The organism is Caproicibacter fermentans (assembly GCF_014303955.1).
Lineage (GTDB): Bacteria > Bacillota > Clostridia > Oscillospirales > Acutalibacteraceae > Caproicibacter > Caproicibacter fermentans.
Genome location: NZ_CP060286.1, coordinates 400,012 through 515,354 on the forward strand (window position 1 = coordinate 400,012; position 115,343 = coordinate 515,354).

The following is a 115,343-nucleotide window of genomic DNA, read 5'->3' on the forward strand; positions in this document are numbered from 1 at the left end:
CTCTGATTCCGCCGATCCTTATGCTTTCAAGGACTTGAAAGGAACAGGCGCTGCTAAAAGAGTCCCGGATCAAATCCTCGTATTTTTCATCACCGGATTTTAAGAAAATCACCGTTCCCTCATTCTGCAGCACTTTGGAGAATTGTTCGGCTGACTTTTTCAAAAAGTCTGTGTAGCGTTCTGTTTTTGTAAATTCCACCAGTTTGTCTGCGGAACGCTGAAAAACTTCATCTGTAATCTTTTGCCTTTTTTCCAGCAGCTGACGTTTCAAGGCCATATCCCGAACAGCCATTTCCTTCACGATGCTGATCCGCATCTGACTCATTTCTTTTTGAATCATGCGGTAGCATTCCGTCAGGACTTCTATTTCCGCCTCGCCGAGTTCCTTCTGTTTAAACGAAGCGATTTCATCCTCTATCTTTTTACGTTGCTCTTCTGCGTAGTGATTAATGGCAATATAAAATTTGTCTTTTTTCTCGTCGATATTAGCCATTTATGAACCCCCGTTCGACCTAAAAAATTCGACTAAATCTTAACGCCAATCGCTTCACGGACATAACGGGTGATGGAATCCTTGGTCCGCCCGTTTCCATGGCGGTCGGGGATTTCGACAATCAGCGGCCGTTTGCGGTTCAGCTTCAGATTATAAATCATTTCAGAACAGAGGGAAAGCAGGGTCTCGGTAATCAGAACAACCGCAATGTCTTCCTGATCCATCGCTGTCTGAAGAGCCTGCCTGACCTCGTTAGCTTCATGAACAACAACGCCTTCAATGCCAGCAAGGCGCATTCCAACCTGTGTGTCCACGTTGTCGCTGATTACATAAAAGCGCATAAGCCGGCCTCCGTTTCCTAAGCTGGTCAGACCTTATTCAGAATCAGAATAGACATTAACAGTCCGTAGATCGCAATTCCTTCACCAAGAGCAACAAAAATCAGCGCTTTACCAAAGGCCTTCGGATCCTCGCTGGTTGCGCCGATTGCAGCTGGAGCAGAAGCCGCGACGGCGATTCCGCCGCCGATCGCTGCAAGGCCGGTAGAAAGGGCCGCGGCAAGCATCGTGAATCCTGTGGAAGAAGCGGCCGCTTCGGTAGTCTGAGTGGTTTGCGCGGGAGTTGCGTCATTAGACGCCGCATGAGCGACGGCGGGCGCCGCGAAGGTAATCAGGCAGACGGCGGCAAACGCAAGAAGCTGTGCGGCAAGCGCGCTGCGCTTTTTACGGCCGCGCTTAACTGCACGTACGGCAAGAAACGTGGATACCATTAAAAAAATCACCGGCAAAGAAACGATAAGATAATTCATAAATAATTCCTCCTAATGAAAATATGTAGCTAAAAAGGTCAGGTTTCCTGGCGAACGACAACCGGCAGGAAAGGCCGGCCTTCGCCGTCAAAGAACCTGCTGAACATCTCATAAAATTCAAGCCTTAACGCTTGTATGCCTACCAACAGCCCTTCCAGGGCAATAACGAAAATATTGCCGACCAGAACAACCACAGCAAAACCCATGCCTGAAAACATCTCCGCAAGCATGAACACAACCATCATCATCCCGGCGTGAACCAGAACAAATGCACCCACACGAATAAAGCTCATGGTATTTGTCAGAAAGCTCAGCAGAAATTCAAACACTTCAAAGAAATTCTGCATGAGAAAGTCGCTCCATTTTTCGGGTTTCCAGTTCGGCCTGGCTTCAGCAAGGCCGCCGAGAATCTCACGGAAAAACATCGAAATAAGCGGCAGCACGATCAGGCATAAAACATAGGGAAGAGTAACAATTTTAATTCCGAGTAGAATTTGTCCTCCAAAGCCGAACACAATTGACGCATAAAAAATCAAGCCGGCAACTCCGTTCGGCCCGAAGAGCGCGTTTGTGTAATTCTTTCTTCGCAGAGAGGAATAGATGTTGATCAAGATAGCTATCAATACAAGCGAAATACCAAGTGCGACGGAAAACAAAATGATCATATTGGTTGTTTCCGGTTCCATAACGGAAATCGGTTTCTCGCTCAGACCAAACAAAGAATGATATAAAGGATCCAAAAAGTGTTCGAAACCGAAGAAAGAACCGAACAGAACACCAAAGAAAGAAGAGCTGATGCCGCAGGGGATCAGGATTCTTCCCAGCTTCATTTTCATTTTTTTCCACATAATATAGCCTGCTGCCGCCACGCATATTCCCTGGCCGAGATCGGCAAACATAATTCCGAACAGAAAAAAATAGGTAATGGCAACCAGGATTGTCGGGTCAATTTCGTCGTAAGATGGCAGGCCGTAGATTTCCACAAAATATTCAAACGGTCTGAAAAGCTTTTTGTTGTTCAATTCAACAGGAGGGGAATGCATCAGCACTTCCGGCTCCTCCGCTCGGTCAAAGGTACATTTAACCGTCTCCAATTCGTTCATCTGCGCCTGAATTTGGTTTTCTCTATCGGCGGGGATCCAACCGGTTAAAATAAAGTTGTCTCCGTACCTTGCCGCATAGCGGCGGATATTGTAATAAACATATTCTTCCGAGAGCCAGGAATAAACATTTTGAACCATCTGTTTTTCTTTGTTCCACAGCGCGTCAATCTGGCGATTAATCTCAGCTTTTTGGTTTGCCTCGTCGTCGCGCTTGGCTGTCAGCTGACTCAGCGCGGTTTTCATGGTTCCGGTCAGCTCATGCAGACGGGTGCGTTCAAAATACAGACCGGAAAAAATGCGGTCCACTTCGGCAATCCGATCAATCGGCGCGCAGTACATTCCCCAATAACGCTCTTCGTCACGGCTTCCCGGGAAAAAGACAACGTAAGGATTATTTTCGTAGCTTGACAGCTTTTCATAGCTTTCAACCGGAAGGGAACCGAAACGGATTCTGATGAATTTGCAATCACGAAGGTCATCCAGATTAAGATCCAGACCTGAAAAATGCCTGACCTTTTCAATTTCTCTGATGTCTTCCGAAATCTGCCGGTCAATTTCATTCCTCTTTTTTATCAGATCATCAACGGAGGAAGAAAAAGATTTAACATAGGAACGCCAGTTTTTGACGCTTGGCGCAATTTTATCCACCATACGCACGCTCAGTAAATCAACATGCCTGTCGATGGTCTTCAGGGTATCTTCAAGCGTATGCAAAGCGTCCGTATAGGGGTTTTCGTCGTTCAGAGGTATGAATTCCGATGTGTCGGAGTAAAAGGCCAGAGCATTATCCGGATGGAATATGCCGGATTTGCCAAGCATTGTGGTCACTTCGTCCAGTTCGGACATCCTCCCGATCACATTGAGGATTTTTATTTTCACAACGGCCATGCTTATGTCCCCTCTTTCCTTGGTTAGTTATTCACGACAATAAGAAGTTTCCTGATTTCATCCGTTGCCAGCCGATAGCGGATACCCTCGACAATCGTGATAATATCACTGATTTCCGCTTCGCTCGTAAAGATGTAGGAAATCAGTACTACGGAAGGATGTGTTGAAAAGTCAATATAATGGTGGCAGTTGCGGAAGTTCATGCGACGTGGAATTTCTCCGACGTAATCGTGCTCGAATCTCAGCGCCCTTTTGCCTATTTCGGAAGTTTCCAAAATGGATACAATTTTCTCTTCGTCATCGGCTTCAATCATTTTATCCAGAAAATGTTCGCCGAATGTGCCATAGGGGAGAAGAGCATTTTTTATGAATTCCGGATCCGAATGATAAGATATTTTTAGTCTGACAATCCGAGTAAAATTTGTTAGGTCGATATATGATTTTAGAATATCGTTCAGCTGTTTGGTTGTCTCGCCCCGTGTGTATCTTTCTATAATACGAAACATGTTGGAATACAGATATGTGTAAAGCGAGCTTTCAATTCCCGTATAATTGATCCAGCCGTTTTCCTCCGGGTGATACGGCTCCAGAATACGGCGGTACTCTGTATGGCTCAATGTGCGGAGAAGGTCGTCAAAACTCCTGATTTTGCTGAGAGACTTCAGGTCAACCTTTGTGTGGCGCGTAAGATAGGAGGGCATGTTGAATAAATACTCCTCAGGCATACCCGCATCCAGCAGAAGAATGACGTGAAGGATCTGTTCAATTTCATTTTTTTCTATAAAATACTGTGAGAAATGTTCTCCGACCGTAATTTCGTAATGGCAAAGGGACGCGTAATCTTCCAGCAGTTTTTGCCTTAGTTTCGCTTCCAACTGTCCGCGGTGAATTTCCGATTCTTCTATGCCGGAAAGGATCTTACCATATACAGTGTTGCTTTTTAAGTAACTCGCAACTTCACTGACCGACTGGCAGGCAAGAAGATCGTTGTAGTTCTGTATGGTCAGCCTTTTTCCGTACATGGCCCGCGCTTTAGAAAGGACGACGTTTGATGACAATTCGGAAAGCATCTCTCCTCACTCTCCTATTACTTTCGCCACGATTTGTTCAACCCACTGATCTCCCTTATCGCGATATAACTCGTCCATCCGATCGGAAAGCCGCTTGCTTTGCTTTTTCTTTTCCACCCATGCCGCCTCGGCGGCTGCGCGTTCCTTCGGCTCGTTTTTCGAGATTCTTCTTCTTGCTTCCTCCAGATATTTTTGGCGGATTTCCTCCCGCTTCTGCTGAATTTCTTTTTCGGAATCCACCTTCTCCTGCTGGGCAGTTTCAGTAATCTGCCGGGCTTTCCGGTCCATGTCAATGATCTGTTTCATCAGATCCTGCATATGGCAATCCCTCCCGTATATTATTATGAACAGGTGATTATCTGTGAGTATGCAAAATCACTTGTACTATTTGAGTGATTTACATTATTATACCATAAACAAGAAATTATTATTGAAGAAATGAAAAAACCGATTCCGAAAAAAGCCGTTTTTATAGAGTTTATCAATAAGAAAATTAGTGAAATTTTGTGAATATTTTGTGAACTGATCAATTTTTCAGACTTTGAATCGGTGCCGGAATCCTACCGCCGCGCAGAATCATTTTCAGCGGGGAATAGCGGTTGACCTCCATGACGGGACCCCCGCCCAACAAGCCGCCGAAATTCAGCTCCTCGCCGGCCTTTTTCCCGATTGCCGGAATCAAACGAACGGCGGTTGTTTTCGAATTTACCATTCCGATGGCCGCCTCATCCGCTATGATGGCGGAAATAATTTCAGAGGGGGTATCGCCCGGTACTGCAATCATATCGAGTCCGACCGAACAGACCGCGGTCATGGCTTCCAGCTTTGTAATACTGAGCGAGCCGCAGCGGGCCGCGTCAATCATGCCGGAGTCTTCCGTGACGGGAATAAAAGCACCGGAAAGGCCGCCAACGTGGGAAGAAGCCATGACACCGCCTTTTTTCACGGCGTCGTTCAGCAGGGCGAGCGCTGCTGTGGTGCCGTGCGCGCCGCAGCTTTCCAGCCCCATTTCTTCCAGAATATGAGCAACGGAATCTCCGATTGCAGGGGTCGGAGCAAGGGATAGATCAATGATTCCAAACGGAACGCATAGTCTCCGCGAGGCTTCCTGTGCGACTAGCTGGCCCATACGGGTCACTTTAAACGCCGTTTTTTTAATTATATTGGCAACTTCATCCATTTTGCAGTCTCCCGCTTTAGCCAAAGCAGCTCGAACGACGCCGGGGCCGGAGACCCCGACGTTAATCACGCAGTCGGGCTCTCCGGGGCCGTGAAACGCTCCTGCCATAAACGGGTTGTCTTCCGGCGCATTGCAGAAAACCACAAGCTTTGCCGCGCCGACGCAGTCCCTTTCAGCGGTTGCCTTGGCGGTTTCCAGAACGACGCGCCCCATTTTTTCAACGGCGTCCATATTGATCCCGGCCTTGGTGGAACCGATATTTACGGAAGAGCATACATACTCCGTTTCACTCAGCGCCTGCGGAATGCTTTCGATCAAAGCGTAGTCGCCGGGTCCGAAGCCCTTGTGAACCAGGGCGGAGTAACCCCCGATAAAATTGACGCCGGTTGTTTTGGCGGCGCGGTCCAGCGCTTTTGCGAAACGAACGGGATTTTTATCGGGGCAGGCCGCCGCAATCATAGCGATCGGCGTCACCGAAATTCTCTTATGGATAATCGGAATTCCATACTCTCTGCTGATGTCTTCGCCGGTCCTGACGAGGTTTCCGGCATACCGGCAGATCTTATCATAAATTTTCTCGCATGCCCGGTTCGCGTCGGGATCAATGCAGTCCAACAGGGAAATCCCCATGGTTATGGTTCTTACGTCAAGATTTTCGTTGTCGATCATTTGAATGGTTTCAAGAATATCTCGGGAATTTATCATGATTGTTTCTCCAGCCTTCCTCCAGAGTCCGCTTAGATGCGGTGCATGGAATTAAAAATGTCTTCGTGCATGACATGGACGGAAAGATTCAGCTCCTTACCGGTCTTTGTCAGCTCTTCGGATAATTCCGGTAAAGGAATTTTGCATTTTGAAATCTCAACCAGCATGATCATGGCAAAAAGGTCCTGAAGAATCGACTGGGTTACTTCGACAACATTCACGTTGTTTTCCGCGCATACGGATGAAACCCGTGCCAGAATTCCAACCATGTCTTTGCCGATTACTGTAATTACGGCCCGCATTTTGTTACCCCCAAACGTGTAATAATATTCAGGATTTTATTATGTGCGGAAACCCCCTTTTTGTCAAGCGACGGTTGACCCGAGGAATGTCAAACTGCTTAAAAAAAGAAAAGGACCATACTTCCAACATGGAGATGATTGATCTAGGATTTCCGAAAGAATTGTGATACTATAAATAATATGAAAAAAAGCGGATTGGAGGAAGTCATGAATATTCAATACATATCAGACTGTCATATCCATACCGATTGTTCTCCGGACGGGACCGATTCCGCCATGATGATGTGTGAAAGCGCGGCTCGCCTCGGGTTCTATGCCGTTACCATCACCGATCATTGTGAGTGCAATCATTATAGGACGGATGGGTATGATAAATCCATTCGTCAGTCCTGCTTTGAATCGAGAAAGGCCGCCGCTGCTTTTCAGGGGCGGCTTCATGTTTTTTCCGGCGTTGAACTGGGCCAGCCCATGCAGAACACGGACGCCGCGGAAGATGCTCTTGGGTGCTTTAATTATGATTTTGTTCTCGCTTCTTTGCATAACATAACGGGGAAAAAAGATTTTTTTGATTTGGATTACTCCGCGGAGAACATTGACGATCTATTAAACAGATACTTTGATGAGATTCTGGAAATGATCGAATGGGGAAAGTTTGATTCCCTTGCGCATTTGACTTACCCTTGGCGTTATCTCGCAGGAGAATTCGGACTGCATATTCACACTGACAGATTTATGGGCAGAATTGACGAGGTTATAAAAACGCTGATTGCAAAAAATATCGCTCTGGAAGTAAACACCTCCGGATTCAGGCAGAGACTTGGGACGTCCATGCCCGATGCTCCGGTGATTCGCCGTTACCGCGAATTGGGCGGCAGGATGATAACCCTTGGCTCCGATGCTCATCGCTGGGCGGATGTCGGCGGCGGAATCGAGCTGGGACTGAAACTTATCCGAAGCGCCGGTTTTCATCACTATGTGGTTTTTACCGGAAGAAAACCCCATTATCTTCCGGTTGAGTAAGTAAGACAGTACGTTTAAGGAGTGTATTAAAAATGGATCGTTTGCTGACTCTTCTGGATGAAAACGCCCGGCTGTCGGTAAAACAGCTCGCCGCAATGCTGGGAAAAACAGAAAATGAAATAGAAGACGAAATCGCGGCTTATGAAAAGGCGGGAATCATCCGCGGCTACAAGGCTCTGATCAACTGGGAGAAAGTCGATAAAAACAAGGCCAGCGCATTGATTGAGCTGCGGGTATCGCCCAAGCGGGAACGGGGATTCGATGAAATTGCAAACAAAATCATGCAGTTCGAAGAGGTGGAAAGCGTCTACCTGATGTCGGGCGGATATGACCTTGCGGTCAAGGTGCACGGCAAAAGCATGCAGGACATCGCCATGTTCGTCATGCGCCGCCTTTCCACGCTGGATTCCGTGCTTTCCACCGCAACCCATTTCATCCTGACCCGGTATAAGGACGGGAACGTCATTCTTAATACGGAGGACGAGAAGGACGAAAGAAGGAGTGTGCTCTGTGATTGATTACGAGCGCATGCTCAACAGCGATGTAAAAAACATGAAGCCTTCGGGCATACGCCGTTTTTTCGATATTGCAAGCGAGATGGACCATGTGATCTCCCTTTCGATCGGCGAGCCGGATTTTACGACGCCCTGGCACGTTCGCGAGGAAGGGATCCGATCGCTGGAGGACGGTAAAACATGGTACTCCCCCAACCGCGGTTTTCTGGAGCTCAGAGAGGAAATCTGCCGGTTCCTGAAGCGACACTGCCATTTGGATTACGAACCGAAAACGGACATCGTGGTAACGGTCGGCGGCAGTGAAGCGATCGACCTGACGATCCGGAGTCTGATCGAACCCGGGGAAGAGGTTTTGATCCCGGAGCCGAGTTTTGTCTGCTATAAGCCGCTGACCATCGCGTCGCGCGGCGTGCCGGTCGTGCTTGAAACGAAACAGGAGGATCAATTTCGGCTGACGGCGGAGGAACTGAAAAGCAAAATAACGCCGAAGACGAAACTGCTGATTCTGCCGTACCCCAATAATCCTACGGGGGCCGTTATGCGCCGGGAAAATCTTGAGGCGGTCGCAGAGGTTGTGGAGGAACATAATCTTTTTGTCCTTTCGGATGAAATTTACGGGGAGCTTACTTACGGCGATTACCGGCATGTATCTTTTGCGGAGATCGGCGGGATGAAAGAACGGACGGTTCTGGTCAACGGTTTTTCGAAAGCGTTTGCCATGACGGGCTGGCGGCTGGGGTATGCCGCGGGACCGAAAGAAATTATTCGGCAAATGACGAAGCTCCATCAGTTCGGCATTATGAGCGCGCCTACCACCGCGCAGTACGCGGCCATTGAGGCACTGAAAAACGGCGACGGGGATATCATATCGATGCGCGATCAGTACGACCTGCGCAGAAGACTGATTGTCGACGGATTTAACGAAATGGGTCTGAGCTGTTTTGAGCCGGAGGGAGCGTTTTATGTTTTTCCCTGCATCAAAAGCACGGGCCTGTCTTCGGAAGAATTCTGTGAAAAACTGCTTTATTCGGAAAAAGTAGCGGTTGTACCGGGCAATGCGTTCGGCGATTGTGGGGAAGGATATATCCGGGTTTCCTATTCCTATTCCATACGCCATATCACAGAGGCCCTGTCGAGAATTGAACATTTTCTCCGTACAATGCCCGGTGACCGCAATGCCTGATTTTACGGAAAATGCTTACGCGAAGATCAATCTGACACTGGACATTACGGGGAAGCTGCCCGATGGGTATCATACGATCCGGTCGGTTTTCCAGAGTATCACCCTTTCCGACCGTGTTTCGTTAACGGAGACTTCGGACGGGGAAATTCATCTGTCCGGCAGCGTGAAAGAATTGCCCTGCGGAAAAGAGAATACGGTTTATCGCGCTGCTGAAGCATTTTTTCAGGCGACCGGCTTCAAAAATCCCGGCGTTTCTTTTTCCCTTGAAAAACGGATTCCCCGGCAGGCGGGGCTGGGCGGCGGAAGCGCGGACGCCGCGGCGGCGCTCCGGCTTCTGAACCGATCCTGTCATACCGCGCTGAGCGAAGCGGAACTCTCTGAAATCGGGTTGACCGTCGGCGCGGACGTGCCGTTTTGTCTGCTGAACGGAACGGCGCTTGCGGAAGGAATCGGCGAGAAATTGACAAGGCTCCCGCCGCTTCCGCCCTGCCGTATCGTCGTATGCAAGCCGGAAGCCGGTATCGGGACAAAGCAGGCCTATGAAGCATTAGATCGGAGCGGAACCTTTTTCGGCTGCGATACGGACCGGATGCTGGAAGCGCTTCGGCGCGGAGATTTGTCAGAAATTGCGGCGCAAACGGGAAACGCTTTTGAAAAGACCGTCCCTTTGCCGGAAATTAAAAAAATCAAACGGCGAATGCTAGAGGCGGGCGCGGCCGCTGCGTGCATGTCGGGCACCGGTTCGGCGGTATTCGGACTGTTTGATCGGGAAGACCGGGAGAAGAGCTGTGCAGACGATTTGCGGCAAATCTATCCGAATGTGTTTGTCTGCAAGCCGTTTTTTCCCGATTGATGAAGAAGAGGAACTCCGGATTGACCGGGGTTCCTCTTCTCAGTTTTCATTTAAAAAGCTTTTCCGGGGTGCGCGTAATGACGCGCTTTGTGTTTCGGAACCGGAATTTTTTTCAGGCCTGCAAAAATCAGATATCCGGTCAGACAGCCGGCGGCGCTTAAAATTGCTTCTGCTATGCTTACGTTTCTGACGGCAGAGCGTGACAGAATGTTTGCAATCAGCTGAAAGGATTCCAAACAGATGCCGCCGAGGAGTGAGACAATCAGCATTTTTCCCAGACGCATTCCGAAGTCTGCGGCGGGAATCAGAATCCCAATCGGGATGAAAAGCAGCAGGTCGCGGAGCAGAGTTGCCAATAGGTCGCTGACGCCGAAGGAGGAAATCAGAAAAGGATTCCATTCCGCAGCTTTAAGAGCTTTTGCCGCCGCAGCTGCGTCCGGAACCAGAAAGCTCCGAAACGTCAGGCACTGACCGGTTTGCAGCAGCGCGGCGACGTAAAGGAACAGAAGGGCAATGCTCAGCTTTTGTGCAAGTTCTTTCTTTCGGAAGAATAGGGGCATACAGACACAAGAAAGGACGATTCCCCAAAACAGGGCGGTCGCGATGCCGATCTGTGCCGGAAACAAAAGCTCTTTTGCTCCGATCGCCAGATTAATTAAGGATTCCTGCATTTTTACACTTCCTTTTTTATTATGATCATAGCAAAAATATTTTAAAGAAAAAAGAATAAAATGGGAAATTTTGGACAATGCTCCTTTTGCAAATCAAAAAGGAGCTGTTTTATGAAAATATTTGGAAAAGCGCTGTGCCTGGCATTCGTGATTGCCGTATTACTTAATTTCACAGGATTTACAGCCGGATGCGAACAAATTCCTTCTCAGGTTCTTCGGCTGCATGTTCTTGCAAATTCCGATACACAGGAAGACCAAAGCCTGAAATTGAAGGTTCGCGACCGGATTCTTCAGGAGAGCGCCGGAATGCTGGATGATGTTCACAACCGCAATGAGGCGGAAAAGGCCGTAAGGCAAAGACTTCCGCTTTTAAAAAAAGCCGCGCAGAACGAAATCAAAAAGCTGGGATATGATTACCCTGTGGAGGCGAAACTTGCGAAAACATATTTTACAACCCGAACCTATGGGGACGTAACCCTGCCGGCGGGTGAATATGACGCGCTGGAAATCACCATCGGCTCCGGAAAGGGCCACAACTGGTGGTGCGTTATTTTCCCGCAGCTCTGTCTGCCCGCGGCGCAGGACAAAAAGCAGCTGGAGGATGTTCTGAATCCGACGGAGCTGAAAATCGTCAGGGACGGCGGCGGATATCAGATCAAATTTAAAACCGTCGAATATTACGAACAGCTCAAGCAGTGGCTGGAGCAGCGATAACCGAATTCCGAAAATTCAGCCGGCCTTTTTTCACGCGGCGTTTTATGCTATACTTTCTCAAAAGGGAGTGGGGCGTAAAATGCTGCGTTTTGTTTTGGGCCGCGCCGGCAGCGGGAAAACACAGGCCGTCCGGAATAAACTGAAAAATCTGGCGCAAACGGGGGAAGAACGGCTGATGCTGCTTGTGCCGGAACAGGCTTCGTTTGAAAACGAGCGCGCAATGCTCCGGCTTTTGGGGCCGGTTCTCGCCCGCCGCGTGACCGTAACCAGCTTTTCACGGCTCACGGACGAGGTCCTTCGGGGCTGCGGAGGCTTCGCCGGGCGGCGGCTCGACGACGGCGGACGGAGTATTTTTATGAGTCTCGCGCTGGAGCAGGTCAAAGATCAGCTGGATGTCTATCGGAAGAATTCGGAAAGCACCGAACTGATCGGACTTCTTCTCAGCGCATGCGCCGAATTCAAGATGTGCGCGGTTACGCCGCGCGACTTGTCCGCCGCCGCGGAGCGGATGCGGGACGGTACGCTGAAACGGAAAATATCGGAACTGTCCCTGATCTTTTCCGCTTACGACGCGCTGGTGTCGCAAAGCTTCGTCGATCCGCTCGATGATCTGACAAGGCTGAAAAACGCCCTGAGCGAACACAGCTATTTTTCGGACTATACCGTCATGGTGGATTCGTTTCAGAGCTTTACCGTGCAGGAGTACGACGTATTATCCCTGATTTTGCGCCAGGCAAAAGAGGTTTGCGTTGCCCTTTGCACGGATCGTCTCGACGATCCGGAATGCGGGGCGGGCCTGTTTTCCCTGATTCGCAGAACCGCGAAAATTTTAGTCAGAATCGCAAGGCAAAACGGAGTTCCGGTTGCGGCCCCAAATGTTTTGGAGGGCGGCGCGCGGTTTCAGAGCGAAGACCTGAAAGCGCTGGAAGGCGGAATCTATCGTCCGGCCCATCAGGAACCGTTTTTAGGGGAAAGTAAAGCGGTCGCCGTTTACGAGGCGAAGAACAGCTATGATGAATCGGCGTTTGTCGCCGCTACCGTCCGGCGCCTTGTGATTGACGAAGGATACCGTTACCGGGATTTTGCGGTGATTGCAAGAAATCCCGAATCTTACCGGGGAATTCTGGACGAAGCGCTTGAAAAATGGGAAATTCCATATTTTATGGACAGGCCGGAGGAAATCGACGCGGAACCGCTGATGCGGTTGGTTCTATCCGCGTTTCAGATTACGCAGAACGGATTTCGCTCCGACGATATTCTGCTCTACCTAAAAACCGGGCTGTGCGGCCTTTCACCGGATCAGATTTCTCTGCTGGAAAACTATACGTTTTTATGGAACATCTCCGGCCGTAAATGGCTGGAGGAATGGACGGACAGCCCGGAGGGTTTCGCTGAGCGAAAGCCGGGTGATCCAGCAATGCTTTCCGAGATCAACCGACTTCGGAGCATGGTCGTCGGACCCCTGAAGCATTTTTTTGAAAGGACGGAGGACGCGGACGGAACATCGATTGCCGCGGCTGTGTTCCGCTTGCTTGAGGAGCTGGGCGCGGCTGAAAATCTGAAACAGTTTGCCGGTCAGCTCTCGGATGGCGGGGATCCGGCGCTGGCGGACCGGGAACTGCGCATTTGGGACCTGCTGATGGAAATTTTGGATCAGACGGCTCTGGTAATCGGAAAAAATGAAATTTCCGCGGCGCGTTACGCCGAACTGCTGCGGCTGGTTATCCTGTCCAGCCGCATTGCAAGCATTCCGCAGGGGCTGGACGAGGTAACCGTCGGCGCCGCGGACCGTTCGCGCCCAGAAGAACCGAAAATCGTTTTTCTGGTCGGATGCGCGCAGGGCGAATTTCCCCTGTCGCCCGGCGAGGGGGGGCTCATCAGCGACAGGGAACGCCATGAGCTCATCAACCTGGGATTGGAGCTGAACGACACGGCGGAGGGCGCCGCGATCCAGGAACGATTTCTTGCCTATTCTTCCATGTGCGCCGCTTCCCGGAAGCTTTATCTCAGCTATCCGGTTTCCGATGCGGAAGGAAAGGCGAATTCTCCCTCCACAGTTATAACGGAGGCGCTGGCTGTTCTGCCGAAAGCGGAACGGTGGAACGAGCTTTTGCTCGAACAGACGTATTTTGCCTCGGCACGGGGGCCTTTGCTGGAACTAGCGGCACAGAGATGGAGTACGAACGACAGGCTGTCCGCCACCTTGAAAGAGCTTATGAATCGTTACGGGAAGGACCGGCGGCTGGCCTCGGTCGCCAACGCGGCGGAAAAACGGCCTTTCCTGTTCGGGGATGCGGACAAGGCCCGCGACCTTTTCGGCTCGGATCTCCGCGTTTCGGCGACACAGATTGAAAAATACCATTTGTGCCGCTTTCAGTACTTTTGCCGCTACGGAATCGACGCCCGCGAACGGAAAACCGCCGAACTCAACGCGCTGGAATACGGCAGTTTCATGCATTACCTGCTTCAAAGACTGTTTCAGGAAATCGGAAGCGAAGCTATTTTCAATCTTGACGACGACGGGCTTCGAGCCGCCATTCTGAATTTTATGGACGATTATGTAAAAACCAGGTTCGGCGGCCTTTCCAACAAAACCCCGCGATTTACATATCTGATCACCCGGATTGCCGATTCCGCGGGGATCATTGCCCGCCGTATCGCGCAGGAGCTGTCGCAGAGCGGGTTTGAACCCGTTGACTTTGAACTCCCGATCGGCGAAACGGTGCCGGCTTTGGAAATTCCTCTTCCCGATGGAGGAAAAGTAAGCATCGACGGAAAAATTGACCGCGTCGACGTGATGACCCGCGGCGGGACTTCCTACCTGAGAGTTGTGGATTACAAAACCGGACAGAAGGAATTCCGCCTTTCAGACGTTATTTACGGAATGAATCTGCAGATGCTGATTTACCTTGCCGCACTGTGTGAGAACGGAAAGGGGCGGTACGGTGAAATTCTTCCCGCCGGCGTTCTGTATATGCCCGCAAACCGTCCGTCGCCGTCTGCGGAGCGGGGGACCGCAAGCGATAAATTGAAAAAGGAATCGGACAGGCAGCTTCGGATGGACGGTCTGATTTTGAACGACGCGGACATCGTTGCCGCAATGGAGCCGGACGGAAAGGGCGCTTTTATTCCGGTGACCTTAAAGGACGGAGTTCCGTCGGGCAGCGGTCATTTGGTCACGGATCGGGAACTGAAACAGATTCTTCGATATATCCGCGGCCTGATTGAAACAATGGCGGCCGAGCTAAAGCGGGGGAATGTGTCCGCTGTTCCGCTGTCCGGCGGATATGATGCCTGCGCCTGGTGCCCTTACGGGGCGGTCTGCGGCCATGAGAGAGACGACCCGGAGCGTGAAATGCAGAAATGGGACCGCGACGCCGTGCTGGCGGAACTTTCGAAAAGGGGGAAGACGACATGAGCAGAAACTGGACGCAAGGCCAGAAGAACGCGATTTACGCGCGCGGCGGAACCCTTCTGGTTTCCGCCGCCGCCGGCTCCGGCAAAACAGCCGTCCTGGTCCAGCGCGTTATTGAGCGAATAGTCGACCCGGTCAGCCCGATCGACGCGGACAGGCTGCTGATCGTCACGTTTACAAAAGCCGCCGCCGCGGAAATGAGCGGCCGCATCGCCGCGGAAATCGCCCGGATGTTGGAAAAGGATCCCGGAAACGTCCGGCTTCAGCGCCAGCAGATTCTGCTTTCCCGCGCGAAAATCGGAACAATCGACTCCTTTTGCAGCGATCTGGTGCGCGAGAATTTCTTTAAACTGGGAATTTCGCCGGATTTTCGGATTTTGGACGACGGGGAAATGACCGTTCTGCGCGCTCAAATCATTTCGGACACGCTGGACGAATTCTACGAAGCGGCGAAACCCGAATTTTTTGATTTTGTCGAGGAGTTTTCATCCGGGCGGGATGACGGCCGCATCGCCGAAACGGTGAACCGTTTGTACGATTTTGTACGTTCCCATCCGTTTCCGGACCGCTGGCTTTCGGAAAAGTCGGCCTTGTACGACGATTCGGTCCCCCCGGGAGAATCCGTCTGGGGACGTGCGATTCTTTCCTATGCGGAAGAAGCGGTGGAGTACGGAATTTCGGTTACCGGAAATTCCCTTGCCCGCATGAGCGGCGACGAGGAGCTCGACGCCGCATATTCCGACGCCTGCCGGTCGGATCTTGCAAACCTGCTGAGTTTAAAAGAATGCGTTTTGTCCGGCGACTGGGACCTTTGCTCTCTCCGCTGCGCCGGGTTTTCCTTTCCTAAATTCAAGCCGGTCCGGGGCCGCTCGGAGGATCCTCTCAAAAATTCAATTTCTAATGCGCGAAAAGAAATCAAGTCCTTGGTCGGCCGCCTTACGGTTCTGTTTTCCGGCTCCGGGGAGGAGTGGACGAAGGAAATGTCACGGCTTGCCCCGGCCGTGCGCATGCTGTTTCGTGTTACGGAGCGGTTCGGCTCTCTGCTGGCGCAGAGAAAAGCGGAGCGCCGCGCGGCGGATTTCAGCGATTTGGAGCATTGGGCGCTGAAGCTCCTGGTTCGCGCCGCAGAAGACGGATTCGAGCGGACTCCGGACGCGCTGGAGATTTCCGAGCAGTATGAAGAGATTATGGTGGACGAATATCAGGACACCAACGAAGCACAGGACATGATTTTCCGCGCGATTTCCCGCAACGAAACCAATTTGTTCCTGGTCGGGGACGTCAAGCAAAGCATTTACCGGTTCCGGCAGGCGATGCCTCAGATCTTTTTAAAGCGGCGCGCGGCTTTGCCGGATTACGACCCGGAGAATGAAACGTTTCCCGCCTGCGTGATTCTCGACCGCAATTTCAGAAGCAGAAGCGGGGTAACGGGGGCGGTTAATTTCGTTTTCCGGCAGCTGATGAGCAAAAAGGCGGGCGAGCTGGATTACACAAAGTCGGAGGAGCTGGTTCCCGGCGCCGATTATCCTCCCCAGAAGGAGCCGGCGGCCGATCTGGAAATCATCGATCTTTCCGGAACGGAATTCCGGAAAGACTCCGACATGATCCGTGCGGAATGCCTGCGCATCGCGGAACTGATCTATTCCATGACGGACGGTTCGCATACCGTAACGGACCGCGGCAGGCAAAGGCCGGCGGTTTACCGGGATTTCTGCATTCTGCTCCGCAGCGCCAACCGATATGCGCACGAATACGCAAGGGAGCTTTCGGCACTTGGAATTCCGGCGTGGGCCGATACGGTGGGCGGATTCTTCACCGCCAGCGAAATCCGCACCGCCCTGTCGCTGCTTCAGGTGATCGACAATCCGATGCAGGATATTCCGCTGCTCGCGGTTATGATGAGCCCGATTTACGGCTTTTCGCCGGACGATGTCTCTGAAATCAGGCTGCATGACCGCGCGGGCCGGCTTTATCCCGCGGTTGCTTCGTCTGCGCGGGCCGGAAACCGGAAAGCCGCCGAATTTCTTGAAGAGATCAAGCGTTTTCGGACTTTGTCCGCAACCATGCCCTCAGACCGGCTGATCCGATCCGTTTACAACTCAACGGGCCTTTCGGATCTGGTTCAGGCCATGCCGAACGGAGAACTGCGGCTGGCGAATCTTCGCCTGCTGCTGACCTACGCCCGAAAATACGAATCATCCGGTTACAACGGGTTATCCGGCTTCCTCCGTTTTATTGAGCGTATGCAGAAAAGCCGCGCGGACCTTTCCGCGGCTTCTACCATCAGCGAATCGGCCAATGTGGTGCGAATTATGAGCGTGCACCACTCGAAAGGGCTGGAATTTCCGATTTGCATTCTGGCCGGCTGTTCGCGCAGCTTTCATCGGGAGCGCTCGGACGTTCTGCTGCATCCGGAACTCGGCCCCGGCATTCGGCTAAAGGATCCGGCCACCGGCGCCCGTTGTTCCACAATGGTTAGGGAAGCCGTTGGGCTGGAGCAGGAGCGGGATGAAATGAGTGAGGAGCTGCGCGTGCTTTATGTCGCGATGACGCGCGCGAAAGAGAAACTGATTCTGGTCACAACGCTCGCGGACGCCGGCGGAACTCTTGCTTCCCTTGCTTCCCGGGTAACGGGCGGGGCTCGGATTCAGCCCTACGTTGTGCGCGGCGCGTCCTGCATTTCAGACTGGCTGCTGCTTTGCGCTCTTCGCCATCCGGACGGCGGCTCTCTTCGTGAGATTGCCGGTGCGTCCGACGAAATCACAGTGGGGGACGGGGAGCATTGGGCGATTCATGTAACCCATCCGCGGGCGGAGGAATCCGCGGAGCCGAAAATTACAGAGAAGTCCGAAGCTGCGGCAGATTCCGCTTTGCTTGACAGACTGGAGGCAGATCTGAATTATTCCTATCCGTATTCCGGACTGAACGGCATGCGTGCGAAGGTTGCCGCGTCCGAGCTGGCCGCCGGGAAATTCTCCGCCCGGTACTCGGCGTCCGCCCGTCCCGCGTTTCTGGGCGAAACCGGCCTGACTCCCGCGGAGCGCGGCACGGCGCTGCACGCCTATCTTCAGTTTGCGGATTACAAGAAGGCGGCGGCCGCTCCCGACGGGGAGCTTTCCAGACTGGTGCGGGAAGGTTACCTGACCTCCTCGCAGGCTCAGGCGGTTGACCTGAAGGCTGTTCAAACATTTTTGCAAAGCAGGGTCGCAAAGAGGATGCTTGCCTCTGCCCGCATGGAACGCGAGTTTCGCTTCACTGTGGAGATACCGGCGGGAGAGGTGCGCCAGGAACTGGACGCGAAATTGTCAAAAGAATCTGTGATTCTGCAGGGCGCGGCGGACTGCGTGTTCGAGGAACCGGACGGCCTTGTGATCGTTGATTATAAGACGGACTGCACGGGAGACCCGGAGGAGCTTTGGCGGCGATACGAGGAACAGCTGGATTGGTACCGGCGCGCATTGGAGCTTTGTACGGGGAAAAGGGTAAAGCAATGCATGCTTTACTCGTTTGCCATCGGAGCGGAAATTACGGGTACGGGAAATAATTCTTGACAAAAGCGGCGGGTGTCTTTATAATAAATAACTGTAAAACAAAGCGGGATACACTCTGAACAGTTGTATTTCCACCTGTGGGGTATTGTCCGTCACGGGTCAATACGTTTGATTGTTCCTTTCGGAGCAAAACTTGGTATTGATGCGCGGGCGGATGGTTGTGCCCGCGCTTTTATTATTATTTATTGATTGACGTGTTATGGAGGTGCTTAACTATTAGCAACAAGGAACTTCAGGTTAACGAACAAATCCGCGACAGGCAGGTGCGGTTAATCGGTTCGGACGGCAGCCAGCTCGGCCTGATGTCATCCGCGCAGGCCCTGCAGAAAGCCATGGAAATGAATCTGGACCTGGTGAAGATTGCTCCTCAGGCCAGTCCGCCGGTCTGTAAGATCATTGATTACGGCAAATTCAGATTTGAGCAGGCCAAACGTGAAAAGGAAGCCAGAAAAAATCAGCATATCGTTGATATTAAGGAAATTCGTCTTTCGCTGAATATTGATGTTCACGACTTCCATACGAAGCTCGGCCATGCGGAGAAATTTCTGAAAAGCGGAGACAAGGTAAAGGCTTCTATTCGTTTTCGCGGACGCGAGATGGGCCATCCGGAACAGGGCTATGAAATTATGAAACGCTTTGCCGAGGCTCTGAGTGAAATTGCAAACGTTGAAAAACCGCCTAAGCTGGAAGGACGCAACATGTTGATGTTCCTTGCTTCCAAACCCGTTAAGTAAAGTTTTAAGGAGGGGCAGTCATGCCTAAAATCAAAACACATACCGGCGCAAAAAAGCGCTTTAAGCTGTCCAAAAACGGTAAAGTTATCCGCGCTCATGCCAATAAATCGCACATTCTCAATAAAAAGTCCACAAAGCGCAAACGCGGTCTGCGCAAGACGGTTTCCGCCGACAAGACGAATGTGGCAAGCATTAAAAAGCTGATTCCCTATAAGTAAAGACTGCTTGGAAAATGGAAATTGACCATTTATTGGAGGTAATAGAATGGCACGTGTTAAGGGCGCATTGATGACGCGCAAAAGAAGAAAAAAGACGTTAAAACTCGCAAAGGGTTATTTCGGTTCCAAGAGCCGTCATTTTAAAATGGCGAAACAGGCCGTCATGAAGTCCGGCAACTATGCGTTTATCGGACGCAAGGCCAGAAAAAGGGACTTTCGCCGTCTGTGGATTACCAGAATCTCGGCTGCCTGCCGGGCAAACGGCGTCAGCTACTCCATGTTCATGAACGGACTGAAAAAAGCCGGCGTTGCGCTGAACCGCAAAATGCTTGCTGAAATCGCCGTTGCGGATGAGGCTGCGTTTAAGAGTCTGGTTGAAAAAGCAAAATCCGCTGTTTAAATAATCACTTACTGCGCCCGGTTGGTTCCGGGCGCTCATTTTATCCGTTGGGAGTTCTTGCGAATGCCCGAAATAATTTTGAGCCGCAGAAATGAAATCATTCAATCGGCAATACGGCTTTCCGGTTCCGCGGATTACCGCAGAGAACGCGGACTGTATTTTCTGGAAGGCGCGCGGCTTTGTTCGGACGCGGCATGCAGCGGCGTTGCGGTGCAAAAACTGCTTTATACGGAACGCGCCGGGGAGAAATACGCGAAGTATCTGTCCTCCGTTCTGAAAACCGCGCGGGAGGTTTATCTTGTCGGCCCGCAGGCAGCGCAGGCGCTGTCCTGTACAAAGTCGCCTCAGGGTATTTTCTGCGTTTGTGAAATGCCGCGGAAAATTCAGCATATTGCCGATCTAAACAGGAGCGGTCCGTATCTCGCACTCGAAAATTTGCAGGATCCCGCTAATATGGGAACGATTCTCCGTACGGCGGAAGCTCTTGGGGTTTACGGGGTCATATTGGGTGGAAGCTGTTGCGATATATATTCTCCAAAGGTGCTTCGCGCATCGATGGGGGCTGTATTTCGTATGCCTGTTTTTGTGGAAGAAAATTTGCCCTCGGCGTTTTTGGGGCTGAACCGCCGGGGCTTTCTCACCGCCGCGGCGGTTCCGGATTCGGACGCTCTGCCCGTGACAAAAATGAATTTTTCCGTTCCGTGCGTGCTTACGGTCGGAAACGAGGGCAACGGGCTGACGGAGGAAACCCGAAAGGCGTGTTCCGTTCAGGTTACCATTCCTATGCTGGGAAGAGCGGAATCCCTGAACGCGTCCGCTGCTGCGGCCGTTTTGATTTGGGAAATGATGAGGAACCGGGCGGGAGGCGCTGGTTTATGAGTGATTTTGACCCGAGAGCATATTGGCTGTGGTTGCAGCATGCCCTTGGAGCGGGCAGCTCCAAGCCAAACCGCGTTCTGGAGGGCTGGAATAATCTGGAGGAATTTTATTGCGGAGGCCGGGAAGCATGGCTGTTGGAAGGCTACTTCACGGCGAAAGAACTCCGCGGCATGGAGTCATACTCCGTTTCCGACGCGCAGGCGCTTTTACGGTACTGCGATCAAATAGGGCAGAAGGTCGTCACCCCGGACTGCGATGAATATCCGGCTCCGCTGCGGCAGATTCACAATCCGCCGTGCGCGCTTTATTATAAGGGAGCTCTTCCCGATTTCAGCAGAGAACCTGCAATCTCGATTGTCGGAACCAGAAAGGCTACGCAAACCGGAAAAACGATTGCCCGAAGCTTCGCCTATGAGCTTGCGAAAAATGATGTGATCATCGTCAGCGGCGGCGCGCTTGGCATTGATACGGCGGCGCATCAGGGGGCGCTTCAGGCGGGCGGAAAAACCGCTTGCATTCTTGGCTGCGGCATCGATACGGCATATCTGGCGGCAAATGCCGCCCTGCGGGATACCATTGCGGTCAAAGGCGTGCTGATTTCCGAATTTCCACCGCAGACACAGGCGTCCGGATCGAATTTTCCCATCCGCAACCGAATTATCTCGGGGCTTTCTCTCGGCACTCTTGTCGTGGAGGCCGCGGCAAGGAGCGGATCTTTGATTACGGCGGATTACGCTCTGGAACAGGGGCGCGATGTTTTTGCCGTCCCGGCAGGTATTTTCAGCCCTGTTTCGGCGGGAGTCAACAGCCTGATTAAGTCCGGAGCAAAGCCTGTCAGCGGGGCAAAAGAGATCCTTGAAGAATATCCTGAATGGATAAAAAGTAAATTTTTCCTTGACGATACAAAAACAAATGTTATTATAGAAGAGAATGGCGCGAAATGCGGTTCTTTCAAAGAAGATAAAAAGCAGAAGGAAATCTGTGCGGATAAATTTTCACCGGACGCGCAAATACTATTGTCCAGCTTAACCAACAGGCCGCGCCAGATTGCCGAATTGTCCGAAAGTACACAAATACCGGTTGCGCGGCTTCTTTCCGCCGTGACCGAATTGGAATTGGAAGGCGCAATTGAATCCCATTCAGGCCGCAGATACAGTCTGCGGCGCTCATAGTTTTCCTCTGCATTCTTTGGAATGAGAAAGAAAATGCTTAATAATAAGAGGTGGTTTTATGTCCAAGCTGGTGATCGTTGAATCCCCGGCAAAAGCAAAAACAATTAAAAAATATCTGGGAACCGGTTTTGATGTCGTTGCTTCCATGGGGCATGTGCGCGATTTGCCCCAAAATCGGTTGAGCGTTGATATAAAAAATAAATTTAAGCCAAAATACGAGATTATTAAGGGTAAGGAAAAACTGGTTCAGGACCTGAAGGACCTTGCCGAAAAAAGCGATTCAATCCTGCTCGCGACCGACCCTGATCGGGAGGGGGAGGCAATTTCGTGGCATTTGGCATATATTCTCGGCCTTGATATGGACCAGAAAAACCGGGTTACTTTTAATGAAATTACAAAAACCGGCGTTACAAACGGAATGCAGAATCCGAGAAACATTGACATTGACTTGGTGAACGCGCAGCAGGCTCGCCGAATTTTGGACCGGTTGGTCGGTTACAAGCTCAGCCCGTTCCTGTCACAGAAAATCAGGCGCGGTCTCTCTGCCGGACGTGTGCAGTCGGTTGCGGTTCGAATCATTGTGGACAGGGAAAATGAAATCCGTAGTTTTGTTCCGGAAGAATACTGGACGATCGACGCGAAGTTTGTCCCCAAGGGCTCCCGCAAAACCTTTGCCGCCAGTTTCTACGGCGATACAAACGGTAAAATGAAAATTTCCAGCGAAGAGGAATCCAACCGGATTCTGGAAGATCTGAAGGATGCCGATTTCAACATTGTTAAAGTGAAAAAGGGAACAAGACGCAAATCTCCGGCTCCTCCGTTTATCACTTCAACTCTCCAGCAGGAAGCCTCGCGCAGGCTTGGCTTTCAGGCTAGAAGAACGATGAAGGCGGCGCAGGAGCTGTACGAAGGCGTGGAAGTCCCTGGGCTCGGAGCGGTCGGTCTGATCACTTACATGAGGACGGACTCCCTTCGCATCTCGGAAGACGCGGTTCACGAGGCAAGTGATTATATCCGCGAACGATGGGGCGACAAATATCTTCCGGATGCCCCCCGCCACTTTAAATCCAGAGCCAACGCGCAGGACGGTCACGAGGCGATTCGCCCTTCCATGCCGTCCCTTCCACCGGAAAAAGTCAAGGAAAGCCTGTCCTCCGACCAGTATAAGCTTTACAAACTGATTTGGGAACGCTTTCTGGCAAGCCAGATGTCAAACTGCCTGCAGAGTACCACGCAGGCCGAGATTCAGGCGAAGAATTACATCTTTAAAGCGTCCGGGTTTACCGTAACGTTCGACGGCTTTACCGTGCTTTACGAAGAGGCGAAGGACGAAAAGGACGAAGCCGGAGTTTCGCTGCCGCCCTTGGAGAACGGAATGCCGTTGAAATTAAAGGAAATTGCGGGCAGTCAGCACTTTACACAGCCGCCCCCGCGTTTTACGGAAGCATCGCTGATTAAGGCGCTGGAAGAAAACGGGATCGGACGCCCGTCCACTTATGCTGCGACGATTTCAACCATAACGGGAAGGGAATATGTGGTAAGGGACGGAAAAGCCCTGAAGCCGACCGAGCTGGGCGAAACCGTAACCAATTTGATGAAAGAGCGATTCCCCAAAATCGTAAACATTAAATTCACCGCGCAGGTGGAAAGCAATCTTGACGAGGTTCAGAGCGGCAAAACAAATTGGGTGGAAACCCTTGAAGATTTCTACGGGGACTTCGACCAAACGCTGAAGACCGCGAAAGAAGAGATGCAGGGGGTCAAAATCCAGCTCAAGGAGGATGTGACCGACGTCATCTGTGAAAAATGCGGGCGGCATATGGTCATTAAAAACGGCCGTTACGGTAAATTCCTTGCTTGCCCCGGATATCCGGAATGCAAAAATGTAAAAAAATACGTGCAGGAAACCGGCGCGGAATGCCCGAAGTGCGGCGGTAAAGTCATTGTGAAAAAGACAAAAAAAGGCCGCGTTTTTTACGGCTGCTCCAATTACCCGAACTGCGATTTCGTTTCGTGGGACGAACCCTCCAAGGAAAAGTGCCCAAGGTGCGGCAAGACCCTCCTGAAGAAAAAAGGGAAGAATCCAAAGCTGTACTGTGTCACGCCTGACTGCGGTTTTGAAAAGACGGAGGAAGAATGAGGATCCGGGTAGTCGGCGCCGGCCTTGCCGGCTGCGAGGCGGCGTGGAAAATTGCCGAGGCCGGAATTCCCGTTGAGCTTTATGAAATGAAGCCGCTTCGCTTTTCGCCCGCGCACCACAGCGAAAACTTCGCGGAATTGGTCTGTTCCAATTCCCTGAAAGCCGAGAGGACGGAAAGCGCCGCGGGCCTATTAAAGGCTGAAATGAAAAGGCTCGGCTCTTTGCTTTTGTCCTGCGTGGATTCCTGCCGTGTTCCCGCCGGCGGCGCGCTTGCGGTTGACCGCGACCTTTTTGCACGGACGGTGACGGAGAAAATCGCATCCCATCCGATGATTCAGATTCTCCGGGAAGAAGTGAACGAAATCCCGGCGGAGGGAATCGCGGTCATCGCAACAGGACCTTTAACCTCCGATGCGCTGGCCGGAAAAATATCCGCTTTATGCGGTGGGAGTCTGAGCTTTTTTGACGCGGCCGCGCCGATTGTAACGGCGGAAAGCCTGAATATGGAGCGGATTTTCGCTGCCTCCCGCTATGAAAGGGGAGACGATGCCGCATACCTGAACTGCCCGATGAACCGTGAGGAGTACGAACGGTTTTATGAGGAACTGATCCATGCTCAACGCGCCCCGCTCCACGAATTCGACGCAGCCGACCCGAAGGTCTATGAGGGCTGTATGCCGGTGGAAATTATGGCACGCCGCGGGCCGGATACCATTCGGTTCGGACCGATGAAGCCGGTTGGCCTGCGGGACCCCATGACCGGGCACCGCCCCTGGGCCGTGCTTCAGCTCCGGCAGGAAAACGAGTCTGGGACCATGTATAATCTGGTAGGGTTTCAGACTAATCTGAAATTTTCAGAACAAAAACGCGTGTTTGGAATGATTCCCGGACTGGAGCATGCAGAATACGCGCGGTTCGGAGTGATGCACCGCAATACGTTTCTGAATTCTCCGACGGTGCTGTCGTCCGGCTTTGCGTTCAGAAAGAATCCGGACTTGTTTTTCGCGGGACAGATCACGGGTGTGGAGGGTTACATGGAATCCGCCGCTTCCGGGATTATGGCCGGAATGAACGCGGTTCGGCGACAGCGCGGCAAGTCTTCCCTTGTACTGCCGCAGACAACCATGATCGGTGCTCTGAGCCGTTATGTCGAATCCGGTGGAGCCGGTAATTTTCAGCCGATGGGAGCTAATTTCGGCGTGATTCCTCCGCTGCCGGAAAAAATCCGGGACAAGCGGGAACGCTACGCTGCTTTGGCTGCCCGGGCGCTGGAAGACCTGGACCGGGCTCTGACCGAAAAATAAAATATGCTCATTTGAATCGAGGTGCTGGATATGAAAATCATCGTTGACGCATTTGGCGGCGATAACGCTCCGCTTGAAATCATCAGGGGATGCGCGGACGCCGTGAAAGGCCTGGGCGTCGATATCGTTCTGACCGGCCGCGAACAGGAGATCCGCAGGGTCGCGCAGGAGAACGGCATATCGCTCGAACGGATGGAAATCTGCGACGCTCCCGACGTCATTACCATGGAGGATTCCGCCGGGGATATCATGAAAGCAAAATCGGATTGTTCCATGGCCCTGGGACTTCGTTTGCTTGCGCAGGGGAAAGGAGACGCCTTTGTTTCCGGAGGGAACAGCGGCGCTCTGGTTGTCGGGGCCACACTGATTGTTAAGCGAATCAAGGGAGTGCGCCGGATTGCATTTGCCCCTATTATGCCGAAAAACAAAGGATGCTTTATGCTTATCGACAGCGGCGCAAACGTGGACTGCAAACCTGAAATGCTGCAGCAGTTCGGCATCATGGGCTCCATTTATATGGAAAAGGTTATGGGGATAAAACGACCCCGCGTCGCGCTTGCAAATATCGGTGTGGAGGACCACAAAGGCGGCGAGCTCCAGCACAGTTCGTTTGCTTTGCTCAAAAATTCCGGCCTCAATTTTGTCGGCAACATCGAAGCCCGCGATATCCCGGACGACGCCGGAGACGTCATTGTGGCGGACGGGTTTACGGGCAATGTCATCTTAAAGCTGTACGAGGGCGTCGCGCTGATGCTGATGGGGAAGCTGAAGGACATTTTCACACACAGCGTGAAAAACAAGCTGGCTGCCGCCGTCGTGCTCGGCGATATAAAGGCACTCAAACAAAATTTCGATTACAACGAATACGGCGGAGCGCCGCTGATGGGATGCTCAAAGCCCGTATTCAAAACCCATGGCAGTGCGAAGGCAAAAACAGTATACAATGCTCTGCGGCTGACGAAAGCCTATGTGGAAGGCAATGTGGTTGACGAAATCGCTTCCAGCATAGCAAGATACGGAGCGGACGAAAAATAAAAAATTAGGACTGGGGGCGGACTGATTGACCGAACTGGAAGAAAAGCTCGGATACCATTTTAAAAACAAAGATTACCTGAAAACTGCGTTGACCCACTCCTCTTTTGCGAATGAAAATAAAGTCCCCGGCGGGAGCAATGAGAGACTGGAGTTTTTAGGAGATTCCATTCTCGGGCTGGTTGTGGCGGATTATCTGTATAAGAGTTTTCCCCGTCTGCCGGAGGGGGACCTGACCAAAAAGAGAGCGGCGCTGGTCTGTGAAAAGGCGTGCTGCGGGTTTTCACGTCAGCTCGGCGTGGGCAAATATCTTTTGTTAAGCCGGGGAGAACAGAACTCAGGCGGAAGAACCCGTTCTTCCATTCTTGCGGATGCTTTTGAATCGATTACCGCCGCGATTTATCTGGACGGCGGGATGGAAGAAAGCCGCGAATTTGTGCTGCGTTTTGTTCTGCCTCTCTTAAAGGAGACTAAGCCGAGAATCTTTAAAGATTATAAAACGTCGCTGCAGGAAATCGTGCAGAAAAATCCTGACGAAACGCTGGAATACGTCCTGACCGGGGAAAGCGGACCGGATCATGACAAGCATTTCACAGTCGAGGTACGTCTGGACCATAATGTGATCGGCAAAGGCGGGGGCCGAAGCAAAAAAGAGGCGGAACAGCAGGCGGCGCGTGAGGCGCTGGAACTGATGGGGTACTGATGCGTCACGCAAACGTAGCTCTTTTTGTACCAAACAACGGCTGTCCGCACGCGTGCAGTTTTTGCAGTCAGAAAACGATTACGGGAAAAGCCTTTCAGCCGGAAGCGGCGGATGTTGTTTCCGCCGTGGAAACGGCGCTGTCCGATTTGGGGCAGAAATCGAAATTTGCCGAAATCGCCTTCTTTGGCGGCAGCTTTACCGCTGTGGAACGCAATTACATGATCTCTCTTCTGGAAGCGGCGTACCCTTATGTGAAAAGCGGTTCTTTCGCGGGAATCCGGATTTCCACGCGCCCGGACGCGATCGACCGTGAGGTTCTGTCCGTTCTGCGGGAATACGGAGTAACGACCATCGAGCTTGGCGCGCAGAGCATGGACGACCGAGTCCTTGAACTGAATGAAAGAGGGCATACCGCGGAACAGGTAAGGACTGCGGCCGCCCTGATTCGCTCACAGGGCTTTTTCCTTGGGCTCCAGATGATGACGGGCCTGTACGGCGACACCCTGTCCGGCGCTGTCGCGACCGCGAAACAGATTGCAGCTCTGAATCCCGACTGTGTGAGGATTTATCCGACGATTGTCCTGAAAGGGACAAAACTGGGCGAACTGTACCGGGAGGGGAAATACTGCCCTCCCGGTCTGGAAGAAACGGTCGGCTTGTGCGCCAATCTGCTGGACCTTTTTGAGGGAAAACACATCCCTGTGATTCGCCTTGGCCTGCATGCGTCTCCCGAACTGGAGCGCGATATGCTTGCGGGGCCGTGGCATCCCGCTTTCCGCGAGCTTTGCGAAAGCAGACGAATGCTTGACCGGATCATACGCGCCCTTCGTGAGAATCAGGTGCCGGAGGGCAATATCACCATTCGGGTCAACCCTACGGGCGTCTCCGTTGCGGTCGGGCAAAAAAAGAGGAATCTTCAGGCGCTCTCGGCGCTTGGATATTCCGCGAAAGTGGAACGGAATTTATCGTTAAAGCAAAGGGAATTTCAAATTGATTTGGATGGAGGGAAAAGGATTTGCTGCTGAAATCGCTGGAACTACAGGGATTTAAGACGTTTCCGGACCGGACAACGCTTACCTTCCACAACGGCATCACAGCGGTTGTCGGCCCAAACGGAAGCGGAAAAAGCAATATCAGCGACGCGGTTCGATGGGTCCTTGGGGAACAATCCGTCCGTTCTCTGCGCTGTACAAAAATGGAGGACGTCATATTCGGCGGAACGCCGGCGCGCAAGGCGCTCGGCTTTGCCGAGGTTACCCTGAATATCGACAACACCGGGCGTCAGCTTCCTTTCGATTCCGACAGTGTTTCCGTAACGCGGAGATATTACCGCTCCGGAGAAAGCGAATACCTGATCAACAAGACAAATGTCAGGCTGAAGGATATCAACGAGCTGTTTATGGACACCGGCCTGGGCAGGGACGGGTATTCCATGATCGGCCAGGGAAAAATCGACGCGATTGTGGCGGCGCGCAGCGAGGACCGCAGGGAAATTTTTGAAGAAGCCGCCGGAATTTCCCGATTTCGCTACCGCAGAGAAGAGTCGGAACGCCGCTTATCCCAGGCGGAAGACAATCTGGTACGCCTCAACGACATCCTTGCCGAACTCGAAAGCCGCGTCGGGCCGCTGGGCGAACAGGCGGAAAAAGCGAAGGAATACCTCAAGCTTGCGGAGGAAAAACGAAAGCTGGAAATCAGCCTGTGGCTGAGGACATTAACCCAGTCTTCGCTCACTCTGCGGGAGCAGGAGGATAAAATTCTTGCGGCGAAGACGCAGCACGAAGCAGCGGAACAGGCAATTCTGGCTTTGGATGAGGAATTGGAAAAGATCTTCAGCCGTTCGAATCAGTGCTCTGCAAAAATAGACGAGACCAGAAGAGAAAGCACTTCGCTGGATGAAAGCGCCGTACAGAAGGACGCGGAGGCTTCCGTTTTAAAAAACGATATTTTGCATAACAATGAGAATAAGGAACGGATCGGGTCCGAAATCGAGCAGTACCGTCTTTCCGGAGAAGAACTGCTTCGGATGATAGAGGATAAGAAAAGACAAATTGCAGAGAAGACAGAATCCATCAGGTCGAGAGACGCAGATTTTGCCGACTGTTCCGAGCGGCTGGAGCAACTGAAGAACAGCCTGAACGAAACGGCGGGCAGGATGGACGGCTTTACCCGCGAGATGACAAATCTTTCCGCAAAGGCCACGGACGTAAAGATGAATGAAATGACTGCGGCCGCCTCTATTGCGGAAATCCGGCTTCGTTTGAACGAGATACATAAAAACATGGAGGAAACAGACTCCAGAAATGAATCGCTGAGGAAAAAAGAGGAAGAATATCTACAAAAACTGGAAAACCTGAATCAGCGGATCAAAACGCTCGGCAACACCGTTCAGGGCCATGAGATGCGCCTGAAATCCCGAAAAGACCGGTTGGAAGCCTCCCGCAGGCAAAGCGACAGCCTTCGCCTGGATCTGGAAGAGCATCTGCGCAGAGCCCGTCTGCTGGAAGATCTGGAACGCAATCTTGAGGGCTTTTCCCAGAGCGTGAAGGTTGTGATGAAAGAAACCGCTCGCGGTGCGCTGACCGGAATCCACGGGCCGGTTTCCCGACTGATCCGCGTTCCGAAAGATTATTCCGTCGCCATTGAAACGGCGCTCGGCGCTTCCATGCAGAATGTCGTCGTCGGCACGGAACAGGACGCGAAACGCGCGATCGGCCTGCTGAAAGAACGAAATTCGGGACGTGCCACATTCCTTCCGCTTTCCGTGATACGGGGCAGAGTCCTTTCGGAGTCGGGTTTGTCTTCCTGCCCGGGATTTGTCGGAGTTGCTTCCGAATTATGCTCCTGTGATCCCCAATATCAGGAGATTTTGAATTCTCTTCTGGGTAGAATCGCGGTAGCGGAAAATCTGGATTTCGCCGTTGCCATCGCCGGAAAATTCGGATACCGTTTCCGCGTGGTTACGCTGGACGGCCAGGTGGTAAACGCGGGCGGCTCGCTGACAGGCGGCTCGCTCGCAAAAAACTCGGGACTTTTGAGCAGGGCCGCAGAGATCGAAACTCTGAAAAAAAAGGCCGGGGAGCTTCGCGGTAAGGCGGAACAATCCTCGGAAGCGCTGAAATCGGCGGCACAGGAGGTGTCTGCGGAGGAAGCGGCCCTCTCGACGGCAAAAGGGGAACTTGCGACCGCGCAGGAGGAAAAAATCCATGCCGATGCGGAACACCGCAGAATTCTTGCGGATCTGCAGTCCGCTGAAAAAGGCGCTGAAAACCTTCGCCGGGAAGATGCGACGGCCGAGACGCGCCTGAAAGAACAGGAAGAAACCGTCCGCGGCGCTCGGCAGAAATCCGAAGAATTGAACGGCCGCGTCGAGGCACTAAAAGCCGAACTGGAAAAAGCGGGCGGCAACCGAAGGGAACTCACGGCTCAGTTGGACGAACTGACCTCTTCCCTGAAACAAATCGAGCTGGACAGGCTTTCCGCTCAAAAGGATGCAGAGTCTTTAAAAGAAACCGCAAGAGAGTTGGAAGAACGCAGACTGGGCCAGAAAGAAAAGCTCGGCGCATTGGCGGACGAAATAAAATCAATCGAAGCTTCCACGGCCGAACTGACCGCCAGAATAGAAAGTCTTGGCAAAGAAGCGGAAGAATTAAAGCTTCAATCGGCTCAGGCATCCCAAAAAGCAGAAGAACTCAGTCAGGAACGCATGGAGCTGGAAAAGAAATCGGTGGAGCTGCGTGCGGCCGAACGTGAAAAATCGGAGGAAAAAGAAAAAATCGGTCACGAGCTTGCCCGCCTGGAAGAGCGCCGGACCAGCCTGCAGAAGGAATACGATGAAATCATTTCACACCTCTGGGAGGAATACGAACTGACCCGCAGGGAAGCGGAACAGGAAGCGGAGCCCGCGTCGGACCCGAAAGAAGCTCAGCGAAGGCTGAACGAATTGAAGGGCCGGATCAAATTGCTTGGCACGGTGAACCTTTCCGCAGTCGAGGAGTATCGGGAAGTATCCGAGCGTTATGAGTTTATGAAAGCGCAGATCACGGACGTGGAACAGTCCAGGGATGAGCTGAAAAAGCTCATCGGAGGGCTGACCGAACGGATGAAGGACCTGTTTGCGGGCCGGTTTGAACAGATCAACCGTTATTTTTCGGAAACCTTCCGTGACCTGTTCGCCGGAGGTAAGGCAGGGCTTTCCCTCAGTGAGCCCGACGACGTGCTGAACTCCGGTATTGAAATTTCCGTACAACCGCCGGGTAAGATCGTTTCTCATCTGGAGGCTCTGTCCGGCGGCGAAAAGGCGCTGGTCGCAATCGCGCTTTATTTTGCGATTATGAAAGTAAATCCGCCGCCGTTCTGCGTGCTGGATGAAATCGAGGCGGCGCTTGACGATGTGAACGTCGACCGTTTTGCCGCCTATCTTCGGAGGATGACCGCGAACACGCAGTTCATCGTCATCACGCACCGGCGCGGCAGCATGGAGGAAGCCGACGTCCTGTACGGCGTGACCATGCAGGACGAGGGCGTTTCCAAAATGCTGGAGATGCCCGCTTCAGAAATAGAAACAAAAATGGGAATCAGGCCTTAAGGGGCGGAAAGGGGGAGCCATGGGATTATTTTCGAAAATCAGGGACGGTCTGAAAAAGACCAGGGAAAGCATGAGCGCATCCGTTTCGGCCATGCTGAACTCCTTCACAAAAATAGACGAATCTCTGTTTGAGGAATTGGAAGAACTTTTAATTATGGGCGACGTCGGGGTCGAAACCGCCGGCCGTGTCTGCGAAGAGCTGCGCCGGAAGGTCAAAGAACAGGGCGTCAAAGACCCAAACGACGTTTATGATCTGCTGCGCACGATTGTAGCGGATATGCTCCGGGGCGGAGAAGAGCTGAAAATCGGGACAAAGCCGTCCGTGATTCTGGTGATCGGAGTCAACGGCGTAGGGAAAACAACAACGATCGGCAAGCTTGCGGCACTGCTCGGAAGTCAGGGAAAAAAAGTGATTCTGGGGGCGGCAGACACCTTCCGCGCGGCCGCGATCGAGCAGCTTGAAGTTTGGGCGCAGCGCTCCGGGGCGGAACTGGTCAAGCAGACGCAGGGCAGCGACCCGGCGTCCGTGGTGTTTGATTCCATCGCGGCCGCAAAGGCGCGCGAAGCTGATGTGGTGATCTGCGACACGGCCGGGCGGCTTCACAATAAAAAGAACCTGATGGAAGAGCTTTCAAAAATCAGCCGTGTCATCCAGAGAGAGGCGCCGGACGCGGACCGGGAGGTTCTTCTGGTCCTCGACGCGGCCACCGGACAGAACGCCGTCAGCCAGGCGCGGGAATTTCAGTCAGCCGCCGAGATTACCGGAATCGTTCTGACCAAGCTGGATGGGACGCCCAAGGGCGGCGTTGTCCTCTCCATCCGCGAAGAATTAGGCCTGCCTGTTAAGTTTATCGGAGTCGGGGAACAGGTGGACGATTTGCAGACGTTCGACGCGGACCAATTTGCAAGGGCGCTGTTCGAAAGGCAGGAAGAAACGAATGAAACTGATCATAGCGACGCATAATCCGGATAAGATCAAGGAATTCGAACGGATTTTATCTCCTCTGTCCGTGACGGTAACAACCGCAAAGCTGGACGAGGTGGAAGAAACCGGGAGCACATTTGAAGAAAACGCATTTTTAAAGGCGGATGCGGCGTGCAGGGCCACCGGCCTGCCGGCCGTTGCGGATGACTCCGGGCTTGCGGTGGACATTTTAAACGGAGAGCCGGGCGTTTACTCCGCCCGATATGCCGGAGAAGGGGCAAGCAGTGAAGACTGCAACCGAAAACTTCTCCATGCGCTCCGCGATCTTCCGGCGGAGAAAAGAAGCGCACGGTTCGTCTGTGCGATTTGCTGTGTCTTTCCAAACGGAGACATCATTACGGCGCGCGGCGAATGTGAGGGTTCCATTGCCTTTTCCCCAAGAGGTTCCGGCGGCTTTGGATATGACCCTCTGTTTTTGGTTGGCGGCCGGTCATTCGGGGAGCTGTCCGGGGACGAAAAGGATAAAATCAGCCACAGGGGACGAGCATTGCGTGAATTTGCCGAAAAATTGAAAAAATATGAGGAGCAATGAAAATGCTGACTGGAAAACAGCGCGCTTATCTGCGCTCGCTGGCCAATCCGATCGACACGATTTTAATTGTGGGAAAATCCGGCATTGGCGACGATTTAATCAAGCAGGCGGATGATGCGCTGACCGCCAGGGAACTGATCAAGGGCAGAGTCCTGGAAACATCCCCCGTTTCCGCAAGAGAGGCGGCGGATCAAATCGCCGGTTTGGTTCGGGCCGAATCCGTTCAGGTAATCGGTTCCAGATTTGTTTTATACAGAAGAAATGAAAAGGATCCTAAAATAGTACTTCCCAAACAGGGAAAAAAGTAATATGATAAAAAAACAAGGGAATGCCGGGTGAAACAATGCGGAAAATAGCGGTCATGGGCGGAACCTTTAATCCGATCCATAACGGCCACCTGCATTTGGTGCGCCGATTTCAACAGATCATTGGCGCCGACCGCGTGCTGCTGATTCCCACGGGGACTCCGCCGCATAAAATCGCGCCGAATCTTGCACCTGCGCGGGATCGGCTTGAAATGTGCAGACTGGCAGTACTGCCGGACGGATTTGAGGTCAGCGATATGGAGATCAGAAGAACCGGCCCCAGCTATACTTCCGACACACTGCGGGCAGTAAAAAGGGAAAATCCGGACGCGGAGCTTTTTTTTATCACGGGCGAGGACATGTTTCTGACCCTGCACGACTGGCACGAGCCGGAGGTCATTTACTCGCTGGCAACGGTGTGTTCCGCGCCGAGAAGCAGCCGCGGTTGTTCCGCGCTGCGGTCGTATGCGGAGAGGGCCGTTAAGAATGGAGCGAAAACAATGATCTGCAATATTCAATATTTGCCGATTTCCTCCACAATAGTTCGCGACGCCGTTAGAAGAGGCGAAGATTTGCTGGATTACGTCCCGACTGCCGTCGCCGATTATATCTATCACCATCATCTGTATTTGGAGGAGCAAAATGAATCTGGAATCATATAAATCGGCTATTCGCGGTCTTCTTGGAGACAAGCGCTACGAGCATTCCGTGTGCGTTGCCCGCGCTGCGGTATCCCTGGCTCAAAAATACGGCGCGGATGAAAAAAAAGCGGAAACCGCGGGGATTCTTCACGATATCATGAAAGACCTTCCGCAGGAAGAGCAAAAAGAACGAATGAGGCAGTACGGGATCCGGCTTACGGATGTTGAAAAAAACGCGCCGAAGCTGTGGCATGCGATTTTGGCGTCGGAATATATCCGCCGTGAACTCGGGGTAACCGACCCTGAAATCCTGCAGGCCGTGCGTTACCATACAACCGGACGTAAAAACATGACTCTTCTGGATAAGATCCTGTTTATTGCGGATTTTATTTCGGATGACAGAGATTACCCCGGTGTGGATAAGTTGCGGCAAGCTGCGAAAAACAGTTTGGAACAGGCTATGATCGAGGGAATCGTTTTTACGGTAAAGGATCTGGCGGATGCCAGACGACCGATTCACCCGGATACGATTGCGGTCTATAATCAAACAATATTGCAGAATTTATCCATCGACACAAATCAGAAAGGTTGTTGAGAATGACGTCACTGGAACTGGCCGTGCAGGCTGCGAAAATACTGGACAGTAAAAAGGCAAAGAATCTCAAAGTTATTGGAATCCGAGACGTTTCGATTCTTGCGGATTATTTTGTTCTTGCGACCGGTACGAGCAGCACGCATGTGAAATCGCTTGCGGATGAAACGGAGTTTCAGCTTGGGGAATCCGGGCTGAACCCCGGGCACAAAGAAGGTTACCGGTCAAATTCATGGGTCCTGCTTGACTATGGGAATGTAGTGGTCCATGTGTTTACGGAGGAATCCAGGAATTTTTACGATCTGGACAGGCTCTGGCAGGACGGAGAAATCGTGGACCTTTCAAAAATGATAGAATGACTTGCTGTTCGGCCTGTTACCCGGCCGTGAAAATGATACAATGTAGGGGCGAATAATCAATGAAATATGATCACAGGCAAATCGAAAAAAAATGGCAGGACCGTTGGGAGAAAGCCGGGGTATTTCACGCCTCCGACAGCCACGATAGGCCGAAATACTATACGCTGATCGAATTTCCGTATCCTTCGGGTCAGGGACTTCATGTGGGGCATCCAAGATCGTATACCGCGATGGATATTATCGCGCGCAAGCGCCGTATGCAGGGTTACAATGTTCTGTATCCGATCGGCTGGGACGCGTTTGGACTGCCCAGCGAAAACTACGCGATTAAAAACCATGTTCATCCTGCGGAAGTTACCAAGAAGAATGTCGCGAGATTCAAACAACAGCTTCAATCGCTGGGCCTGTCGTTCGACTGGACGCGCGAGATCAATACAACCGACCCGGAGTATTATAAATGGACACAGTGGATTTTTTTGCAGCTGTTTAAGCACGGTCTGGCCTATAAGAAAGAAATGGCCGTCAACTGGTGCACCTCCTGCAAATGCGTTCTTGCGAACGAAGAGGTGGTCAACGGCGTATGTGAACGCTGCGGCAGCGAAGTGGTTCGCAAGGTAAAATCACAGTGGATGCTGAAAATCACGGAATACGCACAGCGGCTGATTGACGACCTTGCTCTGGTGGACTATCCCGACCGCGTGAAGTCACAGCAGATCAACTGGATCGGCCGTTCCACGGGAGCCGAGGTGGACTTCAAAACGACTGCCGGCGACTGTCTTACGGTATATACCACGCGCCCCGACACACTCTACGGCGTAACCTATATGGTGGTTTCACCCGAACATCCCCTTCTGGAAAAATGGAAAGGGCTGATTCGGAATGCGGATGAAGTGGCCGCCTATCAGGAGGCCGCTTCCAAAAAATCGGATTTTGAACGTACGGAGGTTGCAAAAGATAAAACCGGAGTCCGTCTTGACGGGATCCGCGCGATCAACCCGGTCAACGGAACGGAAATTCCGATTTTTATTTCCGATTATGTCCTGGTTTCTTACGGAACCGGAGCAATCATGGCCGTGCCGGCTCATGATACCCGCGACTGGGAATTTGCCAAGAAGTTCAATCTTCCCATCATTGAAGTCGTCCAGGGCGGAAATGTACAGAAAGAAGCCTTTACGGACTGCGGAACCGGAATTCTGGTCAACTCGGGAATCCTTGACGGATTATCCGTCGAAGAGGCGAAGAAAAAGATCATAGAATTTCTGACGGAGAAGGGCATCGGACGTTCCAAAGTCAACTTTAAACTGCGCGACTGGGTGTTTTCGCGCCAGCGTTACTGGGGGGAACCGATTCCAATCGTTCACTGCGAGAAGTGCGGATATGTCGCCGTTCCCGAGAGTGAGCTGCCGGTTCGCCTGCCGAACGTGAAATCCTATGAGCCGACGGACAACGGGGAATCGCCGCTGGCGCATATGACCGACTGGGTCAATACCACCTGCCCGCGCTGCGGCGGTCCGGCCAAGAGGGAAACCGACACGATGCCCCAGTGGGCAGGTTCTTCCTGGTATTTTCTGCGCTATACCGACGCGCATAGCCACGACGCTTTGGCGGGAGACGACGCCCTGAAATACTGGACGCCCGTCGACTGGTATAACGGCGGAATGGAGCATACAACGCTTCATGTGCTGTACAGCCGCTTCTGGCATAAATTCCTTTATGATATTGGTGTGGTGCCGACTCCGGAACCGTATGCCAAACGTACCAGCCACGGAATGATCCTCGGCGAAAACGGCGAAAAAATGAGCAAGTCGCGCGGCAATGTCGTCAATCCGGATGATATTGTGACTGCTTACGGCGCGGATACCATGCGCCTTTACGAAATGTTTATCGGCGATTTCGAAAAAGCCGCGCCGTGGAGCACCAACGGAATTAAAGGCTGCCGCCGCTTTATTGAGCGGTTCTGGAATCTTCAGGAAATTGTCTGCGATGGAGAGGGCATCCGCCCAGAGTTGGAGGTTCCGTTTAACAAGGCCATTAAAAAAGTAGGGGAAGATGTCGAGAACCTGAAGTTTAATACGGCGATTGCCGCGCTGATGTCGCTGATTAATGACATTACCGCCGTAGGCTCCATTACAAAGGGGGAACTTCGCGTCTTTACCATGCTGCTCAATCTGTTTGCACCCCATGTCTGCGAAGAAGTCTGGGCCAATCAGAAATTCGATGGGATGGTCTGCCAGCAGGAGTGGCCGAAATACGATGAAGCCAAGTGCACGGAGGAAACGGTCGAGATCGCCGTTCAGGTAAACGGCAAGGTACGGGCCCATTTGTCGGTTCCGGCGGAGATTTCGAAAGAGGACGCTCTTTCCCAGGCAAAAGCGAACGGGAAAGTTTCCGCCGAGATCGATGGGAAGAAGCTGGTCAAAGAAATCTATGTTCCTTCCAAGCTGGTAAATCTCGTGGTCAGATAGTTCGGTATTAGCCGCTCTTTTCAGAGCGGCTTTTTCTTCAGAGTGAAGGAGGTTTCTATGAAAAAAATTTTGGTCGTCGTGGATTTTCAAAAGGATTTTGTAATTGGAAGTCTTGGTTTTCCGAACGCGGTTTCGCTGGAAAATAAAATTCTTGAAAAGATCCAAAAATATCGAGCCGCCGGTGGGGAAGTCGTATTCACGTTTGATACTCATGGAGAAGATTATTTAAAGACTCAGGAAGGAAGGAATCTGCCCGTACCGCATTGCCTGAAAAACTCGGAAGGCTGGAAGCTGTACGGAAAAGTGGCGGAAGCCCGCGGTTCATCCGACAAATGCTTCGAAAAACGTACTTTCGGATCTTTAGAGCTCGCGGAATATCTTTCCCAAAACGCTTACGACCGTGTGGAACTGGTCGGCCTGGTTTCCAACATCTGTGTTATTTCCAACGCTGTTCTGGCAAAAGCGGCCTTACCCGAAGCTGAAATTATTGTGGACGCACAATGCACGGCCTGCGCGGATGAAGCAATGAACCAAAAAGCATTGGATGTGATGCGCGGTTTACAAATCGGTATTGTGAATGCCTGACCAGAAATAATGCTGTAAATATTCAGTCAAAAAAATCACGCTTCCAATGAAAAGAAGCGTGATTTTTTTATGTTACTGAAACAGTTGCAGCCCAAAGTACAGAACAACACACTGAGCCAGTAAAATCACAGGAATACCGATCATGAATTTTGCGTGCCTTGTTTTATGCCGAATCAGCAGCATGGTAAACAGCATGGCGGGCGAACCGCCTACGGCGGCAAAAAACAAAAGCCTGCTCTCAGGAATTCGCCATCTGTGCCGCGCTGCGCGGTGTTTATCCACAACGGTGGAAATTGCCGCCATAAGATTAATAATAATCGCGTAACAAATCAAATATATATAACCAGGCAATGTTTTTCCTCCCAGCCTCCATTACAGTCTGGCACCGCAATTCGGACAAAAACGGCTGTCCGGGTTCACCTGTGCGCCGCAATTCGGACAAAATCTGGCGGCGCGCCCCGCTACACGGAAAATCTGGTCCGGATTTATCTCTGAACCGGGGCTGCGTTCAATTCGTTTTCCTTCCTCGCGATGGATTTCATAAACGGCTCCGCAGTTTGGGCACGAAATAAAATATCTTTTCCCGAAACGAAACAGGGGAATAAAGAAAAAAGTAAACTGCTTGTAAACGCATGTTACCAATGCCGTCTTTCCCCTGAGAGAGCAGCAGGGAAAATACCCGCAGCTGCGAAAACCCAGTTCCGCAATACCGCTCGTGATTCCAATAATAAAGAACATTTTTCCCCCCCCACCCCCCGAAGGGATTATTTTACACGATATCGTTATTTCTGTCAAATGATGTTTTTTATGGAAAGGATGAAAAAAATGGTAATCAGACTGTTTAACCGGCACAGTATGATAGTATGTGTTTTTCTTCTCGCGATCGTTGTTGCCGTGACGATGGCAGTCAATTTTAACCGCAGCCCCAATCTGAAAACATCTGTAGCGGAAAGCCCGAGGCCAAACGAAGCCTGTGCGACTTCCTCCGCGGCGGAAAGCGTCGCTCAGGTCACGGGGAACGAATCGGAAATGCGCGCGGTCTGGGTTCCGTATCTCAGCCTGAATATGAGCAGAGACGACGATAAAAGCGAACAAGCCTTTTTAAATAAGTTTAACACAATTATCAACAACGCAAAAAAGTGCGGAATGAATACGCTGATCGTTCAGGTAAGACCGTTTGCGGACGCGCTGTACAAATCCTCTTATTTTCCTTGGAGCCATGTTGTGGGGGGCACTCAGGGCGTAAATCCGGGGTACGACCCTCTTGCCGATATGGTAAAGGCAAGCCACCAGGCCGGATTGAAGATTCAAGCCTGGGTGAATCCACTGAGAATTCAGGTTTCAAACACGCCTTCCATTTTAGCGGTAGGAAACGTTTACAACACATGGAAGAAAGACAATGCAAAAGCCGACTGGGTGGTCGATTTTGGGGACGGCAAGTATTTTAATCCCGCTTACGGCGGAGTCCGCCGTTTTGTAGCGGACGGAGTAAAGGAGATTGCGCAGAATTACGATGTGGACGGCATCCAATTCGACGATTATTTTTATCCGACACAAGACGCGGCGTTTGATCGGACTGCTTATTCCGCTTACTGTGAATCCGCCAAAAAGACCGGGACTCCGATGAACCTTTCGGACTGGCGGCAGGCAAACGTCAGCGCAATGGTCTCGCTGGTTTATCAGGAAATAAAATCCGTGAAGCCATCCCTGCCGTTCGGAATCGCCCCGCAGGGCAACGTTCAGAACGATCTTGCAATGGGCGCAAACGTCACGGAATGGTGCTCCGCAACAGGCTATGTGGATTATATCTGTCCGCAGCTGTACGTCAATTTTGAAAATCCGGTCCTGCCGTTTGACACTGCGGCAAAAGCATGGCGGCAGCTGGTTACAAACAAAAAGGTAAAACTCTATTATGGTCTGGCGGTCTATAAGGCCGGGTCCGACGCGGACAGCGGCACCTGGAAAACTTCCAGCGGGATTCTGGCAAGCCAGGTTGAGTACGGGCGCGAAACCACCTGTGACGGATTCATGTTTTATTCCTGCGATTATCTGGTAGGGGGTCAGACAAAGCAGGAGGTTCAGAATGTTGTGGAGGCTTTGGGCCGCTCGCCCTGAACCGGCTCGGCCGCCTCGGCAAGGCAGAAATCCTGCGTGGTTTCCGTGATGCGCACCGTCAGAATTTTTCCGCAGAGGTCTTCGGCGCAGTGCATTCTGACCGGCGTATAATTGGACGTATAGCCCTCATAGACACCGGCCGAGCATTTCCGTTCAAAGAGGACGGATTCCGTCAAGCCGCACTGGCTTTGAAGAAACGCCGACCTTGTTTCCCGGGCCGCTTCAATCATTCGTTTGCTGCGGTCCTCTTTCACCTTCGGGTCCACCTGGTCCGGCGCGCGGTCTGCAACCGTTCCGGGTCTGCGGGAATAAGCGAAAACATGCGCCTTTGCAAAACCGATTTCTTTCAGAAACATTTTGGAGCTTTCAAATTCTTCCTCCGTTTCGCCCGGGAAGCCAACCATAATATCCGTTGTGATCGCGGAATTGGCAAATTCTTTACGCAGATTTCGGACAATCCTTCGATATTCCTCCGTATCGTAATGCCGGTTCATTCTTTTCAGAGTTTCGTCGCAACCGCTTTGAAGCGAAAGATGAAACTGCGGACATAACTTTTCCTGGCGCTTCAAACGTGCTATCACGGATTCGTCCAGTCGTTCCGGCTCGAGGGAACCAAGACGGACCCGTCGGATTCCCTCGACCGCGCAGGCGGCTTCAACCGCGTCACAAAGCGTTAGGCCAAGTTCCTGACCGTATGCGGACAGGTTGATTCCCGTTAAAACGACCTCCCGATAGCCGCCCGCGGCAATTTGCTCCAGTTCGTTTTTCAGCTCTTCCATCGGTTTTGACCGTACCGCTCCGCGTGCATAGGGAATAATGCAATAAGAACAGTAGCGGTTGCAGCCGTCCTCGATTTTCAAGAAAGCGCGTGTCCGCTCAAAAAAACGGTTCGTATTCATCGGCTCGAATTTTTCGCCCCGCTTATGCGGGACGATATCGATGATTCTTTGTCTATCCATCAGATATTTTTGCAAATCGGGCAAAAGGGAGGACCGGTTGGAATTGCCCAGCACAATATCGGCTTCCGCAAGCTCATTTTCAACGGCCTGAGGAAACGCCTGCGGCAGGCATCCGGTTACAACCAAAACTGCACCCGGATTATCTCTGCGGGCGCGGTGCAGCATCTGGCGTGCTTTCCGGTCGCTCATTGAAGTTACCGTACAGGTGTTTAGAACGACGACGTCGCTTTCCTGCAAGGAATCACAAACGGTAAAGCCGGCCGACTGAAGACGGTTCAGCAGAACCTGGGATTCATATTGGTTTACTTTACATCCTAGCGTATGAACAGATACTTTCATTTGTACACCTTTTATAAAAATAGATATTTTGTTTTGTCGAAAGAAAAAATCTATAGGCAAGTTTAACATTGACCTTGCGTCAGATTTGAGCTATATTTTGTAGAGATAAATAAATCAGGGGGGTAACTGTATGTACACGACTTCGATTCTTCTTTCCAGCATTGAAGCAGTGAAAAAATTTGTCACATTGACAAACAGTTATAATTTTCCGATCAACCTTGCCACCGACAAATATAAAATCGATGCCAAATCGATCATGGGTATTTTCAGTCTTGATTTGTCCAAGCCACTGAAAATTGAAGTCGACAGCAATAATGCGGATGATTTTATCAGGCAGTTACAACAGTTCCAATGCGATCCCGTCCCTATAAAATCTTAAATTTGAAGTTGCAGCGCGGCCGTTCAGACCGGCGCTGTTTTTTTATGCCTCTTCCTGCTGGGACAGGCCGCTCCATTCTTCAAAGAGGTTTTCATTCTCTGATTTCAGGGAGTTAATTTGGTTTGCTAGTTCCATCGCAGCCTGATAGTCGCTCGCAGTCTCGGGTTCGGCAAGTTTTTCTTCCAGATCCGCAATGATTTTTTCGTTTTGGTCAATTTCTTTCTCAAGCCGGAGGATCGCTGCTTTTTGTTTTCGAAGCGCGGCCCCCTGTTTCTTTTTCCTTTTATAGTCGTTTTCCATTTCGCTTTCACGGGCAGGCGCTGCGGTCTGTTCGTTTTTTATTTTGTCCAGGTATTCCTGATAATTTGCGCCGCAGTCCTCCAATCCATCCGTTTTTAAAGCGAAAATGCGATTTGCGGTTTTATTGATAAAATAACGGTCGTGAGAAATGATGAGCAAAGTTCCTTCATAATCTTCCAGAGCAGACTCAAGCGCCTCGCAGGACGGAAGATCCAGGTGGTTGGTTGGCTCGTCCAGTAAAAGAAAATTGTCCCGGGACAGCATCAGGCGCAGCAGCAGAATTCTTGCGCGCTCTCCACCGCTCAGAGCCGAAACCTGTTTGAAAACATCTTCCCCCTGATACAAAAAAACCGCAAGCGCACTGCGAACCTGTGTTTCCGTCATTTGAGGATAGTAGTCCCAGATTTCGTCAATCACTCTTTTTTCGGGTCTCAGCCCTGTCTGCAACTGATCGTAATATCCGATTTTTACGCCTGTCCCCAAGCGAAAGGAACCGGAATCCGGAGAAAGCTGCCCCAGAAGAACTTTGATCAGGGATGTTTTGCCGCAGCCGTTAGGGCCGATCAGGAAAACCCGGTTCCCCCGGTAAATCTCAAACGACACGTTCTGAAACAGAAGGTTGTCCCCGAAAGAGAGAGAAAGGTCTTTGGCGGTCAAAACGTCGTTGCCGCTGCGAACATTGATTCCAAACCGGAAGCAAAGCGTGTTTTCCTGCGCGTCCGGTTTCACAAGGGTCTGTTCCAGCCGGTTGATCATTTTCTGCTTGCTTTCCGCAGTCTTAATATTCTTTTCCCGGTTCCACCGGCGCTGCTGCGCGACGATTCCTTCCAGACGGCTGATTTCTTTTCTAGTGTTTTCGTACTGTCGGCTTACGGAGAGATCGTTGTTTTCCTTTTGCTCCAGATAGGAGGTGTAACTTCCTTTATAGAGCCTCAGCTTGTGATTCTTCAGTTCAAACGTCCGGTTTGTTACCCGATCCAGAAAATAACGGTCGTGGGAAATTACCAGAAAGGCCGCTTTGGAAGAGCGCAGAAAATCCTCCAGCCATTCGACGGACGCAAGATCAAGATGGTTGGTCGGTTCATCCAGCAACATCAGGTTTGCACTGCTGAGTAGCAGCTTTGCCAGCTGCAGTTTCGCGCGCTGTCCGCCGCTCAGCCTGCCGATCGGGGTAGCCGTCTGTTCCTCGTCAAAGCCAAGCCCAAGAAGCGCGGAACGCGCACGGCTTCGAAAGGTCAGCCCTCCGTCCGCAATGAATCTTTCGTTCAGTACGGTTTGCCGATCTATAAGAGAATCAACGTTTTCCGCGCTGCCGTTGAGAAGTATCCGTTCGATTTTTTGCAGCTCGTGCTCCTGAGCAAGAAGCGCTGAAAACACCGTGAGAACTTCATCCAGAGCGCTCCTGTCAAGGTCGCGGCAAACATGCTGTTCCATATAGCCAAGCGTCGTTTTTCCTGCGGCCGAGATGGTTCCTGCGTCCGGGGACAACTCTCCGGTAATCAGTCTAAACAAGGTTGTTTTTCCGGAACCGTTGCTTCCTATCAGTCCGACATGGTCGTTTTCCTGTATTTCAAAGGAAATATCGCTCAGCACCACCTGCGTACCGAACGATTTTTCCAGATTTCCGATGCTGAGGTAACCCATGCTCTATTCCTTCCTATGTACACTGCTTGTCAAGCAGGATTCACGGCTTTGATTGCCGTTCAAATCATTATAACGGAATTGCCGGCTGAAATCAAGGACGCGCGCGGTTCCCGGGCAGTTTCCCCTTTATAGGTACATTTTTAAAAGCTCAATGTTTTTCTGACTTTCGGTCAGATATTCTTCTGCAAGCTTTCGGCTTTCCGTGTCGTCGTCGGCGGATCGGTTCATGGATTTCACCAGATCTTTCATCGCGGCGTCCGTACAATGAATGGCAATCTGTGCGATATGGGGGGAGCTTTTATTCCATGAGGTATCCATTTTAATGGAATCACGAAGAACCCGTTCCATCAGCCCCGGCTCCTCTTCCGGATGAAGTCCGTTTCGGCGCAGAATTTCCGCCGACTTTGCCGCGGTGGAGTGGTAAAGCTCTTGCTGCCGCTGAACCTGATATTTTAAGCTTTCATCTTTCACGAGAGGGAGGACCAGCTCGGCCGCCTCCATGCTTAAACGGGAAACGCGAAACAGTTCGTTAACGATCAGATTTCTCTTTTTGTCCCGCCGCATAGAGTTCTCTTCCTTCCTTCAATCATCTTCACTGTATTAGGATACCCGTGACCGATCCTGTTTAATCTGGACTTTTGCTCCCGGCTGGAATATAATAACCAGGAGGTGATTTTATGAGGGCCGGCATTTCCACGGCTTGTTTATACCCGATGCTGCTTGAAGACGCTTATTCCGCGTTGCTGAAGCTGCAATTTCACGAATTTGAAATTTTCATCAATACATTCAGCGAACTGAAGCCGGATTATGTCAGGGAGCTTCGTCTCAGGGCGGAGGATACAGGCAGCCGCATTAAATCGCTGCACCCGTTTACTTCCGGATTTGAAAGTTTCATGCTGTTTTCCGATTATGAACGGCGGTTTCTCGACGGACTTGAAATCTATAAAAGATATTTTGAGGTATGTAATTTACTTGGCGCAGAAATATTTGTTCTCCACGGCAAACGAAGCGATAAGCGCTCGCCTGCCGCCGATTTGCAATATTATGAACGGTACGTCCGGCTGTTTCAACTTGGAAAAAAATTTGGTGTAACCGTTGCACAGGAAAATGTAAATAATTTTTTAAGCGACGACCCGTCTTTTATCTTAAAAATGAAGGAGCACTGCGGCGAGAACTGCGCTTTTGTCCTTGACATTAAGCAGGCGGTCCGCGGCGGGCAGGATCCGTACCGAATTTGTGCCGCGATGGGCGACAAAATCGTTCACGTCCATATGAATGACAATAAGCCCGGATCGGACTGCGTGCTTCCCGGCTGTGGAACAATGAATTATCCGGCATTGATCCGCATTCTGGAAAAATTTGGATTTGACGGGGACCTGATTATCGAGGTGTACCGGAAGAATTTCACCCGGATGGAAGAACTTGTTTCGGCTAAACATGTTGTTGAAGAATTATTATAAAAGATTTCATAGTTTTGCTTGATATTCATACCGTAAATTGGTATAATTAAGCAGAGGTGATTCGAGCGATGAAGTGTCCATATTGCGGTTACGCAGAAAGCAAAGTAATCGATTCACGCCCGACGGACGAGGGGGAACGAATCCGCAGACGCAGGGAATGCCTGAAGTGTTCCAGGCGTTTCACCACCTATGAGGTGATTGAAACGGTACCCATTGTTGTGATCAAAAAAGACAAATCACGGGAGGCCTTTGACCGCAACAAGCTGCTGAACGGATTGCTGCGGGCTTGTGAAAAGCGTCCCGTTTCTATTGAAACGCTGGAAAAAATCGTTGACGAAATTGAAAATATGCTCCAAAATTCTTTGGACCGCGAAGTACCGTCCAGCCTGATTGGTAAATATGCCATGGAAAAATTGAAATCTGTCGATGAAGTTGCGTATGTCCGCTTTGCTTCCGTCTATCGCCAGTTCAAAGATGTCAACACGTTTATGGACGAGCTAAACCGGATCATTAAAAATAAATCGAAATAGTAATTCTGCCGCTTGAAAACGGAAGTTCAGCCGCCAATTGTGAAAAAGTTGGGCGGCTGTTTTTGTGTACCGAAACCACCGGCGGTGCCGGTGAGAGCAAAAAAGCTTTCGCTTAAGCGCCCTGCCGATCCGTCGTTGGGTATTGTGTGAAAAAAGAAATCGTCATCCTGTCTTTGGCACGTGTAATCTGGCAAGAATAACTATATTTAGCGATGAAATGCTTTACTTTGCACAATCCATCATGTAAAATAAGAGAAACTGAATAGGAGTGTTGGAATTGCAGCCAAAATATAAACGAATCTTATTAAAGTTAAGCGGCGAAAGTCTGGCCGGCTCGAAATCCCACGGGATTGATTTCGACAAGGTTCTGGAAATTTGCAGGCCAATAAAACAATGCGCCGATATGGGAGTACAGATCGGCATCGTTGTGGGCGGCGGAAATTTCTGGCGCGGGCGCAGCAGCGGCAAAATGGACCGCACGCGTGCCGATCATATGGGAATGCTCGCCACCACAATCAACGCGCTTGGCGTGGCGGATGCACTGGAACAGCTTGGCGTTCAGGTCCGTGTTCAGACTGCGATTGAAATGAGACAGATCGCTGAACCATATATCCGCAATCGGGCTGTTCGTCATATGGAAAAGGGGAGAGTGGTGGTTTTCGGCTGCGGCACAGGCAACCCGTTCTTCTCCACAGACACGGCTGCAGCCCTGCGCGCCGCCGAAATCGACGCGGATATCGTGCTGAAAGCGACCATGGTTGACGGCGTTTATGACAGCGATCCAAAGACAAACCCGAATGCGGTAAAATTTGATTCGCTGTCTTTCCTTGACGTGCTGAACCGTGGCCTGCAGGTAATGGACAGTACGGCCGCTTCGCTTTGCATGGATAACCATATTCCGATTCTGGTGTTCAGTATCGACCGGCCGGAGAACATTGTAAAAGCGGTCTGCGGCGAGCCGATTGGAACAATTGTAAAAGTTGTAAAGGAGGATTAGTCATGAAAGAAATATTATCTGATGCCGAGAGCCGTATGAAAAAAAGCATTTCCGTTCTTTCGGGCGATTATGCCGCGATTCGCGCGGGCAGGGCCAATCCTGCTGTCCTGGACAAAATTCGGGTGGATTACTATGGCTCGCCGACGGCGATCAATCAGCTTGCCGCCATTTCCGTCAGTGAAGCGCGCGTCCTTACCATTCAGCCGTGGGATACAACCGTATGCAAATCGATTGAACGCGCGATAGAAACTTCCGAACTGGGAATTAATCCGCAGAGCGATGGAAAAATCATCCGGCTTACTTTTCCGCAGCTTTCTGAAGAAAGACGCCGCGACCTCGTGAAAGAAATCAGCAAAATGGCGGAGGAATGCAAGGTCGCGATCCGCTCGATCCGTCGTGACGCGATGGATAAGCTGAAAGTGAAGAAGAAAAACTCTGAGCTGACGGAAGACGATTTAAAAACGGCTGAAAAACACACGCAGGAACTGACGGACAAGTATTGTAAGGAGACGGATAAGGTCTTCGACAACAAGAAAAAGGAAATTTTGGAGATATAAAATTCATGACGGCAAAAATATTGCCCGTACATGTGGGAATTATTATGGACGGCAACGGCCGCTGGGCGCAAAAACGCGGCTTGCCCCGTTCCGCGGGCCATGCGGCCGGAGCGGCGGTTTTTAAAACCATCGTCCGCTATTGCAATCAAATAGGAATCCGTTATCTGACGATTTACGCGTTTTCGACCGAAAACTGGAAACGCCCGCAAAATGAGGTTTTGACGCTGATAAAACTTTTCAAGCAGTATCTCAGCGATGCCTTGACGAATTTTCTTGATGAAAATATTCAGGTTCGCTTTCTTGGGGATGAAACAGCCTTTGACCCCAGACTGAGGGAGTTAATCGACGAGACTGTCCGGGTATCCAAGGACAAGACCGGCATGGTTTTGAATATTGCTTTAAATTACGGCGGTCGTGCAGAGATTGTTCAGGCGGCAAAGGCTTTGGTTCGGGACGTTCAGAATGGAACTTTGCCGCCGGACGAAATTGGAGAAGAGGACTTTGCCCGCAGGCTGTATACCGCCGGGCAGCCTGACCCTGATTTGATCATCCGCCCTAGCGGAGAACAGAGAATTTCCAATTTTCTTTTGTGGCAGTCCGCATATACCGAATATATTTTCATGGACATTCTTTGGCCGGATTTCAAGCCGAATGATCTGGATCGAGCACTGGATCTCTATGCCGCCCGCAACAGGCGCTTCGGAGGGATTTGATTGAGAACAAGAGTTACATCGGCACTGACTCTGATTGTGTTTCTGGCCGCGATCGTCATCTGCAACAGCACGCTTCCGCTTGCTTTGAATTTTGCGATCGGCCTGATCTCCGTCCTTGCGGTGAATGAAATTATCACCGCGCTGGGGCTTGCCAAAAATCTGATCCTTCTGATTCCCAGTCTGCTTTTTTCTGCGGTGTTTCCATTCCTTGGGACTTCCTTTTGGCATGACGCCGCTTATTTTCTCTACACCGTAATCATTTTTTCCGCTCTGATTTTATATCATACGGAGATTACTTTTCGCGAAGTCGGCGTAATTTACAGCATGTCTTTGCTGATTCCGTCCGCTTTGGGAACAATTATCAGCCTAAGAGAAATCGGCGGCAGCCATGGAATGTTTTATGTGATCATAGGAATCTTTTCCGCGTGGACGGCGGACGTCGGCGCTTTTTTCGCGGGGACCTTTTTCGGGAAACACAAACTCTGCCCAAATATCAGTCCGCATAAAACCGTAGAGGGAGCGGTCGGCGGCCTCCTTCTGAATGTTGCCGCCATGCTGGTTTTCGGTTATTTATTTCACGCGATCTATTATGCTTACAGCGTGAATGTGTCATACCTGCCGCTTGTTCTGATCGGAGTTTTCGGAACAGGCATCTCGATTCTTGGCGATCTGAGCTTTTCACTGATCAAGCGCAGCTGCCATATTAAAGATTTCAGTGAAATTATCCCGGGGCACGGCGGGATTCTCGATCGTTTCGACAGCGTCATCTTTGAAGCTCCGTTTGTTTATATTCTGGTTCAGCTGCTTCCCATCGTTTTAAACTAATTTCTCATAGACTGCAATAATCAAAACAATTGGTGAATAATAATGAAACAATGTTTATCCGTTTTGGGATCCACGGGGTCCATCGGCACCCAAACTTTGGATGTCGCACGAAGGCTGGGAATGAAAATCTGCGCTCTGGCGGCAGCAAAAAACGTCGGCCTGCTGGAAGAACAGATCAGGGAATTTCGCCCCCAGGTTGCCGCGGTCTACGATCCGGCCGCTGCTCTAAAACTGAAAACGGCGGTCAGCGACCTGCCTGTCAGGGTAGTGCAGGGAATGGACGGCTTATGCGAAGCGGCCTGCCTGCCAACGGCAGGCCTTGTTTGCAATTCTGTTGTCGGAATGGTCGGACTTCGCCCGACGCTTGCGGCAATTCGAGCCGGAAAGGATGTAGCGCTTTCCAACAAGGAAGCGCTGGTGGCCGGCGGAGCGTTGGTCATGCGGGAAGCGGAAGAGAGACATGTCCGGATTCTTCCCGTTGACAGCGAGCATTCCGCGGTATTCCAATGTCTGCAGGGCAGTCCCGGGAAAAAAGCAATACGCAGGATTCTTCTGACCGCTTCCGGCGGACCTTTTTTCGGAAAAGCATTGGAAGATTTGAAAAGCGTAACTCCGGAACAGGCATTAAAACATCCGAACTGGCATATGGGGCCGAAGGTTACGATTGATTCCTCGACCATGATGAACAAGGGGCTGGAAATTATTGAGGCTTCCTGGCTTTTCGGACTCCCGGATGATAGAATTGACGTACTGGTGCAAAGGGAAAGCGTCGTCCATTCCATGGTGGAATTTGAAGACCGGTCCGTAATCGCGCAGCTCGGTGTACCCGATATGCATCTTCCGATCCAGTATGCCCTCACCTACCCGGAACGCCTTGCCTCCGATACGGATATTCTTGATTTGGCAAAATACGGTACTCTGACATTTTCAAATGCGGACGAAAAGACGTTTCGCTGTCTAGCGGCGTGCAGACGCGCATTAAGGCGCGGCGGCCTTGCGCCTGCAGCGGCGAACGGAGCAAACGAAGTTGCGGTAAAGCTGTTTTTGGACCACAGAATTTCCTTTCTGGAGATTGGAGAATTGGTTTGGGAAGCGATGGAGCATCAGCCTGACGTGGATGAGGTGCGGAGCGTCGAAGATGTTCTGCGGGCCGATGCGCGCGCTCGCAGTTTCGTTTTGAGCACAGTTACTACCTGAGAGGTGATTATCATCATAAAAGCAATTTTGATTATCATTGCTGTTCTGCTATTCGGATTTATGATTTTTATCCATGAATTCGGCCATTTCTTTACCGCGAAATTATGCGGGATTCGAGTCAATGAATTTGCGATTGGAATGGGGCCTACCCTTTTTCATAAACAGGGAAAGGAAACTCGTTATTCCCTTCGCCTTCTGCCGATCGGCGGCTTCTGTGCCATGGAGGGTGAGGACGAAGAAAGCGCAGATACCGGTTCCTTTGGCAAAAAACCTGTTTGGAAACGATTCCTTGTCGTTGTCATGGGAGCCGTCATGAACATTTTGCTCGGGCTTGTTTTAATGATGACGATTCTGGGGCAGGAAAGCGCGTTCTCTTCCACCACCATTTCGCAGTTTGATCAGAATTCGGCGCTGCAGCAGGCCGGATTGAAAAGAGGGGATGAATTTATCTCCGTCGACCATTACCGGATTTACGGGGACCGTGACCTGAGCTTCGCCCTTGCGACGGCAAACCCTAATTCCGTTGATATTGAAGTGCTGCGGGATGGGAAAACATTCACTTTCGACAATGTCAAGTTCAACAGCCGGAAAGTAAACGGCAAGAGCGTTCTTACCCTGGACTTTTATGTGCTGCCGGTGGATAAAAACTTCGGCACGCTGATTACGAAATCTTTTCAGGATACGGTTTCCACGGTCCGCATGGTTTGGTACAGCCTCGTGGGATTCGCAACCGGAAAATTCGGGTTTAACGACGTCGCGGGGCCCGTCGGAGCGGTCAGCGCGATCAACCAGGCTGCTTCCGCCGGGCTTGCGCAGAATTTTATGGCGGGACTCAACAATATTCTTTATATGATTATGGTTCTGACCGTCAACCTTGGCGTAGTCAATCTGATGCCTTTTCCCGCGCTTGACGGAGGGAAAGTACTGTTCCTTCTCGTGGAAGCCGTTCGCCGCAAGCCTCTGCAGCAGAAATACGTCGGAATTGTTGAAACGGCTGGATTCTGCCTGCTGATGGGTTTTATGGTGGTCGTTACCTACAGCGACATTCTTCGTTTAATTACAGGAAAAGGACTGGGCGGAGCATGAGAATTTCGAAAACAGTCCATGTTGGATCTGTCGCGGTGGGGGGCGGAGCAAAGATTACGGTGCAGTCGATGTTGAGCCGGCCCTCCGCTAATCTGAGCGGAAATGTCTCTCAGGCCAAGGCTCTGGAGAAGGCGGGTTGTGAGATCCTGCGTGTCGCGGTGCCGGACGCCGAATCGGTTGCTCTGATCCCTGCAATCAAGCAGTCGGTAAATATTCCGCTGGTCGCGGATATTCATTTCGATTACCGTCTTGCACTTGCCAGTGCGGAGGCGGGAGCCGACGCAATCAGAATCAATCCCGGCAATATCGGTTCCGACGAACGGGTCAGGGAAGTGGCTGCCGCCTGCGCCGACAGAAAAGTACCGATCAGAATCGGCGTGAACTCCGGTTCTATTGAAAAGGAATTGCTGGAAAAGTATGGCGGACCGACCCCGCAGGCGCTTGCGGAAAGCGCTTTGCGCCATGCTTCCCTGTTGGAAAAATTTCAATTTGATGATATTGTCATATCGATTAAATCATCCGATGTCAATCATATGATTCAGGCGAATGAACTGATTGCGGAACAATGTGATTATCCGCTTCATCTCGGTGTAACGGAAGCGGGCAGCGAACGAATGGGACTGATTAAATCCTCGATCGGGATCGGTTCTCTGCTGCAAAGGGGAATCGGCGATACGATTCGCGTGTCTCTAACCGCAGATCCTGTGCGCGAAATAGAAGCCGGCATCGATCTTCTGAAAGCTCTTTCTTTAAGGGGAGGAATTCGGATTGTTTCGTGCCCTACCTGCGGCAGGACCCGGATCGATCTGATTTCGATTGTAAACGAAGTCGAAAAGCGCCTTGCCGGCTGTACGAAGGATTTGACGATTGCCCTGATGGGCTGTGCCGTCAACGGACCGGGGGAAGCCAGAGAGGCGGATATCGGAATTGCCGGGGGAGACGGAGCGGGACTGCTTTTTAAAAAAGGGAAAATTATGAAAAGAGTTCCGGAAGAGCAACTGGTCGAAACTCTTTTGCGGGAAATCGAACAAATGTAAAGGATGAATGCGTTTGAAGAAGTTTGGAGATTTTTTTCACGAATACATAGATATATCCCGGTTTCCGGAGCCGGTTCGGGAAGGAACGATCGCTTCTATTCAGATCGATTCGGCCATTCGAGCGCTCACGGCAAACGTCCTTTTTCCAGACCTTGTGGAACGGAACATTCTGGATCATGTGGAACGCAGCATTGTCTCCTGCAAGCCGCTTCGTCTCTCAAAAGCCTGCGTGAAACCAACATTTCCGCAGGCTTCTTTTTCAACGGAGTATTTTCCGAGCCTGATTATGGAACTGAAACGCCGTGAAGCGAGCCTGAACGGAACTCTGACGGATTCCGAGGCAAAGCTGGAAAACGGAAAGCTGCTGATCGAGCTCAAACATGGCGGCGGAGACATGCTGCTGGCCCGCCATGTGGATAGAATGCTTGCCGAACTGATCCGTGAGGAATTCGGAATTAGTCTGGTTGTAGAATTCGGCGGCGTTCTGGCTGCGCAGGAGGGTGCGGCGGCGTTTATTAACAGAAAGCTTGTGAAAGAAGAGGCTCGCCGCAGACAGGAAGTTTCTGAACAGATCGAATCGGAGGAAGCTTCCCTGAGGCAGAAAAACACCGCCAAAACCATCAGCATACGCGAAGGGGATACGCTGTACCCCACGGTTATTCTTGACAGCGCAAGGGAAATTTACGGACATCTGCCGCGGGCCAAGCCGATCCCAATTTCAAAAATCACGCCGGATATCGGCAGCGCAACCATATGGGGAGAAATTTTTTCTGTGGACCAGAAGGCGACGCGCGACAGGCAGCGAAAGATTTATTCCGTCAATATCACGGATTACACCAGTTCCATTACACTCAAGATCATAGAGATGGCAACCCAATGCAAGATGCTGGACACGCTCGCGAAAGGAATGTCTGTTCTGGTGCGCGGAGATGTGGAATACGACAAGTATGACCATGAAATCGTCTTGCGTCCCAAAAGCATCGCAACTGTAAAGCAGGTGGAGGTTACGGACGATGCCCAGGACAAGCGTGTGGAACTGCACATGCATACCACAATGTCCGCCATGGACGGAGTCAACTCCGCATCGGACCTGATTCACAGAGCGGCCAAATGGGGGCATACGGCTGTGGCAATCACGGACCATGGAGTTGCGCAGGCCTATCCGGACGCAATGAACGCTGCGGAGGAACTGAAAAAGAAAGGTCAGCCGATCAAAATTCTTTATGGTTCCGAAGCCTATTTCGTCAATGATCTGGTGCCCGCTGTCAAAGGGGATTCCGTCAGAGAGCTTACCGGCGAATTTATCTCGTTTGATATTGAAACAACGGGACTGAGCCCATCTGCGGACCGGATTACTGAAATCGGCGCGGTTCGCATTGTGAACGGTGATATAACCGATTCTTTTGACACATTCGTCAACCCGGAACGAGGGATTCCGGCTAAAATAACCGGGTTGACCGGAATCACGGACGAAATGGTAAAGGATGCTCCTTCGGAACGTCAGGCGCTGGAACAGTTCTTTCAATTTTGCGGAAAAGATGCGGTGCTGATCGCCCATAACGCCGACTTCGATACCTCTTTTATCCGGGTAGCCGCCGGGCGAAGCGGCTTTGAATTCACAAATACTTACATAGACACCGTTCCGATGTGCCGCTCGCTTCTAAAAGGAATTAAAAACGCAAAGCTGGATACGGTCGCAAAATATCTAAAACTCGATCCTTTCAACCACCACAGGGCCTGCGACGATGCTATGGTTCTCGGTCAGATCTTTTTAAGGCTGATTCAGCGTTTGCAGGAGGATACCAGCGCAAAAACGGTGCAGGATATCAATAGCTGCCTTGCCGGCGGCGATATTAAAAAGATGAAATCATACCATATGATCCTGCTGGCGAAAAACCAAACCGGCCTGAAAAACCTGTACAAACTGATATCAAAATCTCATCTGGAGTATTTCTACCGGAATCCGAGAATCCCGAAATCGGAGCTAATCAAATATCGGGAAGGCCTTTTGATCGGAAGCGCCTGTGAAGCCGGAGAACTTTACAGGGCGATAATCGGGGCGCAGCCTTGGTCCGCTCTGTGCGAAATTGCGTCGTTTTACGACTACTTGGAAATTCAGCCGGTCGGGAACAATCGTTTTATGGTGCGAGAGGGGCTTGTTCCCGACGAGGAAAAAATCAAAGAGTTTAACCGTACCGTCGTAAAATTAGGTGAAAAGCTGAATCTGCCGGTTGTTGCAACCTGCGATGTTCACTTTATGGATCCGAAGGACGGGGATTACAGAAAAATCCTGATGCAGGGCCTCGGCTTTAAAGATACGGACGAACAGGCACCGCTATATTTTCGGACAACGAAGGAAATGCTCCGGGAATTTGCCTATTTGGGAAAAGAAAAAGCCTATGAAGTCGTCGTGACGAACACCAATAAAATTGCAAATATGGTTGAGGAGATCCGGCCGATTCCCGAGGGGACGTTTCCGCCGTTCATCGAAGGAGCGGAGGAACAGCTTACGAGCATCACATGGACGCGCGCGAAGGAACTGTACGGCGATCCTCTGCCGGAGCTGGTTCAGAAAAGACTGGAACGCGAGCTTGGTTCTATTACAAAACACGGTTTCTCGATCCTTTACATGATCGCTCAAAAGCTGGTCGCGGATTCCGTGGCGCACGGCTATCTGGTTGGCTCCCGTGGGTCGGTCGGTTCGTCTTTCGTCGCCAATTTGGCGGGCATCTCAGAGGTTAACCCGCTGGAGCCGCATTATGTTTGTCCAAACTGCAAGCACAGCGAATTTGTAACCGACGGCAGCATCGGCAGCGGATTTGATCTTCCGCCGAAAAAATGCCCGGTCTGCGGTGCGGAATATAACAGGGACGGACATACGATTCCGTTTGAAACCTTTCTTGGCTTTGACGGGGACAAGACCCCTGATATCGACCTGAACTTTTCCGGCGAGTATCAGTCGAGCGCCCACCGCTACACGGAAACACTGTTCGGCAAAGATCACGTGTTCAAGGCCGGGACAATCGCTACGGTTGCGGATAAGACGGCGCTGGGCTTTGTGAAGAAATATGAAGAAGAAAAAGGGCTTGTCCTCCACAGGGCGGAAGAACTCCGCCTGGCCACCGGCTGCACGGGGGTCAAGCGAACGACAGGGCAGCATCCCGGAGGAATGGTGGTCGTGCCGAAGGGAAAAGAAGTTTTTGATTTTTGCCCGGTTCAACATCCGGCCAACGACCAGAATTCCGACAACATCACGACTCATTTCGATTTTCACTCCATTCATGACACGATTTGCAAGCTGGACGAGCTGGGCCATGATGTTCCGACGATTTACCGCTATCTGGAGGATTACACCGGAATTCCCGTCATGGACGTTTCCATGAGCGACCCGCAGGTCATGTCGCTGTTTACCTCCACGGAAGCGCTTGGGGTCAAGCCGGAGGATATCGATTCACAGACCGGCACTTTTTCATTGCCGGAAGTAGGCACCAGCTTCGTACGGCAGATGCTGATGGACTCCAACCCAAAAACTTTTTCGGATCTGCTTCAGATTTCCGGGCTGTCGCACGGTACCGACGTTTGGCTGGGCAACGCGCAGGAATTGATTAAAAACGGGACCTGCACCATTTCAGAAGTCATCGGAACACGCGACAGCATTATGACTTATCTGCTGCACAAAGGCCTGGAACCGAAAATGGCGTTTAAAATTATGGAAATCACCCGAAAGGGAAAAGCACCGAAGCTGTTGACTGAAGATTACATCCAGGCGATGAAGGACCACGGCGTTCCGCAGTGGTATATTGATTCCTGTATGAAAATCAAATATATGTTCCCGAAAGCCCATGCCGCGGCATATATGATTTCAACTTTGCGCCTTGGCTGGTACAAAGTCCACCGCCCGGTGGAATATTACGCCGCATACTTTACCGTGCGCGGAGAAGACTTTGACGGCGCGCTTGTAATGCAGGGACGCGAAGCGGTTCGGCGCAAAATGAACGAAATCGCCATGAAGGGAAAAGAAGCGTCTGCCAAAGAAGAGTCGGCCTACTCCACCTTTCAGATTGTCAACGAAATGCTGGCAAGGGGAATTGAGGTCCTTCCGGTTGACCTGTTCAAATCGGAAGCCAAAAAATATCTGGTCGAAGACGGAAAAATCCGGCTTCCGTTTCTGTCGCTTTCCGGGGTAGGAGAAGCGGCGGCAAACAGTCTGGCGGAAGCGGGAAAGAAAGGCCCCTATATTTCCGTGGACGATCTTCAGACCCGATCTAAAGTTTCCAAATCCGTGATTGAAACATTTGAGGCCGCGGGGGTTCTGAAAGATCTGCCGAAAAGCAGCCAAATGTCATTATTCGGTTGACAGCGCGATTTTAGTATGGTATTCTATTAGCACGGTAAAGTGAACCGCGCATGAAAACAAGGAGCGGCATTCATGAAGAAAAACAACAAAATTACGCCGGAGGGCACCAAGGATTTTTTGTTCGAGGAATGTCTTACCAGACGATATATTGAAAGAACCATCAGCGATGTGTTTTCTTCCCGCGGTTTTCATGAGGTAGTAACGCCGGGATTGGAATTTTACGATGTGTTCGATCCGGATTTTTCGGGCATCTCGCAGGATGTCATGTATAAAATGACGGATCAGCATGGACGTTTGATCGTAATGCGTCCGGATTCAACGCTTCCAATCGCCCGGCTGACCGCGACGCGGCTCCAAAATTTGCCAAAGCCGATTCGGCTGTATTATACCCAGCCGATTTACCGGAACCATCCGGGATTAACCGGACGAAGCGATGAATCCGTACAGACCGGAATCGAGCTTTTGGGCGCCGGAGGAATTCGGGCCGATCTGGATGTATTGTCCGCGGCGGTTGAAGCACTGGGCAAATGCGTTCCGGGGTATCGCCTGGAAATCGGGCACGCCGGTTTCTTCCGCACCCTTGCGCAGCAGATTTCTGTCGGAGAAAACCTTTTGGAAGATGTGCGCTCCGCGATCGAAACGAAGAACTATGCGCGGCTGAACGGAATTCTGGATGCTCTCCCGCAGGGGGAATATGTGCAGGCGCTCAGAGAGCTTCCCCGCTTATTCGGCGGAGAAGAGGTCTTTGACCGGGCTTCGGCGTTTTGCAAAGATTCGGGATTGGTTCAAACGTTGGACTATCTGCGTAAAATTTACCGTTCCCTTTCCGAATTGGAACAGAGCGGGCGGATCATGATCGACCTTGGCCTTGTCCAGCGAAATGATTATTATACGGGGATCGTGTTCAGCGCATATGTGGAAGAATTCGGCGACGCGGTTTTGCTCGGAGGACGCTACGACAACCTGCTCGGCCATTTTGGTCAGCCGATGCCCGCAATCGGTTTCGCGGTCAATGTGGATGCGATTGCGAAAACCCTTCTTGACCGCGGAAACGTATGTCCGGTGCTTCCGATGGATATTTTGGTTCACGGAGATGCCGGATATGAGGTCAAGGCGCTTGAATACACTTCCGATCTGATCTCAAAGGGGCTGCGATGTGAAAACAGCGTCTTTGAAACGCAGGACGACGCGATCACCTATGCCCAAGTAAGCGGAATCAAACGAATCGATTCTGTAGGCGAAACAATCAAAACGATCAATCTGATATAAGGCTGGTAAAAATGAAACCACTCAGAATCGCCCTGACAAAGGGCAGGCTGGAAGAAAGCACGGTAAACCTGTTCGAACAGATCGGTATCGATTGCTCCGCGGTACGAAACAAAGGCCGAAAACTGATTCTTCCGGTTGGGGATGGGCTGGAAGTCGTTCTCGCGAAGGCGGCGGACGTAATCACTTATGTGGAGCATGGTGTCTGCGATTTGGGAGTCGTTGGGAAAGATACCATTATGGAAAAAGGCGGGAGCTTTTACGAGATCCTCGACCTTGGGTTCGGCAAATGCAGATTTGCCCTGGCCGGTCCTGTCGGGTCGGACTTTTTCAGCGGCTACTCCGCCAGAACCATCGCGTCAAAATATCCGCACGTTGCCCACAGCTATTTTGAAAGCAAGGCAATGGACATTCGGGTGATTAAAATTGAAGGGTCCGTGGAGCTGGCCCCTCTTCTGGGGCTTTCCGACGCGATTGTAGATATTGTTGAAACGGGCACAACCCTGAAAGAAAACGGTTTAGCGGTGATTGAAACCATCTGTGACGTTTCAGCGAGGCTGATTGTCAACGCGGCAAGCATGAAGCTCAGGAAAACGGAAATAGAAGCTCTGACAGACCGAATGGAGCGGTCTGTAAAACTGTCTAGCGTTAAGGAGGAGAGAGTGTGCTGAAAATTCTCGAGGGAGACGGCGCTACAGGCAAAAATTTGATTTTTCAGTTAAAACGGCGAGGCAGTAAATCAAGCCCGGAAATTGAACGGACGGTTGCAAAAATTATCGAGGATGTTCAAGCACACGGAGACACGGCGGTTCGGGATTATACTTTGAAATTTGACGGCGCTCTTCCCGAACAGATGGAACTGGACAAGGCGGAAATTCATCGGGCGGTACAATCCTGCGATCCTGCGTTTCTAACGGCGCTGGATCGAGCATCCCGGAATATCAGGGACTTTCACGAGCGGCAAAAGCAACAAAGCTGGTTTGCGACGCGTCAGGACGGCGTGATGATGGGACAGCGTATTCACGCGTTGTCGCGTGTGGGTATTTATGTTCCCGGCGGCACTGCGGCTTATCCATCCTCCGTGCTGATGAACACGATTCCGGCTAAAATTGCCGGCGTCGGTGAAATTGTGATGACGACGCCGCCGGGGAAAGGCGGCAGGCCAAACCCGAATATTCTTGCCGCCGCTTCCGTTGCGGGCGTTGACAGAATTTTTCAGGTCGGCGGAGCGCAGGCGATTGCCGCGCTGGCGTTCGGAACCGAAACCATCCCGATGGTCGACAAAATAGTCGGACCCGGAAACATATTCGTCGCAACGGCAAAAAAGCAGCTTTACGGTACGGTTGGCATCGATATGGTTGCAGGACCCAGCGAAATCCTGATTCTTGCGGATGAGACGGCAAATCCCGCCTTTTTGGCAGCCGACCTGATGTCTCAGGCGGAGCACGACGTTCTTGCCTCCGCCATTCTTCTGACAACCTCGCGTGCTGTCGCGGAAGAAACGGTGAAAGAAATATCGCGTCAGGTTCAAAGCCTGTCCCGCCGGGAAATGATTGAAAAGTCGCTCGAAAATTACGGGGCTGTGATCGTCTGCGGGAATCTGAATGACGCCGTTGCTTTTGCAAATGAGCTTGCTCCGGAGCATCTGGAGCTTTGCGTTTCAAAGCCGATGGAATATCTGGGCAGAATTGACAACGCCGGCTCGGTCTTTCTTGGTGAATATTCCCCCGAACCGCTCGGCGATTATTTCGCCGGACCAAACCATGTCCTTCCCACAAGTGGAACCGCCCGCTTTTTCTCGCCGTTGTCTGTCGACAGTTTCGTCAAAAAATCAAGCTTTCTCTATTATACGAAGCAGGCGCTGGAGCCGGTGAAAGAAGATATTATGACGCTTGCTCAGACGGAAGGATTGACCGCGCACGCCAATTCGATCCGAGTGAGGTATTCAAATGGCTTATAATCTAAACTCAAAAATCAGGGACCTGAAACCATACGACCCGATCCTGGGGGATTTTCCGATTCGTCTGGATGCGAATGAATCTTTCCTTCAGCCGACTGATGAAATACTTACTAAAATCAGGGACGCTGCTGCAAGCGTTGTTTTTAACCGTTATCCGGATCCGTTTGCCAAGGAGCTCTGCCAAAGTTTTGCCGACTTCTATGGCGTGGATGAAGCGTCCGTCACGGCAGGGAACGGCTCCGACGAGTTGATTTCGGTCATACTGGGTGCTTTTGTCATGAAGGACGAAGCGATTATGACGCTCTCGCCCGATTTTTCCATGTACCGGTTTTATGGACATTTAAATGAAGTGAAGTGCTTTGAATACCAAAAGAAAGCTGATTTTTCCATCGATCTTGATGAGCTGATTTCTCTTACCAAGGAGTATGACATAAAAGCGTTGGTCTTTTCGAATCCCTGCAATCCGACCGGCAGAGGCCTTAAGAGGGAAGAAGTTCGGAAACTGGTCGCTTCCGTCAACGTCCTTGTCGTTTTGGATGAAGCATACATGGATTTCTGGGATCAGTCGTTCATTCGGGAAGCGGGAAACTACGATAATTTAATTGTTTTGCGCACCTGTTCCAAGATGATCGGAATGGCCGCGCTTCGATTGGGATTCGCGGTAGCCAATCCTTCCATTACAAACGCAATACGAGCGGTAAAGTCCCCTTATAACGTAAACGCGTGCTCCCAAAAAATAGGATCCATCGTTTTAAAAGAAAAAAGCTGGCTCGATTCCGGACTTTCCGAAATAAAAGCATCCCGAAAAGAACTTTCTTCCATGTTGAAGTTTCTGGAACAAATTTACTGCAATCAGATTCATGTATACGACAGCGTCACAAATTTCATACTGGTTCGTGTCTTGGAAAGCAGGCGTGTTTTTGAGGGGCTTAAGAAAGCGGGTATTGTCGTCCGGCATATGGGGGATTACATCCGGATCACCGCCGGCACCGCGGAAGAAAACATGAAATTAATCCGATGCTTGAAAACAATTTTATAAAGCGGGGAGGGTGCGCGGCATGAGATTTTCCGAACAGAATCGCGTAACAAAGGAAACAAACTGCTCCGTTCGGTTAGATCTGGACGGAGGGAAAACAGAAATTTCAACGGGTGTCGGATTTTTCGACCATATGCTGAATTCATTCGCCGTTCACGGTGGATTTGGGTTAAAGATTAAAACTTCCGGTGATTTGAACGTCGACGGTCATCATACGGTGGAAGACACCGGCATCGTTTTGGGGAAAGCGTTTGCCGAGGCCCTTGGCGACCGTTCCGGAATTGCGCGATTTGGGAGTTTTTATGTGCCGATGGACGAAGCCCTTGCATTCGCGGCTGTCGATATCAGCGGGCGACCGTTTGTCGTATTTCACGCGGAGTTCTGTCAGGAACGGATCGGTGATTACGATTCCTGCCTGACCGAGGAATTTTTCAGAGCCTTTGCCGTTCATGCGGGAATCACCCTTCATGGTTCGGTAAAATACGGAAATAACGCGCATCATCAGACGGAAGCATTGTATAAGGCGGTGGGACACGCCATGCGGATTGCCGTTGCCCCGGCGGGGAACGGCCCTTTGTCCACTAAGGGACTCTTATAGGGAAGAATCGGAGGAACTGCTGTGATACTTTTGCCGGCAATAGACTTGATTGACGGAGAATGCGTCCGCCTGATCCAGGGCGATTACAACACCGCGCGACGCGTGGCGGAGGACGCGGTTGAAACCGCGCGCTCGTTTCGCGAGGCCGGGGCTCAATGGCTCCACGTAGTGGATTTAAACGGAGCCAAAGCAGCCAAACCCGTGAACGCCAAATTAATGATGCGGATTCTGAAAGAAACCGGGCTTTGGCTTGAAGTGGGCGGCGGAATCCGTGACATGGAAACGATCCGGGCCTACCTTGAGAACGGCATTTCCCGGGTGATTCTCGGCACGGCAGCGGTCAGTCATCCGGAGCTCGTTGTTTCCGCGGTAAAACGGTATGGGGAACGGATTGCGGTAGGGATTGACGCGCGAGACGGCATGGTCGCTCAAAATGGCTGGACGGAAACCTCCTCGATCGACCCTCTCAATCTCGCTCGTCGGATGGAGCGGGTTGGTGTAAAGTATTTGATCTTTACAGACATATCCCGTGACGGAACCCTTTCCGGGCCAAATCTTTCCATGCTAAAACAGCTTCAAAACGGCGTTTCCTGCCGTATTATCGCAAGCGGCGGCATCAGCAGCCTGAAAGACATCTCCGACCTCGCAGGTTTGAACCTGTATGGCGCAATCTGCGGAAAATCGATTTATGCAGGAACACTTGATTTGAAAGACGCCGTCACGCTCTGCGGGCAAATGGAAAGGGAGGGCTCGACTGTATGAATCTGTACCGAGCGGAAATCCGGGAGGATACGATCGAACCCTTCTTTCAGAAAGCGGATCTGCTCCCCGCTGTCGTACAGGAAGAGGGAACAGGCGATGTTTTGATGCTGGCCTATATGAACCGTGAATCCATGCGCAAAACATTGGAAACGGGCTATACATGGTTTTACAGCCGTTCCCGCAGGGAACTCTGGAACAAAGGAGCCACTTCCGGCCATGTGCAGAAAGTGACACGCATTCTTGGGGACTGCGACAACGATACCCTGCTGGTTGTTGTCCGCCAGACCGGCGCGGCTTGTCATACCGGTTCACACAGCTGTTTTTTCAATGAAATCTGGAGGAATACCGATGAGTAACGCTTTGCAGAATTTATATGATACCGTGATCAGCCGAAAGGACGAACACCAGGAGGGATCTTACACCTGCTACTTATTTGAGCAGGGACTTGATAAGATCCTGAAAAAATGCGGGGAAGAGTGCAGCGAAGTCATCATCGCTGCAAAAAACGGCAAAAAAAGCGATACGGTAGCTGAAATATCCGACCTGCTTTATCATTTAACCGTTTTAATGGCTCAGGAAGGAATTTCTCTGGACGATGTGGAAGCGGAATTAGAGAAGCGGAGCGAAAAAACCGGGAATTTGAAAAAATTCCATCAGGTTAATAAAAACACATAAGCGACAAAGACGCCGATGCAAACTGCACCGGCGCTGTTTTATTTGGCTGATTCGCGGCAAAGCGTCAACACCCCGGCACAGAAGGAAACCGGTTGAAACGCGCAGGTAAGACGCAAATCACTCATTTGTCGTGTGAATTCCTGCGCCGTAAAATAATATTCGTCCTCGTCCCAAATATCGGCGAATTTTCTGTGGCAGGTTTCATATTTCTCAGCGGTCCGGAAAGCTACATCCCCGATAATAATCTGCCCTTTCTCTGTCAAACGGTCCGCAAGACCGGTAAAAAAGCTGACTCTGCGGTTCACCGGAACGTGATGGAATGAATAGGTACCAAGGATAAAGTCGTATTTCCTTTGATCAAGCTCCTGCGGAAGTCCTTCCGTAAAGTCGCCCTGTGCCAGTACCGCCTTCGGCATTTTTTTCCTTGCCAGGCAAAGCATGTCTTTTGAAAAATCCATACCGAAAATCTCATAACCATCCGAATAAAGGCGAGAGGTAAGAGAAGCCGTTCCAAACCCAAGGTCCAACACGGCCGACCCGCCGCCTGACTGTATTCGATGATAAATCTCCGTTAAAACATTTTGATAGCCAGCGAAAGGGTAAGCATTTTCTTTCTCGTTCCGTGAAACTGTTTTGTCATAATCCGGCACCCAACGGTCGAAACCTTCCTGCGTAAGCATCAAATTTTCGCTCCTTTTCAATCATTTGTGAAAGCTCATCCCGTCAGGAAAAACGGTAAAATTCCTTTAAAAACCAGATGTTCTTTGCCTCAATCTCCCTGCCGTTCAAGTATTCCAGAATCCCCGAATCAGACTCAAACCGAAATTTCAGCTTATAGGAATAAAGGGCCTGATAAGGAAATCCCGACGCTTTGTTGCGGGCGTTGGTTCCGTATTTCCCGTCTCCGGCCAGCGGATGACCGATGGAAGCAAGATGAGCTCTGATCTGGTGCGTGCGTCCGGTCAGCAATTCCACCTCCAGCAGGCTGAATTCTTTCCGCTCCGATAAAACCCGATACCGGGTTCTGATCGTTCTGGTATCCGCTGTCGGTCTTTCTGAAATATAAACACGGTTTTGCGTTTCGTTTTTTTGCAGGTATCCTTCCAGCGTGGCTTCTTTTTTTGCGGAACGCCGCATACAACGCAAAGATAAAGCTTCTGCAGTTCGCGCTGTTTCACTTTTTCATTCATGATGCGAAGAGTTTCCGCGTTTTTTGCCGCCATTACGAGTCCGCCCGTGTTTCGGTCAATTCGGTTGATTAGTGCGGGAGCAAATGAATTTTCCTCATCGGGTCTGTATTCTCCCTTGTCAAAAAGATAATGCTGAACCCGCGCGATCAAAGAATCAAAATGATAACTCTCATCAGGATGGACAATCAGGCCGGGCTGTTTGTCCAAAACAAGCAGATTATCGTCTTCATATGCAACATTCAACCGGGCCGGTGCCTTCAAAAAATCATATTGTTTCGGCTGAGTCTGGAAAAATTCATCCTTTAAATACATCGACAGCACATCGTTTTCTGCTAACCGATCGGATATGCCGCACCGTTTGCCGTTCAGTTTAATATCTTTTTTGCGAATGCTCTTGTACAACATGGACTGAGGAAGATTTGGGAACGATTTGGTAAGGAATTTGTCCAGCCTTTGCCCGGCGTCATTCGCACCGATTACAACTGTTTTCATAATTTATATAATCTCCTGAATAAAAATGGATATATAATTGATTATATCATGATTTGAATGGAACGAAAGCCCGAAAAGGCTTTTCAAATAATATATTTTAGTATATAATAGAAAAAATAGAAGAAAAAACAAAGGGGATTCATGCATGACTCAGGAACGCGCTCTGGAAATATTCAACGAAGCGGGCGTTTTGCTGGAAGGACATTTTAAGCTGACCTCCGGCCGGCACAGCAACCGCTACCTTCAGTGTGCCAAAATTTTTCAAAACACCAGATACAGTGAAGAGCTTTGCGCTGCTCTTGCCGAAAAATATAAGAGCGAAGGTGTTGAAATTGTAATCGGGCCGGCAATGGGCGCTGTGCAGATGGCTTATGAAGTCAGCAGGGCGCTGGGATGTGAAAACTTCTTTACCGAACGCGGGGACGACGGCAAAATGACTCTGCGCCGCGGCTTCGCAGTGACCCCTGGGCAAAGAATACTTGTTGTAGAAGATGTTGTAACGACCGGAGGCTCTGTGCGCGAAGTAATAGAGCTTATTCGGAAAAGCGGAGGCATCGTTGCCGGGGTCGGTTCTATTGTGGACCGCACGGGGGGAGGAATCGATTTCGGCGTTCCGTATCAGGCGGTTGTTTCGCTAAAAGTAGAGTCATGGGAACCTCAGGACTGCCCTCTTTGTAAAGCGGGAGCCCCCGCTCCGATCAAACCGGGCAGCAGAAAGAGCTGATTCTTAATAAAAGGGAGCGGCTGCTTTTGGAGAAAAACACCACTGCACAAAATCGGAAGCAGCCTGAAACGGAATCTCTGCACGTAGGGCACAGGGAACGGGTAAAAAATCAATTTTTAGCCGGCGGGCTGGATTCTTTTCAGGCACATTCAGTTTTGGAACTTCTCCTTTTTTATGCAATTCCGCTTAAGGATACAAATCCGATTGCCCACCAGCTTCTGCAGAAATTCGGTTCTCTGTCCGGGACTTTCGACGCCCCGTTTGAAGAACTCCTGAAAGTTAACGGGATCGGAATGTCGGCGGCAACATTGATTAAATTGATTCCTCAGCTTTGCCGAAGGTATCAAGAGGACCTCGACCGCGATAAAACTTATATTTACAGCTACGACGAAGCCGGCAAGCGCCTGGTGAACAAATTTATCGGCCGCCAGAACGAAGTCGTGGTTTTGATGCTTCTGGACAGCAAGACCCGTGTTCTGTACTGCGATGTTGTGGATGAGGGAGCCGTGAATTCCGCCAGTATTTACATTAAAAAGATTGTCCGGCTCTCCGTGCAGTATGACGCCGTTTACGCTATTTTATCCCATAATCACCCTAGCGGAAATTGTCTGCCGTCCAAGCAGGATCTGAGCACAACGCGGTGGATCTATGAGGCGCTGGACACGGTGGAGGTCAGGCTGATCGACCACATCATCGTCAGCGGCAACGATTATCTTTCGATTGCAAAAAGCGAACTGATGCCGGATTTGTTTAACCCTGAACTGGAGTAAAAAATGGATTTTAAACTGGTTTCAAACTATCAACCGACCGGGGACCAGCCGAAAGCGATTCGGCAACTGGTGGACGGGCTTGGCAAGGGAGCGCGGGAGCAAACCCTGCTTGGAGTAACCGGCTCCGGAAAGACGTTTACCATGGCAAACGTCATTGCCCAAATGAACCGGCCGACCTTGGTGCTGGCCCATAACAAAACGCTTGCGGCACAGCTTTGTTCAGAATTTCGTGAGTTTTTTCCGGAAAACGCCGTGGAGTATTTTGTCAGTTATTATGATTATTATCAGCCGGAAGCATATATTCCCACGACGGATACCTATATTGAGAAGGACTCCGCAATTAACGACGAAATCGATAAACTTAGGCACTCCGCTACTTCCGCGCTTTCTGAACGCCGGGACGTGATTATTGTCGCCAGTGTTTCCTGCATTTACAGTCTGGGCGACCCAATCGATTACCGGACCATGGTCATTTCTCTGCGCCCCGGGATGAAGAAAAACCGTGACGAGCTGTTAAAAAGGCTGGTCGAAATCCAATATGAACGAAACGACGTCAATTTTATCCGAAATAAATTCCGCGTCCATGGCGACGTGGTCGAGATTTTTCCTGTTCAGTCCAACGACACGGCGGTACGCGTGGAGTTTTTTGGGGATGAGATCGACAGAATCCGCGAAATCAATCCTCTTACAGGGGATATTAAATCGGATTTAAAGCATATCGCGATATATCCCGCCTCTCATTATATTGTTCCGAAAGAAAAAATGATGCGCGCAATTTCCGAGATTAACCGGGAGATGGAGGAACGCGTAGCGCTGTTTCAAAGTCAGAACAAGCTGATCGAAGCACAGCGCATACAGGAGCGGACGCGTTACGACATGGAAATGCTGGGAGAGATCGGGTTTTGTAAAGGGATTGAGAACTACTCCCGCGTTCTTTCCGGGCGGGAACCCGGAAGCTCGCCGTTTACGCTGCTCGACTATTTTCCAAAGGATTTTATTCTTTTTGTGGATGAGTCCCATGTCACTCTGCCTCAGGTTCGCTCTATGTATGCGGGGGACAGAGCCAGAAAGGAAACGCTGATCAACTTCGGCTTCCGCCTTCCTTCCGCTTATGATAACCGCCCGCTGAATTTCGATGAATTTTACCGGCATATCAATCAGGCGGTCTTTGTCAGCGCGACGCCGGGCGACCTGGAAAAAGAAAAATCAGCGCAGATTGTCGAGCAGGTCATTCGTCCGACCGGACTGGTGGATCCGGAAATCATTGTAAAGCCGACCGAGGGACAGATCGACGATCTGATTTCGGAAATCAACCTGAGAGCCGCGAAGAAAGAGCGCGTGCTGGTTACAACGCTGACCAAAAAAATGTCGGAGGATCTTACGTCATATCTGGATTCCATGGGAATTCGCGTACGCTATATGCACCATGATATCGATACGATTGAACGAATGGAAATCATTCGCGACTTGCGGTTGGGCGAATTCGATGTACTGGTCGGGATTAACCTTTTGCGCGAGGGACTGGATATTCCGGAGGTTTCTCTGGTCGCCATTCTCGACGCGGACAAGGAGGGCTTCCTGCGCAGCGAGCGTTCTCTGATTCAGACCATCGGCCGCGCGGCCCGCAACGCGAACGGACAGGTGATCATGTACGCGGATTCCGTTACGCCCTCCATGGAGGCGGCAATTCGGGAAACCCAGCGCAGGCGCGATATTCAGATGCGGTACAATCAGGAACACGGCATAACGCCGAAAACGATCGTCAAGAATGTTTCCGACATTCTTGAAATCAGTTCCAAAAGAGAAGATTCGGATGCCGGCAAGAAACGCAAACGTCTTACGTCTTCCGAACGGAAACGAATGATAGAAGAGCTAACCAAGGAGATGAAAGCGGCCGCCAAGCTGCTGGAATTTGAGCACGCCGCATGGCTGCGCGACCGGATAAAGGAGCTCAGCAGCGGAAAGTAGCAGGATTACGGAGGAAGTATGTCAGCAAAAACCATTCTAGTCAAAGGCGCCAGAGAACACAATCTGAAAAATATCGATTTGGAGATACCGCGTGACAAGCTGATCGTCTTTACAGGGCTTTCCGGTTCCGGGAAGTCCTCGCTTGCGTTTGATACGATCTACGCGGAAGGGCAGCGCAGGTACGTGGAGTCCTTATCCTCGTATGCGCGGCAGTTTCTTGGGCAGGTGGACAAGCCGGATGTCGATTCCATCGACGGCCTTTCTCCGGCCATCTCCATCGATCAGAAAACAACCTCAAAGAACCCGCGTTCAACCGTCGGAACCGTCACGGAAATTTACGATTATCTGCGTCTGCTGTACGCCAGAATTGGGATTCCGCATTGCCCGGTCTGCGGCAGGGAAATCCGTCAGCAGACGATCGACCAGATTGTCGACCAGGTCATGAGCCTTCCGGAAGGCTCAAAAATTCTTGTGCTGGCTCCCGTTGTTCGTGAAAGGAAAGGGGAGCATCAGAAAGAATTCGAGGCCGCGAGGAAAAGCGGATATGTCCGCGTCCGTGCCGACGGCCTTATTTACGATCTTTCAGAAACCATCAAACTGGAAAAAAACAAAAAACATACGATCGAGATTGTTGTGGACAGACTCGTGATACAACCATCCGTGCGGTCACGCCTGGCTGATTCCATTGAAACGGCTTCCGGGTTGTCGGGCGGTTTAACCGTCATCAGCGTCGTTGACGGAGAAGATCATATGTTTTCACAAAACTATGCCTGTCCGGAGCACGGCGTCAGTGTGGAAGAGCTGACGCCCCGGATGTTTTCCTTTAACAATCCCTTCGGCGCATGCCCTAAATGTTCCGGTCTTGGACTCTTTATGAAGATCGACCCGAATCTGATTCTTCCCGATAAGAATCTCTCGATCAATCAGGGAGGCATCAAAGCCGGGGGATGGGCGATGGAAGGCAACACCATCGCTGCGATGTATTTTCAAGCGCTTGCGAAGCACTATCATTTTTCCCTTGACACTCCGGTCGGAAAGCTCCCGAAACAGATTATCGACATACTTCTGTACGGCACCAAAGGTGAAAAAATACGGGTGGAGCGAAGCACCGATTTCGCGCACAGCGTCTACCAAACTGAATTTGAAGGCGTCGTCAACAATCTTGAACGCCGCTACCGGGACACGCAAAGCAACTGGATCAAAGAAGAAATACAGTCCTATATGAGCGCGATCCCCTGCGATGCCTGCCATGGAAAACGGCTGTCTCCCGTCAGCCTTGCCGTGACGGTGGGCGGCATCAATATCGCCGACCTGTGCGACAAGTCCATCTCCGAAGCTCTTGAGTTTTTTGACCGTCTGAAGCTCTCGGAACGGGAAAATATGATTGCCCGGCTCATCCTGAGGGAAATTCGCAGCCGTCTCGGCTTTTTAAAGAACGTCGGCCTGGAATATCTGACGCTTTCCAGGTCGGCGGGAACTCTTTCCGGCGGAGAAAGCCAGCGAATCCGCCTTGCAACACAGATCGGTTCCTCCCTGACCGGCGTTTTGTACATTCTGGACGAACCCAGCATCGGCCTTCACCAAAGGGATAACACGAAGCTGCTTGATACGCTGAAGCACCTGCGGGACATCGGCAATACCGTCATTGTTGTCGAACACGACGAAGAAACTATGCTGGCCGCCGACCATATCGTCGACATCGGCCCCGGCGCTGGCGTCCATGGCGGAGAGGTCGTTTTCAACGGCAAGGTCCGGGATATTCTGAAATGCAAAGGTTCCGTTACCGGAGATTATCTGAGCGGGCGCAGGAAGGTTGATATTCCCGAGAAAAGGCGGGAAGGAAACGGGAAAAAGCTCTCCATCGTCGGCGCGTCGCAGAACAATCTGAAAAATGTCAGCGTGAATTTTCCTCTCGGCGAGTTTATCTGCGTCACCGGTGTTTCAGGTTCCGGAAAGTCTTCGCTGATCAATGAAATTCTTTATAAATACCTTGCCGCGGAACTGAACGGAGCCAAAACCCGCCCGGGTTCGTTTCAAAAAATTACCGGGCTGGACGCGCTGGATAAGGTCATCCAGATCGACCAGTCGCCGATCGGGCGCACGCCCCGTTCCAACCCGGCGACCTACACCGGCGTCTTTACCGATATTCGGGATTTGTTTGCGTCCACGCAGGACGCCAAACTTCGCGGCTATACTTCCGGCCGGTTTTCCTTTAACATGAAGGGAGGGCGCTGTGAAGCCTGCGAGGGAGACGGAATCATCAAGATTGAGATGAACTTTCTTCCGGACGTTTACGTTCCCTGCGACGTCTGCAAGGGAAAGCGCTATAACCGTGAAACACTCGAAATCAAATATAAGGGAAAAAGCATTTATGACGTACTGGAAATGACCGTGGAAGAAGGGCTTCAGTTCTTTTCCGGCATTCCACGCATCGCGCGGAAACTGCAGACGATTTACGACGTGGGACTCGGCTATGTAAAAATCGGCCAGCCCGCGACCACGCTGTCGGGCGGAGAAGCACAGCGGGTCAAGCTGGCGTCTGAGCTGAGCAAACGCCCGACTGGAAGAACCATCTACATTTTGGACGAGCCAACCACGGGCCTTCATATCGCGGACGTTCATAAACTGATCGAAGTTCTTCAGAAACTGGTCGACGGCGGAAACACGGTTCTTGTCATTGAGCATAATCTGGACTTGATTAAGACGGCGGATTATATTGTTGACCTGGGGCCGGAGGGAGGAAACGCCGGAGGTCAGATTGTCGCCACCGGTACCCCGGAAGAAATTGCAATGGTTCCCGAATCCTATACAGGACAATATCTGAAAAAAATGCTGGAGGGAAAGGATTCTGCCGAGTAGCTTAAAACGAACCGCAATATGGAAAAGACAAGCCTGAAATGGGCATAAAAAGAGCCGCTATGAACCGTATCCTCAAAAGCCAGTCAGGATTTTGCCTGGCTTTTGACATTTCATAGCAGGCTCCGATTTTTTTTGCAGCAGTGGGGAATCCCCGCCGCTGCTAATTTTTTTGCTGATATTTTTTGACAATCAGATTGGCGCATTTATAGACGTCGCCGCCGCCGAGGGTCAAAATCAGATCGCCGTCTTTCGCATGTTCCAGCATATAGTCCGAAATCTCATCAAATGTTTTAAACCAGACACACCCCGGAATTTTGTCGGCCAGGTCTTTGGCATAGATATGATACGTATTCGTTTCGCGAACGGCAAGAATTTCAGAAAGCACGACCCGGTCCGCGATTTGTAAAACCTTTGCAAAGTCGTCCAGCAGCATATAGGTTCTGGAATACGTATGCGGCTGAAAAACAGCCCAGACCCGTGAAAAGCCCATCTGCTTTGCGGCGGTCAGCGTCGCCGCGATTTCGGTTGGGTGGTGCGCAAAATCATCGGCCACCGTAACCCCGCCATATTCGCCCAGCAGTTCAAATCTGCGGTGGACTCCCGTAAACTGATGCAGATTTTCCGCAATCACTTTGGGCTCTATGCCCAGATGGTCCGCGACCGCAAAAGCGGCCAGGGCGTTATAAATGTTGTGCTTGCCCGGAACACTCAGGGTGACTTCGGCCAGTTTTTCGCCCTTTCGATAAACGACGAATTTTTCACGGGCCCGTAGTGTATTGCAAATTTCGTCCGCGTAATAATCGTTTTCCTTGTCAAACCCATAGGTGAGAATCTCCTTCCCCTCGAGGCCCTCAACCGCTTTCATTGCGTTTTTATTGTCCCCGTTTACGACAAGAAGGCGGGATGTCTGTTCGGCAAACTGATGAAAAGAGCGAATGGTGTTTTCCACCGTGCCGAAATAATCAAGGTGATCGTTATCAATATTCAGAATTACGGAAATTGCGGGGTGTAGTTGCAGAAAAGTATCGACATACTCACAGGCTTCGCAGACGATGGTGTCGGAATGCCCCACGCGTCCGTTTCCGCCGATGAGCGGCAGTTTCCCTCCAATTACAGCGGAGGGGTCTTTTCCGGCGCCGATCAGAATCTGAGTGATCATGGCCGTCGTCGTCGTTTTGCCGTGCGTTCCGGAAACAGCCACTGCGTTTTCATACCGGCGAGCCACCATCCCGAGCATAACGGACCGCTCGACCGTCGGTATATTTTTCTCCCGCGCGGCCACCAGCTCCGGGTTATCCGGCTTTACGGCGGCGGTGTAAACCACCAGTTCGGCTCCGTCGATGTTCTCCGCTTTTTGCCCCATGAAAACCGGGATCCCGTAAGAACGGACCCGCTCCAGAGTATCCGATTCGCTGATATCCGACCCGGTCAGTTGATAGCCCTGATGGAACAGAATTTCGGCAATCGGGCACATCCCCGATCCTCCGATTCCAACAAAATGTATTTTTTTAACCTTTGACAGGGTGTCGTATAATTCCATAAGTTTTCTCCTTACCATTGTTTTTGTGCAGAAAGCGCTCAAATAAATATATTGCCAAACATATTTATAATAATCACATTTTGGAATATATGCAACAGAAAATATATTTTTGCATTTCTTCCATAGAATCACATTGCAGGAACCACCTCCATACTATGTTAGAAGAAAATAGCAGGGGGCTTCTCTTTATGAAAGAAAACTGCAGTTTCGGAGTTTTGGGCGGGGACGGGCGGCAGATCGCAATGGCGGAATCCATCGCCGCGGACGGCTTTTCCGTATACGCCTTTGGTTTTGAGGATGTGGAGTTTCACGAAATGATTCGCAAGTCGGAATTAGAGGAAGTGATTAGACACTGTGAATCTATCATTCTTCCTTTGCCGGTAACCTCCGACGGAATTCACCTGAAAGCGGATTACAGTAAGAAGCAGATTGTATTGGACGATAATTTTGCAGAGCTTCTGCGAGACAAACAAGTTTTCGGCGGTAAAATGGGGCGGCTTTTTCAAACGAGCAGGCAGTGGGACCGCATCAATACGCACGATTACAGTTTGCGGGAGGAGTTTGCCGTTCGCAATGCGGTTCCCACGGCGGAAGGCGCCATTGAAATCGCGATGAGGGAATACCCCGGCACATTGAACGGAAGCCGGTGCCTTGTCGCCGGGTACGGTCGGATTGGCAAAGTGCTTTCCCGGATGCTTTACGGAATCGGAGCCCGTGTCACTGTCAGCGCAAGAAAACAAGCGGATCTCGCATGGATTCGTTCCTGCGGATACTCGGGCATTTTGACGGAGCAGGTTGGAACGGGAAACTACGACATGATTTTTAACACAATTCCGTATCCTGTTTTTGATCGTTCCGTTTTGACAAAAATGCAATGTGATCCTCTCATTATCGATCTTGCGTCTCTTCCGGGCGGAGTGGATCTGCAGGCTGCGGAAGAGCTGGATCTTCATGTGATTCATGCGCTCGCGCTTCCGGGAAAAGTCGCGCCGAAGGCAGCTGGAGAAATCATCAAAGAAACGATTTATCATATTCTGAAGGAGTGTCGGCGTTTTGAATGAGATTACGTTCGGATTCGCAATGTGCGGATCGTTTTGTACGTTTGACAGCGTACTGGACGAAATGAGAAAAATTGCCGGGCAGGGTTACAGGCTTTTGCCGATCATGTCGGAAACCGCTTCTTCCACCGATACACGTTTCGGCAGGGCGAAAGATTTTCTCTGGCAGGTCAGCGACATTTGCGGCAAAGATGTCATTACAAGTATTGTCGGTTCCGAACCGATCGGCCCCAAAAAGCTTGTCGATCTGATGATCGTCGCGCCGTGTACCGGCAACACGCTTGCAAAACTTGCAAACGGTATTACGGACACAGCTGTTACAATGGCCGTCAAATCCTGTCTGAGAATCGGAATTCCGGTCGTGCTGGCTCCGGCCACAAACGATGCTCTGGCTGCCTCCGCGCAGAATTTGGGCAGGCTGATGAATGTAAAACATATTTATTTCGTACCCATGCGCCAGGACAATCCCGAAAAGAAACCGAATTCCGCCGTGGCGGACTTCAGCCTGATTCTTCCAGCCGCTCTCGCGGCTTTGCAGGGAAATCAGCTTCAGCCGGTGTGGCGATAGAAAAAATCAAAACACAGCTTGAAATTCAAAGTAAAAATTGCTATGATTGGAAACAGATTGGAAGTGAAACGGATGCTCTACTGCGCAAAATGCCAGGTTCTTGCCAAATCGGAGGCCGTATGCCCATCCTGCGGAAGCAAAAAGCTTCGGGAGGTTCGGGCAAACGACCCCGTTATGCTTTTTACGGCAGATGAAATGCAGTGCGGCATGATCCGCGCTGCGTTTGACAGCAACGGCATTCCTCATGAAGAACGAATGTGCGGGCCTGGTGCGCCGCCTTCTATTTTGTACGGAAAAATGCCGAATTCGCTTTATCATATTTTCGTTCCGTATGGGGAAGTGGAACGCTGCGAAGAGATTTTGCACGGAATCGGGGCACTGGGCGAAAACAAATTCGAAAGAAACGGCCCTCAGAATTCAGATGAAGACCCATCGGCAGCGATGAGCCGCGGAGAGCGTATTTTGGTACGTATCCTATCGGCTGTCATGTTTCTGGCTCTTGTCTGGGGCGTTGTATCGATTGCGGATGAATTCATTGATTTTATAAAATCCGCACTTACTTAAAGTATATTTAATAAAAGGAGTTTTTTCATGGGATACCATATAGATACAGACTGCATTCATGCGGGATACGAACCGAAAAACGGAGAATCCAGGGTTCTTCCGATTGTTCAGAGCACAACATTTAAATACGACAGCGCGCAGACGCTTGGCGAGCTTTTTGATTTGAAAGCCGACGGATTTTTTTATACCAGAATCGGAAACCCGACGATTGATGCCGTGGAGAAAAAAATCGCCGTGCTGGAAGGAGGAGTCGGCGCGCTTTTAACATCCGCCGGGCAGGCCGCTTCTCTGATCTCAATTTTAAATATTTGTCACTCCGGCGACCATATGATTGCCTGCAGCGCAATTTATGGCGGAACCTTCAATCTTTTTTATAAAACCATACGTGAAATGGGGATTGAATGCACCTTTGTCTCCGCCGACAGCACAAAAGATGAACTGGACGCGGCTTTTCAGGAAAATACGCGCTGTGTGTTTACGGAAACACTTTCCAACCCGTCCCTTATCGTAACCGATCTTGAATTGTTCGCAAAAGCGGCTCACGAGCACGGTGTCCCGCTGATTGTCGATAATACTTTTCCAACCCCCGTCAACTGCCGTCCGTTTGAATTCGGAGCCGATGTTGTCGTGCATTCCACTACAAAATACATGGACGGGCACGCGGTTCAGGTCGGCGGCGCGATAGTGGACAGCGGCAATTTCAACTGGGACAACGGAAAGTTTCCTATGCTGACCGAACCGGACGATTCCTATCACGGAACGGTTTATACGAAGGACTTCGGGAAAAGCGCCTATATTGTCAAGGCGCGCGTTCACCTGATGCGGGACCTTGGGGCACAATCGTCCCCGATGAATGCATTTCTTCTCAATCTTGGTCTTGAAACGCTTGCGCTACGCATGCAGCGGCATTGTTCCAACGCGACGGCGGTTGCGGAATTTCTGGAAAGCAACGACAAAATCGAATGGGTCAATTACCCCGGCCTGAAAAGCAGCAAATACTATGAGCTTGCCAAAAAGTATATGCCGCACGGAACCTGCGGCGTTATTTCCTTTGGAGTAAAGGGCGGCAGGGACGCGGCGGCAAAGTTCATGGAAAACCTCGAACTTGCTTCCATTGTCATCCATGTTGCCGACCTGCGCACCTGTGTCCTGCACCCTGCAAGCACCACGCATCGGCAGTTGAATGATGAGCAGCTGAAAGATGCCGGCATCAGCCCCAATATGATCCGTTTGTCCGTCGGGATTGAAAACATCGAAGATATCCTCGGCGATATCAAACAGGCCCTTGCTAAGCTCTGAATAGAATCTTGTATCAAAATTGCCTCCCGGAAAAAGAGAACCGGAAGGCAATTTTTATTTCACTGTTTTCAGCTTTTTTCCGGACAGGAATATGCGGTCTCCGTGCTCCGAAAGCATCATTGCGATAAAAATCAGCAGAAATCCGCCAAAGGTTCGTATGGTGAGGGACTCATGCAGAAAAACGATGCCGCAGATAGTTCCGAAAACAGATTCCAGAGACATGATCAGTGAAGCTTTTGCCGGCGGCGTATACTTTTGACAAATCGTCTGAAGAACGGTCGTCAGCATGGTACCGATGATGCCAAGATACAGAAGAGAGAAAACGGATTGAGCCGGCAGGGAAGTCGGAATCTTTTCCGTCCATACAGCAAACGGTAACGCAAAAATTACTGTGGCAAACGCTTGCGTAATGCAGATCAGAATAGGGTCGTGTTTTTCGGTAAGAATACTGATGGTTACGATCTGCATTGCAAAAAACAGCCCGCAGGCGAGAGAAAGCAGGTCGCCCGGATTCATGGAAAAACCATTCTGAATGGAAAGCAGACCGACTCCCGTAATACACATACAGGCTGAAACAAGATGAAAAAGTCGAGGCTGCTGTTTTCGCACCGCCCAATACAAAAATGGAACAATGACACAGTAGACCGCGGTGAGAAATGCATTTTTTCCGGCCGTGGTATATTCAACCCCGACTGTCTGCAGTTCATATCCGGCAAAATTTTGAAGGCCGATTACAAAACCCCATTTGATATAAAAGAGGTTGATCTGTTTCAATTTTTTAAAAAAGAAAAGACAGAGAAACACAGCCGCGATACTGAATCGCAGCACAATCATGGTTGCGGCCGGCACCGTGTCCGTTGCGTTTTTTACAACAACAAAGCTGCTGCCCCAAATCATTGTGACAAGAACAATGCCCAGCTCCGCAGCAACTGATCGATTTCGTAAAATTCTCAACTTAGCACCTCAATCCTAAAATACGACAATGAAATATTATAGCATTCCTTTCAACAATCGGCAATACGGAAAAATACGTTTCTAATTTGTAAATTTTAATGGAATCCTATCGAATCATTCTTTTCTAACTTGTGGAACTGTGGTATAATTATTTTTGTTTCACCGAATCTGTTTTGGAGATGAAATCAATAATGACAGGAATTGAACAGCGGGCTGTTTGCAGCGGCGTGAATTTCCGCAGCATACGGGATGATCGTTTTAAAACAATCCGCATGTCCGTTCATTTTTTATGGCCTCTTGCAAAAGAGACCGTTTCTGAAAATTCCATTCTTCCTTTTCTGCTCAGTCGTGCAAGCAGAAAATATCCTGATTTCTCAAAATTAAACGCACATCTGGCCGAACTTTACGGAGCGGTACTGGATGCAAATGTACAAAAGCTTGGGGACATTCAGGTTCTATCCGTTTCAGCATCCGGAATTGCGGACCGTTATTCCTTGAACGGGGAGAGTGTTTCCGCAGAATTGGCCAAGCTTCTGTGCAGCATTATATTTGACCCGCCGTTGGAAAACGGCCTTTTCCCCGTTCAGGGCTTTGAACAGGAAAAACGCCAGCTGATCGAAATGGTGGACTCTGAATTTAACGACAAACGCATGTATGCCAAGCTGAAGTGCGAAGAGTTAATGTGTGCAAAAGAACCTTACGGGATCGGCCGCTGCGGAACAAGGCAGCAAATTCAGGAGCTGAAACGCGAGGACCTGACTCAGGTATGGGAAAACCTGATTCACCGTGCAAAAGCTGAGATTATGGTTTTGGGTGATTGCGACCCGGAACCCGTTTATCAGGATTTTTACGCCGCGTTTCAAAATCTTGCCAGAACTGATTCTGTTGATTGCCCGAATCAGTCAGTGCCGTCGGCAGCAAGCGCCGCCGAAACCACTGAAAAAATGGATGTTGTGCAGTCGAAGCTGGTCATGGGATTCCGCACCGCGTGCGCGGAACCTGATGCCGGCGTTCCTGCCATGAAACTTTTTAACGCGCTCTTCGGCGGTACTCCAAGCTCAAAGCTGTTCTTGAATGTTCGGGAAAAACTGAGCCTATGCTATTACTGCAGTTCCCAGTTTAACCCCATGAAAGGCATTCTGCTGGTTCAAAGCGGAGTGGAAACAAAGAACATCGACCGGGCAAAGCAGGAAATTCTCAATCAGCTGGAAGAGGTTCAAAAGGGCAGCTTTGATGAAAATGAGCTGGCGGCAGCCAAATTGAGCCTTTGCAACAGCTACCGCACCTTGTCGGATTCCCTTGACGGACTGGAAGCCTGGTATTTATCCCAGACGTTCCGTCCAAAGGTTAAAAGGACTGAGGAAGAGGCGGAGCTGGTAAACGCCGTCACAAGAGAACAGGTGATTGAAGCCGCGCGGAAGTTAACCCTTGACACGGTATATCGTCTGGAAGGAAGCGGGGTGGAAGCCTGATGGATTGGCTGAAAAAAATCACAAGCGAACGTACCGGAGATTTCTATTATACCGGAAAGCATTCCTCCGGACTTACGGTTACTGTTTATCCAAAGGAAAAAAACAATTCGACCTACGCGATTTTCGGTACAAAATACGGGTCGATTGACAACTGCTTTAAAACCGCTCAGGAAAGCGAGCCTCATCGGGTCCCGGCCGGAATTGCTCATTATCTGGAGCATAAAATGTTTGAAAGCGAAGACGGGGACGCTTTTGAACGCTTCGCGAAAACCGGCGCGTCGGCAAATGCCTACACGTCGTTTGACATGACCTGTTATTTATTTTCCTGCACGGAAAACGTCTATGAATCCCTGAAGATTCTTCTTGATTTTGTTCAGTCTCCGTATTTTACGGAGCAAACCGTGCAAAAAGAGCAGGGTATCATTGGTCAGGAAATTAAAATGTACGACGATGACCCGCAGTGGAGGGTCCTTTTCAATCTCCTTGACGCTCTCTACCAAAAGCATCCGGTCAGAACAGATATCGCCGGGACAGTAGAAACGATCGCTAAAATTACGCCGGATTTATTGTATCAATGCTATCATACTTTTTATAACCTCAACAATATGGTGCTTTGCATCGCCGGCAATGTTCAGCCGGATCGGGTTGCGGAAATGTGCGACGAAATGCTAAAGCCCGCGCAGCCCGTTCAGATTGATCGGATTTTTGAACAGGAGCCCGACCATATCGTTAAAGCTAGAGTGGAACAAAAGCTCTCTGTTGCGGTGCCGCTTTTTGAACTTGGTTTTAAAGAAAAAGTCTCATCGAAACGTCCTTCCGTAAAAGAGATAGCGGAAACCGAAATACTGCTTGAGGCCATTTCTTCCAACGCAAGTCCCTTATTCCGCCGCCTGCTGGACGCGGGCCTGATTAATGAAGCTTCGTTCGGCAATGAGTATTTTGAAGGTCCCGGTTACGCATCCGTGATTTTTTCAGGTGAATCAAAAGACCCGGAACAGGTTGCTCAGGAAATTAAGCGGGAAATTGAAAACGTTCGGAAAAACGGTTTTGACCGAAGAATCTTTGAATGTGCGAAAAAGGCGGTGTACGGCAGAAATATCGCTTCGCTCAATCATGTGGGCAGCATAGCAAATTCACTCGTCTCTCTTGCCTTTTCCGGCCGTGAGTTATTCCAGTATATTGACGCCGTCGCGCAGACGGATCTGAATTCCGTGATGGCTAGGCTTGAGAATCAGCTGCATTCGGAATTTTCATCGCTTTCTGTCATTTTCCCCAATCAATAATAAACTAAAACCTCCGGAGCTTTCCACGCTGAAGCCCGGCGGGTATCATCTATTAAAAACCTGTGCTGCGTGGAGAAATGGTGGTATAAGATGTATCATGTTCAATTCCCGGGACTTGGTATTAATGTTACCCTGGATCCCATCGCTTTTAAAATTGGCAATCATCCGATTGCCTGGTACGGAATCATTATCGCAACCGGATTCCTCCTGGCTTTTCTTTATGCATTGCAAAGCTGTAAAAAATTCCGGGTTGACCCGGACCGTTTTGTCGATGTTGTCATGGTCGGAATTATTTTCGGCGTAATAGGAGCCAGGCTTTATTATGTCTTGTTTGATTCAAGCAGCCAGTATATTGAAAATCCTATCAGCGTTTTTTATATCTGGAACGGCGGACTTGGAATCTATGGCGGAATCATCGGTGGTTTGCTGTTCGGCTCCTTGATGGCAAAGCTCCGCAAGCTCAGTATCCCTGCTGTTCTTGATCTGGCTTCACTAGGTTTTTTAATCGGACAATGCATCGGGCGCTGGGGCAATTTTGTCAATCAGGAAGCTTTTGGAACAGGAACCAACCTGCCTTGGAGGATGATTAGTGAGAACACGGATCTCGTTTCAGCAGCCGGAGTGCATCCTTGCTTCCTTTATGAATCGCTCTGGTGTCTGCTTGGCTTTATTCTGCTACATATTTTCAGCAGAAAATACAGAAGATACGACGGGCAAGTTTTTTTACTTTACACTCTCTGGTACGGCGTTGGGCGGTTCTTTATCGAAGGTCTGCGAACCGACAGCTTGATTACTCCGGTCATCCCGCTGAGAGTGTCTCAGGTTGTTGCGGCTGCCGCCGTAATTGCAGCCATCGTACTTCTGATTGTATTCAGAAACAGAACGGTTTTGACCGGCTGCGGTTCACGCAAAATTATGGAACTGAATTCTATTGTCGATGAAGTAAAACCGGAAGAAATCGAAGAAACATACACAGACGACGGGACAAGTACGATTTTTGATTCCGCGGAGCAAGCCAGAACTTATATGAACGAAGAATCTGAAACAGCCGACCAAACCGAAAGCGACTCTGAAGATAAGCCGCAGGATGCGCCGGCGGCGGACGCTTCTTTACAGGACGAAAAAGCCGGAGGGGAGGAAACAAAAGATGGCGAAGCTGATTGACGGCAAGGCAATTTCTGCGCAAATCAAAGCGGAAACAGCTTTGGAAGTTCAGGAATTGAAGGACAAGGGCATTATTCCCGGTCTGGCGGTGGTTCTGGTTGGCAATGATCCGGCCTCCCAGACTTATGTAAATCTGAAAGAAAAGGCCTGCGCTGCGGCTGGAATTTATTCAGAGAAATACGCATTGCCCGCAAATACCCACCAGGACGATCTTTTTGATTTGGTAAACCGGCTGAATCACAAAAAAGAGATTCACGGCATTTTGGTACAGCTGCCTCTTCCCGATGGTTTGGATGAAGAATCCGTCATTGAGACGATTGATCCCTGGAAAGATGTCGACGCATTTCATCCTTCCAACGTCGGAAGAATTATGATTGGTAATTATCGTTTTCTACCGTGCACACCTGCGGGAATCATGGAAATGCTGCATCGTGAGAAAATTTCTGTTGCCGGTAAAAAATGTGTGGTTGTGGGACGGAGCAATATTGTCGGCAAGCCAATGGCAATGCTTTTGCTGCACGACAACGGAACCGTTACCATTTGCCACAGCAAAACAAAAGATCTCGAGGAAATCTGCCGCTGCGCCGATGTTCTGGTTGCCGCCGTCGGCAAGCCGAAATTTATTACCGCCGATATGGTAAAGCCGGGCGCATGTGTGGTCGATGTGGGAATGGATCGTGATGAAAACGGCAAGCTTTGCGGAGACGTTGATTTTGAGCCGGTCAGCAGACTAGCTTCCTACATCACGCCGGTTCCAGGCGGAGTCGGTCCCATGACAATCGCGATGCTTCTTCGGAATACGGTTACGGCCGCAAAAATCCAAAACGCGATTCCGGACCGCCAGAAAGTCTGCTGACTGTATGGGCAGCCTCTTAAACTCAGTCCGTTCTCCAAAGGATCTGCAGCAGCTGACGCCGGAGCAGTTGCCTCAATTATGCGCAGAGATCCGTGAAAAAATAATTCAGACCGTCTCCACTAACGGAGGACATCTGGCATCAAATCTCGGGGTTGTGGAACTCACGGTTGCGCTGCACCGGGTTTTTCATTCACCGGAGGACAAAATTGTCTGGGATGTCGGACATCAGGCTTACACACATAAAATGCTGACCGGAAGACTGGACCGGATCGGGACGATACGGACACGCGGAGGACTTTCCGGGTTTCCCAATCGTCAGGAAAGCCCTCATGATCCATTGACTTCCGGGCACAGCAGCACTTCCATATCGGCGGCACTGGGCATCTTCAAAGCAAAGGAACTAAAGGGTGACGCGGGCCACGTCGTCGCTGTAATCGGGGACGGCGCGCTGACCGGCGGTCTTGCTTATGAAGGGATGAATAACGCGGGCCGGCTTCACAAAAATTTTATTGTTATTTTAAACGACAATAAAATGTCAATATCCCGCAATGTCGGATCCATGGCGCGCTATCTCGCGCGAATTCGTACAAAGCCGTCCTATTTTAGAATCAAAGGTAATATTGAAAATACTCTTGATCATATTCCGGGAGTAGGAAGACCATTTCGGCATGCCTTGACGAAATCAAAATCCATTCTGAAACAACTTCTGTATAACAGCACGATCTTTGAGGATATGGGTTTTTACTATTACGGTCCGTTTGACGGACACGACACGGAAAAGCTGATGGAAGTCTTTCAAAATGTCAAAAGTATTCCGCACCCCGTTTTGATTCACGTTCTAACACGGAAGGGAAAGGGATATTCCTATGCGGAGGAAAATCCCAAAGCCTTTCACGGGGTTTCCTGCTTTAATGTCGAGACCGGGAAAGCGGTAACGGCTGCGGGCAGTTTTTCCTCGGTTTTTGGCAGCAAACTCTGTTCTCTTGCCTCTGAGGATGAAAGAATCTGTGCCATAACGGCCGCAATGCAGGAAGGCACGGGTTTATCAGTCTTTTCGCAAAAGTACCCGGAGCGTTTTTTCGATACCGGTATCGCGGAAGAACACGCCGTTACGTTCGCGGGCGGGCTCGCCTGCGGAGGAATGCTTCCTGTGTTTGCGGTTTACTCCTCGTTCCTGCAAAGGGGATACGATCAGCTGATTCATGATGTTTCCCTGCAAAGGACAAAAATCGTTCTTGCGGTTGACCGTGCCGGAATTGTCGGGGAAGACGGTGAAACACATCAGGGAATTTTTGACGCTGCTTTTCTGAAAACGATTCCTGGTATCACTATTTACTCTCCTTCCTATTATGATGAGCTTCAAAGCAGCATGAGACAAGCCCTTTACGATTGCGATGGACTGGCTGCGGTTCGTTATCCCCGTGGAGAACAGCTTTTTCGACCGTTTGATTTTCATGGGAGTCGTAAAGCCTATTGCCTTTACGGCAATGAATCCGCTGACATTGCACTCATTACTTATGGCAGGCTCTTTTCAAACGCATGTCAGGCGCTGTCCCTTTTGAAAGAAAGAGGGATTGAGGCCAGAATTATAAAGCTGAACCGGATCTTCCCAATCGACCGGGAAGCCATCCGGGAGGCACTGAAAGCAAAGGCTGTTTTTTTCTTTGAAGAAGGAATTGCACAGGGCGGCATCGGTGAACATTTTTCTTTTCTTTTGAACCAGGCCGCTTATCAAGGCAAGTTTTATCTCCGTGCGATCAACGGTTTTGTGCCGCATGAAACGATGATGCAGGCTTTGGAACAGCTTGGGCTCAGCGCCGGAGAAATGGCAGAATTGATTGTATCGGAGTGCTCGGATTGATTGAGAAAAAAAGGCTTGACTGCCTGATTTTTGACCAGGGCTATACGGAAAGCAGGGAAAAGGCCAAAGCGGTCATTATGGCCGGAAAAGTGTATGTAAACGGACAGAAACAGGATAAGGCCGGGACGATGTTGCCGCAGGACGTTCAAATTGAGGTTCGCGGCGACCGGCTGCCCTACGTAAGCCGTGGCGGTTTGAAGCTGGAAAAAGCTCTTGCATCTTTTCCGATTGATCTGAAAAATAAAGTGGTAATGGATATCGGCGCTTCAACCGGCGGTTTCACAGACTGCATGCTTCAGAACGGAGCAAAAAAGGTATATTCCATAGATGTCGGGTACGGTCAGTTGGCGTGGAAGCTGCGTACCGATTCCCGCGTGGTCAATCTTGAGAGAACCAATGTGCGTTATCTGACCGAAGAACAGATTCCGGAACCAATCGATTTTTTCAGCGTGGACGTATCTTTTATTTCTCTGCGTTTGGTTTTGCCGGTAGCTCACCGGTTTCTGGCGGCAAACGGCCAGGCCGTTTGCCTGATTAAGCCTCAGTTTGAGGCCGGCCGGGAGAAGGTAGGAAAAAAAGGAGTCGTCCGGGATAAAAGGGTACATGTTCAGGTAATTGAGCGAGTGATCAGCTTTGTGAAGGAAATCGGATTTTCTGTTCTTGGCCTGACTTTTTCGCCTGTTAAGGGGCCGGAAGGAAATATAGAATACCTGTTATCCCTTCAAAAATCCGATCTGCCCTCGGACTTTGCGCCGGATATCGCTTTATTGGTCGAAGAATCCCACCGGGAGCTGAATGGCGGTGAATCAAAATGAATGTCGCGGTGATTCCAAACCTGAGCAAAGATCATGCCGGACGCCATACGCAGAAACTCATTCAAAAACTGCGGGAACTTGACATGAATGTGCTGATGAAAGCGGAACTCCAACCAACCTTTCAGAATGCGGAAGCCGTTTTTTTCAATAACATGGCTGAGATGGTTCGGTCCTGTGATCTCATCATTGCCGTCGGCGGGGACGGCACCATCATTCACTGTGCCAGAAACGCCGCAGTCGCCGGAAAACCGATTCTCGGAATGAATACCGGAAGGCTTGGGTTTATCGCCGGTTTAGAGACTGATGAGCTGGACAGCCTGATGAAACTCAAAAATGGGAATTACTGCGTTGAGGAACGAATGATGCTGGAAATCCGGGTGAATGACAATGGTACGCCCAAGGTTTTTACAGCATTAAACGATGCCGTTGTCGCACGGGGAGCACTTTCGCGGATTCTTGATTTAAAGGTCAGACTGGACGATGCCAGAGTATGCGATTACCGCTCCGACGGTTTGATTATCGCGACGCCGACCGGTTCCACGGCGTACTCATTATCCGCAGGGGGACCGATTATCGACCCGGAACTGAGCTGCATTCTTCTTTCTCCTATCTGCCCGCACTCTTTGCTGAGCAGACCGGTGGTTTTTGGTCCGGGTGCAAAACTGTGCGTTCAGGCTCATTCCGACTACGAGAGTGAAATAATCCTTACGATCGACGGTGAGATATTTATCAAAATTCCGGACGGCACCAAAATCGAATTTTCCAAAGCGCCCGGCACCGTTAAAATAATAAAATTGAAAGACAGTAATTTTTACGAGATCGTAACCGATAAACTTGGAGAGAGGAGAAATGAGCATGAAAGAACGACGGCATGCGAAAATACTGGAATTAATCGGGAAATATTCCATTGATACGCAGGAGGAATTACTTCGCCGTTTACGCGATGAAGGCTATGAGGTGACACAAGCTACAGTTTCCCGCGACATTAAGGAGCTTCGTCTGATCAAAACGCTGACGGCAGGCGGCAAATACAGATATACGGTTGGGCAGGAGGAAGCGAAAGATTACACCACAAAATTCTATTCGCTTTTTTCCGACGCTGCTTTGTCGGTGAGATTTGCACAGAATATGATTGCCATAAAGTGCCTGACCGGAATGGCCAACGCTGTCTGTGCCGCAATGGACACCCTTCACTGGGAGAATATTGTTGGCACCCTCTCAGGGGACGATACCATTTTTATTCTGATGAGCGATGAGAACGCTGCGGAAGGGCTGTCTGCGGATCTGAAAAAATTTATCAGGTGATTGCCATGCTGACACAGCTTTATATTGAAAACATTGCCGTGATTGAAAAGGCGCGAATCGAATTCGGCGCCGGCTTTAATGTTCTGACCGGTGAAACCGGAGCGGGTAAATCCATTGTCATTGATTCCATCAATGCGGTCCTGGGAGAAAGGACTTCCCGGGAATTGATCCGCACGGGCGCAGACCACGCCCTGGTTTCTGCCGTATTCGAACTGAAAGACGGATCCGCGGTGCAAAAGCTGGAGGAATCGGGCTATTCTGTGGAAGAAGACGGAACTTTGATACTCCAGCGTGAAATCTCATCTGACGGCAAGTCTTCCTGCCGAATTAACGCGCGTCCCGCCACGGTTTCCGCCCTTAAGGGGATCGGCAGTATGCTGATTAACATCCATGGTCAGCACGAAAGCTACGGCTTGCTGTCGCCTGAATTACATATCGCTTATCTGGACAGCATGGGGCTGCCTGAAGCGCTTTTGAAACGCTACCGGGAGGCTTTCCATTCCATGCAGAATATGAAGGCAAGCCTGGATTCCAGTAAAATGGACCAGTCACAAAAAGCGCGGCAAATCGACCTTCTGACTTATCAGATCAATGAGCTAGAATCGGCGAACCTTCATCCGGGCGAGCAGGAAGACCTGAACCGTCAAAAGAATCTGTATCGGAATTCAGAGCGCGTTGCGCAGGCAATTTCACAGGCAAAGACCGCATTGAGCGGGGATGAGGAGACCGCCGGGGCGGTTTCGGCCGTATCGGATGCTGCCGATGCGCTGAACACCGCGGAAAACTATCTTCCCGAACTGCACGGTCTGGCGGAACGGCTGCAGGCGATTTCTTATGATCTGGAAGACTGCAGCGATGAAATGCGGAATTTTTCATCTCTGTTGGAGTATGATCCCTCGGAGCTGGACGAAATTGAGGCCCGGTTGGATTTAATTTACCGTTTGAGCTTAAAATACGGCGGTTCCGTCGATGAAATGCTGGAATACCTCGAAAAATGCAGGCAGGAGCTGAACGCAATCCAGCTTTCGGATGAAAACGCGGAGAAATTTAGAAAAGAATATCAGAAGTACCGGTTACAGGCGGAATCCCTGGCAACGGAACTGTCCGAATGGCGCGCCGGCGCGGCGGACCTTTTTACCCAAAAGGTGAAAGAGGAACTTCGTTTTCTGAACATGCCGAACGTATTGTTTGAAATCCGGCGGGAACAAGTCCCGATGAATGAAACGGGCTGCGATCGGATTGAATTCTATCTCTCAACGAATGCGGGAGAACCGGCGAAACCGATTGCAAAGGTGGCGTCGGGCGGCGAACTTTCGCGAATCATGCTTGCCATCAAAACGGTCCTTGCCGGCAGGGACGATATCGGCACCTTGATCTTTGATGAAGTGGACACAGGCGTCAGCGGCAGCGCGGCACAAAAGGTCGGGTTAAAGCTCCGGGAGGTATCGGGAAACCGCCAGGTTATTTGCGTGACGCACCTGGCCCAAATCGCCGCGCTTGCGGATACCCATTTCTTGATCCGGAAACAGGTTCGCAATCAGCGTACCTTCACCCAGGTTGACCGTTTGGACCGGGAAGGCAGACGGCAGGAACTTGCGCGTATTATGGGCGGAGAACAAATCACCCCGTTGATGCTGCAGAATGCCGAGGAAATGCTGCGCATGGCGCAAAACGATTCTTCGGGGTCTTGACAGGCACCTGAAAACATCTTATAATTTCCTTTGAACAGCTGAGAAGGGAAGAAGTAATCCGAAGCAAGAGTTCAGAGAGCCTGCGTTGGGTGCGAGCAGGTACGATCGCCGGATGAAATACATCCCGGAGCCGCCGAATTGAAATGCTAGTAGGTTCGGCCGTGAAAACGCACGTTACAGCGCGTGGGTATGGACTGTACCCGTAAGGCCGCTTCCGTGAGGAAGACGGTAAACTGAGGTGGTACCGCGGAATTTTCCGCCCTCTGCAAAAAATTGCAGGGGGCTTTTTGATTGTCCCCTGATAAAATGGAGGAACTCAAAATGGGTGTTTTTGAAATTTTGGAAGAACGAGGTCTGATTGCGCAGACAACGGACAGGGAAAAAGTCCGCCATTTGCTCAATGAAGAAAAAACCGCGTTCTATGTCGGGTTCGATCCGACTGCGGACAGCCTGCACGTAGGCCATTTTATTCCGATCATGGTCATGGCGCATTTGCAGCGCGCCGGGCACACTCCAATCGCGTTGTTTGGCGGGGGAACCGGCATGGTTGGCGACCCGTCCGGAAAAACGGATATGCGTAAAATGCTGACGGAAGAAGAGATCGCGCACAACATCTCATGCTTTCAGAAGCAGATGTCAAGGCTGATTGATTTTTCCGATGACAAGGCAATTATGGCAAACAATGCCGACTGGCTCACAAACCTGAATTATATCAATTTCCTTCGGGATATCGGCGTCTGCTTCTCCGTAAACCGCATGCTGAGCGCAGAATGCTATAAGCAAAGACTGGAACGCGGACTGTCCTTTTTTGAAATGAACTATATGATTATGCAGAGTTATGATTTTCTGGAGCTGAACCGCCGTTACGGCTGCAGGCTTCAGTTGGGCGGGGACGACCAGTGGAGCAATATTATCGGCGGCGTAGAGCTAATCCGCCGGAAGGAAAACCGGGAAGCTTATGGCATTACCGTTACCCTGCTGACAAACAGCGAAGGCAAAAAGATGGGTAAAACGGAAAGAGGCGCCGTGTGGCTGGATCCTCAGAAAACTTCTCCGTTTGAATTCTATCAGTACTGGAGAAACGTCGGGGACGCCGATGTGCTGAAATGCCTGAAAATACTGACCTTTGTCCCGATGGAGCAGATCAATGAATTCGCCTCGCTTTCAGGGGAAAAGCTAAATCCCGCAAAGGAGCTTCTGGCTTTTGAGGTAACAAAACAGATTCATGGCGAGGAGGAAGCGATTAAAGCAAGAGACGGGGCACAGGCTCTGTTTGGAAGCAGTTCCGATACGGAGCATATGCCGACCACGGAAATCTCATCTTCCGACCTTTCGAACGGAACCATCGGAGTTCTGGATCTGCTGATCAAGGCAAAACTTGCTTCGTCACGCGGCGAAGCAAGAAGGCTGGTCGTTCAGGGAGGTATCTCCGTTGATGGCGAAAAGGTGTCGGACCCAGCGTCCGTTTATTCAAAAGACGACTTTCAGGAAAATGAAAAATCTTGTCTGATTCTTAAAAAAGGCAAAAAAGTCTACCATAAAATTGTTTTGACACACTAAGCCGAGCCTGTTTGGAATGCTTCCAAACAGGCTTTTTCATCTTCACATGAAAGCACTCTTTTGCATTTGATTCGAAAAAAAGCTGCAAAAACAGGGAAAACCTCTGGAAACGTGTCAGATTTTGTGCATTAAAATGAAATCGCTCTTTCAATTCGAAAAAGATTGACACGGCTTTTGAAAAAGCATAAAATTATAGATATAAGTCTGAAAAGAGATACCTGACAAAAACAAGTCCCATACTTTGTGGTTGTTTTGGGGGGGGTGATGACGGCACACATGGAAAAAAATGACATGATCCGCGTTTTGAACGAAAATCATACCGACTTTTTAAGCCTTCAGTTTACCGATATTCCAGGATCTTTTAAAAATGTGACCATTTCCGCCGATCAGATCGAAAAGGCTTTCAATAATAAATGCATGTTCGACGGTTCTTCCATGGAGGGTTTTGTTCGAATTCAGGAATCGGACATGTATTTGCATCCCGACCCGGACACTTTTCTGATTTACCCATGGAACACGCAAAGCGGTCAAGCCGCACGGCTGATTTGTGAAATTGCCCTGCCTGACGGGACTCCATATGCGGGGGATCCCAGGCACGTGCTGAAACGCGCGTTGAAAAAGGCCGCCGATCAGGGTTTTACTTTTTTTGTCGGAACGGAGTGTGAATTCTATCTGTTCCAGACGGACGAATTAGGTCACCCGACAACCGAAACAAATGATACCGCCGGATATTTCGATCTTGGCCCTTTGGATCAGGGTGAAAACGCAAGGCGCGATATCTGCCTGAACCTTGAGCAAATGGGATATGAAATTGAAGCGTCTCATCACGAGGCCGCGTTCGGGCAGCACGAGATCGACTTCAAATATGCGGAGGCCCTGACTGCTGCGGACCGCTTTGTCACATTTAAAATGGTGGTTAAATCCTGTGCAAATGAAAATGGACTTTACGCCACTTTTATGCCCAAACCTGTTTACGGACGCGCGGGTTCCGGAATGCATATTAATCTTTCGCTGTTTCGGGACGGTCAAAATGCCTTTTATGACGAGTCCTCACAGAACGGACTCAGTCATATCGCCTTGAATTTTATCGCCGGCCTTCTGCTGCATATAAAAAGCATCTGCGCGGTTACAAACCCATTGGTTAATTCTTACAAAAGAATAATTCCGGGCGGGGAGGAAGCCCCCAGTTTAGTCGGCTGGTCCGCAAATCGCAGGGGCACCTTGATTCGGCTTCCCGCTTCACGGGGAAAGAGTACCCGGATCGATTTGAGAAATCCCGACCCAACATGCAATCCATATCTGTCTTTTGCATTGCTTCTTTCCGCCGGTATGGATGGAATAAACCGCGATCTGCTTCCGCCTCCTTCCATCGCTTCGGGGGAATCTTTTGAGGAAATTCAGAAAAACACGGATGTTTTGCCGGCGGATCTTGGAGAAGCGGTTCAGTTTATGAAAAGCGATCCTTTTGTGAAAGAGGTTCTTGGCGATCTTGTGTTTCATAAATATGTGGAAGCAAAAGAAGAAGAATGGCGGCAATATTCTACTTCGGTAACAGAATGGGAACTGCGCCGTTACTTAAACCGGCTCTAGATTCAAGCACCACATCCTACCCCTACGGAGTTGTTAACTATGAGCAGCATTGTCGTAGCGAATTCGAATCCGGATTATGCGAAAAAAATAGCGTCTGTCCTTCGATCAAGCGGCTTATATGTGGGCGGCGTCTGTACAACCGGTGCTCAGGTGATGGAATTTACCAGTAAGCATTATCATGGCGGCGTTGTGGTATGCAGTGTAAAACTGAGGGATATGCCTGCCGTAAATCTTCCTCGCGTGGCGGGTGCCTCGTATGATTTTCTTTTTTCTGGTCAGTTCACAGCTCGCTTCTATGAGTGAATCCTTGGAACAAGCTACTTTGATGCTTCCAATCAACAGGATGAATCTGATTTCCACTGTAAATATGTTTTTAAATCTGTCGGACTATACTTCTCTCAATATCAAAAAGAAACTGGCGGCGGGAAATTTAGACGAAAAGCAACTCATTAAAAACGCAAAGGATCTATTGATCGAACGTAATAATTTTACCGAACCGCAGGCGCATCGTTTTATGCAGAAGAAAAGTATGGATACCGGAAAAAAGATGGTCGAGACAGCCTTGATTATTTTAAATTCATAAGGAGGACTGCAGATGAATTTTACAAAGATGCAGGGGATCGGCAACGATTATATCTATATAAACTGTTTTCAAGAGAAAATTGGGAACCCTTCTGAAATTGCCGTCAAATTGAGCGACCGCCATTTCGGCGTTGGTTCCGACGGCATTATTTTAATTCAGCCGTCTTTGGCTGCCGACTGCAAGATGGATATGTACAACGCCGACGGTTCCCGTGGGAAAATGTGCGGAAACGGCATTCGCTGTGTCGGAAAATATGTTTATGAACGCGGCATTGCAAAAAAGGATATACTCACAGTGGAGACGCTTAGCGGCGTTAAGACATTACATTTGGATCTCGACGGCGGTCAGGTGTCAGCGGTTGAGGTCAACATGGGAAAACCGGTCCGGAAAGCTTCCGAAGTTCCCGTGCTTTTTTCAAAAGACCGTGTTTTGAACGAACCTGTTATCGTTGACGGAAAAGAGTACCGGATCACATGCGTTTCTATGGGAAATCCCCACTGTATTGTTTTTGTCGACGATGTTGATTCCATAAAATTAGAAAAAATCGGGCCTTTATTCGAGCATTACCCAATGTTTCCCGACCTGGTCAATACGGAGTTTGTACAGGTTTTGGGAAAGAATGAATTGAAAATGCGGGTCTGGGAACGCGGTTCCGGCGAAACCCTCGCCTGCGGAACCGGCGCCTGCGCGGCCGCATGTGCCGCCGCATGGAATCAGTTTGCTGAGCGCCAGATAAAAATTCATTTGAAGGGCGGGGATTTATCCATCCGCTGGGACGGCAATTCCGATGAAATTTTCATGAAGGGACCAGCGAAATTTGTCTTTGACGGAACGGTAGAAATATGATATCATATTCATTCGGAATGTATATTCTGAATCGCTTGTGAAAGGAATGGCTGATTTTGCTAAAAATTAATGAGAATTTTGTGAAGCTGCCCGCAAGCTACCTCTTTGTGGATATTGCGAAAAAAGTGCAACTTTTTTCGCAGCAGCATCCTGAAAAGGAAGTTCTTCGTTTAGGGATCGGCGACGTGACCAGGCCTTTGCCGAAATCCGTGATCCAGGCAATGAAAGACGCCGCGGAGGAAATGGGGAGCTCGGCCACCTTTCGCGGATATGGCCCCGAGGCTGGATATTTATTCTTAAGAGATGCAATCTGCAAGAATGATTACCAAGGCAAAGGGATCGAGATAGACCCCGACGAAATTTTTGTCAGTGACGGTGCAAAATCTGATACGGGAAATATCGGCGATATCTTCGACCGTGAGAATACCGTAGCGGTCTGTGATCCGGTTTATCCCGTTTATGTTGATACGAATGTCATGGCGGGACGAGCGGGGGATTATTCGGCCGATGCCGGTTGGAGCAAAATCATTTATATGCCTTGTAAAAAAGAAAACGGATTTCTGCCGGAGCTGCCGGAAGAGAACGCTGATATGATTTACCTTTGTTTTCCAAATAACCCAACCGGAATGGGAATTCACAAGGATGAGCTAAAAAAATGGGTCGATTATGCTTTGGAGCGTCATTCCGTCATCCTGTATGACGCCGCTTACGAAGCATTCATCACGGACCCGGAAATGCCCCACAGTATTTATGAAATCGAAGGCGCCAAAAAATGTGCGATCGAATTCCGCAGCTTTTCCAAAACGGCCGGATTTACCGGGGTTCGCTGCGCGTTCACGGTGATACCGAAAGAGCTCACCTTTAACGGAATTTCTTTAAATCGACTCTGGGGACGCCGTCAATCAACGAAAATGAACGGTGTTTCCTATATAGTACAGCGCGGAGCGGAAGCGGTCTATTCCGAAAAGGGAAAGCGCGAAGTCCGTGAAAATATCGCCTACTATCAAAATAACGCAAAAATCATCCTGAACGGTCTGGCTCATGCTGGATTTGAAGTATACGGCGGAGTTAATTCGCCTTATATCTGGCTGAAAACACCGGAACGCCTTTCTTCCTGGGAGTTCTTCGATCTTCTTCTGGAAAAAGCAAATGTTGTAGGAACACCCGGCTCCGGCTTTGGACAGGCAGGCGAGGGATATTTCCGTCTGACCAGCTTTAACACGACGGAAAACACGAAGGAAGCCGTTGAGCGAATTATTAAGTCCTTTTCCGCCGCTTAATTAGGACATTGAAAACAGATATTAAGAAATGGTTGGTGATAGAATGAAAGCACTGCTGATGCTTGAAAACGGCATGACTTTTGAGGGATTGGGTTTTGGCGACGAACACGACACCCTCTGTGAAGTCGTTTTCAACAGTGCAATGTGCGGTTATCCAGAACTCCTGACAGATCCGTCCTATGCCGGGCAGGGCGTTGTGATGGCATATCCCCTGATTGGAAATTACGGGGTCTGCTACGACGACATGGAATCCGTCAGGCCGTGGGTCTCCGCTTATATTGTTCACACTCTTTCCGAAGTACCGAGCAACTTTCGCTGTGACGTTGACCTGAATACATTTCTAAAGAACAACCATATTCCCGGCTTGCAGGACGTTGACACAAGAACTCTGACAAAGGTGCTGCGTGAAAGCGGAACAATGCGAGGGATGATTGCTTACGGGGATCATATTGACGCGGACACGATGAAAAATAAAATCCGGTCCTTTACCCTGAACCCGACCGTTCCGATTGTCAGCTGTCAAGAAAGCTCTGTTTACGGTGACGGGCCGATTCGTGTTGCGTTGCCCGATTATGGAGTGAAGAATAACATTATTCGTTCCCTTGTAAAACGCGGATGTACGGTAAAGCGTTTTTCATACGATACTTCTTTTGAAGAGATGATGGAATTTAAGCCGGATGGAATTATGCTGACGAACGGTCCGGGAGATCCGAAGGACTGCAAAAAATCTATTTCCGAACTCAAAAAAGTATACTCATACGGGATTCCCACTTTCGCGATCTGTCTCGGACATCAGCTGATGGCGCTTGCCATGGGATTCGATACTTATAAATTAAAATACGGCCATAGAGGAATTAATCACCCTGTCAAGGATCTTTCGGAGAACAGGGTCTTTATCACTTCCCAGAACCACGGCTATGTGGTGAATGGCGAAACAATTGATCCTTCAGTTGCGGACATTCGTTTTATCAGTATGAACGATGGCAGCATTGAGGGATTAACTTATAAAAGCGGTAAAGTATTTTCCGTGCAGTTTCATCCGGAGGCCTCACCGGGTCCTCTCGACACCGGTTTTCTTTTTGATAAGTTTATCACCCTGATGGGAGGGAGCCGTCTTTGAGCAAGAGACAAGATATTAAAAAAGTCGTGATTATCGGTTCCGGGCCAATCATTATCGGTCAGGCCGCGGAATTTGACTATGCAGGCACGCAGGCCTGCCGCGCGCTTCGCGAAGAGGGGATAGAAGTTGTCCTGATTAACTCGAACCCCGCGACGATTATGACGGACAGGCAGATCGCGGACAAGGTTTATATTGAACCTCTGACGATTGAAACCATCAAAAAAGTGATTCTGAAAGAGAATCCCGACAGCATTCTTCCGACTCTGGGCGGACAAAATGCGCTGAATCTGGCGGTTGAGCTGGAAGAATCCGGTTTTCTGAAACAGAATCACGTGGAAATGATCGGAACGGATGCCAATACGATTCGTATGGCGGAAGACCGCGAATTGTTTAAAGAGGCCATGGAACGCATTCGCCAGCCGATGGCGGAAAGCTCTATCGCGGAAAATATGGAAGAATGCCTGAATGCCGCTCAGAAGATCGGGTACCCGGTTGTCGTGCGCCCCGCATACACTCTGGGAGGAACCGGCGGCGGCATTGCGGCGAACGAGGAAGAGCTGATCAATATCGCTACGGTCGGTCTGCACAGAAGCCGCGTCCATCAGGTTCTGATTGAACGCTGCATCGCAGGCTGGAAAGAAATCGAATATGAAGTAATGCGGGATAAAAACGACAACTGCATCACGGTCTGCAACATGGAAAACGTCGACCCGGTCGGCGTGCATACCGGTGATTCCATCGTTGTCGCACCCTGCCAGACGCTTGCGGATAAGGAACTTCAGATGCTGCGCAGCGCAGCGCTCTCCATTATCCGGGAGCTGAAAGTGGAAGGCGGCTGCAACGTCCAGTTCGCACTAAATCCGGACAGCTTTGAATATGTGGTCATTGAGGTAAACCCCCGCGTCAGCCGCTCTTCCGCTCTGGCATCCAAGGCGACCGGCTATCCCATCGCGAAGGTGGCTTCAAAAATCGCGCTCGGCTATACGTTGGATGAAATTCCGAACGCGATTACGAAAAAAACATTTGCCTGTTTTGAACCGACACTGGATTACTGTGTTGTAAAAATTCCACGCTGGCCTTTTGACAAGTTCGTTTTTGCCAAGAGGATTCTTGGGACACAGATGAAAGCCACCGGAGAGGTTATGGGCATTGCGCCGGACTTTGAAGCCGCGCTGATGAAAGCAATCCGCTGCTTGGAACAAAATGTTTACAGCCTGATAGATTCTTCCTTCGCCGCGCTCTCTGACCCGGAGCTGGAAAAGAGGCTGCACGTCATCGATGATCGCCGTATGTGGGCGGTCGCGGAAGCGCTGCGGCGCGGTGTTTCCTTTGACCATATCTTTGAAATTACAAAAATTGACCGTTGGTTTTTACAGAAATTTTATAACATCATTCAGGTAGAAAAAGAACTCGCTCAGAGGGAACTGGATTACAGCCTGCTTCTAAAAGCCAAAAAATACGAGTTTATGGATAAAACCATTTCCGAACTGTGCGGCAAAAGCGTTGAAGAAATTCGCTCGTTTGAAAAAGAATGGAAGATCCGCCCGGTTTATAAAATGGTCGATACCTGCGCCGCGGAGTTTGACGCGGAAACGCCCTATTATTATTCCAGCTATGGAACCGGGAACGAATCCGTTCCGCAGAAGGAACGGAAAAAGATACTGGTAATCGGGTCCGGTCCGATTCGAATCGGGCAGGGGATCGAATTCGATTTCTGCTCCGTACACAGCGTTTGGGCACTGAAGGAACTGGGCTATGAGACGATTATCGTAAACAACAATCCGGAAACCGTCAGCACGGACTTTGATGTTGCCGACAAACTTTATTTTGAACCGCTGACGGAGGAAGACGTTCTTCATATCGTCATGCTGGAAAAGCCGGACGGCGCGGTCGTTCAATTCGGAGGCCAGACCGCGATTAAACTGGCGCAGACGATTGAAAATATGGGCGTTCCTCTGCTTGGAACCAATTATGACAGCATCGACGCCGCGGAAGACCGCGAACGGTTCGACGCCATTTTGAATCGGTGCGGCATTCCGCGCGCGGAAGGCCGAACGGTATTCACCTGTGACGAAGCGATCGCAGCCGCGCGGGAACTGGGTTACCCGGTATTGGTTCGGCCCTCTTATGTTCTGGGCGGACAGGGAATGCAGATTGCTTACTCCGACGAGGATGTGATTCAGCAGATCGGCATCATTAACCGTGTGGCGCAGGAGCATCCGATTCTGGTCGACAAATACATTATGGGAATTGAAGTTGAGGTTGACGCTGTTTGCGACGGCACCGATTCCGTCATTCCAGGCATCATGCAGCATATTGAACGCGCCGGTATCCATTCCGGCGACAGCATCTCGGTTTATCCAGCCATTGGCGTTGAAAAAGAGATGCAGAATAAAATTGTGGAATATACCCGCCGCCTGGCAAAGTCGCTGAACGTGATCGGTCTTTTGAATGTTCAGTATATTGTGAAGGATCATGAGGTTTATGTGATCGAGGCCAATCCCCGTTCCTCCCGGACGGTTCCTTATATCAGCAAGGTTACCGGAATACCGATCGTACCGCTGGCAGTCGGAACTTTCTTTGGAAAAAAGCTTCCCGATATGGGGTATCATTACGGACTTCAGCACGAACGGGATCTGGTGGCCATTAAAATGCCGGTGTTCTCCTTTGAAAAGCTGTATGGGCAGGATGTAAACCTCGGACCAGAAATGAAGTCGACCGGTGAAGTGCTCGGGATTGCGCGCACCTATGATGAAGCGCTGATTAAGGCTTTCTACGGTGCCGGAGTGCATATGATTCAAAAGGGACATGTCATCCTCACCGTCAAGGACGGCGACAAGGAAGAAATGCTTCCAATCGCCAGCGGGCTGTACGATCTTGGCTGGAAAATATACTCTACAAAGGGAACGTCCGACTTTTTGAACGACCATGGAATCCCCACGATTCGAACCAAGAAAATCGGAGCGGGAAAGCCGGACATTCTGGACCATATCATTTCCGGGGAAATCGACCTGGTCATCAACACTCCGTCAAAAGTGGATGAGCATAAACGCGACGGATATATTATCCGCCGGAACGCCGTGGAAGCCGGTATCCCGTGCTTGACCTCCCTTGATACGGCCAATGCGTTTTTAAACTGTGCTCTTCATGCGGACAGTATGAATCTTTCGGTCATCGATATCACAAAAGTTTCAACTTTTTTAAATTTCATATAACGTCTGGAGGAGAATAAAAATGAAAAAAATGGAACAGCTCTACGAAGGAAAAGCCAAGAAGGTTTTCGCAACCGACGATGCGGATCTTTGCATTGTCGATTACAAGGATGATGCGACCGCGTTCAATGGTCAGAAAAAGGGAACCATTATCGGCAAGGGCGTTGTAAACAATAAAATGTCAAACTACCTATTCAAACTTCTGGAGTCAAAGGGAATTCCGACACATCTCGTGGAACAGCTCAGCGATCGCGAAACGCTGGTCAAAAAAGTGGAGATTGTTCCTCTGGAAGTGATTGTTCGCAACAAGGCTGCCGGAAGCATGGCAAAACGCCTTGGCTTAAAAGAAGGGACCGAGCTTCTTTGCCCCGTCCTGGAATTCAGCTACAAATGTGACGAACTCGACGATCCTATGATTAACGAAAGCCATGCTCTGGCCGTAGGGTACGCGACAAAGGAGGAGATTGATAAAATTTCTTCCATGGCGCTGAAAGTCAATGAGATTCTCTGCGAATTTTTCCGCTCTGTTAATATTGAGCTGATTGATTTCAAACTTGAATTTGGACGCTATCACGGAGAAATTCTGCTGGCCGATGAGATCTCTCCGGACACCTGCCGCTTCTGGGACGTAAACACGCATGAAAAGCTGGATAAAGACCGTTTTCGCCGCGACATGGGCGGAGTAGAAGAAGCATACCAAGAGGTCATGGGAAGAATCGGTTTATAAAAGAATGGATGGTGATCTTTTGAATTGTTCCGTTTCGGAACCTGATTACGGACATCCGCATGAGGAGTGCGGTGTGTTCGGCGTTTATTCCGACGGCACGCTGGACCCATCCTATGCTGCATATAACGGGCTTCTCGCTCTGCAGCACAGGGGGCAGGAAAGCTGCGGCATCGCGGTGAACGACAAGGGTGTTATTTCTTATTATAAGGATATGGGGCTGGTCACGGAAGTGTTTAGCCACGAAATTCTGGACAGGCTCAGGGGGCAGATGTCCGTGGGACACGTCCGGTATTCCACCGCGGGCGCAAGCGTAAGGGAAAACGCTCAGCCGCTTGTGATGCGTTATATCAAGGGAACCCTTGCGATTGCACACAACGGGAATTTGACGAACGCATTCGAGCTGCACCAGCTGCTCGCAAAACAGGGCAGTATCTTTCAGACTACCATCGATACGGAAGTATTCGCTTACATGATCGCACGCGAACGGGTCGAGGCTCCTTCCATTGAGGAAGCTGTTCATCGCGCCGTAAAAAAGGTACACGGCTCCTATTCCATGGTGATGATGAGTCCGCAGAAGCTGATTGGCGTGCGGGATGTTCACGGGTTCCGGCCGCTTTGCATCGGCAAAATCAACAACTCCTATGTCTTTGCGTCCGAGACCTGCGCGCTTGACGCCTGCGGTGCGGAATTTGTCCGTGACGTGCTGCCCGGCGAGATTGTTGTGGCGGATGAAAACGGCCTGCGTTCCATCCGCGATGAAGTAACGGAAAAGAAATCGCTCTGCGTTTTTGAATATATTTATTTTGCAAGAACGGACAGCGTCATAGACGGCATCAGCGTTTATGAAGCGCGGAAAAAGGCAGGGCGACTGTTGGCCCGTCAAAATCCGGTTGACGCGGATATTGTCATCGGCGTCCCGGAGTCCGGAATCGACGCCGCAATCGGTTACAGCGAAGAATCAGGAATTCCCTATCAGAAGGGAATTGTGAAAAACAGTTATATCGGGCGTACTTTTATCAAACCAAGTCAATCGGAACGCGAAACCAGCGTGAGAATCAAGCTGAATTCTCTTCATACCGCAGTAAAGGGAAAGCGCGTCGTCATGCTTGATGATTCGATTGTACGCGGCACGACAAGCGCGCGAATCGTATCCATGCTGAAAGAAGCCGGGGCGAAGGAGGTCCATCTCAGAATCAGTTCTCCTCCGTTTTTATGGCCCTGCTACTATGGAACCGATATTCCTTCAAAAGATGATTTAATTGCCTGTCAGCACAGCATTGAAGAAATCGGCAAAATGAGTTTTGCCGACTCAATCGATTTTCTGAAGCTTGAAAATTTGCCAAAAATGCTGGATGTCTCAGGGATCGGCTGCAGCGGTATCTGCGACGCCTGCTTTTCCGGAAAATATCCGGCTGAAATCCCGAATTACCTGGTTGCCCAGAAAAATTATGATTACTGCACGCCGATCAAACGGCTGTAATCCGCATGGAGGCCCAAAGATTGAAAAACACCTATGAAACGCCGCTGTCTGCCCGGTATGCAAGCAGCGAAATGAGCTATCTGTTTTCTCCGGATAAAAAATTCCGCACCTGGCGAAAGCTCTGGATCGCCCTTGCTCAGGCGGAACGTGAACTCGGTCTGAATATTACTCAGGAACAAATCGACGAAATGATCGCCCATCAGGACGATATTAATTACGAAGTGGCACGGGAACGTGAAAAAATCGTTCGTCACGACGTTATGTCCCACGTCTATGCTTACGGGGAACAGTGCCCGAAAGCAAAACCGATTATCCATCTGGGCGCCACTTCCTGCTATGTAGGCGATAACACGGATCTTATCGTCATGACGGAGGCGCTCCGTTTAATCAGGGACAAGTTGGTCGGCACGGTCCGTATTCTATCCAAATTCGCTATGGAATATAAAGATCTGCCGACTCTGGCGTTTACCCATTTTCAGCCGGCCCAGCCCACAACGGTCGGGAAACGCGCGACCCTCTGGATTCAGGATCTGCTCATGGACCTGGACGATGTGGAATATCTGCTTTCGCAGGCAAAACTGCTTGGTTCCAAAGGAACGACCGGAACACAGGCCAGCTTTCTGGAGCTGTTCGACGGCGACCATGAAAAAGTAAAACGCCTCGATGACCTGATTGCCGAAAAAATGGGTTATCCGTCGTGTTTTGCCGTTTCCGGACAGACCTACACCAGAAAACTTGACAGCCGCACCCTTTCCGTGCTAAGCGGAATTGCTCAGAGTGCCGCGAAGTTTTCCAACGACATTCGTCTGTTGCAGCACCTGAAGGAAGTTGAAGAACCGTTTGAGAAAAATCAGATTGGTTCCTCCGCCATGGCCTATAAGCGCAATCCGATGCGAAGCGAGAGAATCGCGTCGCTGGCCCGCTATGTGATTGTCGACAGCCTGAATCCCTGCATTACCGAAGCGACGCAGTGGTTTGAACGCACGCTGGACGATTCCGCGAACAAAAGGATCAGTGTTCCTGAGGCATTTCTGGCGGTTGACGGAATTCTGAACCTCTATGAGAATGTTGCGGACGGTCTGGTTGTTTATCCCAAGGTGATTCTCCAGCATTTGAGCAGAGAACTTCCGTTTATGGCCACGGAGAATATTATGATGGACGCGGTGAAACGCGGAGCGGACCGTCAGCAGCTTCACGAAAGAATCCGTGTGCATTCCATGGCCGCTTCACGGCTTATAAAAGAAGAGGGCGGAGAAAACGATCTGCTGGACCGGATCGCAAACGACCCGGCTTTCGGCGTTACCAGAGAGGAACTGGACCGAGTCGTCAGTCCGGAGCGTTTTGTCGGCAGAGCTCCCGAACAGACGGAAGACTTTATCTGTGATATTGTACAGCCGATTCTGGAACAATATCTTCAGGTGAAAGAAACGAAGCCGGATATTAACGTTTAAATTGTTTTTCCCATCATTTTATGATATGATTAATAGGTTGTTGCAATGCTGCCTAAATCCTGCCGCAGGGCAGTATGTACTTTCCGTAGCGGCGCGGCGGAGTGATTTAAAATGATTACAGCTATTGTTGGTGCCAACTGGGGCGACGAGGGAAAAGGAAAAATTACGGATGTGGAAGCCGCCAAATCCGATATTGTGATCCGTTTTCAGGGAGGCAGCAATGCCGGCCACACCATTATTAACCACTATGGCAAATTTGCCCTCCATCAGCTTCCGTCCGGCGTTTTCTATAACCATACGACAAACATCATCGGGAACGGCGTAGCTCTGAGCGCAGAGAAGTTTATTGCCGAACTGCAATCCTTAGAGGAACGCGGGGTACCCAAACCAAAAATTATGGTTTCAAACCGTGCGCAGCTTGTCATGCCTTATCACATTCAATTGGATTCTTTTGAGGAGGCGAGGCTCTCCTCCCGTTCATTTGGTTCCACAAGATCCGGAATCGCACCGTTCTATTCCGACAAATTCGCTAAAATCGGCTTTCAGATCAGTGAGCTGTTCGGCGATCGGGCGTATTTGGAAGAAAAAGCAGAGCGGATTGCGACCTTGAAAAACATCTATTACGAATATTTATATCATCAGCCCAAACTAACTGTGGACGCGATTCTGCAGCAGCTTCTGAAATATAAAGAGATGCTGGCCCCCTATGTGGCCGATACTTTTGATTTTCTTTACAACGCGGTCAGAGAGGGGAAGAATATTCTTCTGGAAGGTCAGCTGGGGGCATTGAAGGACCCGGATTTTGGAATTTACCCGATGGTTACATCCTCTCATACGCTTGCCGCCTACGGCGCGGTCGGCGCGGGGCTTCCTCCCTACGAGATTAAAAATATTGTCACGGTCGTCAAGGCGTATTCCAGCGCGGTTGGCGCGGGAGAATTCGTCAGTGAGATATTCGGCGACGAAGCCGACGAGCTGCGCCGCAGAGGGGGAGACGGCGGAGAATTCGGTGCGACCACAGGGCGCCCCCGCAGAATGGGTTGGCTGGATCTGGTCGCATCCCGCTACGGATGCCGCGTACAAGGTGCCACTTCCGTCGCGTTCACCGTTTTGGACGCATTGGGATATCTGGATGAAATTCCTGTTTGCGTCGCTTATGAACTTGACGGAAAAACAATAGATTGTTTTCCCACAACAGCGGAGTTGAAACGCTGCAAACCGGTTTTGAAAAAACTTCCCGGCTGGAAATGCGATATCCGCGGAATTAAAAAGTACGAGGATCTTCCCGAAAGCGCACGCAACTATGTTGAATTTGCGGAAAAGGAAATCGGGGTTCCGATTCACATGGTCTCAAACGGTCCTTCCAGAGAGGATATCCTTTATCGGTAAAGTTCCAAAGTACAACCCAAACAGAAATCTGAAACGGTCGGTTTGGCTTCCTGCTGTAAAGCAGCGTGCCTGCCGGCGTTTTGGATTTACCTGATTTCAGCGTCTGAAAGAGGGGAAACTCAATGTGCGGTATCTTCGGATCTATCGGTTGTTTTATCCAGAACGCGAGGTATCCTGAAATCTTGCCGCCGTCTTGTGTTCCTTCCACTGCAGTTATTAGTTTATGCTGTTGCTTCCTAAAAGGTCTGCGGGATTGGCAGACCGCGTAATTTGTCCAAATCAGTCACCGTTATATAAGGAGAAAAACCGTATGAAACAAAACGAGGCAGTCCTAATTCTGGATTTCGGTGGGCAGTACAGTCAGTTGATCGCGCGCAGGATACGCGATCTGAATGTATACTGTGAGATTAAGTCCTATCAGACTTCCGCGGATGAAATCGCTTCTTCCGGCTATCATGGAATTATATTTTCCGGCGGACCGGATACTGTTTATGATGACCAAGCGCCCAAATGTGATAAAAAGATTTTTGACCTTGAAATTCCGATTCTCGGCATTTGCTACGGCGCTCAACTGATGGCGTTTTCACTCGGAGGGGAAGTTGACAGCGCAGCTATCCGGGAATACGGCAAAACAGAATTTCAAATCACTGCGGAATCTCCTCTTTTTCAGGGAATCGACCGGCGCTCGGTATGCTGGATGAGCCACACCGTATATATTAAAACTCCGCCGGCCGGCTTCCAGATTACGGCGGTCAGTTCTACCTGCCCGGTTGTCTCTATGCAGAATACGGAGAAAAAGCTCTACGCCACACAATTCCATCCTGAAGTAGAACATACGCTTCACGGTCAGGAAATTCTCCATAATTTTCTTTATGAAATCTGTAGATGCACCGGCGATTGGAAAATGGATTCTTTTATCCAGACTTCGGTGGAACAGATGAAGAAAACAATCGGGGAGAAAAGGGTGATTTGCGCACTTTCCGGCGGCGTAGATTCCTCCGTGGCTGCCGCACTGGTGCATCGTGCGGTTGGCAAACAGCTTACCTGTATTTTCGTCGACCATGGCCTTTTGCGCAAAGGGGAAGCAGAAGAAGTTGAGCGAGTATTCCGCAGCCAGTTTGATATGAATCTGGTTCGTGTCGATGCGCAGGCCCGCTTTTTAGCTCGTCTTTCCGGTGTTACGGAGCCGGAGCAAAAGCGTAAAATCATTGGGGAGGAATTCATTCGGGTATTTGAAGAAGAGGCCAAAAAAATCGGTCAGGTCGATTTCCTTTGCCAGGGAACAATCTATCCTGACGTTGTCGAAAGCGGAACCGGGAACTCGGCGGTCATCAAAAGCCACCACAATGTCGGCGGTCTTCCGAAAGATATTGGCTTCACGGGCCTTGTGGAGCCGCTGCGTTATCTTTTTAAAGACGAGGTAAGAAGGGTCGGCGCCGAACTGGGACTGCCTGATACGCTCGTGTGGCGCCAGCCGTTCCCGGGCCCCGGGCTTGCCATCCGGATCATGGGCGAAGTGACCGCAGACAAACTTTCTATTCTGAAAGACGCGGATGCCGTTTTTCGCGATGAAATTGCAAAGGCAGGGCTTGACCGGAAAATCAATCAGTACTTTGCGGTGCTAACCGGAATCAAAAGTGTCGGCGTCATGGGGGACGGGCGCACCTATGACAATACGATTGCGCTCAGAGGCGTTACCACTTCAGATTTTATGACTGCGGACTGGGCCAGAATTCCCTATGATGTGCTTGAACAGGCCTCCAGCCGCATCATTAATGAAGTTAAAAACGTGAACAGAATTGTTTATGATATTACTTCAAAGCCACCGGCAACGATTGAGTGGGAATGATTTGAGAAAATCGACAAAGCCAGTAGTAATGCGGGTTTGCTGGCTATCATAGTTCCCAACGGCAACGTTTTGGCAACACTGATTCCAAGATTCATAAAAAGAGCTAACTGATTTTAACCGATCAGTTAGCTCTTTTTTAGGCTCTATGTCAATAGTTGTGACCTGAGCCCCGAAAACTGAGCCAATAGAAAAGTTAGTCACAATATGATAAAATGCAGATGGAGTGATTAACATGAAGAAACGGTTCAGTGAGGAACAGATCATCAGGATTCTAAAAGAACATGAAGCAGGTAAAAAAGCGACGGATATTGTTCGAGAATATAATATTTCTGAACAGACATTTTACCGTTGGAAAAGCAAATACGGCGGGATGGATGTCAGCGAAGCAAAGCATTTAAAGCAACTGGAAGAAGAAAACCGCCAATTAAAAGAACTAGTGGCAAACCTTACTCTGGATAATCACATTCTAAAGAACGTCCTCGCAAAAAACGGATAAAGCCTGCCGAGAAGCGTCACATTGCGGAAGAGATACAGCAAACGTACCAGCTAAGTGAGCGCAGAGCGTGCAGGCTGTTGGATTTTGGCCGAAGCAGCAAACGATATGTTCCGGTGGATAAAACAGAAGATAAAGAAATAACAGACCGGTTAACACAGTTGGCAAGTCGATGGAAACGCTTCGGCTACCGGCGTTTGCATGTTATGCTCCAACGGGAAAACGTCTATATCAACCATAAAAGAACATACCGACTGTACAAAGAAGCCGGATTGACCTTGAAAAAGCGGAGTAAAAAGAAGAAATACGAAAAGCGTGGAATGCCGGACAGAACATCCCTGTTAGCAAATTCCAGATGGTCAATGGATTTTGTTTCTGATCGTACCCGATCCGGAAACCACATTCGAGTCTTAACTGTAATTGATGAAGCCACACGGGAATGCCTAGCGTTGGAAGTGGACAGCTCCATCACAGGGAAAAGAGTTGCAGCCGTACTCAACCGCATTGCCCTGTTTCGCGGCCTTCCCAAAGAGATTCTAACGGACAATGGTTCTGAATTCACAGGGAACGCACTAAACGTATGGAGTTACGACCACCATGTAGAACATGTTTTTACTGATCCCGGTCACCCGACCCAAAACGGATATATCGAAAGTTTTAATGGAAAGCTTCGGGATGAATGTTTAAACCAAAACTTGTTTAAAAATCTCTATGAGGCCAAAGAAATCATTGAAGACTGGCGAAATGAATATAACCACCTTCGCCCACACAGTTCTCTGGATAATTTGACGCCGGCAGAATACGCCATGAAAATCTCAGGTGATTACTAACTTTCTATCTGGACGGCTTTTGGGGGCAGGTCAGTTGGGGGTAACCTAAAATGGAAGCAATGGATGGAGCGGCACTAAGCCGCTCCTTTTTGCGTTGAATTACTAAACATGTGCAGAATTCGATTGCGAAAACGACGGAAATTGCGGTAGCCATAAGCGTTGCGTTTCAGAACTTTAATCTTGTTGTTAGCCCCTTCGGTAAAGCCGTTGGTGTAAGGACAATCGAATGAGTTAAGAATGCCTTTTGACCATCGTACCATTGTATTGCCGCAGTCAACGAATTTTGGAAGGCCACTATTTTGAGCAGCCATAATCCAACGAGAGAGGGATGCTCGGGCGAATTCACTGTCGGCAGAGTCAAGGAAGAAGGAAGAACTGTTCTTTTAGGGAATAGGCTGCCAGCAGACTGCTGCTGGTATAAAGCATAAGGTCAACCTGCTGCTTTTGCTCCGGAGTAAGAAATTTGTATCGCTTGTTCAGCAAGGCCCGAGAGTGTTTAAAGTAAATTCTGCGGGTCTTGCTGAATTTTTTTTGTTCGTCTTTCCGAACGGCTTCAAAAGCCCAAAACACCTGGCGTATAAAGTGATATTTGTCGATGACATACACGGCATTTTTGAAATATGTCTGTGCGATATCTGCATAGGTACTCCACATGTCGCTGACAAAATGTTTTGTTTGGGAACGGTCAAGCTGACTGAAATACTCTGTAAGCTGATGGCTGTAACGGGTAGGCAGGATATCAAGAATTCGATGATGAACCGGGTCCGTCAGTATGCATTGGTATTTTTCTGTGTCTGTATTGCCTTTGAACTCATCAATTGATACAACTTCGGGTAATTGCTGTGGTTTTCCGTAATTGATACAATCAAACACACGGATGATGGTTGAAACAGAAAGGCTTACTTCGTGGGCCACACTGGTAAAGGAACGTACGTCGGAGAGGTTTGAAATGATATACGCGGCTAAACGGCTTGTTATGCGGTAATATCGCGGCAGAAATGAGTTATCTTCAAAGAAACGCTTTCCACAGAAAGGGCAGAGATACCGGCGCTTTCGGAGAATCAGAACGGTATGTTTACCAAAGGCGGGAATGTCTTTGACTGGCTGCCAACGGTAATCATGGATATGATTGGTCTGATGACCGCAACAGGGACAGGAATGTGGCTTTCGTGGCAATTCAATAACAATTTCCGTTTGATCAGGCAATTGCCTCACTTTTTTTACGATTACCTCTTTTAATCCAAGCAGTTTTTCGGTAGAATGATTACAGAGCATATCGATAGCCTCCAAAAATGGTGATGTGGTAATTTCCATTTTAAAGGTTTTTCATCGAATATGCTCTGTTTTTTGTTTCTTCTCAGGCTCTATTCGTTACACCCCAACATTTATTATAGAGCCCTTTTTTATTTGATTGCTTCATTTAGACGAATTTGTTTTTTCCTTATCCATTAAAGCTAAAATAGCCTCTTTGTTTTGTCTTGCTTCAATTTCGGGAAAGGTATAGCGCCAAGCATCATATTCCTCTTTGGTAATTTCGCCTTTTTGTAGTTTTTGGGCTTCCTCATACCATAATCTAAGGCCTTTAGATATTGACCCATCATTTCCATTAGGAATAATGCAATAATGATAATCAATTAAATCAGGCTTAAATCCGTATATATCTTCTAATGCAAAAAAAGTATGCATCAATCCTACATCTGTGTCAATGTTCGGCACATTCAATGCATCAGAACGAACATCTAAAGCATCGGCAATCAGATTAACCATATCCCCTTTGGGCGTTCTTGTACCGGATTCGTATTGAGCAATGCGAATATCAGCAGTTCTTTTATTAAATCCAATCATCATACCTAGTAATTTCTGTGTCATGCCTCGAAGTTTTCGAATATATCGAATTCGTTCGCCAATCGCCATAACCATCTATCCTCCCTGTCCATGTGAGATGAAATCCATGAAATGATTATAACGTATTTGTTTAGGAATCGTCAAGATATATTAAACAAAGAGTTAAATATTCTAGGCACATTCCTATTGACATAATCAAATATGCTTAGTATAATGAGAACATTAAACATAATAGTTTAATTATTGCCTTTCGGATGTCAAACAGTTAATTCCCAAGAAAACAATAAGGCCATTATTAAAAACGAGCCTTCCAACCAAGGAAAAGTGGAAGAACGATAGCAACATATGGGAAAGGAAGTGAGTTTTATGAGTGATTTCTTTATGGGAGTGGATGAGGTTGCCAAAGAATTGGAAGTCTCCAAGTCCTTTGCCTATAAAGTCATGCGCGAACTTAATACCGAACTGAAAAAGAAGGGCTATTTGACCGTTTCCGGTAAAGTAGCCGAAAGTATTTTTTGGAAAAGTTGTGTTACGGTGAATCCAAAAGCGAAAAGGAGTGATACAGGTGGCTGCTTATAAAGAGCCCCAAAAAAACACATGGCGCGTAGTTTACCGCTATACCAACTGGAAAGGAGAAAGGAAACAGACCCAGAAACGTGGGTTCCAAACCAAAAGAGAGGCCCTTGCATGGGAACATGAACAACTACAGAAGGTAAAAGCCGATTTGGACATGACATTTGAAAGTTTCGTGTCGGTTTACACAGAGGATATGCAAAACCGCATGAAGGAAAATACTTGGGCCACCAAGGAACATATTATCCGTACCAAACTGGTTCCGTTCTTTGGAAAGCGAAAAATGAGTGAAATTCAGCCGAAAGACATTATCACTTGGCAAAATACCATGATTCGGTATCGAAACGAGCATGACAAGCCTTATTCGCCGGTTTATCTGAAAACACTCCACAACCAACTTAGTTGCCTTTTCAATCATGCAGTGAAATATTATGGGCTTTCCCAAAATCCAGCAGCTAAAGTTGGTAACATGGGAAAGGCGAAAAACCGAGAAATGCAGTTCTGGACAAAAGACGAGTACTTGAAATTCGCCGATGCCATGATGGACAAGCCGATGTCTTACTATGCGTTTGAAATGCTGTACTGGTGTGGCATCCGGGAAGGTGAGTTGCTGGCTTTAACGCCCACCGACTTCGATTTCAAGAAGAATATGCTTTCCATCACAAAATCCTATCAACGACTGAAAGGCAAGGACTTGATTACGACGCCGAAGACACCAAAAAGCAACCGAGTGATTAAGATGCCCCAGTTCTTGAGTGATGAAATGCAGGATTTTATTAAGACTTTATATGGGATTCAGCCAACAGACCGCATTTTTACTATCACGAAATATTATCTTCACCATGAAATGAAACGGGGCGCGGCAACTACAGGGGTAAAACGTATCCGCATCCATGATTTGAGGCATTCACACGTATCGCTGCTGATTGAAATGGGCTTTTCTGCCGTGGCTATCGCCGATCGGCTAGGCCACGAGAGCATTGAAATTACATATAACTACGCCCATCTGTTTCCGTCAGAGCAAAAAGAAATGGCGGATAAGCTGGATATTGAGCGTACTGGAAGGAGTGCTAAAGATGTCCCTGAAAAATCGTGATGAAAAGAACCGCCGGAGAAATAAGACTGTCGCGTTTCGGGTTTCACCGGAGGAAGACGAGCAGATTGAAACAGCTGTTCGGCTTTCCGGTCTAACTAAGCAGGACTATATTATCCGGCGGCTTCAATACCGCAATATTGTGGTAATTGGTAACCCAAGAGTCTATAAGGCACTTCGGAATCAGCTCGCGGCAGTGCTTACTGAGTTGCAGCGGATTAGCGCCGAACCAATCAGCAGTAAACTACTGGACACGATTCAGCTGATTGCTGTCGCCATGAACGGAATGAAGGAGGACCGATAAAATGGGTTTTTCCCAAGAAAAAACGACTACCCTTGATTCGTCTGTTGGCGCAGACGATGGGCAGTCGCTTCAAAATATCACTGACAAAATTATAGCAGATGAGGATTCGGAAAGCAAGGAGACCGAAAAGTATTTGGAAGCGTATCAGCGCGATGTACTCCGCATGATGGATCCAGCTTACCTTCACACGGTTTCCATGAACGAACTTTATGAAACAATATATTCGAGCCGACCGCCGCTAATTGACGGGGTTGCTCTATCCAGGTACATACCTGTTTGTGGGTGCTCCGAAACTCGGCAAGAGTTTCTTCATGGCACAGCTTGCTTACCACATCAGCACGGGACTAGCGCTCTGGAAATTTCCCGTAAAACAAGGTACAGTGTTATATCTGGCGCTTGAAGATGATTATAAACGGCTGCAGGAGCGTTTGTTTCGGATGTTTGGCACAGCCAGCGCAGAAAATCTCTACTTCTCTATTTCCGCAAGGCAACTTGGAAACGGCTTGGAAGAACAGCTCCAGAGATTCACGCAAGAGCATGCCGGGACGAATCTGATTATTATTGATACGTTGCAGAAAATCCGAGAGATCGGCGGAGATTCTTATAGCTACGCGAACGACTATGAAATTATCACGAGACTTAAACAGTTTGCAAACGATTCCGGTGTTTGTCTGTTGTTGGTGCATCATACCCGAAAGCAGCAAGCGAATGATCAATTCGATATGATTTCTGGCACCAACGGTTTGCTGGGCGCGGCGGATGGTGCTTTTCTATTGCAAAAGGAAAAGCGCACGAGCAACAACGCTACGCTGGATATATCCGGACGTGACCAGCAGGATCAGCGCCTGTATCTCAAGCGCGATCCGGAGACATTAGCGTGGATACTGGAAAAAGCTGAAACGGAATTATGGCGTGAACCACCCGATCCCATATTGGAGGCGGTCGCTTCGGTTGTGACGGAAGTACATCAGGTTTGGAACGGAACCCCAACTGAACTTGTAAACCAGTTGAGGCTGGATATGAAGCCGAACGCATTGACCTTGCGGTTGAATGTAAAAGCCGAGAGATTACTCCAAGAGTATGGAGTTCGTTATGAAAGTAGCCGAAATCATTCGGGCAGAAATATTTGCCTGACATTGGAAAAGCAATAAAGTGTGACGATGGTGACGGTCGTGACGGTGTTTCAGATAGGAGGTTCGATATTCCAAACATCGACACCATCGTCACAATCGTCACGGGAGGTTTGAGAGAGGTTAGAAAGAGCGGCTGGGTTGTCGTGAATGGTGAGATGATCAAAACTTGTGCCATTTGCCGGAGTCGGAGAAAGTCGGAATTCTCAAAGATTCAATTGCGGGTGAATCAGAAGAATCGGGGAGAAAGATCCGGTGGATTTTCTCTCAAAAATGGAGCAAGGCCGTAGGCTGATTCTATTCTAACCCTACTGGCGAGCACTGCAAGTGTGTACACATTTGCCAATTTTAGGGACCGTGCCCTAAGACCCAGTTTATGAAAACAAAAGAGGCGGAGCAAAGATGCGGGAAAGAAATGTTCAAATTAAGTTTTTCCTTTCACCGAAAGAGGCAGAATTCATAGAAAAGAAAATGCAGGAGGCGGGAATCAGAAATAAAAGCGCTTACCTTCGGAAGATGGCGCTAGATGGGTATATTATTCGCATAGATTTTACGGAGTTACAGAAGTTCATCGACGCTTTAAGCAGAATCGGTAACAACCTGAATCAGATAGCAAAAGTGGCAAATACATACGGGGAAGTATCCATGCCTGTAGTGCACGAGTTCGAGGCTGAGGCAATGAAAATTTTATATCAGGCTGAAAAGTCAATCAAATGGTTGTATGGAAAATGAAAAACAGCACCTTGATCCAGCAAGGTAGTCAGTAAAGTGCTGTAAATCGGTTAAGATGATGAAATGTAAGCAAAACAGACAAAAGATAAATCTGCCATAAATTACATAATATAACTTGACATAAATGAAAATTGTGCTAAACTATAAATTAATATACAGAATAATTGTTCTACTTTATTTTCTACTTATCACAAATGTATATATGAAAATTTTCGTGACCTTCACATTACTGTTTTCTTATGCTTATTTTTCAGGTAACTGCTGATTAATATTTGCTTTATGAAGTGAGGAAAGTAAAATGAGCATTCCGTTTGTAATATTATTCCGTACTCCAAATGGATATTATTTTTTTGACGTTAATAAAAATGAGTTCGTTAATGTCCAAAAGTCTTCTTTTCAATATTTGGAGCGTTTGCTTAACGGTGAAAAATCGACGGAACCTATCCCAGAGGAATTAGCTAAATTGCAAGGCTGTGGCTATCTTGCCACCAAGAGTTCAGTGGAGGAAATACGTCACCCATATTCAAAATTTATTTCGACGTTTTTGGATCGCAAATTGCCTAAAATAACGCTTCAATTAACCCAGAATTGCAATTTCCGCTGTAAATATTGCGTTTATTCAGAAGAGCATAATATGAAACAGCGTACTCATTCTAATAAACGAATGAGCTGGGAAACAGCAAAAAAGGCTGTCGATTTTCTGCTGGCTCATTCTGCAGACAGCCCTGACGTAAATATAGGATTTTATGGTGGGGAACCATTACTTGAGTTTCCTTTTATTCAGCAAATTGTGGAATATTCCGAACGTGTTTTTTCCGGTAAAAAACTTACGTTTAATATTACGACGAACGGCTCTTTACTTACTGACGAGATCATACGTTATTTTGAGAAACATGATGTATCATTAATGATTAGTTTGGATGGCCCAAAAGAAATCAATGATAAAAATCGTGTCTTTGCAGATGGCCGCGGCACTTTCGAGACAGTAATGGATCATATCGCGCGGGTGAGAGAGATAGCACCAAAATATGCGGAAAAATTGCAAATCAGCATGGTGATGGATCCGTTGGATGACTTTGATTGTATTAATGCTATTTGTTTAGAAGGTCATGATATTAATCAGCTGAACATCATGGCGTCAATTGTCGATCAAGAATATGATGGGAAAGAAACAGAGTTTTCCGAGGCTTATACATACAAATTTGAATACCAGCGCTTTTTATCAATCCTTTCTGCATTGAATCGGTTCCCTAAAAGCAAAGTTTCGCCAATTGTGTATCATACAATTGCTTCGACAATTGCCGATAATGTAAAATTTGATGCTGTTCGCGGGTTACGAAAAATTGATGCGCCTTCCGGACCTTGTGTACCTGGACAAATGCGTTTATTTATTGATACATCAGGACGATTTTTCCCATGTGAGCGCGTGAGTGAAAAATCGCCTGCAATGTGTATCGGAAGATTGGATAAGGGCTTTGATTTTGAGCAAACCGACCACTTGTTAAATATTGCCAAGCTAACAGAAAAGACTTGTAAAAATTGCTGGTGCTTTCGTTATTGCACAATTTGCGCAAAGAAGTGTGACGTAGGAGCTTCGGAATTATCGGGCGATGCAAAACTATCATTTTGTCAGGAATCAAAGGATATGGCTTACAGCAAGTTGAGACAATATCTTCTTTTCAGAGAACTGCCTTTTTTCTATGCTGATCAGACTCGTTTGGTAAGGAAAGAAGGAACTGTAGCATGAGAATACCGGTTGCGTTGTATCCTTATTGTTCTCAGCTGTTGCCGATTGTCAAAACATTTGAAGAATTACAGTCAAAATATGCATTGAAGAGATTGATTTCACCTCCTGGTTTTGGATTAATTGGCAAGGATGCCGGTTATGCGTCGAATCAAATTACTGTTGGGATGAATGTCGATTCGGATTGTGATTTTTCTACTCCTGAATGGGAAGTCCTTTTTGTTATTAAAACGGTTGGCAGCGAGAGTATCAGCGATGAATTGCTGGAAAATGTCATAAAAAAAGCTATTCAATCCAATAAAAGTGTCGCCATGTTTGATAATGAGTGTAGCTCAATTCCGGAATATATCCGTATTTTGCAGAATATTTATCCTGATAAGATAGAGACTCATATGGGTAATTTACAGAAACCGGTTTCATGCGACAATGCGGATCGCAGTACCTATTATCATTTCAATGTTCCAGTCATCCTTGTGGGTGGGTTGGTGGAGGAAGCGGATACCCTTGAAGTTTTACTCCATCTGGCATCTGAGTTCCGGAAAAGCGGAACATTTCCCAGTGTCATTACAAACAGCCCTCTCGCAGATATATTTGGATTTCATAATATAACCCCTATCTTTCAAAAGCATGATTTAACAGAATCTCAAAAAATCTCGGAACTTAATTTTATTCTTCACGGGATTCAGGACGACGAAAGGCCCGATGTAATTTTGATGGAAGCTCCGGACGCGGTGATACGGTACAATGATTTTGCGCTAAATGGTTTTGGCATACATTCCTACATGCTTTGTCAGGCCATTGATCCAGATTATTTTATTTGTTGTGTGCCTTGTGAATTGGCGGTTGGAAATTTTTTGGATGCACTCAGCGCAGATTTTACATATCGGTTAGGTTGTCCAATTCATGCTGCTCATGTCAGCAATTTGATTATCGATTCACTGAATCTCATACAAACGCATCAAATTTCCTATATCCATGCCGATTTAAAAACTGTTCGGCAACAGATTATGAATCAGAGCAAAGGGTCTTCCATCCCATTGTTCAATGTTGTGGATGATCAGGGAGAGGCATTATATCAATATTTATGTGAGATTATGACTATTTGAAAAAAATGAAAAGAGGAGTTGAAAGTGAACGGTGAAAGTACTGAAATTCGGAAAATGGTTATAAATATTTTATATGAAAAATTCGATATCCCCAATTCATACTTGAACCTGGAATATTGGAGTCAGCCGTTGACGGGAAATGTTTTTCATTTTTCCGGTGTTGATTTGACGTATTTGTTCTTTGAAGTCGAGAAGGTTTATCATATCCATATCAATAGTAGCGATTTAGAGGACTATGCGTTTTCTTCAATTAATAAAATATCAGAAATTGTTCAGCGATATGTTAGTTAGATAATCCATTGCAAATCTCGCTAGTCTTATTACACGACTACAACTTCCTACCCCATATTTTAAAGGAGGTTCAAAAGATGGCTATTTTAAAGAAACAGTCGTCCCAATCAAATTCCGTTGAAGCGTATGCCGTTTGTGCGTGCATGAATTCTTTGTGTAGTTGTGACTGTTATTGTGGTTGTGGATGCAGTAATGCTTCACTGTTCCAAAGTACAGCAAACGACACAAAGAATAGTACCTATACTTCAAGATATTCATCTTCATCTTTACACACTGGTTCAGTAGCTAACCTGCATGCATCATAAAAAGCAGTTGTAGCATGGTTCTGTTCGTTCAGAATTCCAGGGGTAGGTAACTTGCAACACGGCGACGCCTTAATACTTTAAGACGTCACCGCGTTTTATAAAAATACAGAAATAAGGATCAGTTTCCAGGAGGCAGAAAATATGAAACCGAACGTTTTCTTAAAATCACTGACGCGCCAGCCGTTTCGCGCGCTGCTTTTGTTTCTGCTGACCGGGCTGATTTCCTTCGCGGCCGTTTCCCAGGTGACGGAGTACTTATTGATCCGGGAAAAGACGAATGCGCTTGGCACCTATTACCATACAATTGGCTCGTTACAGACAGGCAATAAAGACGGCAACGTTTTTAAGGGTGCGGGATTGGTTTCAAAAAGTCCTTATGTAGTTTTGGAAGACCGGCGTAGGTATTGTTCCGGTGTACTTCAAGGAGGGCTTTATAATGCGGATGCAGATGGAGCTATGAGCGATAAGAATGAAGTGGAC

107 protein-coding genes, 1 pseudogene and 1 other annotated feature (2 of these 109 only partly in view) are annotated in these 115,343 nt (G+C 49.5%); of the genes and pseudogenes, 86 read left to right on the forward strand and 22 right to left on the reverse strand.

Annotated features, from left to right (window positions below):
• The 8 genes from HCR03_RS01980 to HCR03_RS02015 form a co-directional block, all read right to left on the reverse strand.
• On the reverse strand, positions 1 to 493 hold the 5' portion of the coding sequence (locus HCR03_RS01980) for a V-type ATP synthase subunit E (protein ID WP_187036445.1). It extends 104 nt beyond the left edge of the window; only the first 493 of its 597 coding nucleotides appear in the window; its start codon is at positions 491 to 493; its stop codon lies beyond the left edge, outside the window.
• A 32-nt stretch (positions 494 to 525) separates the two neighbouring features.
• Positions 526 to 834 (reverse strand): V-type ATP synthase subunit F, encoded by a 309-nt coding sequence (locus HCR03_RS01985; protein WP_066650573.1) that lies wholly within the window; start codon positions 832 to 834, stop codon positions 526 to 528.
• Positions 835 to 860: 26 nt separating this feature from the next.
• On the reverse strand, positions 861 to 1,301 hold the full coding sequence (locus HCR03_RS01990) for an ATP synthase subunit C (RefSeq protein ID WP_066650572.1): 441 nt from the start codon (positions 1,299 to 1,301) through the stop codon (positions 861 to 863).
• Positions 1,302 to 1,339: 38 nt separating this feature from the next.
• The gene (locus HCR03_RS01995; RefSeq protein ID WP_187036447.1) at positions 1,340 to 3,292 is read right to left on the reverse strand and encodes a V-type ATP synthase subunit I; all 1,953 of its coding nucleotides are present in this window, start codon (positions 3,290 to 3,292) and stop codon (positions 1,340 to 1,342) included.
• 23 nt (positions 3,293 to 3,315) lie between these two features.
• Entirely contained in the window at positions 3,316 to 4,362 is a 1,047-nt protein-coding gene (locus tag HCR03_RS02000; RefSeq protein ID WP_156990909.1) for a V-type ATPase subunit, read from the reverse strand.
• Positions 4,363 to 4,368: 6 nt separating this feature from the next.
• Positions 4,369 to 4,680, reverse strand: coding sequence for a hypothetical protein (locus tag HCR03_RS02005; RefSeq protein ID WP_066650569.1), 312 nt, complete (start codon positions 4,678 to 4,680; stop codon positions 4,369 to 4,371).
• A 208-nt stretch (positions 4,681 to 4,888) separates the two neighbouring features.
• Positions 4,889 to 6,247: a PFL family protein gene (locus tag HCR03_RS02010; RefSeq protein ID WP_066650568.1), complete on the reverse strand. Its 1,359-nt coding sequence runs from the start codon at positions 6,245 to 6,247 to the stop codon at positions 4,889 to 4,891.
• A gap of 32 nt (positions 6,248 to 6,279) precedes the next feature.
• On the reverse strand, positions 6,280 to 6,549 hold the full coding sequence (locus HCR03_RS02015; protein WP_066650567.1) for an ACT domain-containing protein: 270 nt from the start codon (positions 6,547 to 6,549) through the stop codon (positions 6,280 to 6,282).
• A gap of 207 nt (positions 6,550 to 6,756) precedes the next feature.
• On the opposite strand from HCR03_RS02015, the gene HCR03_RS02020 reads away from it, so the two are divergent.
• Genes HCR03_RS02020 through ispE form a run of 4 tightly spaced genes read left to right on the forward strand, consistent with a single transcriptional unit; the run spans position 6,757 to position 10,120 of the window.
• Entirely contained in the window at positions 6,757 to 7,569 is an 813-nt protein-coding gene (locus HCR03_RS02020) for a histidinol-phosphatase HisJ family protein (RefSeq protein WP_187036450.1), read from the forward strand.
• A gap of 32 nt (positions 7,570 to 7,601) precedes the next feature.
• Positions 7,602 to 8,087 (forward strand): Lrp/AsnC family transcriptional regulator, encoded by a 486-nt coding sequence (locus HCR03_RS02025; RefSeq protein ID WP_156990911.1) that lies wholly within the window; start codon positions 7,602 to 7,604, stop codon positions 8,085 to 8,087.
• On the forward strand, positions 8,083 to 9,267 hold the full coding sequence (locus HCR03_RS02030; RefSeq protein WP_276529915.1) for an aminotransferase class I/II-fold pyridoxal phosphate-dependent enzyme: 1,185 nt from the start codon (positions 8,083 to 8,085) through the stop codon (positions 9,265 to 9,267). Before HCR03_RS02025 ends, HCR03_RS02030 begins: the two co-directional genes overlap by 5 nt.
• A complete protein-coding gene (gene ispE / locus HCR03_RS02035) occupies positions 9,260 to 10,120 on the forward strand; it encodes a 4-(cytidine 5'-diphospho)-2-C-methyl-D-erythritol kinase (protein WP_166525141.1) in 861 nt (286 codons plus the stop codon). Before HCR03_RS02030 ends, ispE begins: the two co-directional genes overlap by 8 nt.
• A 50-nt stretch (positions 10,121 to 10,170) precedes the next feature.
• Here ispE and HCR03_RS02040 read toward each other — a convergent pair whose 3' ends face one another.
• Complete coding sequence (locus tag HCR03_RS02040; protein ID WP_187036452.1) at positions 10,171 to 10,791, reverse strand: hypothetical protein; 621 nt, start codon at positions 10,789 to 10,791, stop codon at positions 10,171 to 10,173.
• 111 nt (positions 10,792 to 10,902) lie between these two features.
• On the opposite strand from HCR03_RS02040, the gene spoIIR reads away from it, so the two are divergent.
• The 22 genes from spoIIR to HCR03_RS02150 all read left to right on the forward strand — a co-directional run bounded on the left by spoIIR (position 10,903) and on the right by HCR03_RS02150 (position 38,105).
• Positions 10,903 to 11,505, forward strand: a complete 603-nt coding sequence (spoIIR, locus tag HCR03_RS02045) for a stage II sporulation protein R (RefSeq protein WP_066650562.1) — start codon at positions 10,903 to 10,905, stop codon at positions 11,503 to 11,505.
• A gap of 79 nt (positions 11,506 to 11,584) precedes the next feature.
• Positions 11,585 to 14,923 carry a PD-(D/E)XK nuclease family protein gene (locus HCR03_RS02050; RefSeq protein ID WP_187036454.1) on the forward strand — a complete coding sequence of 1,113 codons (3,339 nt, stop codon included), beginning with the start codon at positions 11,585 to 11,587 and terminating at the stop codon, positions 14,921 to 14,923.
• Positions 14,920 to 18,471 carry a helicase-exonuclease AddAB subunit AddA gene (gene addA, locus HCR03_RS02055; RefSeq protein WP_187036456.1) on the forward strand — a complete coding sequence of 1,184 codons (3,552 nt, stop codon included), beginning with the start codon at positions 14,920 to 14,922 and terminating at the stop codon, positions 18,469 to 18,471. The genes HCR03_RS02050 and addA overlap by 4 nt, the downstream gene beginning before the upstream one ends.
• 263 nt (positions 18,472 to 18,734) lie before the next feature.
• Positions 18,735 to 19,205: a translation initiation factor IF-3 gene (infC, locus tag HCR03_RS02060; RefSeq protein ID WP_267459207.1), complete on the forward strand. Its 471-nt coding sequence runs from the start codon at positions 18,735 to 18,737 to the stop codon at positions 19,203 to 19,205.
• A 20-nt stretch (positions 19,206 to 19,225) separates the two neighbouring features.
• The gene (gene rpmI / locus HCR03_RS02065) at positions 19,226 to 19,423 is read left to right on the forward strand and encodes a 50S ribosomal protein L35 (RefSeq protein WP_066650556.1); all 198 of its coding nucleotides are present in this window, start codon (positions 19,226 to 19,228) and stop codon (positions 19,421 to 19,423) included.
• Positions 19,424 to 19,469: 46 nt separating this feature from the next.
• Positions 19,470 to 19,823, forward strand: a complete 354-nt coding sequence (gene rplT / locus HCR03_RS02070) for a 50S ribosomal protein L20 (protein WP_066650555.1) — start codon at positions 19,470 to 19,472, stop codon at positions 19,821 to 19,823.
• A 63-nt stretch (positions 19,824 to 19,886) separates the two neighbouring features.
• Positions 19,887 to 20,702 (forward strand): TrmH family RNA methyltransferase, encoded by an 816-nt coding sequence (locus HCR03_RS02075; RefSeq protein WP_156990916.1) that lies wholly within the window; start codon positions 19,887 to 19,889, stop codon positions 20,700 to 20,702.
• Entirely contained in the window at positions 20,699 to 21,874 is a 1,176-nt protein-coding gene (gene dprA / locus HCR03_RS02080; RefSeq protein WP_187036458.1) for a DNA-processing protein DprA, read from the forward strand. Before HCR03_RS02075 ends, dprA begins: the two co-directional genes overlap by 4 nt.
• A 58-nt stretch (positions 21,875 to 21,932) precedes the next feature.
• Positions 21,933 to 24,014 carry a type I DNA topoisomerase gene (gene topA, locus HCR03_RS02085; RefSeq protein ID WP_187036460.1) on the forward strand — a complete coding sequence of 694 codons (2,082 nt, stop codon included), beginning with the start codon at positions 21,933 to 21,935 and terminating at the stop codon, positions 24,012 to 24,014.
• Positions 24,011 to 25,318, forward strand: a complete 1,308-nt coding sequence (gene trmFO, locus HCR03_RS02090; RefSeq protein ID WP_187036462.1) for a methylenetetrahydrofolate--tRNA-(uracil(54)-C(5))-methyltransferase (FADH(2)-oxidizing) TrmFO — start codon at positions 24,011 to 24,013, stop codon at positions 25,316 to 25,318. Before topA ends, trmFO begins: the two co-directional genes overlap by 4 nt.
• Positions 25,319 to 25,348: 30 nt before the next feature.
• A complete protein-coding gene (plsX, locus tag HCR03_RS02095) occupies positions 25,349 to 26,353 on the forward strand; it encodes a phosphate acyltransferase PlsX (RefSeq protein ID WP_066650545.1) in 1,005 nt (334 codons plus the stop codon).
• Between the two features lie 25 nt (positions 26,354 to 26,378).
• Entirely contained in the window at positions 26,379 to 27,053 is a 675-nt protein-coding gene (rnc, locus tag HCR03_RS02100) for a ribonuclease III (protein ID WP_066650543.1), read from the forward strand.
• Positions 27,053 to 28,078, forward strand: a complete 1,026-nt coding sequence (locus HCR03_RS02105; protein ID WP_156990920.1) for an elongator complex protein 3 — start codon at positions 27,053 to 27,055, stop codon at positions 28,076 to 28,078. Before rnc ends, HCR03_RS02105 begins: the two co-directional genes overlap by 1 nt.
• On the forward strand, positions 28,069 to 31,641 hold the full coding sequence (gene smc / locus HCR03_RS02110; protein WP_187036465.1) for a chromosome segregation protein SMC: 3,573 nt from the start codon (positions 28,069 to 28,071) through the stop codon (positions 31,639 to 31,641). The genes HCR03_RS02105 and smc overlap by 10 nt, the downstream gene beginning before the upstream one ends.
• A 19-nt stretch (positions 31,642 to 31,660) precedes the next feature.
• Positions 31,661 to 32,605, forward strand: coding sequence for a signal recognition particle-docking protein FtsY (gene ftsY, locus HCR03_RS02115; protein ID WP_066650537.1), 945 nt, complete (start codon positions 31,661 to 31,663; stop codon positions 32,603 to 32,605).
• On the forward strand, positions 32,580 to 33,158 hold the full coding sequence (gene rdgB / locus HCR03_RS02120) for an RdgB/HAM1 family non-canonical purine NTP pyrophosphatase (RefSeq protein ID WP_066650534.1): 579 nt from the start codon (positions 32,580 to 32,582) through the stop codon (positions 33,156 to 33,158). The genes ftsY and rdgB overlap by 26 nt, the downstream gene beginning before the upstream one ends.
• A 2-nt stretch (positions 33,159 to 33,160) precedes the next feature.
• The gene (locus tag HCR03_RS02125) at positions 33,161 to 33,466 is read left to right on the forward strand and encodes a YhbY family RNA-binding protein (protein ID WP_066650533.1); all 306 of its coding nucleotides are present in this window, start codon (positions 33,161 to 33,163) and stop codon (positions 33,464 to 33,466) included.
• A 35-nt stretch (positions 33,467 to 33,501) separates the two neighbouring features.
• Positions 33,502 to 34,125, forward strand: coding sequence for a nicotinate-nucleotide adenylyltransferase (gene nadD, locus HCR03_RS02130; protein WP_187036468.1), 624 nt, complete (start codon positions 33,502 to 33,504; stop codon positions 34,123 to 34,125).
• Entirely contained in the window at positions 34,106 to 34,699 is a 594-nt protein-coding gene (yqeK, locus tag HCR03_RS02135; RefSeq protein WP_066650532.1) for a bis(5'-nucleosyl)-tetraphosphatase (symmetrical) YqeK, read from the forward strand. Before nadD ends, yqeK begins: the two co-directional genes overlap by 20 nt.
• Before the next feature lie 2 nt (positions 34,700 to 34,701).
• Complete coding sequence (rsfS, locus tag HCR03_RS02140; protein WP_066650531.1) at positions 34,702 to 35,055, forward strand: ribosome silencing factor; 354 nt, start codon at positions 34,702 to 34,704, stop codon at positions 35,053 to 35,055.
• A 59-nt stretch (positions 35,056 to 35,114) separates the two neighbouring features.
• A complete protein-coding gene (leuS, locus tag HCR03_RS02145; RefSeq protein ID WP_066650530.1) occupies positions 35,115 to 37,520 on the forward strand; it encodes a leucine--tRNA ligase in 2,406 nt (801 codons plus the stop codon).
• 57 nt (positions 37,521 to 37,577) lie between these two features.
• Positions 37,578 to 38,105 carry a cysteine hydrolase family protein gene (locus tag HCR03_RS02150; protein ID WP_187036470.1) on the forward strand — a complete coding sequence of 176 codons (528 nt, stop codon included), beginning with the start codon at positions 37,578 to 37,580 and terminating at the stop codon, positions 38,103 to 38,105.
• A 72-nt stretch (positions 38,106 to 38,177) separates the two neighbouring features.
• Here the strand turns inward: HCR03_RS02150 and HCR03_RS02155 are convergent, their stop codons facing one another.
• Both HCR03_RS02155 and HCR03_RS02160 read right to left on the reverse strand, forming a co-directional pair.
• Complete coding sequence (locus HCR03_RS02155; protein WP_228725063.1) at positions 38,178 to 38,456, reverse strand: DUF1294 domain-containing protein; 279 nt, start codon at positions 38,454 to 38,456, stop codon at positions 38,178 to 38,180.
• 21 nt (positions 38,457 to 38,477) lie between these two features.
• A complete protein-coding gene (locus tag HCR03_RS02160) occupies positions 38,478 to 38,843 on the reverse strand; it encodes a zinc ribbon domain-containing protein (RefSeq protein ID WP_187036472.1) in 366 nt (121 codons plus the stop codon).
• Positions 38,844 to 38,930: 87 nt separating this feature from the next.
• Here HCR03_RS02160 and HCR03_RS02165 point away from each other — a divergent pair, with 87 nt between their 5' ends.
• Entirely contained in the window at positions 38,931 to 40,220 is a 1,290-nt protein-coding gene (locus tag HCR03_RS02165) for a glycoside hydrolase family 10 protein (protein ID WP_228725064.1), read from the forward strand.
• Here HCR03_RS02165 and mtaB read toward each other — a convergent pair.
• Positions 40,184 to 41,518, reverse strand: coding sequence for a tRNA (N(6)-L-threonylcarbamoyladenosine(37)-C(2))-methylthiotransferase MtaB (gene mtaB / locus HCR03_RS02170; RefSeq protein WP_187036474.1), 1,335 nt, complete (start codon positions 41,516 to 41,518; stop codon positions 40,184 to 40,186). The two genes, HCR03_RS02165 and mtaB, sit on opposite strands and share 37 nt — an antisense overlap.
• Positions 41,519 to 41,648: 130 nt before the next feature.
• Here mtaB and HCR03_RS02175 point away from each other — a divergent pair, with 130 nt between their 5' ends.
• Entirely contained in the window at positions 41,649 to 41,897 is a 249-nt protein-coding gene (locus HCR03_RS02175) for an HPr family phosphocarrier protein (protein WP_066650524.1), read from the forward strand.
• A 42-nt stretch (positions 41,898 to 41,939) separates the two neighbouring features.
• Here the strand turns inward: HCR03_RS02175 and HCR03_RS02180 are convergent, their stop codons facing one another.
• Positions 41,940 to 43,841: an ABC-F family ATP-binding cassette domain-containing protein gene (locus tag HCR03_RS02180; protein ID WP_187036477.1), complete on the reverse strand. Its 1,902-nt coding sequence runs from the start codon at positions 43,839 to 43,841 to the stop codon at positions 41,940 to 41,942.
• Positions 43,842 to 43,967: 126 nt separating this feature from the next.
• Positions 43,968 to 44,405: a hypothetical protein gene (locus HCR03_RS02185; RefSeq protein ID WP_187036479.1), complete on the reverse strand. Its 438-nt coding sequence runs from the start codon at positions 44,403 to 44,405 to the stop codon at positions 43,968 to 43,970.
• Positions 44,406 to 44,518: 113 nt separating this feature from the next.
• Between HCR03_RS02185 and HCR03_RS02190 the strand changes: the two genes are divergently transcribed.
• The 18 genes from HCR03_RS02190 to hisE all read left to right on the forward strand — a co-directional run bounded on the left by HCR03_RS02190 (position 44,519) and on the right by hisE (position 62,897).
• Entirely contained in the window at positions 44,519 to 45,301 is a 783-nt protein-coding gene (locus HCR03_RS02190; RefSeq protein WP_156990925.1) for a sugar phosphate isomerase/epimerase family protein, read from the forward strand.
• Positions 45,302 to 45,369: 68 nt separating this feature from the next.
• Positions 45,370 to 45,831, forward strand: coding sequence for a transcriptional regulator NrdR (nrdR, locus tag HCR03_RS02195; RefSeq protein ID WP_187036481.1), 462 nt, complete (start codon positions 45,370 to 45,372; stop codon positions 45,829 to 45,831).
• Positions 45,832 to 46,108: 277 nt separating this feature from the next.
• Complete coding sequence (pyrH, locus tag HCR03_RS02200) at positions 46,109 to 46,828, forward strand: UMP kinase (RefSeq protein WP_066650517.1); 720 nt, start codon at positions 46,109 to 46,111, stop codon at positions 46,826 to 46,828.
• Between the two features lie 2 nt (positions 46,829 to 46,830).
• Entirely contained in the window at positions 46,831 to 47,385 is a 555-nt protein-coding gene (frr, locus tag HCR03_RS02205) for a ribosome recycling factor (RefSeq protein WP_066650511.1), read from the forward strand.
• A 5-nt stretch (positions 47,386 to 47,390) separates the two neighbouring features.
• Entirely contained in the window at positions 47,391 to 48,098 is a 708-nt protein-coding gene (locus tag HCR03_RS02210; RefSeq protein ID WP_187036483.1) for an isoprenyl transferase, read from the forward strand.
• Positions 48,099 to 48,923, forward strand: coding sequence for a phosphatidate cytidylyltransferase (locus tag HCR03_RS02215; RefSeq protein ID WP_066650509.1), 825 nt, complete (start codon positions 48,099 to 48,101; stop codon positions 48,921 to 48,923).
• A 42-nt stretch (positions 48,924 to 48,965) separates the two neighbouring features.
• Positions 48,966 to 50,120 carry a 1-deoxy-D-xylulose-5-phosphate reductoisomerase gene (locus tag HCR03_RS02220; protein ID WP_187036486.1) on the forward strand — a complete coding sequence of 385 codons (1,155 nt, stop codon included), beginning with the start codon at positions 48,966 to 48,968 and terminating at the stop codon, positions 50,118 to 50,120.
• Positions 50,121 to 50,123: 3 nt separating this feature from the next.
• The gene (locus tag HCR03_RS02225) at positions 50,124 to 51,206 is read left to right on the forward strand and encodes a M50 family metallopeptidase (protein ID WP_228725065.1); all 1,083 of its coding nucleotides are present in this window, start codon (positions 50,124 to 50,126) and stop codon (positions 51,204 to 51,206) included.
• A complete protein-coding gene (gene ispG / locus HCR03_RS02230) occupies positions 51,203 to 52,243 on the forward strand; it encodes a flavodoxin-dependent (E)-4-hydroxy-3-methylbut-2-enyl-diphosphate synthase (RefSeq protein ID WP_187036488.1) in 1,041 nt (346 codons plus the stop codon). Before HCR03_RS02225 ends, ispG begins: the two co-directional genes overlap by 4 nt.
• A 13-nt stretch (positions 52,244 to 52,256) precedes the next feature.
• The gene (locus HCR03_RS02235) at positions 52,257 to 56,600 is read left to right on the forward strand and encodes a PolC-type DNA polymerase III (protein ID WP_407926828.1); all 4,344 of its coding nucleotides are present in this window, start codon (positions 52,257 to 52,259) and stop codon (positions 56,598 to 56,600) included.
• 72 nt (positions 56,601 to 56,672) lie between these two features.
• Entirely contained in the window at positions 56,673 to 57,869 is a 1,197-nt protein-coding gene (gene hisZ / locus HCR03_RS02240; protein WP_187036492.1) for an ATP phosphoribosyltransferase regulatory subunit, read from the forward strand.
• 11 nt (positions 57,870 to 57,880) lie between these two features.
• On the forward strand, positions 57,881 to 58,537 hold the full coding sequence (hisG, locus tag HCR03_RS02245; RefSeq protein ID WP_187036494.1) for an ATP phosphoribosyltransferase: 657 nt from the start codon (positions 57,881 to 57,883) through the stop codon (positions 58,535 to 58,537).
• The gene (hisD, locus tag HCR03_RS02250; RefSeq protein ID WP_187036495.1) at positions 58,531 to 59,826 is read left to right on the forward strand and encodes a histidinol dehydrogenase; all 1,296 of its coding nucleotides are present in this window, start codon (positions 58,531 to 58,533) and stop codon (positions 59,824 to 59,826) included. Before hisG ends, hisD begins: the two co-directional genes overlap by 7 nt.
• The gene (hisC, locus tag HCR03_RS02255) at positions 59,816 to 60,865 is read left to right on the forward strand and encodes a histidinol-phosphate transaminase (protein WP_187036497.1); all 1,050 of its coding nucleotides are present in this window, start codon (positions 59,816 to 59,818) and stop codon (positions 60,863 to 60,865) included. The genes hisD and hisC overlap by 11 nt, the downstream gene beginning before the upstream one ends.
• 19 nt (positions 60,866 to 60,884) lie before the next feature.
• On the forward strand, positions 60,885 to 61,460 hold the full coding sequence (gene hisB, locus HCR03_RS02260; protein ID WP_066650493.1) for an imidazoleglycerol-phosphate dehydratase HisB: 576 nt from the start codon (positions 60,885 to 60,887) through the stop codon (positions 61,458 to 61,460).
• A 21-nt stretch (positions 61,461 to 61,481) separates the two neighbouring features.
• A complete protein-coding gene (gene hisA, locus HCR03_RS02265; RefSeq protein ID WP_066650491.1) occupies positions 61,482 to 62,222 on the forward strand; it encodes a 1-(5-phosphoribosyl)-5-[(5-phosphoribosylamino)methylideneamino]imidazole-4-carboxamide isomerase in 741 nt (246 codons plus the stop codon).
• The gene (gene hisI / locus HCR03_RS02270; RefSeq protein ID WP_066650489.1) at positions 62,219 to 62,578 is read left to right on the forward strand and encodes a phosphoribosyl-AMP cyclohydrolase; all 360 of its coding nucleotides are present in this window, start codon (positions 62,219 to 62,221) and stop codon (positions 62,576 to 62,578) included. The genes hisA and hisI overlap by 4 nt, the downstream gene beginning before the upstream one ends.
• Positions 62,571 to 62,897 carry a phosphoribosyl-ATP diphosphatase gene (gene hisE, locus HCR03_RS02275; protein WP_066650483.1) on the forward strand — a complete coding sequence of 109 codons (327 nt, stop codon included), beginning with the start codon at positions 62,571 to 62,573 and terminating at the stop codon, positions 62,895 to 62,897. Before hisI ends, hisE begins: the two co-directional genes overlap by 8 nt.
• A gap of 38 nt (positions 62,898 to 62,935) precedes the next feature.
• On the opposite strand, the gene HCR03_RS02280 is transcribed toward hisE, so the two are convergent.
• The 3 genes and pseudogenes from HCR03_RS02280 to HCR03_RS19615 all read right to left on the reverse strand — a co-directional run.
• Entirely contained in the window at positions 62,936 to 63,577 is a 642-nt protein-coding gene (locus tag HCR03_RS02280) for a class I SAM-dependent methyltransferase (RefSeq protein WP_187036499.1), read from the reverse strand.
• A 43-nt stretch (positions 63,578 to 63,620) separates the two neighbouring features.
• Entirely contained in the window at positions 63,621 to 63,866 is a 246-nt protein-coding gene (locus HCR03_RS19610) for an RluA family pseudouridine synthase (protein WP_228725230.1), read from the reverse strand.
• A gap of 15 nt (positions 63,867 to 63,881) precedes the next feature.
• Positions 63,882 to 64,579 (reverse strand): annotated as a pseudogene (locus tag HCR03_RS19615) (pseudouridine synthase); the annotation flags it as partial.
• A gap of 145 nt (positions 64,580 to 64,724) precedes the next feature.
• Between HCR03_RS19615 and pyrE the strand changes: the two are divergent.
• From pyrE to uvrA, 4 genes are read left to right on the forward strand one after another with little or no spacing between them, the layout of a single operon-like run.
• The gene (pyrE, locus tag HCR03_RS02290; protein ID WP_066650480.1) at positions 64,725 to 65,303 is read left to right on the forward strand and encodes an orotate phosphoribosyltransferase; all 579 of its coding nucleotides are present in this window, start codon (positions 64,725 to 64,727) and stop codon (positions 65,301 to 65,303) included.
• 26 nt (positions 65,304 to 65,329) lie between these two features.
• Entirely contained in the window at positions 65,330 to 66,073 is a 744-nt protein-coding gene (locus HCR03_RS02295) for a JAB domain-containing protein (protein ID WP_166525142.1), read from the forward strand.
• A 3-nt stretch (positions 66,074 to 66,076) separates the two neighbouring features.
• A complete protein-coding gene (gene uvrB, locus HCR03_RS02300; protein WP_066650479.1) occupies positions 66,077 to 68,041 on the forward strand; it encodes an excinuclease ABC subunit UvrB in 1,965 nt (654 codons plus the stop codon).
• Positions 68,042 to 68,059: 18 nt separating this feature from the next.
• The gene (gene uvrA / locus HCR03_RS02305; protein WP_187036500.1) at positions 68,060 to 70,900 is read left to right on the forward strand and encodes an excinuclease ABC subunit UvrA; all 2,841 of its coding nucleotides are present in this window, start codon (positions 68,060 to 68,062) and stop codon (positions 70,898 to 70,900) included.
• A gap of 160 nt (positions 70,901 to 71,060) precedes the next feature.
• Here the strand turns inward: uvrA and murC are convergent, their stop codons facing one another.
• The gene (murC, locus tag HCR03_RS02310; RefSeq protein WP_066650613.1) at positions 71,061 to 72,440 is read right to left on the reverse strand and encodes a UDP-N-acetylmuramate--L-alanine ligase; all 1,380 of its coding nucleotides are present in this window, start codon (positions 72,438 to 72,440) and stop codon (positions 71,061 to 71,063) included.
• Between the two features lie 188 nt (positions 72,441 to 72,628).
• Between murC and dpsA the strand changes: the two genes are divergently transcribed.
• Genes dpsA through HCR03_RS02330 form a run of 4 tightly spaced genes read left to right on the forward strand, consistent with a single transcriptional unit; the run spans position 72,629 to position 75,929 of the window.
• Complete coding sequence (dpsA, locus tag HCR03_RS02315; RefSeq protein ID WP_187036502.1) at positions 72,629 to 73,501, forward strand: dipicolinate synthase subunit DpsA; 873 nt, start codon at positions 72,629 to 72,631, stop codon at positions 73,499 to 73,501.
• Positions 73,494 to 74,066 (forward strand): dipicolinate synthase subunit B, encoded by a 573-nt coding sequence (locus HCR03_RS02320; protein WP_083210301.1) that lies wholly within the window; start codon positions 73,494 to 73,496, stop codon positions 74,064 to 74,066. Before dpsA ends, HCR03_RS02320 begins: the two co-directional genes overlap by 8 nt.
• A gap of 42 nt (positions 74,067 to 74,108) precedes the next feature.
• Complete coding sequence (locus tag HCR03_RS02325) at positions 74,109 to 74,630, forward strand: hypothetical protein (protein ID WP_187036504.1); 522 nt, start codon at positions 74,109 to 74,111, stop codon at positions 74,628 to 74,630.
• Between the two features lie 27 nt (positions 74,631 to 74,657).
• On the forward strand, positions 74,658 to 75,929 hold the full coding sequence (locus tag HCR03_RS02330) for an O-acetylhomoserine aminocarboxypropyltransferase/cysteine synthase family protein (protein ID WP_187036506.1): 1,272 nt from the start codon (positions 74,658 to 74,660) through the stop codon (positions 75,927 to 75,929).
• Positions 75,930 to 75,983: 54 nt separating this feature from the next.
• On the opposite strand, the gene HCR03_RS02335 is transcribed toward HCR03_RS02330, so the two are convergent.
• On the reverse strand, positions 75,984 to 76,883 hold the full coding sequence (locus HCR03_RS02335; protein ID WP_187036509.1) for a DMT family transporter: 900 nt from the start codon (positions 76,881 to 76,883) through the stop codon (positions 75,984 to 75,986).
• Positions 76,884 to 77,074: 191 nt separating this feature from the next.
• Between HCR03_RS02335 and yfmF the strand changes: the two genes are divergently transcribed.
• The 23 genes from yfmF (at position 77,075) to HCR03_RS02445 (ending at position 105,740) form a co-directional block, all read left to right on the forward strand.
• Complete coding sequence (gene yfmF, locus HCR03_RS02340) at positions 77,075 to 78,355, forward strand: EF-P 5-aminopentanol modification-associated protein YfmF (protein ID WP_187036511.1); 1,281 nt, start codon at positions 77,075 to 77,077, stop codon at positions 78,353 to 78,355.
• Entirely contained in the window at positions 78,355 to 79,638 is a 1,284-nt protein-coding gene (yfmH, locus tag HCR03_RS02345; RefSeq protein ID WP_066650470.1) for an EF-P 5-aminopentanol modification-associated protein YfmH, read from the forward strand. Before yfmF ends, yfmH begins: the two co-directional genes overlap by 1 nt.
• A gap of 90 nt (positions 79,639 to 79,728) precedes the next feature.
• On the forward strand, positions 79,729 to 80,802 hold the full coding sequence (lgt, locus tag HCR03_RS02350; protein ID WP_187036513.1) for a prolipoprotein diacylglyceryl transferase: 1,074 nt from the start codon (positions 79,729 to 79,731) through the stop codon (positions 80,800 to 80,802).
• Entirely contained in the window at positions 80,786 to 81,658 is an 873-nt protein-coding gene (folD, locus tag HCR03_RS02355; RefSeq protein ID WP_066650466.1) for a bifunctional methylenetetrahydrofolate dehydrogenase/methenyltetrahydrofolate cyclohydrolase FolD, read from the forward strand. The genes lgt and folD overlap by 17 nt, the downstream gene beginning before the upstream one ends.
• A 4-nt stretch (positions 81,659 to 81,662) precedes the next feature.
• Positions 81,663 to 83,519 carry a 1-deoxy-D-xylulose-5-phosphate synthase gene (gene dxs / locus HCR03_RS02360; RefSeq protein ID WP_187036515.1) on the forward strand — a complete coding sequence of 619 codons (1,857 nt, stop codon included), beginning with the start codon at positions 81,663 to 81,665 and terminating at the stop codon, positions 83,517 to 83,519.
• Positions 83,516 to 84,334 (forward strand): TlyA family RNA methyltransferase, encoded by an 819-nt coding sequence (locus HCR03_RS02365; protein ID WP_066650462.1) that lies wholly within the window; start codon positions 83,516 to 83,518, stop codon positions 84,332 to 84,334. The genes dxs and HCR03_RS02365 overlap by 4 nt, the downstream gene beginning before the upstream one ends.
• The gene (locus HCR03_RS02370) at positions 84,331 to 85,245 is read left to right on the forward strand and encodes an NAD(+)/NADH kinase (protein ID WP_066650461.1); all 915 of its coding nucleotides are present in this window, start codon (positions 84,331 to 84,333) and stop codon (positions 85,243 to 85,245) included. The genes HCR03_RS02365 and HCR03_RS02370 overlap by 4 nt, the downstream gene beginning before the upstream one ends.
• On the forward strand, positions 85,190 to 85,639 hold the full coding sequence (gene argR / locus HCR03_RS02375; RefSeq protein ID WP_066650460.1) for an arginine repressor: 450 nt from the start codon (positions 85,190 to 85,192) through the stop codon (positions 85,637 to 85,639). The genes HCR03_RS02370 and argR overlap by 56 nt, the downstream gene beginning before the upstream one ends.
• A gap of 5 nt (positions 85,640 to 85,644) precedes the next feature.
• On the forward strand, positions 85,645 to 87,330 hold the full coding sequence (gene recN, locus HCR03_RS02380) for a DNA repair protein RecN (RefSeq protein WP_066650609.1): 1,686 nt from the start codon (positions 85,645 to 85,647) through the stop codon (positions 87,328 to 87,330).
• A gap of 31 nt (positions 87,331 to 87,361) precedes the next feature.
• Positions 87,362 to 87,597, forward strand: a binding site (T-box leader).
• 54 nt (positions 87,598 to 87,651) lie between these two features.
• Positions 87,652 to 88,890: a tyrosine--tRNA ligase gene (tyrS, locus tag HCR03_RS02385; protein ID WP_156990936.1), complete on the forward strand. Its 1,239-nt coding sequence runs from the start codon at positions 87,652 to 87,654 to the stop codon at positions 88,888 to 88,890.
• A gap of 276 nt (positions 88,891 to 89,166) precedes the next feature.
• Positions 89,167 to 90,480 carry a type I glutamate--ammonia ligase gene (gene glnA, locus HCR03_RS02390; RefSeq protein WP_187036517.1) on the forward strand — a complete coding sequence of 438 codons (1,314 nt, stop codon included), beginning with the start codon at positions 89,167 to 89,169 and terminating at the stop codon, positions 90,478 to 90,480.
• 39 nt (positions 90,481 to 90,519) lie between these two features.
• Positions 90,520 to 90,783, forward strand: coding sequence for a hypothetical protein (locus HCR03_RS19620; protein ID WP_228725066.1), 264 nt, complete (start codon positions 90,520 to 90,522; stop codon positions 90,781 to 90,783).
• Positions 90,737 to 91,063: an ANTAR domain-containing protein gene (locus HCR03_RS19625; RefSeq protein WP_228725067.1), complete on the forward strand. Its 327-nt coding sequence runs from the start codon at positions 90,737 to 90,739 to the stop codon at positions 91,061 to 91,063. Before HCR03_RS19620 ends, HCR03_RS19625 begins: the two co-directional genes overlap by 47 nt.
• Before the next feature lie 12 nt (positions 91,064 to 91,075).
• The gene (dapF, locus tag HCR03_RS02400; RefSeq protein ID WP_187036519.1) at positions 91,076 to 91,909 is read left to right on the forward strand and encodes a diaminopimelate epimerase; all 834 of its coding nucleotides are present in this window, start codon (positions 91,076 to 91,078) and stop codon (positions 91,907 to 91,909) included.
• A 56-nt stretch (positions 91,910 to 91,965) separates the two neighbouring features.
• The gene (locus tag HCR03_RS02405) at positions 91,966 to 93,189 is read left to right on the forward strand and encodes an LL-diaminopimelate aminotransferase (protein ID WP_187036521.1); all 1,224 of its coding nucleotides are present in this window, start codon (positions 91,966 to 91,968) and stop codon (positions 93,187 to 93,189) included.
• Between the two features lie 43 nt (positions 93,190 to 93,232).
• The gene (locus tag HCR03_RS02410; protein ID WP_066650451.1) at positions 93,233 to 94,309 is read left to right on the forward strand and encodes a carbamoyl phosphate synthase small subunit; all 1,077 of its coding nucleotides are present in this window, start codon (positions 93,233 to 93,235) and stop codon (positions 94,307 to 94,309) included.
• Positions 94,306 to 97,524: a carbamoyl-phosphate synthase large subunit gene (gene carB / locus HCR03_RS02415; RefSeq protein ID WP_066650449.1), complete on the forward strand. Its 3,219-nt coding sequence runs from the start codon at positions 94,306 to 94,308 to the stop codon at positions 97,522 to 97,524. Before HCR03_RS02410 ends, carB begins: the two co-directional genes overlap by 4 nt.
• A gap of 19 nt (positions 97,525 to 97,543) precedes the next feature.
• Positions 97,544 to 98,248, forward strand: coding sequence for a phosphoribosylaminoimidazolesuccinocarboxamide synthase (gene purC, locus HCR03_RS02420; RefSeq protein ID WP_066650448.1), 705 nt, complete (start codon positions 97,544 to 97,546; stop codon positions 98,246 to 98,248).
• A gap of 19 nt (positions 98,249 to 98,267) precedes the next feature.
• Complete coding sequence (gene purF, locus HCR03_RS02425; protein ID WP_228725068.1) at positions 98,268 to 99,728, forward strand: amidophosphoribosyltransferase; 1,461 nt, start codon at positions 98,268 to 98,270, stop codon at positions 99,726 to 99,728.
• 20 nt (positions 99,729 to 99,748) lie between these two features.
• Complete coding sequence (gene purB / locus HCR03_RS02430; protein WP_228725069.1) at positions 99,749 to 101,179, forward strand: adenylosuccinate lyase; 1,431 nt, start codon at positions 99,749 to 99,751, stop codon at positions 101,177 to 101,179.
• 111 nt (positions 101,180 to 101,290) lie between these two features.
• The gene (locus HCR03_RS02435) at positions 101,291 to 102,568 is read left to right on the forward strand and encodes an adenylosuccinate synthase (protein WP_066650443.1); all 1,278 of its coding nucleotides are present in this window, start codon (positions 101,291 to 101,293) and stop codon (positions 102,566 to 102,568) included.
• Positions 102,569 to 102,878: 310 nt separating this feature from the next.
• Positions 102,879 to 104,417: a glutamine-hydrolyzing GMP synthase gene (gene guaA / locus HCR03_RS02440; RefSeq protein WP_066650442.1), complete on the forward strand. Its 1,539-nt coding sequence runs from the start codon at positions 102,879 to 102,881 to the stop codon at positions 104,415 to 104,417.
• 232 nt (positions 104,418 to 104,649) lie between these two features.
• Positions 104,650 to 105,740, forward strand: a protein-coding gene (locus tag HCR03_RS02445) for an IS3 family transposase (RefSeq protein WP_407926813.1) whose coding sequence is annotated in 2 segments (ribosomal slippage) — positions 104,650 to 104,908 and positions 104,908 to 105,740 — 1,092 coding nt in all. Because the reading frame shifts where the segments join, the coding sequence is not laid out codon by codon here.
• Positions 105,741 to 105,814: 74 nt separating this feature from the next.
• Here the strand turns inward: HCR03_RS02445 and HCR03_RS20000 are convergent.
• The 3 genes from HCR03_RS20000 to HCR03_RS02455 all read right to left on the reverse strand — a co-directional run bounded on the left by HCR03_RS20000 (position 105,815) and on the right by HCR03_RS02455 (position 107,654).
• Complete coding sequence (locus HCR03_RS20000; protein ID WP_267459208.1) at positions 105,815 to 106,051, reverse strand: transposase; 237 nt, start codon at positions 106,049 to 106,051, stop codon at positions 105,815 to 105,817.
• Between the two features lie 46 nt (positions 106,052 to 106,097).
• Positions 106,098 to 107,015 carry an ISL3 family transposase gene (locus HCR03_RS02450; protein WP_267459209.1) on the reverse strand — a complete coding sequence of 306 codons (918 nt, stop codon included), beginning with the start codon at positions 107,013 to 107,015 and terminating at the stop codon, positions 106,098 to 106,100.
• Positions 107,016 to 107,156: 141 nt separating this feature from the next.
• On the reverse strand, positions 107,157 to 107,654 hold the full coding sequence (locus HCR03_RS02455) for a helix-turn-helix domain-containing protein (RefSeq protein ID WP_187036523.1): 498 nt from the start codon (positions 107,652 to 107,654) through the stop codon (positions 107,157 to 107,159).
• Positions 107,655 to 107,951: 297 nt separating this feature from the next.
• Here HCR03_RS02455 and HCR03_RS02460 point away from each other — a divergent pair, with 297 nt between their 5' ends.
• From HCR03_RS02460 to HCR03_RS02500, 9 genes are all read left to right on the forward strand, one after another.
• Complete coding sequence (locus HCR03_RS02460; protein WP_228725070.1) at positions 107,952 to 108,164, forward strand: DNA-binding protein; 213 nt, start codon at positions 107,952 to 107,954, stop codon at positions 108,162 to 108,164.
• A complete protein-coding gene (locus HCR03_RS02465) occupies positions 108,151 to 109,254 on the forward strand; it encodes a site-specific integrase (RefSeq protein WP_187036525.1) in 1,104 nt (367 codons plus the stop codon). Before HCR03_RS02460 ends, HCR03_RS02465 begins: the two co-directional genes overlap by 14 nt.
• Positions 109,235 to 109,555 (forward strand): plasmid mobilization protein, encoded by a 321-nt coding sequence (locus HCR03_RS02470; RefSeq protein ID WP_187036527.1) that lies wholly within the window; start codon positions 109,235 to 109,237, stop codon positions 109,553 to 109,555. Before HCR03_RS02465 ends, HCR03_RS02470 begins: the two co-directional genes overlap by 20 nt.
• Before the next feature lie 311 nt (positions 109,556 to 109,866).
• Positions 109,867 to 110,706: a helicase RepA family protein gene (locus HCR03_RS02475; RefSeq protein WP_456236869.1), complete on the forward strand. Its 840-nt coding sequence runs from the start codon at positions 109,867 to 109,869 to the stop codon at positions 110,704 to 110,706.
• A gap of 381 nt (positions 110,707 to 111,087) precedes the next feature.
• On the forward strand, positions 111,088 to 111,417 hold the full coding sequence (locus tag HCR03_RS02480) for a plasmid mobilization protein (protein WP_187036529.1): 330 nt from the start codon (positions 111,088 to 111,090) through the stop codon (positions 111,415 to 111,417).
• Between the two features lie 298 nt (positions 111,418 to 111,715).
• Positions 111,716 to 113,164 carry a Cys-rich peptide radical SAM maturase CcpM gene (ccpM, locus tag HCR03_RS02485; protein ID WP_187036531.1) on the forward strand — a complete coding sequence of 483 codons (1,449 nt, stop codon included), beginning with the start codon at positions 111,716 to 111,718 and terminating at the stop codon, positions 113,162 to 113,164.
• Positions 113,161 to 114,267, forward strand: coding sequence for a P-loop NTPase family protein (locus HCR03_RS02490; protein ID WP_187036534.1), 1,107 nt, complete (start codon positions 113,161 to 113,163; stop codon positions 114,265 to 114,267). The genes ccpM and HCR03_RS02490 overlap by 4 nt, the downstream gene beginning before the upstream one ends.
• A gap of 24 nt (positions 114,268 to 114,291) precedes the next feature.
• A complete protein-coding gene (locus HCR03_RS02495; RefSeq protein WP_187036536.1) occupies positions 114,292 to 114,558 on the forward strand; it encodes a hypothetical protein in 267 nt (88 codons plus the stop codon).
• A 446-nt stretch (positions 114,559 to 115,004) separates the two neighbouring features.
• Positions 115,005 to 115,343 carry the 5' end (the start) of an ABC transporter permease gene (locus HCR03_RS02500; RefSeq protein WP_187036538.1) on the forward strand. It continues 1,491 nt past the right edge of the window, so only the first 339 of its 1,830 coding nucleotides appear in the window; it begins with the start codon at positions 115,005 to 115,007; its stop codon lies beyond the right edge, outside the window.

Excerpts from the sequence above, each read along its gene's own strand:
- HCR03_RS01985 (WP_066650573.1), bottom strand. The coding sequence starts at position 834 with ATGCGCTTTTATGTAATCAGCGACAACGTGGACACACAGGTTGGAATG.
- HCR03_RS01990 (WP_066650572.1), bottom strand. The coding sequence starts at position 1,301 with ATGAATTATCTTATCGTTTCTTTGCCGGTGATTTTTTTAATGGTATCC.
- HCR03_RS01995 (WP_187036447.1), bottom strand. The coding sequence starts at position 3,292 with ATGGCCGTTGTGAAAATAAAAATCCTCAATGTGATCGGGAGGATGTCC.
- HCR03_RS02000 (WP_156990909.1), bottom strand. The coding sequence starts at position 4,362 with ATGCTTTCCGAATTGTCATCAAACGTCGTCCTTTCTAAAGCGCGGGCC.
- HCR03_RS02005 (WP_066650569.1), bottom strand. The coding sequence starts at position 4,680 with ATGCAGGATCTGATGAAACAGATCATTGACATGGACCGGAAAGCCCGG.
- HCR03_RS02010 (WP_066650568.1), bottom strand. The coding sequence starts at position 6,247 with ATGATAAATTCCCGAGATATTCTTGAAACCATTCAAATGATCGACAAC.
- HCR03_RS02015 (WP_066650567.1), bottom strand. The coding sequence starts at position 6,549 with ATGCGGGCCGTAATTACAGTAATCGGCAAAGACATGGTTGGAATTCTG.
- HCR03_RS02020 (WP_187036450.1), top strand. The coding sequence starts at position 6,757 with ATGAATATTCAATACATATCAGACTGTCATATCCATACCGATTGTTCT.
- HCR03_RS02025 (WP_156990911.1), top strand. The coding sequence starts at position 7,602 with ATGGATCGTTTGCTGACTCTTCTGGATGAAAACGCCCGGCTGTCGGTA.
- ispE (WP_166525141.1), top strand. The coding sequence starts at position 9,260 with ATGCCTGATTTTACGGAAAATGCTTACGCGAAGATCAATCTGACACTG.
- HCR03_RS02040 (WP_187036452.1), bottom strand. The coding sequence starts at position 10,791 with ATGCAGGAATCCTTAATTAATCTGGCGATCGGAGCAAAAGAGCTTTTG.
- spoIIR (WP_066650562.1), top strand. The coding sequence starts at position 10,903 with ATGAAAATATTTGGAAAAGCGCTGTGCCTGGCATTCGTGATTGCCGTA.
- HCR03_RS02050 (WP_187036454.1), top strand. The coding sequence starts at position 11,585 with ATGCTGCGTTTTGTTTTGGGCCGCGCCGGCAGCGGGAAAACACAGGCC.
- addA (WP_187036456.1), top strand. The coding sequence starts at position 14,920 with ATGAGCAGAAACTGGACGCAAGGCCAGAAGAACGCGATTTACGCGCGC.
- rpmI (WP_066650556.1), top strand. The coding sequence starts at position 19,226 with ATGCCTAAAATCAAAACACATACCGGCGCAAAAAAGCGCTTTAAGCTG.
- rplT (WP_066650555.1), top strand. The coding sequence starts at position 19,470 with ATGGCACGTGTTAAGGGCGCATTGATGACGCGCAAAAGAAGAAAAAAG.
- HCR03_RS02075 (WP_156990916.1), top strand. The coding sequence starts at position 19,887 with ATGCCCGAAATAATTTTGAGCCGCAGAAATGAAATCATTCAATCGGCA.
- dprA (WP_187036458.1), top strand. The coding sequence starts at position 20,699 with ATGAGTGATTTTGACCCGAGAGCATATTGGCTGTGGTTGCAGCATGCC.
- topA (WP_187036460.1), top strand. The coding sequence starts at position 21,933 with ATGTCCAAGCTGGTGATCGTTGAATCCCCGGCAAAAGCAAAAACAATT.
- trmFO (WP_187036462.1), top strand. The coding sequence starts at position 24,011 with ATGAGGATCCGGGTAGTCGGCGCCGGCCTTGCCGGCTGCGAGGCGGCG.
- plsX (WP_066650545.1), top strand. The coding sequence starts at position 25,349 with ATGAAAATCATCGTTGACGCATTTGGCGGCGATAACGCTCCGCTTGAA.
- HCR03_RS02105 (WP_156990920.1), top strand. The coding sequence starts at position 27,053 with ATGCGTCACGCAAACGTAGCTCTTTTTGTACCAAACAACGGCTGTCCG.
- ftsY (WP_066650537.1), top strand. The coding sequence starts at position 31,661 with ATGGGATTATTTTCGAAAATCAGGGACGGTCTGAAAAAGACCAGGGAA.
- rdgB (WP_066650534.1), top strand. The coding sequence starts at position 32,580 with ATGAAACTGATCATAGCGACGCATAATCCGGATAAGATCAAGGAATTC.
- HCR03_RS02125 (WP_066650533.1), top strand. The coding sequence starts at position 33,161 with ATGCTGACTGGAAAACAGCGCGCTTATCTGCGCTCGCTGGCCAATCCG.
- nadD (WP_187036468.1), top strand. The coding sequence starts at position 33,502 with ATGCGGAAAATAGCGGTCATGGGCGGAACCTTTAATCCGATCCATAAC.
- yqeK (WP_066650532.1), top strand. The coding sequence starts at position 34,106 with ATGAATCTGGAATCATATAAATCGGCTATTCGCGGTCTTCTTGGAGAC.
- rsfS (WP_066650531.1), top strand. The coding sequence starts at position 34,702 with ATGACGTCACTGGAACTGGCCGTGCAGGCTGCGAAAATACTGGACAGT.
- leuS (WP_066650530.1), top strand. The coding sequence starts at position 35,115 with ATGAAATATGATCACAGGCAAATCGAAAAAAAATGGCAGGACCGTTGG.
- HCR03_RS02150 (WP_187036470.1), top strand. The coding sequence starts at position 37,578 with ATGAAAAAAATTTTGGTCGTCGTGGATTTTCAAAAGGATTTTGTAATT.
- HCR03_RS02160 (WP_187036472.1), bottom strand. The coding sequence starts at position 38,843 with ATGTTCTTTATTATTGGAATCACGAGCGGTATTGCGGAACTGGGTTTT.
- HCR03_RS02165 (WP_228725064.1), top strand. The coding sequence starts at position 38,931 with ATGGTAATCAGACTGTTTAACCGGCACAGTATGATAGTATGTGTTTTT.
- mtaB (WP_187036474.1), bottom strand. The coding sequence starts at position 41,518 with ATGAAAGTATCTGTTCATACGCTAGGATGTAAAGTAAACCAATATGAA.
- HCR03_RS02175 (WP_066650524.1), top strand. The coding sequence starts at position 41,649 with ATGTACACGACTTCGATTCTTCTTTCCAGCATTGAAGCAGTGAAAAAA.
- HCR03_RS02180 (WP_187036477.1), bottom strand. The coding sequence starts at position 43,841 with ATGGGTTACCTCAGCATCGGAAATCTGGAAAAATCGTTCGGTACGCAG.
- HCR03_RS02185 (WP_187036479.1), bottom strand. The coding sequence starts at position 44,405 with ATGCGGCGGGACAAAAAGAGAAATCTGATCGTTAACGAACTGTTTCGC.
- HCR03_RS02190 (WP_156990925.1), top strand. The coding sequence starts at position 44,519 with ATGAGGGCCGGCATTTCCACGGCTTGTTTATACCCGATGCTGCTTGAA.
- nrdR (WP_187036481.1), top strand. The coding sequence starts at position 45,370 with ATGAAGTGTCCATATTGCGGTTACGCAGAAAGCAAAGTAATCGATTCA.
- frr (WP_066650511.1), top strand. The coding sequence starts at position 46,831 with ATGAAAGAAATATTATCTGATGCCGAGAGCCGTATGAAAAAAAGCATT.
- HCR03_RS02210 (WP_187036483.1), top strand. The coding sequence starts at position 47,391 with ATGACGGCAAAAATATTGCCCGTACATGTGGGAATTATTATGGACGGC.
- HCR03_RS02220 (WP_187036486.1), top strand. The coding sequence starts at position 48,966 with ATGAAACAATGTTTATCCGTTTTGGGATCCACGGGGTCCATCGGCACC.
- ispG (WP_187036488.1), top strand. The coding sequence starts at position 51,203 with ATGAGAATTTCGAAAACAGTCCATGTTGGATCTGTCGCGGTGGGGGGC.
- hisZ (WP_187036492.1), top strand. The coding sequence starts at position 56,673 with ATGAAGAAAAACAACAAAATTACGCCGGAGGGCACCAAGGATTTTTTG.
- hisG (WP_187036494.1), top strand. The coding sequence starts at position 57,881 with ATGAAACCACTCAGAATCGCCCTGACAAAGGGCAGGCTGGAAGAAAGC.
- hisC (WP_187036497.1), top strand. The coding sequence starts at position 59,816 with ATGGCTTATAATCTAAACTCAAAAATCAGGGACCTGAAACCATACGAC.
- hisB (WP_066650493.1), top strand. The coding sequence starts at position 60,885 with ATGAGATTTTCCGAACAGAATCGCGTAACAAAGGAAACAAACTGCTCC.
- hisI (WP_066650489.1), top strand. The coding sequence starts at position 62,219 with ATGAATCTGTACCGAGCGGAAATCCGGGAGGATACGATCGAACCCTTC.
- hisE (WP_066650483.1), top strand. The coding sequence starts at position 62,571 with ATGAGTAACGCTTTGCAGAATTTATATGATACCGTGATCAGCCGAAAG.
- HCR03_RS02280 (WP_187036499.1), bottom strand. The coding sequence starts at position 63,577 with ATGCTTACGCAGGAAGGTTTCGACCGTTGGGTGCCGGATTATGACAAA.
- pyrE (WP_066650480.1), top strand. The coding sequence starts at position 64,725 with ATGACTCAGGAACGCGCTCTGGAAATATTCAACGAAGCGGGCGTTTTG.
- uvrB (WP_066650479.1), top strand. The coding sequence starts at position 66,077 with ATGGATTTTAAACTGGTTTCAAACTATCAACCGACCGGGGACCAGCCG.
- uvrA (WP_187036500.1), top strand. The coding sequence starts at position 68,060 with ATGTCAGCAAAAACCATTCTAGTCAAAGGCGCCAGAGAACACAATCTG.
- murC (WP_066650613.1), bottom strand. The coding sequence starts at position 72,440 with ATGGAATTATACGACACCCTGTCAAAGGTTAAAAAAATACATTTTGTT.
- dpsA (WP_187036502.1), top strand. The coding sequence starts at position 72,629 with ATGAAAGAAAACTGCAGTTTCGGAGTTTTGGGCGGGGACGGGCGGCAG.
- HCR03_RS02325 (WP_187036504.1), top strand. The coding sequence starts at position 74,109 with ATGATTGGAAACAGATTGGAAGTGAAACGGATGCTCTACTGCGCAAAA.
- HCR03_RS02330 (WP_187036506.1), top strand. The coding sequence starts at position 74,658 with ATGGGATACCATATAGATACAGACTGCATTCATGCGGGATACGAACCG.
- yfmF (WP_187036511.1), top strand. The coding sequence starts at position 77,075 with ATGACAGGAATTGAACAGCGGGCTGTTTGCAGCGGCGTGAATTTCCGC.
- yfmH (WP_066650470.1), top strand. The coding sequence starts at position 78,355 with ATGGATTGGCTGAAAAAAATCACAAGCGAACGTACCGGAGATTTCTAT.
- lgt (WP_187036513.1), top strand. The coding sequence starts at position 79,729 with ATGTATCATGTTCAATTCCCGGGACTTGGTATTAATGTTACCCTGGAT.
- folD (WP_066650466.1), top strand. The coding sequence starts at position 80,786 with ATGGCGAAGCTGATTGACGGCAAGGCAATTTCTGCGCAAATCAAAGCG.
- dxs (WP_187036515.1), top strand. The coding sequence starts at position 81,663 with ATGGGCAGCCTCTTAAACTCAGTCCGTTCTCCAAAGGATCTGCAGCAG.
- HCR03_RS02370 (WP_066650461.1), top strand. The coding sequence starts at position 84,331 with ATGAATGTCGCGGTGATTCCAAACCTGAGCAAAGATCATGCCGGACGC.
- argR (WP_066650460.1), top strand. The coding sequence starts at position 85,190 with ATGAAAGAACGACGGCATGCGAAAATACTGGAATTAATCGGGAAATAT.
- recN (WP_066650609.1), top strand. The coding sequence starts at position 85,645 with ATGCTGACACAGCTTTATATTGAAAACATTGCCGTGATTGAAAAGGCG.
- tyrS (WP_156990936.1), top strand. The coding sequence starts at position 87,652 with ATGGGTGTTTTTGAAATTTTGGAAGAACGAGGTCTGATTGCGCAGACA.
- glnA (WP_187036517.1), top strand. The coding sequence starts at position 89,167 with ATGGAAAAAAATGACATGATCCGCGTTTTGAACGAAAATCATACCGAC.
- HCR03_RS19620 (WP_228725066.1), top strand. The coding sequence starts at position 90,520 with ATGAGCAGCATTGTCGTAGCGAATTCGAATCCGGATTATGCGAAAAAA.
- HCR03_RS19625 (WP_228725067.1), top strand. The coding sequence starts at position 90,737 with ATGATTTTCTTTTTTCTGGTCAGTTCACAGCTCGCTTCTATGAGTGAA.
- dapF (WP_187036519.1), top strand. The coding sequence starts at position 91,076 with ATGAATTTTACAAAGATGCAGGGGATCGGCAACGATTATATCTATATA.
- HCR03_RS02410 (WP_066650451.1), top strand. The coding sequence starts at position 93,233 with ATGAAAGCACTGCTGATGCTTGAAAACGGCATGACTTTTGAGGGATTG.
- purC (WP_066650448.1), top strand. The coding sequence starts at position 97,544 with ATGAAAAAAATGGAACAGCTCTACGAAGGAAAAGCCAAGAAGGTTTTC.
- HCR03_RS02435 (WP_066650443.1), top strand. The coding sequence starts at position 101,291 with ATGATTACAGCTATTGTTGGTGCCAACTGGGGCGACGAGGGAAAAGGA.
- guaA (WP_066650442.1), top strand. The coding sequence starts at position 102,879 with ATGAAACAAAACGAGGCAGTCCTAATTCTGGATTTCGGTGGGCAGTAC.
- HCR03_RS20000 (WP_267459208.1), bottom strand. The coding sequence starts at position 106,051 with ATGGCTGCTCAAAATAGTGGCCTTCCAAAATTCGTTGACTGCGGCAAT.
- HCR03_RS02450 (WP_267459209.1), bottom strand. The coding sequence starts at position 107,015 with ATGCTCTGTAATCATTCTACCGAAAAACTGCTTGGATTAAAAGAGGTA.
- HCR03_RS02455 (WP_187036523.1), bottom strand. The coding sequence starts at position 107,654 with ATGGCGATTGGCGAACGAATTCGATATATTCGAAAACTTCGAGGCATG.
- HCR03_RS02460 (WP_228725070.1), top strand. The coding sequence starts at position 107,952 with ATGAGTGATTTCTTTATGGGAGTGGATGAGGTTGCCAAAGAATTGGAA.
- HCR03_RS02470 (WP_187036527.1), top strand. The coding sequence starts at position 109,235 with ATGTCCCTGAAAAATCGTGATGAAAAGAACCGCCGGAGAAATAAGACT.
- HCR03_RS02475 (WP_456236869.1), top strand. The coding sequence starts at position 109,867 with ATGGCACAGCTTGCTTACCACATCAGCACGGGACTAGCGCTCTGGAAA.
- HCR03_RS02480 (WP_187036529.1), top strand. The coding sequence starts at position 111,088 with ATGCGGGAAAGAAATGTTCAAATTAAGTTTTTCCTTTCACCGAAAGAG.
- ccpM (WP_187036531.1), top strand. The coding sequence starts at position 111,716 with ATGAGCATTCCGTTTGTAATATTATTCCGTACTCCAAATGGATATTAT.
- HCR03_RS02490 (WP_187036534.1), top strand. The coding sequence starts at position 113,161 with ATGAGAATACCGGTTGCGTTGTATCCTTATTGTTCTCAGCTGTTGCCG.